Source organism: Pantoea sp. PNT03 (assembly GCF_014852515.1).
GTDB classification, from domain to species: Bacteria; Pseudomonadota; Gammaproteobacteria; order Enterobacterales; family Enterobacteriaceae; genus Pantoea; species Pantoea leporis.
In genome coordinates, this window is record NZ_JACVBT010000004.1 from 460,109 (window position 1) to 575,451 (window position 115,343).

Sequence of the window (115,343 nt, forward strand, 5' to 3'; positions counted from 1 at the left end):
GTGCCGGTTGCCGCTGCTGCGCTGGCCGCGGTCGGATTGGTGATCTGCCTGATCACCTTCCGCAAAGCGGGCGGGCAGGGCGAAGCGGTCAACGCTTAAGCCAGCCGCTCGGCAATACGTTGTGGAAACGCCGCCACGTGCCGTTGCAGGTGGTCGCAGAAGTGATCGACCAGCGCCGAAGCCGGTCGATGCTGCGGCCGCACCAGACTCACGGTGAAGGGCACGGCAATACTGAAGCGACGCATCACCACACCGCTGTCGGCGTAATCCAGCGCCGTCAGCGGATTCACAATCGAAATCCCCACGCCCGCGCGCACCATCGCGCACACTGACGCCGCACTGTGCGTCTCCAGCACCAGACGACGCTCCACATTCTGCTCATGAAACAGGGAATCCAGCAGCTGGCGATAGCTATCGCTGCGCGACAGGCTGACGTAGTTTTCACCGTGGAAATCCTGCGGCGTCAGCACCTCGCGCTGACACAGCGGATGCTGTGGCGGCAGCACGCACACTTCGTCACAGGTCAGCAGCGGCAAACGTTCGGTGCCCGCCGGTGCGTGTTGGGTTTCGGTCAGGCCGAGATCGTAACGCTGTGCCGACAGCCACTCTTCCAGCAACGGCGACTCCTGCGGAATGATATTCAGGCTGACCTGCGGATAGCGCTGAAGAAAGGGCTGCAGCAGCGGCGGCAACAGCGACTGCGAAAACACGGGCAGGCAGGCGATCGACAATTCACCCTGACGAAACTGACGCAATCCTTCGGCGGCATCCATGATGCGATCTAGCCCGTACCACGAGCGCTGCACCTCTTCGTACAGCCGCAAGCCTTGCACCGTTGGCTGCAGGCGGCCGCGCACCCGTTCGAACAGCTGCAGGCCGAGCTGCTGCTCAAGGCGCGCCAGTTCGCGGCTCACCGTAGGCTGCGAAGTGTGCAGCAGCGTCGCGGCCTGCGTCAGGTTGCCGCTGGTCATCACCGCGTGAAAAATTTCGATATGTCGCCAGTTAATTTTTGCCATTGTCTCCTCCAGATAACCCATATCATATTTGTATAGACGTCGCTAAAACAGATATTTTTCTGAATTGATGCGCTGTGGCTAAATAGCCTCAATGACACAGGAGAATTGACATGCCACGCCCACTCAACAACACCGAAACCGCGTTAACTGCCGCCAACTTACTGCCGCTGGCGCAGCGTTATGCCGGCCCATTCTGGGCTTATGATGCGGTGATTATTCAGCAGCGCATTGCGCAGCTCGGCGCCTTCGACGTGGTGCGTTTTGCGCAGAAAGCCTGCTCCAACATCCACATTTTGCGTCTGATGCGTGCGGCGGGTGTCAAAGTCGATTCGGTGTCGCTGGGTGAAATCGAGCGTGCTATTGCCGCCGGTTATCAGCCGGGCGGCGAAGATATCGTCTTCACCGCCGATGTGTTTGATCAGCCAACCCTGACGCGTATCGCCGAGCTGAAAGTGCCGGTCAATGCCGGTTCGGTGGATATGCTGCATCAACTGGGCGAGCTGTCACCGGGCCACGCGGTGTGGCTGCGCATCAATCCGGGTTTTGGTCACGGTCACAGCCAGAAAACCAACACCGGCGGTGAGAACAGTAAACACGGCATCTGGCACAGCGATCTGCCGCTGGCGCTGGCGGCGATTCAGCAGCACGGCCTGCGTCTGGTCGGCCTGCATATGCATATCGGTTCCGGCGTGGATTATGGCCATCTGCAGCAGGTGTGTGACGCGATGGTCGATCAGGTGGTGGCATTTGGGCAGGATTTGGAAGCGATTTCTGCCGGTGGCGGTTTGTCGATTCCGTATCGTTTTGACGAAGAAGCCATTGATACCCAGCACTATTACGGCTTGTGGAACGGCGCGCGTGAGCGTATCGCTGCGCACCTCGGTCACCCGGTGAAACTGGAGATTGAGCCAGGCCGCTTCCTGGTTGCTGAATCGGGCGTGCTGGTGTCACAGGTACGCGCGGTAAAAGAGATGGGCAGCCGTCACTTTGTGCTGGTCGATGCCGGTTTCAGCGATTTAATGCGTCCGTCAATGTACGGCAGCTATCACCACATTTCTCTGCTGCCGGTCGATGGCCGCGCGCTGGGCGACGCCACCGTGGAGAGCGTGGTGGCCGGTCCGCTGTGTGAATCGGGCGACGTGTTCACGCAACTGGAAGGTGGCAAAGTGGAAACCCGTGCGCTGCCTGTGGCGCAGGTCGGCGATTATCTGGTGTTCCACGATACCGGCGCGTATGGCGCGTCGATGTCGTCGAACTACAACAGCCGTCCACTGATTCCGGAAGTGCTGTTCGAGAATGGCGCGGCGCGTGAAATTCGTCGTGCGCAGACCATTCAGGAGCTGCTGGCGCTGGAGCTGATTTGATGAAGATCGTCGCGCTCAGCGAGGTGCCGCATCATGCTACGCAGATCACCGATTGGCTGTGGCAGGCGTTTGGTGACGGTACGTCGCGTGAGTTTTACCACAGCATTGTGCGCAGCAGCCTCAACGGCGCGGACTTTCCGGTGACCTTCGTGGCGCTCGACGGCGACATACCGCTCGGTACGGTGGGATTCTGGCGCTGCGATTTGATCAGCCGTCAGGATCTCACGCCGTGGGTGGCGGCGCTGTTTGTTGAGGAGTCCGCGCGCGGCAAGGGATTGAGCAAAGCGCTGCAGCAGCATGTGATCGATTTCGCGCAGCAGCGCGGTCATGACAAGCTGTGGTTATGGTCCACCTTTGGCGGCTATTACGAACGTTTTGGCTGGCAGTATCAATGCGACGCGCTGGAGTTCCCGGATGTGCGGGTGAAGGTGTATTCGCGGGATTTGTGATGGGTGCGCGTTGTCCCTCATCCCAGCCTTCTCCCGCAAGCGGGAGAAGGAGCCGCCCGAGCAAGCTGTAAATCCGAGGTCCACTCCACCTAATCATTCCCTCTCCCGCTTGCGGGAGAGGGTTAGGGTGAGGGAAAGCGCGCACCAGGATTTAACCCGGCCCACTCACCGAATGCCGTCTTACCAGCGTCGGGCTAAACATATTGGTCACTTCCGGCATCTCGCTGCCATTGGCTAACGCCAGCGCCAGTTGCGCCGCCTGTTGCGCCATCGTGACTATCGGATAACGCACCGTCGTCAAACGCGGACGCACATAGCGCGACACCAGCACATCATCGAAGCCAATCAGCGACATCTCTTCCGGCACGCGAATGCCGTTATCACTCAGCACCGCCAGCGCACCGGCGGCCATCGAATCGTTGTAGCAGGCCACCGCGGTGAACTGCTTGCCGCGTCCCATCAATTCGGTCATCGCTTGTTCGCCGCCCACTTCGTCCGGTTCGCCCCACGCCACCAAACGGTCATTACACGGCAAACCGTGCTCTTTCAGCGCGTCGTAATAGCCTTGCAGACGATCTTCGGCATCGGAAATGGTGTGCGTGGAGCAGATAAAGGCGATTTGCGTATGGCCTTGCTGAATCAGATGACGCGTTGCCAGCCAGGCGCCGTAGCGGTCATCCAGCGCGATGCAGCGATGTTCAAAGCCTTTCAGCAGGCGATTCAGCAGCACCATGCCCGGCACCTGCTTCATCAACATCTCTAAATCGTCGTCGGGGATTTTCTTAGCATGCACCACTAAGGCGGCGCAGCGATGGCGCATCAGTTGCTCAATCGCCTGACGCTCTTTTTGCTCATTGTGGTAACCGTTACCAATCAGCAAAAAGTTGCCGGTCTGGCCCGCAACTTCATCCACCGCTTTGACCATCGCGCCAAAAAACGGATCGGAAACATCGCCCACCACTAAACCCAGGGTTTCGGTGGATTGCTGCGCGAGGGCGCGTGCGTTGGCGTTCGGGTGATACTGCAACTGCTCCATTGCCGCCGTAACGGCGAGGCGAGAACTCTCGCTGGCTTTGGGCGAATTATTGATGACGCGGGAGACGGTCGCAACCGACACCCCAGCCATACGGGCAACATCCTTAATGGTAGCCATGCGATTATCGACATCCGGGAAAACGTTTACACATGCCACCAGTGTTACGGAAAACCCACCCTGTAGCAACCCGGCAGAATGCCAGCGCTGTCGCAAAAGCACGGAAAATCAGGCGCTCACAGCCGCGCTTTAGCTCGGTTACAGGCTCATGTTATGCTGCCAGACACAATCACACCTGCCTGCCGGACCCAAAAACCATGAAAACTCGCGTGCCACACCTGGCGCACTGGGGCGCATTCACTGCCGTCACCGAAAACGATCGCCTGATTGGCTGTGAACCCTTCTTCGCCGATGCCGATCCCTCGCCGATGCTTAACACCATTCCTGAACTGGTCTATTCGGATAAGCGTATTCGCCAGCCGATGGTGCGCCGTTCATGGTTGAAGTCGCGCGAGAACAGCGATCGCACCTTGCGCGGTCGGGAAGATTTCGTGGCGGTGGATTGGGATACCGCGCTGGATTTGGTGGCGGAAGAGAATCGCCGCGTGCGCGATCGCTACGGCGCATCAGGCATTTTCAACGGCTCTTACGGCTGGTCATCGGCGGGACGCGTCAACCACGCGCGCACGCTGATCCGTCGCTTCTATTTTCAGGGCGGCGGCGGCGTCGATCAGCAAGGTAACTACAGCTGGGGCGCGGCGCAGTTCTTCCTGCCGTACGTGATTGGCACCTACATGCCGCTCACCGGCCGCGTCACCGACTGGCCGGAAGTGGTGCAGCACGCCGACATCTTTATCGCCTTCGGCGGCCTGGCGCTGAAAAACGCGCAGGTGGCGTCCGGCGGCGCAGGGCAGCACAGCCTGAAACCGGCGCTGGAGCAGCTCAGCGCCAAAGGCACGCCAATCATTAACATCAGCCCAATGCGCGATGACTGCCCGGCGTTCGTCAATGCCGAGTGGATTCCGATTCGCCCGAACACCGACGTGGCGCTGATGCTGGCGCTGGGTTTTGAAATCACCAGGCGTAACGCGCTGGATGAAAGCTTCCTCGCCAGCCACTGTACCGGCTGGCCGCAGCTGCGCGGCTATCTGCTCGGTGAAAGCGATGGCATCGCCAAAACGCCTGAGTGGGCCAGCAGCATTACCGGCATTCCTGCTGCGCGCATTGCTTTGCTGGCGCAGCAGCTGATCGGCAAACGCAGCTTTATTACCTGCTCCTATTCGGTACAGCGCGCCCATCGCGGCGAGCAGCCGTACTGGATGATGATTGCGCTGTCGTCAATGCTCGGTCAGCCAGGCTTGCCGGGCGGCGGTTTCTCCTTTGGTCATGGCTCGATGAACAGCGTCGGCAATCCGCGTCAGGATGGCCCGGCACCCATGATGAGCACCGGCCCGAATCCGGGCAATTTGTCGATTCCAGTGGCGCGCATCAGCGACATGCTGCTCAATCCCGGCCAGCCGTACGCATTCCAGGGTGAAACCCAGCACTATCCGGATATCCATTTGGTGCACTGGGCGGGCGGCAATCCGTTCCATCATCATCAGCAGCTCAATCGTCTGGTGGAAGGCTGGCAGCGCCCGGATACCGTGATTGTGCAGGATATCGTCTGGACGCCGGCGGCGCAGATGGCGGATATCGTGTTGCCCGCCACCACCACGCTGGAGCGCAACGACATCGGCGGATCGTCGCGCGATCGCTTCGTGCTGGCAATGCATCAGGCGATCAAGCCGCAGCATCAGGCGCGCAATGATTTCGACATCTTCGCTGATATCGCCGATCGCCTCGGCTATCGTGATGTGTTCACCGAAGGGCGCAATGAGATGCAGTGGATTGAGCATCTGTATCAACAGTGCGCGGTAGCGCATGCGCGGCGTGATATTCCGTTCCCGGAGTTCGGGGAATTCTGGGAGCGCGGTTTTGTCGAGATTCCCGAAGGCGGCAAGCCGTTCGTGTTTATGGATGATTTCCGCGCTAACCCAGAAACGCATCCAATTCAAACCGCCAGCGGCAAGATTGAGCTGTTCTGCCAAACTATTGCCGATTATCAGCTGGAAGATTTCGCCGGACATCCCGAGTGGCGCGAGCCGCAAGAGTGGCTGGGCGCGCCGCTCAGTTCACAGTTCCCGCTGCATATGATCTCGATTCAGCCATCCGATCGTCTGCACAGCCAGATGGACGCCACCGCCACGGTGCAAGGCAACAAAACCGCCGGACATGAGACGCTATATATGCATCCGCAGGATGCGGCAACGCGTGATATTCAGGATGGCGATGAGATTGAGGTGAGCAATGCGCGCGGGCGCATGCTGGCCGGTGTGCGCCTGACCGACGGTGTAACGCCGGGCGTGGTGATCATCGCTACCGGCGCCTGGTTCGATCCTGGCTTTGGTCGCGCCTGGCAACCGTGGGATCGCGCCGGCAACCCGAATGTCCTGACATTGGATATCGGCACCTCGTCATTAACGCAGGGTCCTAACGCCATGAGTTGCCTGGTGGAAATCAAAAAACATCTGATGTGAATGGGCAACGAATAATCTCATCGCTGGTTACATTTTGCCGGTAACTGTTGCGTTTAGGCGATGGTTTCCCAGCGTGCCACCTTGCTACAGTCAGGGTCCCAGAGGTATTGATGGGTGAACATCAAAAAGTTTTCTTGATTACACCGACCTGCGCAGATGCGCAGGTTTTTTTTTGCTTAACGAATCGAAACACAGTTTTCCTGTCAACTCGCTTTACGTTTCTTTATAACTGCTGGCATTAAGCCTGATTTTTTATCGCAGTGGACGTTATGCCCCCAATTAAAAAATTTCTGGGAAAAGACCAGATAAAAGCGCCCTTTAACCCGTTTCGTTTTCGCCTGATCTGCCTTGGCGTGTTCTGCTGTCTGGTGCTGTTGCTGATTTGCGTCGGTGACCTGCAGTTGATCAAGCATCCGATGCTGGAGCACGAAGCCGATCAGCGCTCGCTGCGTACCGTGACGCTGCCGACCAACCGCGGCACCTTGCTGGATCGCGACGGCCAGGCGTTAGCGCTGAGCGTTCCGGCGCGTGACATCATCGCCGATCCAATGCGTGTGCTGGAGGCAAATCCCGATTTCACCAGCGCCAAATGGGCGTATCTGGCGGCCGCGCTCAATCAGCGTCCGGAAGATCTGCGCGCGGCCATCACCGCCAACCCGAAAAAACGCTTCCTCTATCTGGGCCGCAAAATCGAACTCGGCATCGCCAAAGATATCGCCGAGCTGAAACTCAAAGGTATCAGCTCGGTGTATAACGACAGCCGCTTCTATCCAATGAGTGAAGCAGCTGCGCCGCTGATTGGTATTGTAGGGGCCGACAGCAATGGCCTGAACGGCATCGAGAAGGGCTTCGACCATGTGCTGCAGGGCGATCCGGGTAAAGAGGTTTATCGTCAGGATGGTGAAGGCAACATCATTGCGATGATCGATTACCAGCCGCCACAGCAGCCGCCAACCGTGCAGCTCAGCATCGACAAGTTCGACCAATTCACGCTCTACAGCAAACTGCGCGACGGCGTGCTACTTAACAAAGCGGATTCGGGTGCGGCGGTATTGGTGAAAATCGATACCGGCGAGATTCTGGCGATGGCCTCTTATCCGTCGTTCAACCCGAACAACTATGAAAATGCCACGCCGGCGCAGATGCGTAACTCGGCGATCAACGACAGCTACGAACCCGGCTCCACGGTGAAACCGCTGGTGGTGATGGAAGGGCTGGAACGCCATCTGGTGCGCGCCGATTCGGTGATCGATACCACGCCTTACAGCGTCAACGGCCACTTAATTCGCGACGTTGGTCACTGGCCGCGCCTCACCATGACCGGCATTTTGCAGAAATCGAGTGACATCGGCGTCTCGCACATTGCGCTGGCGATGCCCGCTGAAGCGCTGGTTAATACCTATCAGGCATTTGGCCTGGGTAAACCTACCGGGCTGGGATTGACCGGTGAGAGCGTGGGGTACTTCCCGCTGCACCGCGAGCGCTGGGCCGATATCGAACGCGCCACCTTTGCCTTTGGCTACGGCCTGCGCGTCACGCCGCTGCAGATTGCGCGTGAATACGCCACGCTTGGTTCGTACGGCGTTTATCGTCCACTGTCGATCACCAAAGTGACGCCGCCGGTGTTAGGCAAACAGGTGGCGAATCCGCAGGTGGTGCAAACCGTGGTGCATATGCTGGAGAGCGACGTACTGCCGGGCGGCACCGGGGTGAGAGCGGCGGTGCCGGGTTATCGTCTGGCGACCAAAACCGGTACCGCAGAGAAGATGGGCACCAGCGGTAAGTACGATGGCGGTTATATCAACTACACCGCCGGCATCGCGCCCGCCAGCCATCCGGAAGTGGCGCTGGTGGTAATGATCAACCATCCAACCGCGGGCGATCACTTTGGTGGCTCGGTGGCAGCACCGATCTTCGGCAACATCATGGGCCCGGTACTCAAGCACATGAACGTGGCACCCGATGCGATCTACAGTAAACCTTCTTCAGACAAATCTTAGTTAAATCAAAAGTGTAAGTGAGGTGTGGAGAATATTCACACCTCGTTTCATTTCCCCAAACACCGTTGCTTTTTGCACCTGTCTTTCACCGACTCAACGGTGCGAGTATGGAGATCCCAGAGGTATTGATGGGTGTGAAACAAGCTGCTTTGGCAGTACCCTGTTATTACACCGACCCACGCAGATGCGTGGGTTTTTTTTGCCTGTAATTTACTGCCGTGCGAACTCGCTCACACCTCTTGTCTGAGTCTTAACACTTCCCCGGCAACATAAAAATATCGGGTTGTGTAACCTGTAGGTAACGCACCGCGATGTCGCATTCCATGGCGGTTCGCTAGCCCCTTACGGTGTTGGTAGCGCTTTAAGGGGCGATTTTTTATTGCGACTCGTTGAGGCCAACCCGCGATGCCAAAAACCAAAGACCGCACGCCAAAAGGCGAGGGCCGTTCTTCGGCGTTTCAGTTACGCATTCACCCGGAGCTGCACGAGCAGCTGCGCAGTGTGACTGACGACGACAACGTCACGCTGTCGTGCTGGTTAAAAGAGCTGGCGCGCCGCGAGCTGCGCCGCAGAGGCATCGAACCCAAAGGTTGAATCGGTTGTTATTGCGTGCACATAACCGTAGCGGCGCAATTCATTGCGCTCCGTTGACCTTTTTCCCGCTGTTATCTTGCGCAATAAATTGCGCCGCTACGGAATTTTCGATAATCGATTTCGGGGCTGAAAACCCGCAAAACGCTAAAAATCCCAACCCTTTATGGCACGAAAGGTTTACCATTTTCCTTTGGAAAATATATTTTACGCAACCTTAACAACCCCGCTTAACCCGCCTCCCTACAATGGCTTTCAAGTCATTACCTTCGTGACTATTCCCTTCCTATCTTTTAGAGAACAACTATGCGCCTGAAACTTCTTTCTGCCAGCGTGGTGTTTTTACTGGCAGCCTGTGACCAGGGCGGAGCAAAGCCCGCCGCATCCGCCACCCCGCAAGTGGGCGTGGTCAACCTCAAAGCGCAACCCGTTACGCTTGTCAGCCAATTGCCTGGCCGCACCACGGCGGTGAGAACTGCGCAGGTGCGTCCGCAGGTGAGCGGCGTAATTGAAAAAATCCTGTTTACCGAGGGCGGTGAAGTGAAAGCCGGCCAGCCGCTGTATCAAATCGATCCGGCCACCTATAAAGCCGCCTACGACAAAGCGATGGCGACCTGGCAGAACGATGCGATGGTGGTGAAGCGCTATCAGCCGCTGGCCAACGCGCACGCCATCAGCCAGCAAACCTACGACGATGCGGTCGCTGCCGCGCGTGAAGCGCAGGCCGACGTGGAAACCGCCAAAGTGAATCTCGACTACACGCTGGTGAAAGCACCGATTTCCGGCCACATTAGCCGCTCGCTGTACACCGCCGGTGCGCTGGTCACCAACGGGCAAACCGATTATCTCGCCACCATCACTCAGCTTGATCCAATCTACGTCGATGTCAGCGAATCCTCCACCGATCTGCTGCGCCTGCGCCGCGCGCTGGCCGATGGCAAAATCGCCAAAGTGGCCGACAACACCGCCGCCGTGGGCTTGTCGCTGGAAGATAACAGCCAGTACGCCGAGCAGGGCAAGCTGGCGTTCTCGGAAGTGAACGTCGATACCGCCACCGGCACCGTGGTGCTGCGCGCGGTATTCCCGAACCCGAATAACGAACTGCTGCCGGGCATGTACGTGCATGCCAGCTTCCCGCAGGGCATTCAGCAGCAAGGCATTTTGCTGCCGCAAGAGTCGATCATGCATGACACCAAAGGTCAGCCGTATGTCTTTGTGGTGAAAAGCGACAACACCATCGAGCAGCGCAGTATCCACACCGGCGAGATGATCAACGGAGAATGGCTGGTGACCTCGGGCTTGCAGCAAGGGGAAAACGTGGTGGTGAACAACCTGCAAAGCGTGCGCAGCGGGGTGAAAGTGACCACCACCGCCGCCAACACCAACGACACGCCATCCGCCAATGCGGTGAGTCTTTCGATGACTGACGCAGCGGCGCAATAAGGGGGCGGCATGTCGAAGTTTTTTATAGAACGTCCAATCTTCGCCTGGGTTATCGCCATTATCGTGATGCTGGTCGGCGCGATTGCCGCCATCAGTTTGCCGGTCAATCAATATCCCAATATCTCCGCGCCAGCGGTCTCTATCTCGGTGACCTATCCGGGTGCCAGCGCCGAAACCACGCAAAACACCGTGGTGCAGGTCATTGAGCAGCAGTTGAATGGCCTGGATGGTTTGCGTTATCTGGAGTCGAGCAGCGCCTCGGACGGCAGCGCGCAGATCATCGCCACCTTTAATCAGGGCATCAATCCCGATATCGCCCAGGTTCAGGTGCAGGATCGCGTGTCGCTAGCGGAGTCGCAGCTGCCCACCGATGTCACCCAGCAAGGTATCCGCATCCGTAAGTACCAAAAAAACTTTATGATGGTTATCGGGCTGATCGCCAAAGACGGCAAGCTGACCAACGGCGATCTGGCCGACATGCTGGTGTCGAAACTGGAAGATCCGATCTCGCGTACGCCGGGCGTCGGCGACTTCATGGTGCTGGGATCCGAATACGCGATGCGCATCTGGCTCGATCCGGCCAAATTGTACAAATACAACCTGATGCCGAGCGATGTCACCACGGCGATTGATAACCAGAACGTGCAGGTGTCGTCCGGTTCACTCGGCGGTTTGCCGACCATTCAGGGCGCAAAAACCCAGGCGACGATCCTCGGCAAAACCCGTTTCACCACCGTGCAGCAGTTTGAGAATGTGCTGCTGAAGGTGAATAGCGACGGCTCGCAGGTGCGGCTGAAAGATGTGGCCAGCGTCGCGCTCGGGCCGCAAAGCTACGGCATCGATGCCACCATGAACGGCAAACCGGCCGCCGGTATCGCGTTGCGTCTGGCAACCGGTGCCAATGAACTGGATACCGCCAAGGCGGTGCGCCAAACCATCGCCGACCTGAAAGATTCGCTGCCGGATAACGTCGAGATTCAGTATCCGTACGACACTTCGCCGGTGGTCAGCGCCTCGATTGAAGAGGTGGTGAAAACGCTGATCGAAGCGGTGGTGCTGGTGTTCTTCGTGATGCTGATCTTCCTGCAAAACCTGCGCGCCACGCTGATCACCACGCTGGTGGTGCCGGTGGTGCTGCTGGGCACCTTTGGCATTCTCTCAGCCTTTGGTTACAGCATTAACACCCTCACCATGTTCGGTATGGTGCTGGCAATCGGGCTGCTGGTGGATGACGCCATTGTGGTGGTGGAGAACGTTGAGCGCGTAATGCACGAAGAGCAGCTCGACCCGAAAGCCGCCACCATTAAATCGATGCAGCAGATTCAGGGCGCGCTGTTTGGCATTGCGCTGGTGCTGTCGGCGGTGCTGCTGCCGATGGCGTTCTTCTCCGGATCGACCGGTGTGATTTACCGCCAGTTCTCGGTCACCATCGTCTCGGCGATGGCGCTGTCGGTGATCATGGCGCTGATCTTCACGCCTGCGCTGTGCGCCACCTTGCTGAAACCGGCAGCGGCGGAGCACAAAACCACCGGATTCGCCGGTTGGTTTAACCGCAAGTTCGACAGCGGGGCGATGCACTACACCCACGGCGTCAGCAAAGTGATATCCCGTCGCGGCCTGTTCCTGGTGATCTATCTGGTGATCGTCGGCGTGACGGGATTTTTGTTCACCCGCGTACCGACCACCTTCCTGCCGGGTGAAGATCAGGGCTTGATGATGGTGCAGATCACGCTGCCGGTGAACTCGTCATCGCAGCGCACTCAGCAGGTGATCAACGATCTCAACGCCTATCTGCAACAGAACGAAGCGTCGGTGGTGACCACCACCTTTGGCGTGACGGGCTTTAACTTTGCTGGTCGCGGTCAGAGCAACGCCATGGCTTTTGTGCGCCTGAAAGATTGGGGCGACCGCACGCACAGCGGTCAAAGCGTGCAGGATTTGGCGAACCGCGTGATGGCGCACTTCGCCAACTATCAGAACGCCAAAATCTTCGCCATGGTGCCGCCGGCGGTGATGGAGTTGGGCAACGCCACCGGTTTCGATCTCTATCTGCAGGATACCGGCGCGCACAGCCATCAGCAGATGATGGATGCCGCGCATCAGCTGATTACGTTGGCGAACAACGATCCGCATCTGGCGCAGGTACGTCTTAACGGGCTGGAAGATGAGCCGCAGTATCAGTTGGAGATCAATGATGAGAAGGCCAGCGCGCTCGGCCTGAGCATGACCGACATCAACAACACATTGTCGGTGGCGTGGGGCTCCAGCTACATCGATCAGTTCATGTACAACGGCCGCGTGAAAGAGGTCTATCTGATGGGTAAAGCGGACTCGCGCGTTACACCGTCGGATCTCGACAAATGGTACTTCCGCAACAGCAGCGGCACCATGGTGCCATTCTCCGCCTTCGCCTCGGGCAAATGGGTGTACGGCTCGCCGCACTTTGAACGCTTTAACGGCTTAACCGCCGAAGAGATTCTCGGATCGCCCGCGCCGGGCCAAAGTACCGGTGAAGCGATGAAAGCGGTGGAGCTGTTGGCGAAGCAGCTGCCGCATGGGTTCCGCGTGCAGTGGTACGGCATTTCGTATGAGGAGCAGGCATCTGGCAGCCAAACCACGCAGCTCTATCTGATCTCGATTCTGGTGGTGTTCCTGTGTCTGGCGGCGCTGTACGAGAGCTGGTCGATTCCGTTCTCGGTGATCATGGTGGTGCCGCTCGGCATTCTCGGCACCATTAGCGCGGTGCTGCTGCGCGGCCTGCAGAACGATGTGTTCTTCCAGGTCGGCTTGCTGACCACCGTGGGGCTGGCGGCGAAAAACGCCATCCTGATCGTCGAGTTCGCCAAAGAGCTGCATGAGCGCGAGGGCAAAACGCTGGTGGAAGCGGCGGTAGAAGCGGCGCGGCTGCGTATCCGTCCGATTATCATGACCTCAATGGCGTTTATTCTCGGCGTGCTGCCGCTGACCATATCCAACGGCGCGGGCGCCGGCAGCCAGCATTCGATTGGTACGGCGGTGGCGGGCGGTATGATCACCGCGACTTTCCTCGCTATCTTCTTTGTGCCGATGTTCTACGTGGTGGTTTCGCAGTTCTTTGCGCGTAAGAAACAAACATCCGCAGAGGGGGTTAAAAATGAACATGAATAACTTCCGTCTGGCGCTGTTGCCGCTCGCGCTGGCATTGGCCGGTTGTACGCTGGCACCGCACTATCAGCGCCCGGCGCTGCCGGTGGACGCTAAATACGATCAGGCGACGCCCGTCGGCAACGTCGCCGATTTACCGTGGCAGAACTTCTTCACCGATGCCACGCTGCGCAACCTGATCCAGCTGTCGCTCGATAACAACCGCGACCTGCGCGTGGCGGCGCTGAACGTGCAAGAGGCGCAGCAGGGCGTCACGGTGCAGCGCGCGGCGCTGATGCCGTCGATCAACGCCACGGCCAGCCAGACTTCGGCGCATGAACCGGCCAATCTCTACAACACCAAAACCAGCGGCGCGGTGACCTATCACGAGCTGAACAGCGGCTTGAGCGTCACCTCGTGGGAGCTGGATTTCTTCGGCCGCCTGCAAAGCCTGAGCGATCAGGCGCAGGAAACCTATCTGTCGAGCGCCGCCACCGAACGCGCCACGCGCATTTCACTGATCGCGGAAGTGGCGACGGCGTGGCTGACGCTGAGTTCGGATAACGATCTGCTGCATCTGGCGCAACACACCGCGCAAAGCCAGCAGGAATCGTATCGCCTGACCAAACTCAGCTACGACGGCGGTGCCAGCAGCGATCAGGATCTGGCGCAGGCCGAAAGCACGGTGCGGGCGGCGCAGGCGGACGTGGCGAGTTACACGTGTCAGGTGCGGCAGGATGTCGATGCGCTGCGCTTGCTGGTCGGCACCGATCTGCCCGCCACGCTGCTGTCACACGCCACGCTGGACGCCAACTGGCACTTCCCGGCCACGCCCGCTGGCTTACCGTCGGATCTGCTGACGCGTCGCCCGGATATCATGGCGGCGGAGCACACGCTGAAGGCGGCTAATGCCAATATCGGCGCGGCGCGTGCCGCCTTCTTCCCGAGCATCACGCTGACCGCGTCCGGCGGCTCCACCAGCAGCTCGCTTGGCAGCCTGCTGGGCGGCGGCACCGGCGCATGGTCATTCATGCCATCGATTAACCTGCCGATTTTTGACGGTGGTAAAAACCAGGCCAACCTAAATATCGCGCATATCGAGAAACGCATTGAGATTGCTGACTATGAGAAGGCGATCCAGACCGCGTTTAAAGAGGTGAACGATGCGCTGGCCGGTCAGGATACCTGGCAGGATCAGCTGACGGCGCTGCAACAGGAGGTTGGCGCCAATCAGCGCGACTACGACTACTCCACATTGCGCTTCAAGCAAGGCGTCGACAATTATCTCAATGTGTTAGTGGCCCAGCGATCGCTTTACAGTGCGCAGCAGTCGCTGATCAGTGCGCATTTGGGGCAATTGAGCCAGAAAATCACCCTGTACAAGGCGTTAGGCGGCGGCTGGAAATCTTAATCACCTTAACGAAACCCTTACGGTTCGCGTATGGAATTCGCGCGGGCATTCAACCGATAATGCGCGTAGTGATGATTTCCCCTTGAAATAGTCCCCTGTTTTACAGGGGATTTTCCGTTTTCTGGCTAACCTGAAGATCCTGATGACTAACAACGCTTCCCGCTCCCCGTTTTCCCGCTGGCTGAAATGGCTGCTCCTGTTAGTTTTGCTGTTGATTGTGGCGGGCGTTATCTGGCGCGTGGTCGGTGGTCACGGCGGCATGCCGGGCGGCGGAAAGCCGCCGGGCGCACGCGGCGGTCATCGCGGTGGCGCGGGTGGCCCGCCGGGCATGGCGATGATGATGGGCGGTGCCACGCTGGTGCACAGCGGCGTCGCCAGCAGCGCGGATGTGCCGGAATACCTCAACGCGCTCGGCACGGTGATCCCCAACGCCAGCGTCACCGTCACCAGCCGCGTCGCCGGACAGCTGGAAAAAGTGTTCTTTACCGAAGGGCAGAAAGTTAGCGCCGGCCAGCTGCTGGCGCAGATCGATCCGCGCAGCTATCAGGCCACGCTGGCGCAGTATCAGGGCGATCTCAATCAGAATCAGGCGTTGCTGAAAAGCGCGCAGTTAACGCTGGTGCGTTATCAGAAACTGGCGGCGCAGGACTCGCTCTCGCGCCAGGATCTTGATACCCAAACCGCCACCGTCGGCCAGTACAAAGGCGCGGTCGCCGCTGATGAAGCGCAGATCGCCAGCGCCAAACTGGATATCGAGTATGCGCGCATCACCTCGCCAATCAGCGGACGCGTCGGTTTGCGTCTGGTCGATCCCGGCAATATGGTGCAAACCACCGATACCACCGGCATTGTGGTGGTGACGCAGATGCAACCCGCCGCCGTGACATTTAGCGTGCCGCAGGTCAACATTCCGCAGCTGACCAACGCGCTGCACGGCGGACAGAGTCTGCCCGCCACCGCCTTTGATCAGGACAACAGCCGCGCGCTGGCGCAGGGCGAGGTGAAGTTCATCAGCAACCAGATCGATACCGCGACCGGCACCATTGAGCTGAAAGCCACCTTCCCGAATGAAGACGAATCGCTGTTCGCTAACCAGTTCGTCAATCTGAGGCTGCAAACCAACATCCTGATAAATGCCACGGTGATCCCGGCGCAGGCGCTGCAGCTGAGCAGCGACGGCAGCTTCGTGTTTGTTATCAATAAAGACAACACCGTGACGCGCAAAGCGGTCACCACCGGGCCAACGTTTGGTGAAGATCAGCAGGCGATCCTCAAAGGGGTGGAACCGGGCGATCGCCTGGTGACCGAAGGCATCGATCGCCTGACCAACGGCAGCAAAGTGCAGCTGGCGGATGAGAGTAAAACCACCGCGACCGCCGAGGCCAAATGAATCCGTCTCGCCTGTTTATCCAGCGTCCGGTCGCCACCATTTTGCTGATGGTCGGCGTGCTGATCGCCGGGATCTTCTCCTACCGTTTTCTCTCCACCTCGGCGCTGCCGCAGGTGGATTACCCGACCATTCAGGTCACCACGCTCTATCCCGGTGCCAGCCCGGATGTGATGGCGTCGTCCGTCACCTCGCCGCTGGAGCGCCAGCTCGGGCAAATGGCTGGGTTGAGCCAGATGACCTCCACCAGCTCAGGCGGATCGTCGATCGTCACGCTGAAATTCAGCCTCGATCTGTCGCTGGATGTCGCCGAGCAGGAAGTGCAGGCGGCGATCAATGCCGCCAATAACTTGCTGCCGAGCGATCTGCCCAATCCGCCAACCTACAAAAAGGTCAATCCAGCCGATACCGCCGTGATTACGCTGGCGGTAAGTTCCGACACGCTGCCGCTGACGCAGGTGCAGGATCTGGTGAACACGCGCGTGGCGCTCAAGCTGTCGCAGATTAACGGCGTTGGCATGGTGACGCTGGCGGGCGGCCATCAACCGGCGATTCGCGTGCAGATGGACCCGAAAGCGCTGGCGGCGCATCAGCTGTCGCTGGAGGACGTCAACACGCTGATCGGCAACAGCAACGTGAACGGCTCGAAAGGCGGCTTCGACGGCAAATATCACTCGGTGACCATCGACGCCAACGATCAGCTGCGCACCGCCGATGAGTACGGCAATTTGATCATCACTTACCAAAACGGTGCGGCGCTGCGGCTAAAAGATATCGCGCATATCGAACAGGGACCGGAGAACAGCTTCCAGTCGGCGTGGGCCAACAACAGTCCGGCGATTGTGATCAGCGTGCAGCGCCAGCCGGGCGCCAACGTGATTCAGGTGGTGGACAGCATCAAAGCGCAGCTGCCGAAGCTGCAGGCGGCGCTGCCGGACGGCGTGAAGATGAGCATCTTGTCGGATCGCACGCAAACCATTCGCGCCTCCATCAGCGACGTGCAGTTTGAGCTGATGCTGTCGGTGGCGCTGGTGGTGATGGTGACGTTCCTGTTCCTGCGCAACGTGGCGGCGACGCTGATTCCCAGCGTGGCGGTGCCGCTGTCGCTGATTGGCACCTTCGGCGTGATGTATCTGGCCGACTTCAGCCTGAATAACCTATCACTGATGGCGCTGACCATCGCCACCGGCTTCGTCATTGACGATGCGATTGTGGTGGTGGAGAACATTTCGCGGCGGCTGGAAGAGGGCGAAACGCCGATGCAGGCGGCGCTGAAAGGCTCGCAGCAGATTGGCTTCACCATCATCTCGCTGACCTTCTCACTGATTGCCGTGCTGATCCCGCTGCTGTTTATGGGCGACGTGGTTGGGCGGTTGTTCCGCGAATTTGCCATCACGCTGGCGGTGTCGATTCTGGTGTCGATGGTGGTGTCGCTAACGCTGACGCCGATGCTGTGCGCCTATCTGCTGCAGCACATTCCGCCGGAAAAACAGTCGCGCTTCTCGCGTAAAGGCGGCGAACTGTTCGACAAGCTGGTGCGCGGCTACGACCGCATGCTGACGGTGGTGCTGAACCATCAGAAGCTGACGCTGCTGGTGGCGCTGGCGACCTTTGCGCTCACCGCGCTGCTTTACATCGCCATCCCAAAAGGCTTCTTCCCGACCCAGGATACCGGGCTGATTCAGGGCGTCACCGTGGCGTCGCAGGATGTGTCGTTTAGCGAGATGTCGAAGCGGCAGCAGGCGCTGGCGAAAGTGATTCTGCAAAATCCGTCGGTGGAGAGTTTGTCCTCAACCATCGGCATTGATGGCAGCAACACCAGCCTGAATAGCGGGCGTATCCAGATCAACCTCAAGTCGTTTGAACAGCGCGACGACAAAGCCGACGTGGTGATTAAACAGCTGCAACAGGCGGCGCAGCAGGTGGCGGGCATTCAGCTCTATCTGCAACCGGCGCAGGATTTGACCGTTAACGATCAGGTGTCGCCGAGCCAGTATCAATTCACGCTGGATGATGCCGACAGCGAAAACCTGGTGCGCTGGACGCCGAAGTTGGTCGCCGCCTTGCAGCAGCGTCCGGAGTTTAACGGCGTGGTGAGTAACCTGCAGGATCAGGGCCGCGTGGCCTATGTCGAGCTGAATCGCGATAAAGCGGCGCGCTACGGCATTACCGCCGCCGACGTCGATACCGCGCTGTACAACAGCTTCGGTCAGCGTCTGGTCTCCACCATCTTTACCCAGGCCAATCAATATCGCGTGGTGCTGGAAGTGGCGCCGCAGTATCAGCAATCGCCCGCTTCGTTTGATGATGTCTATTTGCCGGTGACCAGCGCGAGCAGCAGCACTTCCACCACGGATGACACCACCACAACCACCACCGGCATGGTGAAGCTCACGTCCATCGCCACCATTCACCAGCGCACCGGTTCGCTGATGCACATGCGCCTCAATCAGTTCCCGGCGGTGATGGTGTCGTTCAATCTCAACAAAGGCTATTCGCTGGAAGAGGGGCAGAAGGCGATTGCCACAGTAACGCAGCAGCTCAATTTGCCGTCGAGTATCACCTTGCGTTATCAGGGCGAAACCTCGGCATTCCAGAGCGCCACCGGCAACACCCTGTGGCTGATTCTGGCGGCATTAATCACCATGTACGTGGTGCTCGGCATTCTCTATGAGAGCTTTATCCATCCGGTGACCATTCTCTCGACGCTGCCGTCGGCGGCGGTCGGCGCGCTGTTGACGCTGCTGCTGGCGGGCAGCGAGTTCAGCCTGATCGCGCTGATTGGCGTGATTCTGCTGATCGGTATCGTCAAGAAGAACGCGATTATGATGGTCGACTTCGCGCTGGAGGCGGAAAACAAGCAGCACATGAGCGCGCGGGACGCGATTCATCAGGCCTGTTTGCTGCGCTTCCGCCCGATTCTGATGACCACCATGGCGGCGCTGCTCGGTGCGCTGCCGCTGATGCTGGCGTCCGGTTCCGGTGCCGAGCTGCGGCAGCCGCTCGGTCTGGTGATTGTTGGCGGTTTGATCGTCAGCCAGGTGCTGACGCTGTTCTCCACGCCGGTAATTTACCTGTGGTTTGATGGCATTGCGCAGCGCGGCAAGCGCTACATGCAGCGCAAGCAGCAGCAGGCGCGGGGCGAACGATGAACCTCACCCGGCTGTTTATCTTCCGCCCGGTTGCCACGTTATTGCTGACGCTGGCGATCCTGCTGCTGGGCGCGTTGGGCTATCGGCTGCTGCCGGTGGCGCCGCTGCCGCAGGTGGATTTCCCCACCATTATGGTGAGCGCCAGCCTGGCCGGTGCCAGCCCGGAGACCATGGCGGCCACCGTCGCTACGCCGCTGGAGCGTTCGCTGGGGCAAATCGCCGGCGTCACCGAGATGACCTCCAGCAGTTCGCAGGGATCGACCAGCGTAATTTTGCAGTTTGACCTCGATCGCGACATCAACGGCGCGGCGCGTGACGTGCAGGCGGCGATCAACGCCGCACGCAGTTTGCTGCCGAGCGCGATGGAGTCGCTGCCGACCTATCGCAAAGCCAATCCATCGGATGCGCCGATTGTGATGCTGGCGCTAACGTCCGCCACGCGCACACCGGGCGAACTCTACGATCTGGCCGAAAGCAAAATCGAGCAGGCGATGGGCCAGGTGAAAGGCGTGGGCGAAGTGTCGCTGATGGGCAGCGCCTTACCGGCGGTGCGCATCGATCTGCAAGCGCTGAAGCTGACGCAATATGGCATTTCGCTGGATACGGTGCGCAGCGCCATCGCCAACAGCACCAGCAATAAGCCGAAAGGGATTTTGCAGGGCAGCAGCCAGTCGTGGGTGGTGGACAGCAACGGCCAGCTGGATAAAGCCGCGCAGTATCAGGATCTGATCGTTACCTATAAAGAGGGTAAAGCGGTGCGGCTGCATGATGTCGCCACCGTGTATGACTCGGTTGAAGATCAGTATCAGGCCGGTTTCCTCAACGCCACGCCATCGGTGATGGTGGGCATTAAGCGCCAGGCCGGTGCCAACATGCTCGACACCATTGATGCCATCAAAGCGCAGCTGCCGGCGCTGGAAAAAGATCTGCCCGCCGATACCCAGCTAAAAGTGGTGGTGGATCGCTCGCCGACGGTGCGCGCCTCGCTGTATGACACCGAAGAGACGCTGCTGGTGGCGATGCTGCTGGTGATCGCCGTGGTGTTTGTGTTTCTGCGTAACGTGCAGGCGGTGATTATCCCGGCGCTGGCGCTGCCGGTCTCGCTGATTGGCACCTGCGCGGTGATGTATCTGCTGGGTTACAGCCTCGATAACCTGTCGCTGATGGCGCTGATTATCGCCACCGGCTTTGTCGTCGATGACGCGATTGTGGTGCTGGAAAACATCACGCGCCATATCGAAGAAGGGCTCAGTCCGCTGCGCGCGGCGCTGCGTGGCGCGCAGGAAGTGAGTTTTACCGTGCTGTCGATGACCATGTCGCTGATTGCGGTGTTCATCCCGATTCTGCTGATGGGCAGTATCGTTGGGCGCTTGTTCCGCGAATTTGCCGTCACGCTGACGGTATCGTTGCTGATTTCAATGTTTGTCTCGCTGAGCCTGACGCCGATGCTGTGCGCGCGCCTGCTGAAGCCAAAGCCCAAAGTCACGCAACGCCCGCATCCGCTGTATCAGTTTATCGAAAACCAACTTAACGCATTGCTGGCGGCTTATTCGCGCGGGTTAACCTGGGTGATGGCGCACCAAAAGCTGACGATGTTTAGTCTGGTGCTGACCGTGCTGCTCAACCTGTTTTTGTTCTCGGTGGTGCAGAAAGGCTTTTTCCCCAATCAGGATACCGGCCTGCTGATGGGCGCGCTGCGTGCCGATCAGAACATCTCCTTCCAGGCGATGAAGCCGAAAATGCTGCAGTTCACCCACATCATCCAGTCCGATCCGGCGGTGGAGAGCGTGATGTCGTCGATGGGCAGCGGCATGTTCGGCTCGCGCAATAGCGCCAACTTCTTTGTGCGCCTGAAGGATTTTGACAAGCGCGATGCCACCGCCACCGAAGTGGCGAACCGCCTGAGTATGAAAACCAGCCATATTGCCGGCGCGCAGATGTTCCTGATGGCGGCGCAGGATCTGCACATCGGCGGGCGCAGCGCCAACGCCACCTATCAATACAGTTTGCAGGCCGACGATCTCGATCTGCTACGTGAGTGGACGCCCAAAGTGCAGGCGGCGCTGGCGGCAATCCCGCAGCTGAATAGCGTCGATTCCGACTCGCAAACCGGCGGTCAGGAAGTGGTGATTAATATCGATCGTGACCGCGCGAAACGGTTGGGCGTGGATGTGCAGATGCTCGACACCCTGCTGAACAACGCTTTCAGCCAGCGTCAGGTCGCTACGCTCTATCACACGCTTAATCAGTATCATGTGGTGATGTCGCTGCAGGATAGCTACACGCGCGATCCGGCGATTTTGCAGCAGCTGTATGTGATTAACGACAGTGGCGATCGCGTGCCGCTCGCCGCGTTCGCCAGCTTTAAAGGCGGCAACGCGCCGCTGTCGGTGGCGCATCAGGGCCAATCCGCCACCAGCACCGTGGCGTTTAACCTTAACGACGGCGTGTCGCTGGAGCAGGCGCAGGCGCTGATTAAGCAGGCGATGGCGCAGCTCGGTTTGCCCTCCAGTATTCAGGCCGGTTTTGCCGGCACCGCCGCCGCCTTCGCCCAGCTTACCGCCACCATGCCGTGGCTGATTATCGCGGCGCTGGCGGCGGTGTATATCGTGCTCGGCGTGCTATATGAGAGTTACATCCACCCGATCACCATTCTCTCAACGCTGCCGTCGGCGGGTGTGGGCGCGCTGTTGTTGCTGTTGCTGACCAACACGCAACTGACGGTGATCGCGCTGATCGGCATCATCCTGCTGATTGGTATCGTGAAAAAGAACGCCATCATGATGATCGACTTTGCGATTCACGCCGAGCGCAGCCAAGGCATGACGCCGCAGCAGGCGATCACCCAAGCCTGCTTGATGCGTTTCCGGCCGATCATGATGACCACGCTGGCCGCCTTCTTTGGCGCGCTGCCGCTGGCGCTGGGCAGCGGCGGCGATGCCGACTTACGTAGCCCGCTCGGGCTGGCGATTGCCGGTGGTTTGGCGCTGAGCCAATTATTAACGCTGTTTACTACGCCGGTGGTTTATCTCTGGCTCGACCGTTTAAGCCGCGCCACGCAACGTCAGTGGCAGCGGTTGCGTTATGTGGAATCCCGATAGATGAAAATGTCACTGAAAATTACGCCGTTGCTCACCGTGATGTTGCTGGCGGGCTGCGCGGTTGGCCCCGATTATCAGCGCCCGAGCATGGCGATGCCGACCCATTTCAAAGAAGCCAAAGGCTGGACGCAGGCGACGCCGCAGGATGCAAACAGCAAAGGTGAATGGTGGCAGGTATATCACGATGCCACGCTGGCTAGCCTGCTGAAGCAGGTGAGCATCTCCAACCAGAACGTTGCCAGCTATGCCGCGCAGTACCGCGAAGCGCAGGCGTTAGTTGGGCAATCACGCGCGGAGTTGTTGCCGTCGGTAAGCTACGACGCCAGCAGCACGCGCAGCGGCAGCCGCGCCAGCGGTCAACGCAGCGTCAGCAACAGCCATGCCGCCGATCTCAGCGCCAGCTGGGAGCTGGATGTGTGGGGCAAACTGCGACGCACGCTGGAGGAGAACCACGCCAGCGCCGAAGCCAGCAAAGCCGAGCTGGCGAATATCACCTTGAGCGCGCAGTCCGAACTGGCGCAGGACTATTTCCAGCTGCGCATCATCGACGAGAAAATCGCGCTCTATCAGCGCAGTATCGCGGCCTATCAACGTTATCTGACGGTGATTGAAAACAAATATGCGGCGGGCAGCGAATCACGCGCCACCTTAGCGCAGGCGCAGATGCAGCTGGAGAGCGCCCGCGCCTCGGCGCAGGATTACCAGTGGCAGCGTGCACAGATGGAGCACGCGATTGCGTTGCTGCTGGGCCGAGCTCCGGCGGATTTCTCCTTGCCGGTGGCGAAGCTGGAGGCCGCGCTGCCCGCGATCCCGAACAGCGTGCCGTCGCAGCTGTTGCAGCGCCGTCCCGATATCGCCTACGCCGAGCGCAACGTGGCGGCGGCGAATGCGGCGGTCGGCGTGGCGATTGCCGGTTACTATCCCGATTTGACGCTGAGCGCCAGCGGCGGCGTGAGTTCATCGGCGATCAACAGTTTGTTCTCGCTGCCCAATCGCGTCTGGTCTTTGGGGCCGGAGCTGAGCGGTACGCTGTTAGATTTCGGCGCCACCTCAGCGAAAGTCGAACAGGCGCGCGCCGCCTATGATGCCAGCGTTGCCAGCTATCGCCAGTCGGTGCTGACCGGCATGGGCGAAGTGGAAGATTATCTGGTGCAGCTGAATACTTTGCAGGGCGAAATCGCCGCACAGCAGCGCGCCACCGACGCAGCGCAGGAATCGGCGCGCGTAACGCGCAATCAGTATGATGCCGGAATGATCGACTATCTCGACGTCGCCACCACCGAAAACAGCAGCCTGAGCGCGCAGCAGAGTTTGCTGTCGCTGCAGAGCACGCAGTGGGTCAGCAGCGTCGGTCTGATCGCCGCGCTGGGCGGTGGCTGGCAGGCGGATACGCGGTAAAACCAGGTCGCCATGAATGGCGTAATGCTTGTTAGTTAAGAAAGCATTTTTGGTGCGGGCTCTGACACATCTGCTGCGTCACGGGCCGTCCTCGCGCCGCTAACGCGGTGCCTTCGGCTTACACGTCGTGCCGACGGATCGTTCGTGGATCGGCCGTCCTGGCCGCCCCGAACTGCCTCACGCATCCCTGCGTGAGGCTCCTGGCCCAACGTAAAAGCCTCAGCGCTGCGAATGGCCCTTCGCCGCAGCTGACGCGCCAGCGCCTCTGGCAAATGAGCGAAGTGAAGGCACCGCGCTAGCGGCGCGAGGACCGCCGGACCACAAGTGGCCCCGGCCTGCGCACTCATCGTTGGCTTAACTGACAAGCATTACGCCATGAATGGCGGCCCTACGCCCGCTATTGCGTTTAAATCACCACGCCACTTGTCGAAAATCCCCAGATCCTGCATCGTAAGAGCCATTTTTAAGACTGCTAAGGAGCTGGCATGCTACTCACTTTTTTCCGTTTCCTGTTCCGCCTGCTGTGGCGTGTGGAACTGCGCGGCGACCTCGCGGCACTGCATAAAGAGAAAGTGCTGATCACCCCCAATCACACGTCGTTTCTGGATGGGGTATTACTGGCGCTGTTTCTGCCGATCAAACCGGTGTTCGCGGTCTATTCGTCGATCAGCGATCAATGGTTTATGCGCCTGCTGAAGCCGATCATCGACTTCGTTCCGCTCGATCCCACCAAGCCAATGTCGATCAAACATCTGGTGCGCATGATCAATCAGGGCCGTCCGGTGGTGATCTTCCCGGAAGGGCGCATCACCGTGACTGGATCGCTGATGAAGATCTACAGCGGCGCCGGCTTTGTGGCGGCGAAATCCGGTGCCACCGTGGTGCCGATGCGTATCGAAGGCGCGGAATATACGCCGTTTGGTCGTCTGGCGGGCGTGTTTAAACGGCGCCTGTTTCCGCGCATCACCTTAACGGTGCTGCCGCCAACGGTAATCCCGATGCCTGAAGCCAAACGCGCGCGCGATCGCCGCACGCTGGCGGGCGAGCACCTGCATCATGTGATGATGGAAGCCCGCATGGCAGTGCGTCCGCGTGAGACGCTGTTCGAGGCTTTCCTCAATGCGCGTCAGCGTTATGGCGCGATGAAGCCGTGCATCGAAGACGTCAACTTCAAACCGGATAGCTATACCGGTTTGCTGAAGAAAGCGCTTGGCGTGGGCCGCATTCTGGAGCGCTACAGCCAGCAAGGTGAATACGTCGGTCTGCTGCTGCCGAACGCCACGGTGACAGCGGCGGCGATTCTCGGTGCCTCGCTGCGCGGGCGCATTCCGGCGATGCTCAACTACACCGCAGGCGTGAATGGCATGCGTGCGGCGTTGACCGCATCGCAGGTGAAAACCGTGTTTACCTCGCGGCAGTTCCTCGAAAAAGGCAACCTGTGGCACTTGCCGCAGGGACTCAGCGAAGTGCAGTGGATCTATCTGGAAGATCTGAAAGATACCGTTACGCTGAAGGACAAGTTGTGGATTGTGGCGCATCTGCTGATGCCGCGCCGTGCGCTGGTGGCGCAGCAGCCGGAAGATGCGGCGATGGTGCTGTTTACCTCCGGTTCGGAAGGCCATCCCAAAGGTGTGGTGCACTCGCATAAAAGTCTGCTGGCGAACGTTGAGCAGATTCGTACCGTGGCGGATTTCACCCCGCGCGACCGCTTTATGTCGGCGCTGCCGCTGTTCCATGCTTTCGGTTTAACCGTTGGCCTGTTTACCCCGTTGCTGACCGGCGCGCAGGTGTTTCTCTATCCGAGCCCGCTGCATTACCGCATCGTGCCGGAGCTGGTTTACGACCGTAACTGCACCGTGCTGTTTGGTACCTCAACCTTCCTTGGCAACTATGCGCGTTTCGCCAGCCCGTACGATTTTGCGCGTCTGCGCTATGTGGTGGCGGGCGCGGAAAAACTGCAGGAAGCGACGCGTCAGATCTACATGGAAAAATACGGCATCCGTATTCTCGAAGGCTACGGCGTGACGGAGTGCGCGCCGGTGGTGGCGATCAACGTGCCGATGGCGGCGAAAAATCACACCGTGGGCCGCATTCTGCCGGGCATGGATTCGCGTCTGATTTCGGTGCCGGGCATTGAGCAGGGCGGTCGCCTGCAGCTGCGCGGTCCGAACGTAATGAACGGGTATCTGCGCGTGGAAAATCCAGGCGTGCTGGAAGTCCCGGTCGCCGATAACGGCGAAGGCGAGATGGAAGCGGGCTGGTACGACACCGGCGATATCGTCAGCTTTGATGAAGGCGGTTTCTGCCAGATTCAGGGCCGTGCGAAACGCTTCGCCAAAATTGCCGGTGAGATGGTGTCGCTGGAGATTGTGGAGCAGATTGCGCTAAAAGCCTCTAACGAGAAGCAGCATGCGGCGTCGCTGCGTCCGGACGGTAATCGCGGCGAAGCGTTGGTGCTGTTTACTACCGACAGCGAGTTGGGCCGCGACACGCTGCTGAAAGCGGCGCGTGAAATTGGCGCGCCGGAACTGGCGGTGCCGCGCGATATCCGCGTGATGAAACAGCTGCCGATGCTGGGCAGCGGCAAACCGGACTATGTCAGCCTGAAGCAGCTGGCGGAAGAGGAGCAGGCATGAGCCAGGCGTTAAATAAGGATGCACCGCTGTTATCGCGCAACATGCTGGCGGTGATTGTGGCGCAGTTCTTCTCGGCATTTGGCGACAACGCGCTGTTGTTTGTGACGCTGGCGGTGCTGAAAAATCAGTTCTATCCGGACTGGAGTCAGCCGATCCTGCAAATGCTGTTTGTGGCCACTTACATTCTGCTCGCGCCGTTTGTAGGGCAGATGGCGGATAGCTTTGCCAAAGGTCGGGTAATGATGTTCGCCAACAGTCTTAAGCTGCTCGGCGCGCTGGTTATCTGTTTCGGCTTCAATCCGTTCCTCGGCTATACGCTGGTGGGGATTGGCGCGGCATCCTATTCGCCGGCCAAGTACGGCATCCTGACGGAGATCACCAGCGGTGAACGCCTGGTCAAAGCCAACGGCTTAATGGAAGGTTCGACCATTGCGGCGATTCTGCTGGGTTCGGTGGCGGGCGGTATTCTGGCGGACTGGAACCTGGTCGCCGCGCTGGTGGTGTGTGCCATGACCTATGCGATGGCGGTGGTGGCGAACATCTTTATTCCGCGTCTGACGGCAGCGCGTCCCGGTCAGAGCTGGCATTTTGGCGCCATGCTGCGCAGTTTCATCGCGGCCACTAAGCTGCTGTGGCGCAACGGCGAAACGCGCTTCTCGCTGCTCGGCACCAGCTTGTTCTGGGGCGCGGGCGTGACGCTGCGTTTCCTGCTGGTGCTGTGGGTGCCGGTGGCGCTCGGCATCAGCGATAACAAAACCCCGACCACGCTGAATGCCATGGTGGCGATTGGCATCGTGATTGGGGCGGCAGCGGCAGCGAAGCTGGTGACGCTGCAAACCGTGCGTCGCTGCATGCCAGCCGGTGTGCTGATTGGCGTGATGGTGGTGGTGTTTGCGCTGCAAACCAGCTTGTTGAATGCCTATCTGGTGCTGATGCTGATTGGTGCGCTGGGTGGTTTCTTCGTGGTACCGCTCAATGCGCTGCTGCAGGAGCGTGGCAAGGCGTCCGTGGGTTCGGGCAACGCGATTGCGGTGCAAAATCTCGGTGAGAATACCGCGATGCTGCTGATGCTGGGATTGTATACCGTGGCGATTAAGCTGGGCGCGCCTGCGGTGGCGACCGGCGTCGGATTCGGCGCGATTTTCGCCGTGGCGATTGCGGTGTTGTGGTGGAAAGCGCGGAAGTAACAAAAGCATAGCGTCGTAGCGGGGCAATGTATTGCGCAATGGCGAATGCCGCACAAGTGGAAAAATGTGCGGCGTTTTTAAAGCGCGCGATAAATCGCGCCGCTACGGTGTGGTGCGATTTATGGCGCTGGATAGGTAAACTGGCGATGAATCGCTTCCAATTCCTCTAACACCTCGGCATTCAGCGTCAGATTGAAACTCTCTACGTTAATCTTCAGCTGCTCCAGCGTGGTGGCGCCCAGCAAGGTGCTGGCGACAAACGGCTGTTGACGCACATACGCCAGCGCCATCTGCGACGGATCCATATTGTGTTTCTGCGCCAGCGCAACATAGGCTGCAATCGCCTGCTGAGACTGATCGCCGCTGTAGCGGGTAAAGCGACTAAACAGCGTATTGCGCGCACCGGCGGGTTTGGCACCGTTCAGGTATTTGCCACTCAACGTACCAAACGCCAGGCTGGAATACGCCAGCAACTCGACGCCTTCATGCTGGCTGATCTCCGCTAAACCAACCTCGAAGCTGCGGTTCAGCAGGCTGTACGGGTTCTGGATGGTGACGATACGCGGCAGCTCATGCTTTTCAGCCAACTGCAGATAACGCATCACGCCCCACGCAGTTTCGTTCGACACGCCAATGTAGCGAATCTTACCGGCGCGCACCTGTTCGGTCAGCGCTTCCAGCGTCTCCAGCAGCGTCACCGGCACGCTGGAATCGGTGTATTGATAACCCAGCTTGCCGAAGTAGTTGGTCTGACGCTGCGGCCAGTGCAGCTGATAGAGATCGAGATAATCGGTGTTCAGACGTTTCAGGCTGGCATCCAGCGCTTCGCGGATGTTTTTGCGATCCAGCGCCTGGTTCGGGCGAATCGACGCATCCGCGCCGCGTACCGGACCGGCTACTTTGCTGGCGAGGATGATTTTGTCACGGCTGCCGCGCTTCTTCAGCCAGCTACCTATGTATTGTTCGGTTAATCCCTGGGTTTCCGGGCGCGGCGGCACCGGATACATTTCTGCGGTATCAATCAGGTTGATGCCACTGCTAACCGCGTAATCAAGCTGTGCGTGGGCGTCGGCTTCGCTGTTCTGCTCACCAAACGTCATGGTTCCAAGCCCCAGCTGACTCACTTCCAGCGTGCTATGGGGAATACGGTGATAGTGCATGTGCCGGCATCCTTTTTTCATTATGAAAGGGAATGTTGTGTCCTTTGGGACTATAGCGTGTGAAGCGGCGCGGAAGGAAGAGGGGAAAGTTCGGGAAATCGCCTGCACAAGGGGAAAACGCGTGCAGGCAGGGCAATTTGGCACTTAACGCTCAATGATGGTTGAAACCTCGTCACCATTGATCTGCATCTGATGGCCTTGCTCATCGGTGTACTGTACCAATCCGGTCTCTTTATCGATGGCGGGTTTGCCATCTGTCATGATCATGCGGCCATCTTTGGTCGCCATGACGTAATCACTGCTACAACCACTCAATAACAGCGTCACCAAGGTTAAACCTACTGCACTCACCAACCCTTTCATTCTTATCTCCTTCTCGCGACTTCAACAGCAAAAGTGTAGTAATAAATGCTTTCGTCGTTAGGAGTAATCGCATCATTCCTAAAATTATCGGCAGCAATATGCATTTACAGTAAAAAATGTCGCGCCAAAAGCGGACCGGTGAAGCTCTTCTTCAGATAAAAGCCGCGCGGCAGCGTCATGATCGGCTCGCCGTGTTCGCCAATCGCTTCGGTCAACGCTTTGCTGTTGGCGGCTTTAGGGCGGATTTGCAGCCAGGCACCGTGACGTGCGGTGATGCGCTCCACCTGACCGAGCACAATCATATCCATCAACTCTTCCCAGTCTTCGCGCAGCTGTTGCTCCTCTTCTGCACTCGGATGCCACAGCAGCGGCGAACCGACGCGGCGTTCGGCCAGCGGCAAAGCACGATCGCCTTCGATCGGGATCCACAGCACCCGCGCCAGTTTGTGCCGCACATGGCTGGTTTGCCAGGTTACGCCGCTATTGCCGGTTAACGGCGCGACGCACACGAAGGTGGTCTCCAGCGGTTTGCCCTGAGCATCTACCGGAATCGTTTTCAGCTCAATGCCGAGATGGGCGAAATCCTGCTCGGCTTTGCTGCCAGCGCTGGCACCCAAATGCAGCTCTAACAGCATGCCAACCCAGCCTTTATCGCGTTTCAAATCTGCCGGAATCGGCAGGTTAATCTGCGCCGCCAGCGCGGCAAAGGTCTGTCCCGCCAGCTGCTGTGCGCGCTGCAGTAATTCCGCTTCGTTTTCAGGTGGCGATGGCAATAACGGTGAGAAGTGCATGCTAAAACCTACATTGGTTAAAGAGTGAACAGTAAACGCGAGCCGGGTTTGTCCACATGGCAGTTAGTTGAATAAAGGTGATAATAGCATGATTCAGCATGCTTTTTTATTTCAATAGAATGGGACGATCCAGTGATATGGCCCGGTTATCCCAGCTTGTTATCGACAATGAACAGGTGTTGAACCTGGTTATCCACAGAAAAGTGGGGTAACACCCTTTTGGCCATACCCCTGTTTCCATTTACAGCCTTGACTTTCGCGTTTTGAACGCTTTTTTTCCTTTCTTTGACCAGGTTTAGGGCATTCTCTGTGGATAAAAACGTCGATGATGGATCTTTAACCGATCGAAAAAACTGAGCGGAGTATAACTACGGATCCTGGTAACGATTTAACGGTTAATAAGTTATATCCCGATGAATATGATGATTTTTCTGCGTATTGCTATGTTGGGTGATGAGATTTATCCGAAGGGGTTATTCAATTCATTCCCGTGTTCTGCACAAAGCTATCCACAGAAAAGGTGAATAAGATCGCCGATAAATGGGGGCATCTGTTTATAACTTGGCTAATCTCTGTGAGTTATCCTGTTTTTATTCCGCCTGCGGCCCGCTATCCAGTGGTTTACCGCCTGTAAGGAGTGTGAAACAATCAGGCTATTCAAATTTAGCTTTGAGGTAGTCCAGTGATCGATGATGATGGCTACCGCCCGAATGTTGGTATCGTAATCTGTAACAGGCAAGGACAAGTGTTGTGGGCCAGGCGCTTTGGACAGCACTCCTGGCAATTTCCTCAGGGAGGCATCAATCCGGGTGAAACTGCTGAACAGGCGATGTATCGCGAGCTGTTCGAAGAAGTGGGTTTACACCGCAAAGATGTTCGAATACTTGCTTCAACCCGAAACTGGTTACGCTACAAGTTGCCAAAACGTTTGGTGCGTTGGGACACAAAGCCGGTGTGTATCGGCCAGAAACAAAAGTGGTTTCTTCTGCAGTTGATGTGCAGTGACGCGGAAATCAATGTGCAGCACAGCAGCACGCCCGAGTTTGATGGTTGGCGCTGGGTTAGCTTCTGGTATCCGGTACGTCAGGTGGTCTCTTTCAAGCGCGATGTGTATCGCCGCGTGATGAAAGAATTCGCGGGCGTTGTGATGTCTATGCAGGAGAGTGCGGGGCAGCGTAATAATGCCGCCCAACGACGTAAAAGAGGATAGGCCACGCCCTTTATGCTCACTCAGTTACGCGAAATAGTAGAGAAAGTGGCGAGTGCTCCACGTCTGAATGAAGCACTCGACATTCTGGTAAACGAAATTTGCCTTGCGATGGAAACCGAGGTTTGCTCGGTTTATCTCGCCGATCACGATCGTCGTTGCTACTACCTGATGGCGACACGCGGGCTAAAAAAGCCGCGTGGTCGTACGGTCACGCTGGCGTTTGACGAAGGCATTGTTGGCCTCGTTGGACGCTTAGCCGAGCCGATCAACCTCGCCGACGCGCAAAGCCATCCCAGCTTCAAATACATTCCTTCCGTTAAAGAGGAGCGTTATCGCTCCTTCCTCGGCGTGCCGATTATCAGCCGCCGCCAGCTGCTTGGCGTGTTGGTTATCCAGCAGCGCGAACACCGTCAGTTTGATGAAAGCGAAGAGTCATTCCTCGTCACGCTCGCCACGCAAATGGCGGGATTGCTGTCGCAGTCGCAGCTCGGTCAACTGTTTGGTCAATTCCGTCAGACGCGGGTAAAAGCGATTGCCGCTGCGCCGGGTGTGGCGGTCGCGCCGGGTTGGGTGGATGAAACTCAGCCGCTGCTCGATCAGGTTTCCGCTGCGTCCACGCTTGACGTGCAGCGCGAGCGCGAGCGCCTGGTGCTGGCGATGGGCGAGGCCGGCAACGAATTCCGCCGCTTCAGTAAACGCTTTGCTGCCAGCGTGCAGAAAGAGAGCGCGGCGATCTTCGATCTCTATTCGCACCTGCTTACCGATGCGCGGCTGAAAAAGGATCTTTTTGATGAGATCGAGCGCGGATCGGTCGCGGAGTGGGCGGTTAAAACGGTGATCGAGAAGTTCGCCGAGCAGTTCGCCAATTTGCAGGATCAATATCTACGCGAGCGCGCTGGCGATCTACGCGTGCTCGGTCAACGTCTGCTGTTCCACCTCGATGATTCGCTGGTCGGCACCAATGCCTGGCCGGAACGCTTCGTGTTAGTCGCGGATGAACTCACTGCAACCACGCTGGCTGAATTGCCGCAGGAGCGTCTGGCGGGCGTGGTGGTGCGCGACGGTGCCGCCAACTCGCATGCGGCGATTTTGACGCGCGCGATGGGCATTCCAACCGTGATGGGCGCCGATATCCTGCCGGCGCAGCTTAACAAGCGCTTGCTGATTGTTGATGGTTATCGCGGCGAAGTGCTGATCGATCCGGAACCGGTGCTGGTGCAGGAGTATCAGCGTTTAATCAGCGAAGAGAACGCGCTGAGCAAAATGGCCGAAGGCGTGGTCGAGCAGCCCGGCGAGCTGAAAAGCGGTGAGCGCGTTCAGGTGATGCTGAATGCCGGCCTCAGCCCGGAACACGAGCAGGCGCTGGATAACTGGGTGGATGGCATCGGTCTGTACCGCACCGAAATTCCGTTCATGCTGCACAACGGCTTCCCGTCCGAAGAGGAGCAGGTGGCGCAGTATCAGGGCATGCTGCAGCTGTTCTACGACAAACCGGTGACGCTGCGTACGCTGGATGTCGGCGCGGATAAACAGCTGCCGTACATGCCGATCAGCGAAGAGAATCCGTGCCTTGGCTGGCGTGGCATTCGCTTAACGCTCGATCAGCCGGAAATCTTCCTGGTGCAGGTGCGCGCCATGCTGCGTGCCAACGTGGCGTCCGGTAACCTGAGCATTCTGCTGCCGATGATCAGCCATATCGATGAGATCGATGATGCGCGTCGTCTGATCGATCGCGCTGGCCGCGAAGTGGAAGAGATGCTCGGCTATGTGATTCCCAAGCCGCGCATTGGCATCATGATTGAAGTGCCGTCGATGCTGTTTATGATCCCGCATCTGGCGGATCGCGTCGATTTCGTCTCGGTTGGCACCAACGATTTGACGCAATATCTGCTGGCGGTTGATCGCAACAATACGCGCGTGGCGAACCTGTATGATTCGCTGCATCCGGCGATGCTGCGGGCGCTGCACACGATTGCCAGCGAAGCCCGCCAGGCCAAGCTGGAGCTCTGTTTGTGTGGTGAAATGGCTGGCGATCCAATGTGTGTCGCGCTGTTAGTGGGCATGGGATATCACCATCTCAGCATGAACGGCAAGAACGTGCCGCGGGTGAAATATCTGCTGCGCCATCTCGATTTTGAAGAGGCACAGAAGCTCAGCGAGCATGGACTGGCCGCGCATACTGCCTCGGAAGTGCGTCATCTGGTCTCCACCTTTATGGAGCGCCGTGGTTTAGGCGGTTTGATTCGCGGCGGGCGTTAACGGTTACAACTTCACGACCTGTAAAAAAAGTGGCTGTGCTATGATGCGCAGCCTTTTATTGTCCCGTTTCAGGGCAGAAAAATGATGGTGAAAGATGACTGACGGCTACATTTCGTTTCCCCAATTCGATCCGGTAATTTTCTCTATCGGACCGGTTTCGCTTCACTGGTACGGCTTGATGTATCTGGTGGGCTTTGTATTTGCTATGTGGCTGGCGACGCGACGCGCCAACAAACCTGGCAGCGGCTGGAAAAAAGAGGAAGTGGAAAACCTGCTGTATGCGGGCTTCCTCGGCGTATTCCTCGGTGGACGTATCGGCTATGTGTTGTTCTACAACCTGCCGTTGTTCCTTGAGAATCCGCTGTATCTGTTTAAGGTCTGGGATGGCGGCATGTCGTTCCACGGCGGCCTGATTGGTGTGATTGTGGTGATGCTGATTTTCGCACGCCGTACCAAGCGCACGTTCTTCCAGGTAGCGGATTTCATTGCACCGCTGATCCCGTTTGGTTTGGGGGCCGGTCGTCTCGGTAACTTCATCAACGGCGAACTGTGGGGCCGCGTGGCGCCCGATTTCAAATACGCGATGTTGTTCCCCGGTTCACGCAGCGAAGATATCGCGCTGGCGGCCAACAATCCGCAGTACCAGGAATTGTTGAACACCTACGGCGTGCTGCCGCGTCACGCGTCGCAGCTGTATGAGCTGTGCCTCGAAGGCATCGTGCTGTTCATCATTCTCAACCTGTTTATTCGCAAGCCGCGCCCCATGGGCAGCGTCTCGGGCCTGTTCCTGATTGGCTACGGCGCATTCCGCATCATCGTGGAGTTCTTCCGTCAGCCGGATGCGCAGCTTGGCCTGTTTGAAGGCGGCGTCAGCATGGGACAGATTCTGTCGATCCCGATGATTCTGGCCGGTGTGATTATGATGATCTGGGCGTATCGTCGTCGCCCGCAGCAACAAACTCGTGAGGTAAAATGAAACAGTATCTGGACCTAATGCAACATGTGCTGAATGAAGGCGCAGAAAAGGCCGACCGTACCGGTACCGGCACGCTCTCCATCTTTGGCCACCAGATGCGTTTCAATTTGCAGGATGGTTTTCCGCTGGTCACCACCAAGAAAGTGCACCTGCGCTCGATCATTCATGAGCTGTTGTGGTTTCTGAAAGGTGAGACCAACATCGGTTACCTGAAAGAGAACAAGGTCACCATCTGGGACGAATGGGCCGATGAGAACGGCGATCTCGGCCCGGTCTACGGCAAGCAGTGGCGCAGCTGGGGCAGCGCCTCGGGTGAAGAGATTGATCAAATCAGTAAAGTGATTGAGCAGCTGAAGCGTGACCCCGATTCGCGTCGCATCATTGTCTCGGCGTGGAACGTGGGCGAGCTGGATCACATGGCTCTGGCGCCTTGCCACGCCTTCTTCCAGTTCTACGTGGCCAACGGCAAGCTCTCTTGCCAGCTCTATCAGCGCTCATGCGATATCTTCCTTGGTCTGCCATTCAACATCGCCAGCTACGCGCTGCTGGTGCATATGGTGGCGCAGCAGTGCGATCTTGAAGTGGGCGATTTTGTCTGGACCGGTGGCGATACGCATCTGTACAGCAACCATTTAGAGCAGGCGCGCCTGCAATTAACGCGTGAGCCGCGTCCGTTGCCTAAGCTGGTAATCAAGCGTAAACCGTCCTCTATCTTTGATTATCAGTTCGATGATTTCGAGATTGAAGGCTACGATCCGCATCCAGCCATTAAAGCGCCCGTCGCCATTTAACGCCACTCCCGCAAGGTCGCCATTCATGGCGACCACGCCCAAATCGCACTTTAATCCTGAATCCGTCACACAAAACGCTGTATCTCTCTGCACCTCTCCTCGATTTCCTGAGCAACGTTTCCCAACGTCGATTTCTCTCCCTTGTTGAACTTCATGTTGCTGGGCACATTACCCGCCATGAACAGAAACGATAACCACGGTTTCACTTTGCCCGAACTGTTATTGGTGATGGTGATCGCCGGCATACTTAGCGTCGGCGCGCTGCAAGGTTGGCAGCGCTGGCAGCAATATCAACAGCTGCGCGACAGCGTGCTGCAACTGCAGGGATTTCTGCTGCGTTTGCGCGCCCATGCTAACTGGCACAACCGCGATCTCACGCTGTGGGTACAGAGCGGTGAAAACGGCTGTCTTGGGGCGGGACCTAAACCTGCAGAAGGCTGCGCACTGCCCTCGCGCTGGTTATTTAAACCGCCGCACGACAGCGTGCGCCTTGTCGGCATCAATGGTGACGTCGGTTTTTACGGTCGGCGTGATGTCGCGCGTCCTGGCAGCATCGATCTCGCCAGTGCGGCGGGACGCTGGCGCTTAATTATCTCCGCCAGAGCGCGCATCCGTGCCTGTCAGCCGGGAGAGAAAGGATGCGAATAGCGCAACTCGGATTCAGCCTGCTGGAGATGCTGATTGCCATGGCGATTGGCGCGGTGCTGATGATCAGCGTCGGGCGATTTTTACCGCTGCTGCTGGAGCAGAATCTGCGCCTGCAACAGCGCGTGCAGTTACAGCAGGAGCTGCAGCAGATCGCCAATACGCTGCAAAAAGCGCTGCGCCGTGCCGGCTATTGCCACGGCCAGTGCAGCGGTTCGGCGCTAACGATTGCCGCCAGCGGCAGCTGCGTTTTACTGCGCTGGGATGAGAACAGCAACGGGCGCTGGGAAGGCGTGGGCCACAGCGAAAGTGACTATTACGGCTATCGGCTGCGCAGCGGACAGCTTGAAATGCAGCGTGGCGTGGATGAGTGCAACAGCAGCGGCTGGGAGAAACTCTCCGATCCGGCATTTCTCACCATCGATACCTTCAAGCTTGAACGGCAGGGATCGCGCTTGGTGCTGCAACTGGCGGGACACGCCAACAGCCAAAGCGTGGAGCTGGCAAGCTGGATAGAAGGAATCAATCTGTGAAGCAGCGCGGCAATAGCACGCTGGGCATGGTGCTGATGATGTTACTGATGGGCGGACTGACGCTACACGCCACGCGAACGCAGCTCTCGCAAGGCATGGTGTTAGTGGCTGATGAGCAGCTGCACAGTCAGGATTTCTGGCAGGCGCAGGCGGCGTTAATGTGGGGCAGCGTGCAAAACTGGCCGCAGGCCACCGGCTGGCAATGTCAGCAATGGACAGCAGAACAGTGGCAAAGCTGCCTGCTACGAATGGAGGATGACAATGCGTTGTTATCGGGACATGGAGAAGGGCGCGCGCTGTGGCTCTATCGTTGGGTATCCATCCCCAACACGCAACCCCAGCCGCAAGCGCATGGCTGGATCGATTACTGCCCGCTGTCGCAGCCGGCGCTGTGCCAGCCAGAAGCAGCAGGGCTTTAGCCTGGCGGAAACGCTGGTGGCGATGCTGTTGCTGGCGATGACCATCAGCACATTACTGCAATATCATCGCGCGCTGGCGCTGGGGTTTAGCCAGCAGTGGCAGCAGCGTCAGGCGTGGCGCGTTGCCGGCCAGGCGTTGCTTGGCCGTGACGTTGAGGGATGGCAGAGTCAGCGCCAGCAGCAGAGCCTGGCGGGCGGCTGCACGCTGGAGCGCGTCACGGTTACGGGGCCACAGCAGCGTTCCGCCTCACTGGCGCAGCTCAATTGCCACTAGCGGTAGGCATCGCAGGTGATAAACGGTAGAGTGGCTCGGCTGCGTTGTTGTCTTGTGTTTAGGAGAAATATGTTCCGGGTTTATCACTCTAATCAGCTTGATCTGTTGAAAAATCTGGCAGGTATTCTGATTGAAAATCAACCGCTGACCGATCCGCTGGCGGCTGAACAGGTGCTGGTACAAAGCCCAGGCATGGCGCAGTGGCTGCAAATGGAACTGGCTAACAGTTTCGGCATTGCCGCCAACATTGATTTCCCGCTGCCTGCGAGCTTCATCTGGAACATGTTCGTTAAGGTGCTGCCCGATATTCCTGAAGAGAGCGCCTTCACCAAGGCCAGCATGAGCTGGAAGCTGATGCATCGCTTGCCAACTTTGCTGGAGCAGGACGCTTTCCAGCCGCTGCGTCACTACCTCAATGATGACGACGACAAGCGCAAGCTGTATCAGCTCAGCGCCCGTGTTGCCGATCTGTTTGACCAATATCTGGTGTATCGCTCGGACTGGCTCAACAGCTGGGAGCGCGGTGAACGGATTGATGGCTTAGGCGAATCGCAGCAGTGGCAGGCGCTGCTGTGGTGCGATCTGGTTAACTTTACCGAAAGCCTGGGTCAGCCGATGTGGCATCGCGCTAACCTCTATGCGCGCTTTATCCAAAAGCTGGAACAGGCGCAAATGCCGCCGCCGGGCTTGCCGCAGCGCGTGTTTATTTGCGGTATCTCCGCGCTGCCGCCGGTTTATTTGCAGGCGTTGGAAGCGCTGGGCCGTCACATTGATATCCATCTGCTGTTCACCAATCCCTGCCGTCACTATTGGGGCGACATTCAGGATTATGCCTTTTTGGCGAAGCTGCAAAGCCGCCAGCGCCGCCGCATCCAGTCGGATGAGCTGCAGCCGCTGTTCCGCGATCCGGCTAGCGCGTCAGCATTGTTTAATGATATTGGCGAGCAGCAGCTGACCAATCCGCTGCTGGCGTCATGGGGCAAGCTGGGGCGCGATAACCTGTATCTGCTGAGCCAGATGGAATCCGCCGCCAACGACATTGATGCCTTCGTCGAGATGCCTCAAGACAATCTGCTGCACAGCGTGCAAGCGGATCTGCTCAATCTGGACGATAAAGCGATCATTGGCCTCAACGCCGGTGAGCTGGCGAACAGCGCCGAAAAACGCCTGCTTGATCCTGAAGATCGCTCGATCACGCTGCAGGTGTGCCACAGCGCACAGCGTGAAGTTGAAGTGCTGCAGGATCATCTGCTCACGCTGATGGAAGCCCATCCCGAACTCAAACCACGCGACATCATCGTGATGGTGGCGGATATCGACAGCTACGCCCCTTTTATTCAGGCCGCTTTTGCCAGCGCGCCGAGCGAACGCTATTTGCCGTTCGCCATTTCCGACCGCCGCGCCAGTCAGGCGCACCCGGCAATTCTGGCGCTGCTCAGCTTGCTGTCTCTGCCTGAAAGTCGCTTTGCCTCCGAAGATGTGCTGGCGCTGCTTGAGGTTCCCGCATTAGCGCAGCGCTTTTCGGTGGATGAAAGCGGGCTGCGCCTGCTGCGCCGCTGGGTGATGGAATCCGGCATTCGCTGGGGACTGGACGATGCCAGCGTGGAAGCGCTGGCGCTGCCGGTAACCGGACAACACACCTGGCGCTTCGGCCTGCAGCGTATGCTGCTCGGCTATGCGCTGGAGAGCCGCAACGGCGACTGGCAAGGGATCCTGCCGTATGACGAATCCAGCGGTTTGATCGCTGAGCTGGCGGGGCATCTGGCGGAACTGCTATCGCGACTCGAAGAGTGGCGTGCGCGTCTGGCAGAAGAGCGCACGTTAGCGGAGTGGCAGCCGCTGTGTCGTGAGTTGATTGAGTGCTTCTTTAGCGGAGACGCCGAAAGTGAAGCCGCGCTGCTGCTGGTGGAAACACAGTGGAAACAGATTATCGAGCAGGGCATGCAGGCGGCCTATCAACAGCCGATTCCGGTTACGCTGCTGCGTGATGAGCTGCGTTCACGCCTCGATCAACAGCGTATCAGCCAGCGTTTCCTCGCCGGTCCCATCAACTTCTGTACGCTGATGCCGATGCGTTCGATTCCCTTCAAAGTGGTGTGTTTGCTGGGCATGAACGATGGCGTCTATCCGCGCACCTTAGCGCCGCTGGGTTTCGACCTGATGCAGCAACAGATGCGCAAAGGCGACCGTAGCCGCCGCGATGATGACCGCTATCTGTTCCTCGAAGCGCTGATTTCGGCGCAGCAGCAGCTCTATATCAGTTACATCGGCCGGGCGATTCAGGACAACACGGAGCGCTATCCATCGGTATTAGTGAGCGAGCTGGTGGATTACCTGGGGCAGAGCTTCTGTCTGCCGGGTGATGAAGCGCTCGAACCTGATATCAGCGAGCAGCGCGTGCGTGAACATCTGCAAAAGCTGCATAGCCGCATGCCGTTTGCCGCAGAGAACTTCCAGCCGGGCGCTCACGGGCAAAGCTTTGCTGCGGAGTGGTTGCCCGCAGCCACCGGCAGCGGCGTGGCACAGCCGGATTTTGTGCAGCCCTTGCTGCCTGCACCGATAGAAACCTTGTCGCTGGAGCAACTGCTGCGTTTCTGGCGCCATCCGGTACGCGCCTGGTTCCAGCAACGCTTGGGGGTGGCTTTCTGGATGGAAGAGAGCGAGCTGCCCGACAGCGAACCGTTCGCGCCTGACAGCCTGGAACGCTACCAAATCAACGCGCAATTGCTGAATACGTTGGTCAACGGTGACGATCCGGCGCAGCTGTATGCGCGTCACCGCGCCGCTGGCAATCTGCCTTATGGCGCGTTCGGGGAACTTTTCTGGCAGAGCCAAACCGAAGAGATGCAGGAAGTGGCCGCCGAGGTGAGTGGTCAACGCCAGCCCGCTGAAAGTTGGGAAATCAATCTGACGATCGGCGCAGTGCAATTGACCGGCTGGCTGACGCAGGTGCAAGCTGATGGCCTGCTGCGCTGGCGTCCGGGCGTGCTGAACATGAACGATGGTCTGCTGCTATGGCTTGAACATCTGGTGTATTGCGCGTTGGGCGGCAGCGGTGAAAGCCGCATGTACGGCCGTAAACAGAGTCACTGGCGCTTCGCGGCGCTGCCTGCTGAACAGGCGCTGTCGTTTCTGCATGCGTATGTTGCGGGTTACCAGGCTGGATTAGTCGAGCCGCTGATGCTGCTGAATAAATCCGGCGGAGCCTGGCTGGAAGCGAGCTTTGATAGCAAGTCGCAGCAGTTGCTGGAAGACGAAGCCACGCAGAAAAAGGCACTTAACAAATTACTGCAAGCCTGGCAGGGTGGTTTCCAGGTGGAAGGCGAGGGCAGCGATCCCTATCTGCAACGCCTGAGTCGGTCTTTGGACGATGATGCCGTGCAGGCGATTACTGCCGCCGCACGCCAATGGTATTTGCCGGTGCGCCTGGCGCATCAAAATGATGAATAGCAAGGGGATACGGCCTCGTTTGAGGTTGTTCCTGACACGATAAGAAAGTTTGTCTATTTCACCGCTGGGCACACAGCCAGCGGAAAAGGGTAATGTAAGGGGTTTAAATGCGGATTTACGCACGCTGGATTGGAGCGCTGCTGCTGAGCACGTTAGCGCTGAATGCCTTTGCCGATACCGATCGCGGCTGGCAACCCATCAATGACACCATTCGTAAAAGCGATCACGATCCACGCCGTTATCAGGCGATTACGTTAAACAACGGTATGACCGTGCTGCTGGTCTCGGATGCCGAAGCGCCTAAATCGCTGGCGGCGCTGACCTTACCGATCGGTTCGCTGGATGATCCTAATCAGCAGCTGGGTCTGGCGCACTATCTCGAACACATGGTGTTAATGGGCTCAAAGCGTTATCCGCAGCCTGATAATCTCGCCGAATTCCTGAAAAAAAATGGTGGCAGCCACAATGCCAGCACCGCGTCGTATCGCACGGCGTTCTATCTGGAAGTGGAAAACAGCGCGTTGCAGCCCGCAGTTGATCGTCTGGCCGATGCGATTGCTGAACCGCTGCTCGATCCGGTTAATGCCGATCGTGAGCGCCATGCGGTTAACGCAGAACTGACCATGGCTCGCTCACGCGATGGCTTGCGTATGGCACAGGTGGGTGCAGAAACTCTCAACCCTGCGCATCCCGGCTCGCGCTATTCCGGTGGCAACCTTGATACGTTGAGTGACAAGCCGGACAGCAAATTGCATCAGGCGCTGACCGATTTTTATCACAGCCACTACTCCGCCAATCTGATGAAGGCGGTGATTTACAGCAACAAACCGCTGCCAGAGATGGCCGACATTGCGGCAAAAACCTTTGGTCGTGTGGCTAATCATCAAACGACGGTGCCAGAGATTGACGTGCCGGTAGTGACCGACGCGCAGAAGGGCATCATTATCCATTACGTGCCCGCACAGCCGCGCAAGCAGTTGAAAATTGAGTTCCGCATCCCGAACAACAGCGGCCAGTTCCGCAGTAAAACCGATACGCTGATCAGCTACATTCTGGGCAATCGCAGCAAAAACACCCTCAACGACTGGCTGCAAAAGCAAGGGCTGGCGGATGGCGTCAGCGCCGGTGCAGACCCGATGACCGAGCGCAACAGCGGCGTCTTCGCTATCAGCGTGTCGTTAACCGACAAAGGTCTGGCGCAGCGCGATGAAGTGGTGGCTGCGGTGTTCAACTACCTTGATATGCTGCGCACCAAAGGCATCAGTAAAGAATACTTCGATGAAGTCTCCCACGTGCTGGCGCTGGATTTCCGCTACCCATCAATTACCCGTGATATGGATTACATCGAGTGGCTGGTGGATACCATGCTGCGGGTGCCGGTTGAACACACGCTGGATGCGCCTTACCTGGCCGATCAGTTCGATCCCGCGGCAATCAAAACGCGTCTCGACGAAATGACGCCGCAGAACGCGCGCATCTGGTACATCAGTCCGCAGGAGCCGCATAACAAAGAAGCCTACTTTGTGAATGCGCCCTATCAGGTGGACAAAATCAGCGACGCCCAAATTAGCGACTGGCAGCAACGTGCCGCGCAGCTCCAGCTGTCGATGCCCACGCTGAATCCCTACATTCCGTCGGATTTCGCCCTTATCCCCTCCGATGGCAAAACCTACGATCATCCGGTCGCACTGACCAATGGCGATAGCATGCGTATTTACTGGATGCCAAGTCAGCAGTTTGCCAGCGAACCGAAAGCCGCTATTACCTTAGCGCTGCGCAACAAATTGGCGATCAGCGATGCGCGCCAGCAGGTGCTGTTTGGGTTGAATGACTATCTCTCCAGCCTGGCGCTGGATGAATTGAATTCGCAGGCTTCGGTTGGCGGCATCAGTTTCTCAACCGGGGAAGATGATGGCATCGTGTTTAGCGCCAGCGGGTTTACCCAACGTCTGCCGGAATTGCTGAAGAAGCTGGTGGAGGGTTACGCCACCTTTACGCCGGACCAGCAGCAGCTGGAACAGGCCAAATCCTGGTACCTGGATCGACTGGAAGCGGCTGAGAAGGGCAAAGCGTTTGAGCAGGCGATTCAGCCGATGCAGATGTTGTCCCAGCTGCCTTACACCCAACGTGAAACGCGCCGCAATCTGGTGAAAGACATCACGCTGAAACAGGTCACCGATTACCGCGATGCGCTGATTCAACATGCAACCCCGGAGATGATGGTGGTGGGCAATCTCTCTGCAGAGCGCGTGAAACTGCTCGGCGATGAGCTACAGCAACAGTTGCACAGCGATGGTCACGGCTACTGGCACAGTGATTATGTGGCGGTGGATAAAGCAATGAAGGCCAATCTGCAGAAAGCCGGCAGCAGTACTGATTCGGCGCTGGCCGCGCTGTATGTGCCGTTGGGCTACAGCGAATATCAAAGCATGGCCAACAGCACCATGCTGAGCCAGATCGTTCAACCCTGGTTCTACAACCAGTTGCGCACCGAAGAGCAGCTCGGCTATGCGGTGTTTGCTTACCAGATGCCGATCGGACGCCAGTGGGGCATCGGTTTCCTGCTGCAAAGTAACAGCAAGCAGCCAGCGTTTTTACTGCAACGCTTCCAGGCGTTTTATCCGCAGGCTGAACAGCGTCTGCGCAGCATGAAAGCAGAGGATTTCGCCCAGTATCAGCAGGCGCTGATCAACGATATGAAGCAGCGTCCGCAAACGCTGGATGAAGAGGCGAACCGCTTTAACCGTGACTTTAAACGTCAGAACTTTGCCTTCGATACGCGTGAAAAAGCGATTGAGCAAATTCAGCAACTGACGCCAGCCGGCCTGGCCGACTTCTTCCATCAGGCGGTTTTAGCGCAGCAAGGCATGGCGATGATTTCGCAGATCGGTGGCAGCCATGATGGCGCGACCAAAGATGACTACGCCCAGCTGCCGGGCTGGACCACATGGGATGAGGTCCAGAAGCTGCAGCAGTCGTTGCCCGTGAAGAGTGATGCCCAATGAGTCTGCTACCTGAATCGCTCAATCCTCTGACGCTGCCGCTGCGCGGTGAGCGTCTGATTGAGGCCTCAGCCGGCACCGGCAAAACCTTCACCATCGGCCTGCTCTATCTAAGGCTGCTACTGGGATTGGGCGGACAACATGCTTATTCGCGCCCGCTGTCGGTAGAAGAGATTCTGGTGGTGACCTTTACCGAGGCCGCGACCGCTGAACTGCGCGGGCGTATACGCGCCAACATTCACGAGCTGCGGCTGGCCTGTCTGCGCGGCGTCAGCGGCAACCCGATGCTGATGCAGCTGCTGCAGGAGATTCCACAGCCCGCCGATGCGGCTTCGCTGCTGCTGGCCGCTGAACGACAGATGGATGAAGCCGCCATCTTCACCATCCACGGCTTCTGCCAGCGCATGCTGAATCTCAACGCCTTTGAGTCCGGCATGCTGTTTGAACAGCAGCTGATTGAGGATGAACAGCTGCTGCTGCGCCAGGCGACTGCCGATTTCTGGCGTCGTCACTGCTATCCGCTGACGCTGGATGTCGCGCGAGTGATTGTCAGCGAATGGAGCGGCCCGGAGCAGTTGCTTTCCACCTTGCGTCCGTGGTTGCAGGGCGAATCGCCCAGCCTGCGTCTGCCGCCTGCCGACAGTGAAACCCTGACTTCGCGCCACAGCGAAAACCTGGCGCGTATCGCCTCGATGAAAGCGCAATGGCTGACGGTGGGTGACGAAGTGCTGACGCTGGTGGGGCAATCTGACGTGGATAAGCGCAGCTACAGCAGCAAGAATTTGCCGGTTTGGGTCAATAAAGTCAGCTTTTGGGCGCAGAGCGAAACGCGTGATTATCAAGTGCCCGCCGAACTGGCGCGCTTCGGTCAGCGCATGCTTGAAGAGAAGACCAAAAAGGGCAGTCCGCCGCATCACAGTGTGTTTGACGCCATCGACACTTTCCTTGCTCAGCCGCTGTCGCTGCGCGATCTGGTGATTGCGCGTGCGCTGGTAGAGGTGCGCGCTGCGGTGCGCAAAGAGAAACGTCAGCAGGCACTGTTGGGTTTTGATGACCTGCTGAGCCGCCTCGACGAAGCACTGCAGCAGCCGAGCGGTGAGCAACTGGCTCAGGCGATTCGCCAGCGTTTCCCGGTGGCGCTGATTGATGAGTTCCAGGATACCGATCCGCTGCAATACCGTATTTTCCGCACGCTTTATATCAATCAGCCAGCGCATGCGCTGCTGTTGATTGGCGATCCCAAACAGGCGATTTACGCCTTTCGTGGCGCGGATATTTTTACCTATATCCGCGCGCGCAGTGAAGTCAGTGCGCACTACACGCTGGATACCAACTGGCGCTCGTCGCCTGCGATGGTCAACAGCGTTAACCAGCTATTTGCGCGCCTCGACGCGCCCTTCCTGTTCGCTAAGATCCCGTTCCAGCCGGTGCAGTTTGCGCCTCCCAACCAGCAACTGTCGCTCAGTATCGATCAGGTTGAGCAAGCGGCGTTACGCTTCTGGCTGCAGCCGGGTGAAGGCTGCAGCGTTGGAGATTATCAACAACGTATGGCGCAGCAGTGTGCGGCCGATATCAGTCGCTGGTTGCAGGCCGGGCAGCAGCAGCGCGCGATGCTGGGCAAAGCGCCCAATTTGCGGCCGGTACAAGCCTCTGACATCACAGTGTTAGTGCGCAGCCGTAACGAAGCTAACCTGATTCGCGAAGCGCTCAACCTGCTCGGTATTCCGTCGGTTTACCTGTCGAATCGCGACAGCGTTTACACCACGCCGGAAGCGCGAGAGCTGTTATGGCTGTTGCAGGCGGTACTGGCACCGGAGCAGGAGCGTATGCTGCGTACCGCGCTGGCAACCTCGCTCTTTGCCTTTGATGCCTCGCAGCTGGATGCGCTGGATCAGGATGCGCGCGGCTGGGATGAACTGGTGGATACCTTTGCCCGCTGGCAGCTGGTGTGGCAGCAGCGTGGCGTCTTGCCGATGCTGCGCGAGATGATGCTGGAGCGTCAGCTGGCGGAAAATCTACTGGCATCGGAGAACGGCGAGCGTCGTCTGACGGATTTACTGCATCTCGGTGAACTGCTGCAGGAAGCGGCTGCGCAGCTGGATAGCCCACACGCGCTGGTGCGTCATCTGGCACAGCAGATCGCCCGCCCGGATAGCCAGTCTGCCAGCCAGCAACTGCGTCTGGAGAGCGATCGTCATCTGGTGCAGATTGTCACCATCCACAAATCTAAAGGGCTGCAATATCCGCTAGTGTGGCTGCCATTCGCCGCCGGTTTTCGCGAGGCGGATACCGCGCTTTATCACGATCGTGAGAGCTTTAACGCGGTCCTGGATCTGCAAGCCGATGAAGAGAGCCTGGCGCTGGCCGAACAGGAGCGTCTGGCGGAGGATTTGCGCCTGCTCTACGTGGCGTTGACCCGTTCGATCTATCACTGCAGCGTCGGCGTGGCACCGCTGTTTCGCGGCACGCGTAAGAAAGAGGGCGAGAGCGATTTGCATAAAAGCGCGCTCGGTTTTCTGTTGCAGCGCGGTGTAGCGGCAACAGCCGAACAGCTCGGCGCGTTGCTGCATAACATGGACGCGGCGGGCACCGAGGTGGTGCTGGCTGAAGATATGCAAGCCGAGCGCTGGCAGGTTGAGGCGGTCGCCGATAGCGAGTTGGGGGCGCGAAGCGTAACGCGCGTGCTGGCCGATCCGTGGCGCGTAACCAGTTACTCTGGTTTGCAGCAGCACAGTTCTCATCGTCTGCTTGAGGTGATGCCGAATTTCGATGTGGAAGCAGCCGGCGAAGAGGATCGGGAAGAGGAAGGGGAAGCGGCGCTTACGCCCCATCACTTCCCGCGCGGTGCCGCGCCGGGAACGTTTTTGCATGAGCTGTTCGAATCGCTGGATTTCCCGCAGCCGCCTTCCGAGGAGAAGCTGGCGCAACATCTGCAGCAAAACGGCTATCCGCTGCACTGGCAGCCGATGCTCAGTGCGTGGATCAGGCGTGTATTGAGCACGCCACTTAACGCGCAGGGTATTCATCTGGCGCAGGTGCAGAGCAGCGATCGTTTGGTGGAGATGGCATTCTATCTGCCAATTGACAATGTGCTGACCGCGCGTGAACTGAGCGCGTTGATTGCTCAGGATGCGTTATCGGCGCAGGCTCCGCCGCTCGATTTCCGTCAGGTGCAGGGCATGCTGAAAGGCTTTATCGACCTGGTGTTCCGCTGGCAGGGCAAATATTACCTGCTGGATTATAAATCCAACTGGCTCGGTGACAGCCATGAAGCTTATACGCCGCAGGCAATGGCGCAGGCGATGATCGACCACCGCTACGATTTGCAGTACCAGCTCTATACGCTGGCGCTGCACCGCTATTTACAACATCGCTTGCCGGATTACGATTATGAGCAGCATTTCGGCGGCGTATTTTATCTCTTCCTGCGTGGCATGGACGGCAGCTCTCCAGACAACGGCGTGTTTCATACCCTTCCCACCTTCGACTTCATTTCACAACTGGATAGCCTGTTTCGCGGGCCGGGAGCGACAGCATGAGCGGTATGACCGCGCTTTTAGCACAGGCGGCTGAGCTGCGTTTGCTGCGCTCGCTGGATGTCCAGTTCGCTCAACTGCTGGCTGATGATGATCAACCGGCGCGTTTGCTGCTGGCGGCCTGCCTGAGCGCGGAAGCGGGAGATGGGCATGTCTGTTTGCCGTTATCACAGCTAAGCCGCGACAACCTGTTTAAAGGGCGTCATGCGGAGCTGGCCCAGGCCATCTGGCAAGCGGCAGGCGAACCGCAGGATTGGCCTGCAATTTTAGCCGGCTGGTCGGCGCTGAGTAGCAGCGAGCAAGCGGCACCCATCGTGCTGAGCGAAGATCGTCTCTATCTGCATCGCCTTTGGCACAACGAAGGGCAGGTGGCACGCTTCTTTCAGTCACAGTCAACAGCACAGCCTTTTGCGCCTGAACAGGTCCGGCAAGTACTGGATCAGCTGTTTGGCAGCGAGCCGGATAACTGGCAGAAGATTGCGGCTGCGGTGGCGCTGACGCAGAAAACTGCGGTGATCTCGGGCGGTCCCGGAACCGGAAAAACCACCACGGTGGCAAAACTGCTGGCGGCACTGATCCGTCTTAGTGAAGGCGCGTTACGTATTCAGTTGGCTGCGCCGACCGGCAAAGCGGCGGCGCGTCTCACCGAATCGCTGGGCAAGGCGCTGCAAAAGTTGCCGGTGAGCGAGGCGGAGCGGCAGCGCTTTCCGGCCGATGCCACCACGCTGCACCGCTTGTTAGGCGCGCAGCCGGAAACGCAGCGCCTGCGCTATCACGCCGGAAATCCGCTGCATCTGGATGTGCTGGTGGTGGATGAAGCCTCAATGGTCGATCTCGGCATGATGGCGAATTTGATCGCCGCATTGCCAGCGCAGGCGCGCGTGGTGTTCCTCGGCGATCGCGATCAGCTGGCATCGGTGGAAGCGGGCGCAGTGCTCGGTGATATCTGTCGCTGTGCGGAAGCCGGTTACAGCCCGATGCGCGCTGCGCAGCTGAGCGAGCTCACCGGCAGCGGGGTGGCGGGCATCGATGACAGCAGCGCACCCGCGGTACGCGACGCGATTTGCCTGCTGCGTAAAAGCTACCGCTTTGACGCCAACTCCGGCATTGGCCAACTGGCCGCAGCGGTTAACGCCGGTGATGCAAAGGCGGTTGAAGCCGCATTCAAGGCTGGTTTCAGCGATATCACCCGTCAACCTTTGCAGGATGCTGATGCGTATCAGGCGATGCTGACAGAGATTGCTGCTGGTTATCAGCCGTTCCTGGAACTCATTCGCCAACGTGCCGATCCTGCTGAGATTATCGCGGCGTTTGGCCGATATCAGCTGCTGTGCGCACTGCGTGAAGGGCCGTTTGGCGTGCAGGGATTGAATCAACGTATTGAGCAGAAGCTGATGCAGCTGCAGCTGATTCGTCGTCCAACCGGCGGCAGTCGCTGGTATCAGGGACGTCCGGTGATGGTGACGCGTAACGACAGCGCATTGGGCCTGTTTAACGGCGATATCGGCATTACGCTGTTTGATGAGGAAGGTCTGCTGAAGGTGTTCTTCCCGTTACCGGATGGCAGCATCAAGGCGGTGCAACCGAGCCGCTTGCCGACGCACGATACCGCGTGGGCGATGACGGTGCATAAATCGCAGGGATCGGAGTTTGACCACACGGCGTTGGTGATGCCGGCGCAGTTCCTGCCGGTATTAACGCGCGAGCTGATTTATACCGCGATTACCCGCGCGCGTAAGCAACTGACGTTGTACAGCGATGACGGCGTGTTCCGGCGTGCCGTGCAGTTGCGTACCCAGCGACGCAGCGGATTACTGGAGCGGTTGAGCGGAGAGTAATTAAGTATCGATTCCGCACAATCCGTCGCGGCGCGATGAATCGCGCATATCAATGGCGGCAGCTTGCCCATGCGGATATTGCGCAATAAATTGCGCCGCTACGGTATGTGCACTTACGCAACGGCACAGTCAAATGATGCGACTACCCCAAATCCGCCATCAGCACTTTTGAACGGCGCTGATAGTTATACATCTGCTTCTTGCTCTCGGGCAGGGACTCAATATCCACCGGCGTAAAACCGCGCTCCTGGAACCAGTGAATGCTGCGCGTGGTTAACACAAACAGCTTCTTTAGCCCCATCTGACGTGCCTGCAACGCCACGCGATCCAGCAACAGTTCGCCACGCGATGAGCTGCGATAATCCGGATGCACTGCCACACAAGCCATCTCACCAATCTGCTCGTCCGGGAACGGATAGAGTGCGGCACAGGCGATGGTTAAATTATCGCGCTGAATAATGGTGAACTTATCAATCTCCATCTCCAGTTGCTCACGGGAGCGACGCACCAGAATCCCTTGCTGCTCCAGCGGGCGAATCAGTTCGAGAATACCGCCGATATCGTTGATGTTGGCGCGCCGAATCTGCTCGGCCGACTCCATCACAATCTGGGTACCGATACCGTCGCGCGAGAACAGTTCTTGCAGCAACGCACCATCTTCCTGATAGCTAATCAGGTGGCTGCGACGCACGCCGCTACGGCAGGCTTTGACCGCACCACGTAAGAACCGCACGGTGCCAGAGAGGAAATCGCCGTCGCTCTCCATTTCGTCGATGCGCGCCTGGGCTTCGTTCGGGAACAATTCAGAAATAATCGCGCCTTCGCGATTGGTCACGCCCTGTTCGGAGCAGAAACCAATCATCTTCTCGGCCTTCAATTTAATTGCCAGCTGCGTCGCCACTTCTTCTGACGTCAGGTTAAAACTCTCGCCAGTAACAGAAACCGCCACCGGACCGAGTAGCACAATCGCATCGTTATCCAGCTGACGATGGATCGCTTCCTCATCAATACGACGAATACGCCCGCTGTGGCAGTAATCAACGCCATCATCCACCCCCAGCGGCTGCGCAATGATGAAGTTGCCGCTCACTACGTTAATGTGCGCGCCCTGCAGCGGCGTGTTGTTGAGGCTCATCGACAGACGCGCGGTGATATCCAGCTGTAAACGACCGGCGGCCTGCTTTACCAGCTCAAGTGATTGTGCATCGGTAACGCGCGTATGTTTGTGGTAAATCGGTTCCAGCTGTTGCTGGGCCATGCTGGCGTCAATCTGCGGACGCGCACCATAAACCACCACTAAGCGAATGCCGAGGCTATGCAGCAGACCGATGTCATTAACGATGCTTGAGAAGTTCTCATGCTCGATGGCTTCGCCACCCAACATGATGACAAACGTCTTGTCACGATGGGTATTTATATAGGGAACGGTGTGGCGAAAACCCTGAACCAGTTCTGTACTGCGTTCCTTCACGGCAAAGCCCTCTGTGCATGTTTATTCGTAATTTTCGTATTTTTATGCTCTTTTGCTCTTTATTGCAAGCGCCGGGCCTGACGTTACTTTACGATTTTCATGATGCAACACGCGCTAACAGACTGCATTATCTGGTTTTTCCGGCAAGACAAGACGATTCTCATCGAGTAAAGTTTTCACTTTCTTGCCATCGAGTGATGATTTTTTAGACATAACACAGCAGTTGGAGCGGCATGTCCGAAGCTTTTACACGACGACGATTATTACAGGGCGCTGGCGCATTATTAATGCTAAGCGTGACGCGTACCGGGCTGGCTGCCAGCCAGCATATTGTGGCGGTGCGCATCTGGCCCTCATCGACCTACTCCCGCGTAACCCTGGAATCAAACGTTCCCCTCAAGTACAAACAGTTCACGCTGGGGAATCCCGATCGTCTGGTTATTGATATCGAAAATATGCACATCAACCCGGTCCTGAAAGGAGTCGATAAGCTGGTGCGCGTGGACGATCCCTATATCAAAACCGCACGCGTCGGTCAGTTTGACGCTAACACGGTGCGACTGGTGCTGGAACTCAAGCGCAGTATTGCGCCCAAGACATTTACTCTTGCGCCAGTGGCAGGTATCAAGCATCGCTTAGTGGTCGATCTCTATCCTAATCAGCAATCACGGGAAGAGGATCCGCTACTGGCATTACTGCAGAATTACAATCAGGGCGATCTTGAACGCGATCAGCCGGTGCAGGCGGCGCTGCCGGGCAAAGCGGGGCGCGATCGACCGATTATCATCATGATCGATCCTGGCCATGGTGGTGAGGATCCCGGCGCGCATGGCAAATATAAAACGCGTGAGAAAGATATCGTGTTGAAGATCGGTCGCTATCTGAAGGCGCTGATCGACAAAGAGCGCAACATGAAAGCTTACATGACGCGCAATGAGGATGTGTTTATACCGTTGCGTGTCCGCGTGGCGAAAGCGCGAAAGCAGCGTGCGGATCTGTTTATTTCGATCCATGCTGATGCCTTCACCAGTCGGGCCGCGCGCGGTTCGTCGGTGTTTGCCCTTTCGACCAGCGGCGCTACCTCAGCGGCGGCGCGCTTCCTCGCACAAACGCAGAATGAAGCCGATTTGATTGGCGGCGTCAGCATGAGCGGCGATCGTTATCTCGACCACACCATGTTCGACATGGTGCAGCGGCAAACCATCAGCGACAGCCTGAAGTTTGGTAAAGAAGTGCTGTCACGCATGGGACATATCAATCACCTGCACAAGCGCACCGTCGATCAGGCGGGATTTGCGGTGCTGAAAGCGCCGGATATTCCCTCGATTTTGGTGGAAACCGCGTTTATCAGTAATGTCGAAGAGGAGCGCAAGCTGCGCACGGCGCGCTATCAGCATCAGGTGGCTGAGGCGATTCTGCATGGGATTAAGGCGTATTTTGATAAGGGTGCGGCACTAGCGCATCGCTGAGGAGGGCGGCAGCAATGCCGCTTTTTTCCGGACGCCAGAAACAAAAAAACACCCGTTAAGGTGTTTAAATGATTGGTTGCGGGGGCCGGATTTGAACCGACGACCTTCGGGTTATGAGCCCGACGAGCTACCAGGCTGCTCCACCCCGCGTCCGTCTGTCGCATTAAGCGACTTTTCACATTGTATTCTTCTTAAGACAATTGGTTGCGGGGGCCGGATTTGAACCGACGACCTTCGGGTTATGAGCCCGACGAGCTACCAGGCTGCTCCACCCCGCGTCCGACTGACGCGTTACACGACACTTCACATTGTCTCTTCATTTAAGAAGAATTGGTTGCGGGGGCCGGATTTGAACCGACGACCTTCGGGTTATGAGCCCGACGAGCTACCAGGCTGCTCCACCCCGCGTCCGTGGATGCGCACTATACTCTGGACGCGCGGCGATGCAACCCCTTTTTGAGACAAAACGTCAAATTTACAGTCAGTTGATGAATAAACTCGCCATTGGGTGGATTATTGTACAGATGTGAGCGTTACCGCTGATGGCAGATTTCATTCTCTCTGCCCCTTTGCTATCGTCGCCGGGCAAACAATCGATAAAAAGAGAAGGTTATGAAAGGACATTGGGCGAAGTATGCACTTACTGGCGCATTTATCGCGCTGCTAGCGGGCTGTAGTTCTAAACCGACCGACCGCGGTCAACAGTATATAGATGGCAAGCTGGAGCAACCGCTTGGGCTGGTCAACCAACCGAATGCTAAAGGGCGTCCGGTAAACGGCAAAGACTTTAGCGATCAGGTAGTGCAGATTCAAACCGCCTCATCCGGCCTGTTCGGGCGCAACAACGGTACTTACAGCGCAGTGCAAAACTGGCTGCTGTCCGGCGCGGATACGCGCCAGCTCAACCAGTTTGGTTTGAATGCTTATCAGATGGAAGGCACTGACAATTACGGCAACGTGCAGTTCACCGGTTACTACACGCCGGTTGTGGAAGCGCGTTATACCCGTCAGGGCGAGTTCCAGTATCCGATTTATCGTATGCCACCGCGTCCGCGTGGACAGAAACTGCCGAGCCGCGCTTCTATCTATAATGGTGGGCTCGACGATCGCTACATCATTGCCTACAGCAATTCGCTGATCGATAACTTCATGATGGATGTGCAGGGCAGCGGCTACGTTGATTTTGGTGATGGTCGTCCACTGCGCTTTTTTGGTTACGGCGGCAAAAATGGCTGGGCTTATCACAGCATCGGTAAAGAGCTGATCGATCGCGGTGAAGTGAAGCGCGAAGATATGTCGATGCAGGCGATTCGTCAGTGGGCGCAAGAGCATTCGCCACAGGAAGTGCGTTCGGTGCTGGAAACCAACCAATCCTTCGTCTTCTTCAAACCGGAAGAGTATGTGCCGGTGCGCGGTGCCAGCGCGGTGCCGCTGATTGCCAAGGCTTCCGTTGCCTCCGATCGTTCATTGATTCCGGCCGGAACCGTGCTGTTAGCCGAAGTGCCGCAACTGAACGAGAAGGGCAAGTTTAATGGCAAATATGAGATGCGTCTGATGGTGGCGTTAGACGTGGGTGGCGCGATTAAAGGCCAGCACTTCGATATCTATCAGGGCGTTGGCCCGGATGCGGCGCATCTGGCCGGTTTCTACAACCATTATGGCCGCGTCTGGGTGCTGAAAGCCGCGCCGGGCACCGGTCAGCCGCTGTTTAGCAACCCACAAAATGGCAACAACGGTTCGCTGCTGTTAGGTTCTAATTAATGTCCCGTTTTCCCGGAAAGGTTTGGTTATGACAGTAGTAAGCGACGCCTGGCGACAACGTTTTGGCGGCACGGCGCGTCTCTATGGCCAGGACGCGCTGCAGCGTTTTGCCGACGCGCACTTTTGCGTGATCGGTATTGGCGGCGTGGGTTCGTGGGCGGCGGAAGCCTTAGCGCGCACCGGCATAGGTAAAATCACCCTGATTGATATGGACGATGTCTGCATCACCAATACCAACCGCCAGATTCACGCGCTGCAGGGCAAAGTGGGCCAGGCGAAAACCGAAGTGATGGCGGAACGTATGCGCGCCATCAATCCGGAATGCGAAGTGATCTGCATCGATGATTTCATCACGCCGGAAAATACCGCTGAACTGTTATCGGCGGGTTTTGACTACGTGATTGATGCGATTGACAGCGTGCGCCCCAAAGCCGCGTTGATCGCCTGGTGTCGTCGCAACAAGATCCCGCTAATAACCACTGGCGGCGCGGGCGGCCAGATCGATCCCACGCAGATTCAGGTGAGCGATCTGGCGAAAACCATTCAGGATCCGCTGGCGGCCAAGCTACGTGAGAGATTGAAAGGGGATTTTAACGTGGTGAAGAACAGTAAAGGCAAGCTCGGCATCGACTGCGTATTCTCGACGGAAGCGCTGATGTATCCGCAGCCGGACGGCAGCGTGTGCACTTCACGCTCCACCGCAGAAGGCCCGAAACGCATGGATTGTGCCGCCGGATTTGGCGCGGCGACCATGGTAACCGCCACGTTCGGGTTTGTGGCGGTTTCCCATGCATTGAAGAAGTTTCTGGCGAAGGCAGCGCGTCAAACGGCCTGAGCGTGCAGACGAGCAGCGCGTTGCACCGCATCCGCCAGCGCCTGTAAACCGCTGCTGCGCGACGCACTGAGCTGTGCGCGCAGACCTAACGTATCAAATAACGCCAGCGGATCTTGCTGCAGCAAGTCGGCTGGCGTTTTGCCTTCCACCGCCGTCAGTAACACCGCTAGCAATCCGCGCACGATGCGTCCTTCGCTGTCACCATAAAAGTGCAGCGTGCCGTTGTTCAGCAACTGGCTGCTTAGCCAGACGCGATTTTCACAGCCCGTGAGTTCGATATCTGGCGTCTTTAACTCTTCCGCTAACGCAGGCAGCTGGCGGCTGAGCTGGATCAGTTGACGATAGCGATCTTCCCACTGATGAAAATGGGTGAATTTTTCCGTCAGGCTGGCGGCGGTAATCAGATCGCCGAACGGATGCGGGGCGAGCAGGGTTGATGTCATGGGCTTATTCACTCAGTAAGTCTACGGCATGGCGCATGGCGCGCACCAGCGCATCCACGTCCTGCAAATTATTATAGGGGGCAAACGAGACACGCAGCGTGCCGGTGACGCCCAGCGCCGCCATCAGCGGCTGCGCGCAGTGCTGCCCGGCGCGCAATGCGATGCCATGCTCGGCGAGCAGCGTAACGATATCGCTGTGGTGAATGCTGGCAATATCAAACGCCAGCAGGCTGGCATTGCCACAGCGGAAGCTGCGAAAACCGGGGATCTCGCTCAGTTGCTCCTCGGCGAGGCTCGCCAGTTGCTGGCTCCACATTTCGGCCTTTTTGCCATCATGTTGCGCCAGCCACTGCAGCGCGGCACTCAACCCCACCACGCCGGCAACGTTAGGCGTTCCGGCTTCAAAACGCCACGGCACCGGCTGCGGTGTGAAACTGTTAAAATCGACCTGCGTCAGCATTTTGCCGCCGCCTTGCCATGGATCCATCGCTTCCAGCAGTTCCGCTTTGCCATACAGCACGCCAATGCCCATTGGGCCATAAAGCTTATGGCCGGAAAAAGCATAGAAATCAATATCCTGCGCCTGTACATCCGGCGGACAATGCACTACACCTTGTGCGCCATCGACCATCACTTTGGCACCGACGTCATGGGCTAAACGGATCGCCTGCGCCAGGTCCGGACAGCCGCCGGTGACGTTCGACATCTGACCAACGGCCAGCAATCGGGTACGTGAATTGAGCAGTGCTGGCAACAGCGTGATATCCGGCAAACGATCGTCGCCCAACGGCCATTTCACCACTTTCGCGCCCGCCGCTTTTGCCACCATCAGCCACGGCACCAGATTGGAGTGATGTTCGGCTTCGCTAACCACGATTTCATCGCCAGCCTGCAATCGCGGAGCCAGCCAACTGTTCGCCACCAGATTGATCGCTTCGGTGGTGCCGCGCGTCCAGACAATCTGCCGATCGTCCGCAGCATTGAGCCAGCGCGCCACTAATCCGCGCGCCTGTTCGTATTTTTCCGTTAATGCGCGAGCGGCAGCGAACTGGCTGCGATGCACGGTGCCAGCGCTGAGGCTGTAGAACTGTGCGGTTGCGTCGATCACCGCCTGCGGCTTGAGCGCAGTAGCCGCGCTATCGAGGTAGATTCCGGCATCGCTCAGCGCGGGGAACTGCTGGCGGAAGGCGCCGGGAGAAAAAATGGTCATACTCAGCCCACTGTTAATCATGTTAGGACCAGGCTGAAAGCTGGCCCGTTGCCTGGCAAAGCTGGAAAAGCGCGTTATGCTAATTATTGCAAGGTTTGAACCGAAACCCGCATAACGCGTCGCTATTCATAGTCGATTTCACTGGCGCTACCTTTGGTGAGCGCATGCGGGTGGTTTAATGCAATCAATCTGCAAGGAGATAGAAGATGAATAAACTCACCGCAGTGCTGGCCGTGTGTACTCTGGCCTTTACCCTGTCCGCATGTTCCAGCAATTACGTAATGCACACTAACGATGGTCGCACCATCGTCGCCGATGGCAAACCTAAAGTTGATGACGAAACCGGTATGATCAGCTATCAGGATGCCAATGGCAACAAGCAGCAGATTAACCGCTCTGACGTCAAAGAGATGGTGGAGATGGGGCAGTAAGGCAAAAAAAAAGCACCGCAATTTGCGGTGCTATTTAAAATCACTATGGACAGACAGGGTAAATCTACAGGAATTAAAAGCTTGATCTGCAAGCGTCAGATCAAAATGCAAACACAACATCACGACCACAAGCCAAAAGCTCTCCAAAAGTCTGCGATCTCTCGCACGTTTCCAGAAATCTTTTCGTTCCGGCTCAGGAAGTGCGGCAACTATAGGTATTTGCTGGAGCTTCCTCAACGGACAAATTATAATGTCTCGGATTAAAAAAACTAATACCTAGCGACTTTGTATAAGTTGAAGTATTACCTTGTCAATCCGGATACGGAAAACCATGTCTAAACGCCTTCCGCCGCTTAATGCCTTACGCGTCTTCGATGCTGCTGCCCGTCATTTGAGCTTCACCAAAGCCGCTGAAGAGCTGTTTGTTACCCAGGCTGCTGTCAGCCATCAGATCAAATCTCTGGAAGATTTCCTCGGTCTAAAGCTGTTTCGCCGGAGGAATCGTTCGCTTTTACTGACAGAAGAAGGTCAAAGCTACTATTTAGATATTAAGGAGATTTTCTCCGCACTAAACGATGCGACGCGTAAATTACAGGCGCGCAGCGCTAAAGGTGCGCTGACCGTCAGTTTGCTGCCGAGTTTCGCCATTCAGTGGCTGGTTCCTCGCCTTTCCAGCTTTAATATGGCTTATCCGGGCATCGACGTGCGTATCCAGGCGGTGGACCGTGATGAGGAGAAATTGGCGGACGATGTCGACGTGGCGATTTTCTACGGTCGTGGCAATTGGCCAGGCCTGCGGGTTGAGAAATTGTATGCCGAATATTTGCTGCCAGTCTGCTCACCGATGTTGCTGACGGGTGATCATCCTCTCAAATCGCCGGCCGATTTGGCGCACTGCACGCTGCTGCATGATGCATCGCGCCGTGACTGGCAATCCTATACGCGTCAGCTGGGCGTGCAGCATATTAATGTGCAACAGGGCCCGATCTTCAGCCACAGCGCCATGGTGTTGCAGGCGGCGATTCATGGTCAGGGCGTGGCGCTAGCGAATAATGTGATGGCGCAGAGTGAAATTGAAGCCGGTCGTCTGGTATGTCCTTTTAACGACGTGTTGGTCAGTAAAAATGCTTTTTATCTGGTTTGTCATGACAGCCAGGCAGAACTGGGTAAAATAGCCGCCTTTCGTCAGTGGATCCTGGAAAAAGCGGCCAATGAACAAGAAAAATTCCGTTTTCGCTACGATCACTAATGCGTTGCTGGCTGCACAATGATGTGCGCATTACCTTGAGGATTGTTTGATGTCCAGTCGTGCCATGTTTGTTTTTGCTGCCATTAGCGGATTTATGCTGGTGGCGTTTGGTGCTTTCGGCGCGCATGTGCTGAGCAAATCGCTCGGCCCAGCCGAAATGGCGTGGATACATACCGGGCTTGAATATCAGGCGTATCACACGCTGGCGGTGATTGGCCTGGGTGCCGCTATGCTGCGTCGTGCCAATATCTGGTTTTACTGGAGTAGCGCCGCGATGGCGCTCGGTATCGTGTTGTTCAGTGGCAGCCTCTATTGTCTGGCGCTGTCGCACATGAAGTTTTGGGTTTTTGTTACGCCGGTGGGAGGCTTATGCTTCCTTATTGGCTGGTTCTTGATGTTGATTGGCGCACTGCGTCTGAAACGAAAGGCAGATCGCCATGAATAAAGTTTTACTCTATTGCCGTCCAGGATTTGAGAAAGAGTGCGCGGCAGAAATCAGCGCGAAAGCGGCTGAGCGCGAGATTTACGGCTTCCCGCGCGTCAAAGATGACTCAGGTTACGTGCTGTATGAGTGCTATCAGCAGCAAGATGCTGAAAAGCTGATCCAAACGCTGCCGTTTGCCGAACTGATTTTTGCGCGGCAGATGCTGGTGGTGGGAGAGCTGCTGCGCGATCTGCCACCAGAAGACCGCATCACGCCAATTGTCGGCATGCTGACCGGTGTGGTGGAGAAGGGCGGTGAACTGCGGGTTGAAGTGCCGGATACCAATGAAGCGAAAGAGCTCACCAAGTTCTGCCGTAAATTAACCGTGCCGCTGCGTGCCAGCCTGCGTGAAAGCAAAATCCTGCTTAATTACGAAACAGCTAAGCGTCCGGTGGTGCACGTGTTCTTTATTGCGCCGGGCACCTGTTACGTCGGCTATTCGCTGCCGGAAAACAACTCGCCATTCTACATGGGCATTCCGCGCCTGAAATTCCCCTCCGATGCGCCGAGCCGTTCTACGCTCAAGCTGGAAGAGGCGTTTCACGTGTTTGTGCCTGCGGATGAGTGGGATGAGCGTTTAGCCAGCGGCATGTACGCCGTCGATCTTGGCGCTTGCCCTGGCGGCTGGACCTATCAACTGGTGAAACGCAGCATGTGGGTTTTTGCGGTAGATAACGGCCCGATGGCGCCAAGCCTGATGGACACCGGACAGGTGACGCACTGCCGCGAAGATGGTTTTAAATTCCGTCCGCCGCGTACCAATATCAGCTGGCTGGTGTGCGACATGGTGGAAAAACCGGTGCGCGTCGCAAGCCTGATGACCGAATGGCTGGTGAATGGCTGGTGCCGCGAGGCGATATTCAACCTCAAGCTGCCAATGAAAAAGCGCTACGAAGAAGTGACACAGAACCTGGCGATGATTGATGACGCGCTGAAAGCGCAGGGTATTAATGCCCAGATTCAGGCGCGCCAGCTTTATCACGACCGCGAAGAAGTCACCGTTCACGTACGCCGGTTGTGGGCAGCGGTGGGCGGCCGTCGCGACGAGCGCTAATCCTGCTTCATACTTTGCGCTACAGCGGTCCTGCTTCATACTTTGCACTACAGCGGCGTTGGCTGCGTTTGCTCGCCCCGGTCACATACTGATGTATGCTCCCGGGGACTCGCGCACTTGCCGCCTTGCTGTAGCACAAATTATTTCGCAGGAAATTGTTTTTAGGGTCGCCTTTGATGCCGTAATGATCGTCGGTTGAGGCATGAAAATCGCTAATTACCGAGAGCACACATTGTAGCGGCGCAATTCATTGCGCGATAAATCGCGCCGCTACGGAAGGCGCGGTGATTTAATACTGCGCTTAACTGATTGGCATTACGCCCTTTATGGCGACGGCTGTTTCGTTTGAAATCTCAATGTATTGAGATTGCCTTGCAGTACCAAATCACGCTTTAACGTCGATACTTTGCGGCAAATTTCTGCCATTTCCCGCTGTTCCTGCAATTTTCCCTGCCATTTGCTCGGTACCTGGTCCCATTGCTGATAGATCGCATCCAGCGATCCAAACTGCATCAACAACTCGCGGGCGCTTTTCGGGCCAATGCCGGGCACGCCGGGAATTTTGCTGCTACTGATACCACACAATCCCCAATAGTCGGGCAACTGCGCGGGCGTTACGCCAAACTCTTGCTCGATAAAAGGCACATCCAGCCAGCGCTTCTGGAAATAGTCGCGAATACGAATGTTAGGTGCCAGCAGCTGGCAATAACCTTTATCGGTAGAAACAATCGTTGCTTGATGACCAGCGTCCGCCATTTTCACCGCCAGCGTGGCGGCGAGATCGTCGGCTTCGTCTAAATCAGCCACCCAGCAGTTAACGCCTGCTGCGCGGAAGGCGTCCTGCAGCGCGGGCATCTCCAGATGCAAATCCTCCGGCATCGGCGGGCGACCCGCTTTGTAATCCGGTAATAGCTGATGGCGCCAACCGGGCTGACGCTCATGGCTATCAAACACAGCCACCACGTGCGTGGGTTGTGTATGTCCCAATAACTGATGCAAGGCGGCAACGCAGCTGTCGCGGCATGGCGAACCCTGAACAGCGTGCAGACGGCGAATCAGATTGAGTGCATCAATGATAAGAAGATGAAGCGACATAGCGATAGCGGCAGCCCGCAGGCTGCCTTCCTGATGGGTTATTTGATGATTTCGTAGCAAGGCGTGTAGGCGCTGCCCGGCAGCTTCATGCGCTGCTGTGCGACAAAACCTTGCAACAGTTCGTCCATGCGGTGCATGAGATTGGCATCGCCGTGCAGTTTGTACGGGCCTTTCTCGCGAATTTCACGAATTCCGATCTCTTTGACGTTACCCGCCACAATGCCGGAGAAGGCGCGACGCAGATCGGCTGCCAGCAGCTCGGCGGGCTGATCCGGGAACAGCTTCAGGTTTGCCATATTCTCGTGCGTCGGCAGGAAGGGCACTTGCAATTCGGGTGCGATACGAATCGACCAGTTGAAGCTGTAGGCATCGCCGGTTTCGCGGCGATACTCTTTCACCTGCGGCATGGCTTTCTTCATCAGACGCGCCACTTCAGCGGCATCATCAATGATAATTTTGTAGTGCTTGCGTGCGGCTTCGCCCAGCGTATTGACGATGAAATCATCCAGCACGCGGAAGTAGTCGGCGCTCTCTTTGGGTCCGGTCAGAATCAGCGGCAATACCTGATCGCTGTTGTGCGGATTCATTAAAATACCCAACAAATACAGCAGCTCTTCGGCTGTGCCCACGCCGCCAGGGAAGATCACGATACCGTGGGCGATACGCACAAAGGCTTCAAGGCGTTTTTCGATATCCGGCATGATGATCAGCTCATTGACCAGCGGATTCGGTGGTTCGGCGGCAATGATTGAGGGCTCAGTCAGGCCGATAAAACGGCTGTCATGATAACGCTGCTGCGCATGTCCTACCGCCGCACCTTTCATCGGTGCTTCCATGACGCCAGGTCCGCAACCGGTACAGATGTTGAGTTCGCGCAGACCCATTTGTGTGCCGACGTTGCGGCAATATTGGTATTCCACCGCATTGATTGAGTGGCCGCCCCAACACACCACGGTATTCGGATATTCGCCGATGTGCAGTGCACGCGCGTTACGCAGAATCGAAAACACCTGATTGGTGATATGCGCAGAGTCTTCCGGCTCCTCGTTCTGGTAGCGTTCTGTTGCCGCCAGTTGTCCGTTTACAAACAGAATGTCGCGCAGCACGGCAAACAAGTTTGCCTGCAGCGAACGAATAATCCGGCCATCAACAAATGCCTCTTCCGGCGGGTTGATCAGCTCAAGTTTCACACCGCGCTCACGGCGTAACACGTTGATGTCGAAGTTTTCAAAACGCGAAAGCAATTCCTGGCTGCTGTCGGTCTGGCTACCGGAGTTGAGTACCGCAAGAGAACAGTTACGAAACAGCTGATAAAGGTCGCTGCTAGCGGTGCGCTTCAGCATGTCGACTTCAAGCTGGGAGAGCAGATCCATCGAGCCAAGCGGGCTGATATGTGTAATCAAGAGAACTCCTTTACACGCAAATGCGTGGCTGATGACGCTGCGCTTAACTTATTAACGCAGCGACGAAAATCCCTGGTCGCGCATGCTTCGATCGCGCCTTCAACAGAGTAACGTTGTCCGCTGTGAATGCTCAAGGGGAACCGCGCATCCGTGCAGCGGCCTGCGAGGCGTCTCGCAAACTATTACTGGCGAACCAGGCGGGAAAATCCCGGAGAGAAGGGCACGTTACTGCGCCACGGATTGATATCCAGACCGCCGCGCCTGGTGTAACGTGCATAAACGCTCAGGGCTTCTGGCTGACAAAAGCGCTGAACGTCGTTGAAAATGCGCTCAACGCACTGCTCATGAAACTCATTATGCTGACGGAATGAGATGAGATAACGCAGCAGCGCTTCACGATTAATACGCGGGCCTTTGTAGCGAATCATCACCGAGCCCCAATCCGGCTGATTGGTAATTAAGCAGTTCGATTTCAGCAGATGGCTAACCAGCGTTTCTTCAACAATTTCACGGCCTGCAGCCTGCGCCAGATAATCTGCATTGAAGGCGTAATCGTGGATTTCGATATCCTGTTCATCAATCACTTCGCCACTGAAATGGCCGATCGGCTGGCCTTCCACTTCGCTGAGACGAAACAGCGCCACGCTGACCTGACCCTTCGCGCAGGCGCTGAGATCACGCTCCAGCGTCTGACGCACTTCGCCCCAGTCGGCGAAAACGGTCTGATTAAAACTGTTAAGATAGAGCTTGAAACTCTTCGACTCGATCAGGTTTTGGCTATCGGCGCGCAGTACCACTTCGCCCACTGCGACCTGCGGAACGCCTTTGCTGTTGAGCCAGGAGAGTTCGTAGAGCGTCCAGATATCTGCGCCAGTAAACGGCAGATTATCGGGATACAGCCCCAGCGGCTCACGGTTAAGGCTGCGCGGCACGGATTGCAGCAGCGTGTTATCGTAGCGATCAACATAAGCCGTGGGCTTACCTAAGGTCAGGCCGCTTAATGCCTGATCCCGGTTTTCAGAAGACATAACGGTTACCACTGAATTTCATCAAAGTGGTTAAGTGTAACCTAACACTTGCGAGAATATGAATGATGCAGCAAACCGTAGATGCTCTGCGTGAGTTTACCGCCCGCTACGTGGAACATTGGCAGCAACAAACCGGACATTTTCCCGCCAGCGCCGATCTGCTTGGCGTTCCCTCCGACTGCATCATCAGCACGCTGGATGACCGCGTGTTGTGGCAGCCGCAGCCGTTTACGTTACCAGCCACGCTTGAAGCGGTAGAGCGTGCGCTGGATCTGCAACTGCAACCAGAAATCAGTGCGTTTTACACCAGCCAGTTTGCAGGTGATATGACGGCAACCTTTGAACAGCAGCCGATTACCCTGCTGCAGGTATGGAGTGAAGCGGATTTCACTCGCCTGCAGGAAAACCTGATTGGTCACTTGGTTATGAAGCGCCGCTTAAGACAAGCGCCAACGCTGTTTATTGCCACCACCAACTCAGAGAATGATGTGATTGCGCTGTGCAATCTTACCGGCGAGGTCATTATTGAGGAGCCTGGCACTAAAAAGCGTGAAGTCCTGGCGACATCGGTTAAGACATTTCTTAATGCTTTACAACCGGTTACTCAGTGATTTGCAGATTTTTAGGCTGCGCTTTGTGAGAGATCTCTCACGTTAGGTGTGAGAGATCGCTAGATCATTGCGCAGACTTGCGGAAGCGCTAAATGTAAAAATATTGTGAATCATGAACTTATGGCATCAATCTGAAAATTAAGACAGGACTTAATCCATTAACGCTTCTTACTGGCTTGTTATTGCGATGGTTTCTGGGAGAATAGTCACCACTGGCAGGATGCTAGGGATTAAGAGACGTTCAGGAGAATGTCAGCCATGAGGCGGGAACGTAACGGAGTTTACGGCACAAGGAAGGCTTCAGGACAAAGCAGGACACTCAGGATTGAGTATAAAGGACACCTCCAGGACGGAGAATGAGAGCCACGCGGAACGTGGCGGGCCAGGATGCTAAGGACCAATGTCATGATGACAAGCGACGGAAAGCGCAGGAAAAGTTGTCATGGATGAGCAGGGAGCACAGCAGTAGCTGGAATGCTGCAAACGAAAACCGGGAGCACTGTAATCACAGTGCTCCCTTTTTTTATGCCATTTTTACGCCGGGCGTGACTGATGGTATGCTTGCCGCCCAATTTTTCTCTGGAGGTGGCGCATGTCGTCGCAAATGATTTTTCAGCGCCTGCAGCAGGTCGAAGCGGTGATGCGTGAACACGGCCATTGGCAGTCACAATCCCCCGAGGCGGGCGCCTTCGCCAGTACCGAACCTTTCTGTCTTGATACCATGGAGCCGCTGCAATGGCTACAATGGGTGTTCATGCCACGTTTTTATGCGCTGCTCGAAAGCGGCGCGCCGTTGCCGCAGAATTTTGCCATCGCTCCCTATTATGAAGTCGCATTGCCAGCCGACACGCCGGGCTATGCGGTGCTATTGCTGACGCTCAACAAGTTTGATGCGCTGTTCCAGGAACCTTCCGCCTGATGCTCGAAATCCTTTATCAAGATGCGTGGCTGGTCGCGGTGAATAAGCCGGCCGGCTGGCTGGTGCATCGCAGCTGGCTCGATCGCAATGAAAAAGTGGTGGTGATGCAAACGGTGCGCGATCAGATTGGCCAGCATGTGTTCACTGTGCACCGCCTCGATCGCCCAACGTCCGGCGTGTTGCTGATGGCCTTATCGAGTGAAGTCGCCCATTTACTGGCGCAGCAGTTTGAACAGCATCAGATGCAGAAAACCTATCATGCGGTGCTGCGCGGCTGGCTGGAAGGCGGCGCGACGCTGGATTATCCGCTGGTGGAAGAGCTGGATAAGATTGCCGACAAATTTGCCACCCAGGAACCTGTTGCCCAACCGGCGGTAACGGATTACCAGGCGCTGGCACACGTTGAGATGCCGGTCGCCATCAGCCGCTATAACACCGCGCGCTATACGCTGGTGGAGATGGCGCCGCACACCGGGCGTAAACATCAGCTGCGTCGCCACATGGTGCATCTGCGTCATCCGATTATTGGCGACAGCGCGCACGGCGATCTGCGCCAGAATCGCGGTGCGGCGGCACATTTTGGCCTCAATCGCCTGATGCTGCACGCCAGCGTACTCAGCTTTACCCATCCCGTTACCGGCGAGGCCATAGTGATTCGCGCCGGGTTGGATCGCGTCTGGCAGCAGATGCTTGAGCAGTTTGGCTGGCAGGATCAGATCCCTGATGTTCCCAGGGTTGAGTTTGCCAATGATGCAGTCCAGGATAAGCCGACAGAATAAAGGAGCGGCAAGATGGCAAAGATTGGCATTTTTACAGGTACGGTTTACGGCAATGCGCTGCTGGTAGCTGAAGAAGCACAGACGGTGCTGGAAGAGCAGGGCCACGACGTGAAGGTGTTTGAAGATCCGTCGATGGCGGATTGGCAGGCATACAGCCAGGATGTGGTGCTGATTGTCACCTCAACCACCGGTCAGGGCGACTTCCCGGATAACATTGCCCGCCTGTATGTTGCAGTGCGTGATCAGCTGGGTTATCAACCAGAATTGCGTTATGGCGTGATTGGCTTGGGTGACAGCAGCTATGACAATTTCTGCGGTGCAGCTAAAACCTTTGATGCCACCTTGCAGGAGCAGAGCGCGCAGCGCATCGGCGAGGTGCTGTTGGTGGATGCGACGGAAGATCCGGAGCCCGAATCAGTGACCTCACCGTGGGTGGAGAGCTGGGGTAAGTTGCTGTAAGGACTTTTCCCTCACCCTAACCCTCTCCCGCCAGCGGGAGAGGGAATATTTAGAGGGTGCAGCCCGCACGGTATGTTCCCTCTACCGCGAAGTGGGAGAGGGCCAGGGTGAGGGCAATAACCATCACGTTACCGGCGCCGGATTAAACACCGCCAGCTGATTACGAATCCCCCAACGATCCGACCACGTCTGCTTGCGCCCACTGGCAATCTCCAGAATCAACTCAAACAGTCGCCAACCGACCTGTTCAATACTCTCTTCGCCCGTTGCAATAGTTCCGGCATTAATATCCATCAAATCATGCCAGCGTTCGGCCAGCGCATTGCGCGTTGCCATCTTGATCACCGGAATGGCGGCCAAACCGTAAGGTGTGCCGCGCCCGGTAGTGAACACCTGCAAGGTAATGCCCGATGCCATCTGCTGCGTGCCACACACGAAATCGCTGGCTGGTGTGGCCGCATAAATCAGCCCGCGTTTGGTGGGGCGCTGTCCTGGCGACAACACTTCAACAATTGGGCTGCGACCTGACTTGGCAATCGAACCCAGCGCTTTCTCCACCACATTCGCCAGCCCGCCTTTTTTGTTGCCCGGCGAGGGATTGGCGCTGCGATCGGTTTGGCCCTGGCTGAGGTAATCGTCATACCACGCCATCTCTTCCAGCAGCCGTTTGCCAACCGCTTCATCCACCACGCGCGGCGTCAGCAGATGTATGGCATCCCGCACTTCGGTCACTTCCGAGAACATCACCGTCGCACCGCAGCGCACCAGTAAATCAGAAGCAAATCCCACGGCGGGGTTCGCCGTTACGCCCGAGAAAGCGTCGCTGCCGCCGCACTGCGTGCCGATCACCAGCTCTGATGCCGGACAGGTTTCGCGCTGACGTTGATTAAGCTTTTTCAGATGGCGTTCGGCGACCTGCAGGATTTCATCCACCATCGCGCCGAAGCCCACCAGCCGCTCATCCTGCAATCGCACAATGTCGTTGTCATCCAGCGAAATGGCCTGCACATCCGGTGTGCCGGTCAGCAGACGTTCGGGCTGTAACTTCTCGCAGCCGAGGCTGACGATCATCACTTCGCCACCAAAATTGGGATTCAGCGCCAGGTTATGAATGGTGCGAATCGGCACCACCGCGGCGGGCGCATTGATTGCCACGCCGCAACCGTACAGATGATTCAGCGCCACCACGCCATCGACATTGGGATAACGCGGCAGCAAATCACGCTCAATGATCTGCACTACATAATCCACCACGCCCGCCACGCAGTGAACGCTGGTGGTGATGCCGAGCAGGTTGCGCGTGCCCACGCTGCCATCTGCATTGCGATAGCCTTCGAAGGTATAACCTTCCAGCGGCGGCAGCGCGGGCGGTACATTGTTTGCCAACGGCAAACTGTTGAGTGGCGGCGCTTCGGGCAGCGCTACCAGTGATTCTTCAATCCAGCTACCTTGTGGGATGGGACGCAGCGCGTAGCCAATCACTTCACCGTAGCGCAGGATCGCGCCTGCTTGCGGGATATCGCTGAGCGCGACTTTATGTCCCTGTGGCACATGCTCAGTCAGTTGCAGTCCGTCGTCGAACAGGGTGCCAGACGGTAATCCCTGATTGTTGACCACGATCGCCACGTTATCGGCATCGTGCACTTTGATATAGAGCGGTTTTTCTGTCAGAGGACGGTTCATTGCTCACCTTCCAGTTCGTCGCACCGTACGTAGCAGCGCGGTTTAAAATACGTCCATCACGTCATCGTTTTTTGCCAGCCTCAGTATATGCAGGGGTATTTGCCGTATGCATTGTGCAACTGACTGGCTTTAAGGAGATTTATCAGGGGAATTTGGTTCGTTTATCCAAACACAAGTGAAGGGACTCACAAACTGCCGTTATCCTGTACGTTAACCAGGCAAAATCAGGGAGCAAAAAAGCGTTCCGTGAGCCACGCCGCAGCGTTATGTGCAGATGCCATAAAATCATTCTCTTTCAACCCTAATCCTCATGCGTTCTTCCAGTGTTTCGCCGCCAGGCTGTTCCTATACTGATTCTCGTTCTTCAACGTTAGGTTATTCGTCACGACGCATCATCGTATTGCCAAATATAAAAATCGCCGTGTTTAACCCGACTTCATTCTGATACCCAACGCGATGTGTATGCAGTCAGAGTGGATGTAGCGTTCGCTATATTTCAGGAGTGCATCATGAATAGTTTCAGCCAGACAGCGGAAGCAGTGCAAAAGCGCACCAATGCCCGTTACTGGATTGTGGTGATGTTATTTATCGTCACCTCGTTCAACTACGGTGACCGCGCAACCATTTCGATTGCCGGTTCGGCGATGTCCAAAGAGATCGGCCTTGATTCGGTCGGCCTTGGCTATATCTTCTCCGCCTTTTCCTGGGCGTACGTGATTGGGCAGATTCCGGGCGGCTGGCTGCTCGACCGCTTCGGCTCAAAACGCGTCTACTTCTGGAGCATCTTCCTCTGGTCGCTGTTCACCTTGCTGCAAGGCTTCGTCGATCTGTTCAGCGGTTTTGGCATTATCATTTCGCTGTTCCTGTTGCGCTTCCTGGTCGGCCTGGCTGAAGCGCCATCCTTCCCCGGCAATAGCCGCATTGTTGCGGCCTGGTTCCCGGCACAGGAGCGCGGCACCGCTGTCGCAATCTTTAACTCGGCGCAATACTTTGCCACGGTAATCTTCGCGCCGATCATGGGTTGGCTGGTCTCCGAAGTGGGCTGGGCGCACGTGTTCTGGTTCATGGGCGGATTGGGCATCATCCTCAGCTTTATCTGGCTGAAAGTGATCCACGATCCCACCGATCATCCGGGCGTCAACAAAGCCGAGTTGGAGTACATGGAGCAGGGCGGCGCACTGATCAACATGGACGTCAAAAAGGATGACCGCAAAGTGAGCTGGAGCGACAAGTGGTTCCAGATCAAACAGCTACTAACCTCACGCATGATGCTGGGCATCTATCTCGGCCAATACTGCGTCAACGCTTTAACCTACTTCTTTATTACCTGGTTCCCGGTGTATCTGGTGCAGGCGCGCGGCATGTCGATTCTGAAGGCCGGCTTTATTGCTTCGATTCCTGCGGTGTGTGGCTTCCTCGGCGGCGTATTGGGCGGCGTGATTTCTGATTACCTGATGCGTAAAACCGGTTCGCTGAACATCGCGCGTAAAACGCCCATTGTGCTCGGTATGCTGCTCTCCATCTCGATGGTGATGTGTAACTACACCGACACCGAATGGGTGGTGGTGTTCTTTATGGCGCTGGCGTTCTTCGGCAAAGGCATTGGTGCGCTGGGTTGGGCAGTGATGGCAGATACCGCCCCGAAAGAGATCAGCGGTTTGAGCGGCGGTCTGTTCAACATGTTCGGTAACTTCTCCGGCATCGTCACGCCAATTGCCATCGGTTACATCATCGCCACCAGCGGATCCTTCGAGGGCGCGCTGATTTATGTCGGTATCCATGCCTTTGTCGCCGCATTTAGTTTCCTGGTGATTGCCGGCGATATCAAACGCGTTGAACTGAAAACCAGGCCATAAGGACGGAATATGACTACGCAAAGCACGCCGGTCATCACCGATATGCAGGTGATTCCGGTTGCCGGTTACGACAGTATGCTGCTCAACATCGGTGGCGCGCACAGCGCCTGCTTCACCCGCAATATCGTGGTGCTCACGGATAGCGCGGGACACACCGGCGTCGGTGAAGCGCCGGGCGGTGAAACCATCTACCAAACGCTGGTTGAGGCGATTCCGCAGGTAAAAGGTCAGCAGGTTGCCCGCATGAATCGGCTGGTGCAGCAGGTGCACAAAGGCAATCAGTCGGCGGATTTCGATACCTTCGGCAAAGGCGCGTGGACCTTCGAGCTGCGCGTCAATGCTGTGGCCGCGCTGGAAGCCGCGCTGCTCGATCTGCTCGGCCAATGCCTTGGCGTGCCGGTGGCGGAACTGCTCGGTCCGGGCCAGCAGCGCGATGAGGTCACGGTGCTCGGCTATCTGTTCTATCTCGGCGATCGTCGCAAAACCGATTTGCCGTATCTGACCGGCGAAAATGCCAGCCACGACTGGTATCACTTGCGTCATCAGGAGGCGCTGACGCCGGAATCTGTGGTGCGTCTGGCGGAAGCGGCGCAGGACAAATATGGCTTCAAAGATTTCAAACTCAAAGGCGGCGTGCTGCCGGGCGAGCAGGAGATTGAGTCGGCGGCGGCGCTAAAAAAACGCTTCCCCGATGCGCGCATCACCGTCGATCCCAACGGTGCCTGGACGCTGGATGAAGCCATTCGCTTGTGTAAAGGCATGGGCGATGTGCTGACCTACGCCGAAGATCCGTGCGGTGCCGAGCAGGGCTATTCCGGCCGCGAAGTGATGGCCGAATTCCGCCGTGCGACGGGGTTGCCGGTCGCCACCAACATGATCGCCACCAACTGGCGCGAGATGAACCACGCGGTGATGCTCAATGCCGTCGACATCCCGCTGGCCGATCCGCACTTCTGGACGCTGAGCGGCGCAGTGCGCGTGGCGCAGCTGTGTGATGACTGGGGGCTGACGTGGGGCTGTCACTCCAATAACCACTTCGATATTTCACTGGCGATGTTCACCCACGTTGGCGCTGCTGCGCCGGGTAAACCGACCGCCATTGATACGCACTGGATTTGGCAGGAGGGCGATCAGCGCCTGACCAAAGAGCCGCTGCAGATCCGCAACGGCAAAATCGCCGTGCCGGATAAGCCGGGCCTCGGCGTCGAGCTGGATTGGGATCGCCTGCATCAGGCCAACGCGTTGTACAAATCACTGCCGGCGGGCGCACGTAATGACGCCACAGCGATGCAGTATCTGGTTCCCAATTGGGCATTCGACCGCAAGCGTCCAGCCTTTGGTCGCGGCTAATTTTAAGGAGCAGGAAATGAGTCAGACACCGAAAATAACATCGCTGCAGGTCATTCCGGTGGCCGGTCACGACAGCATGTTGCTTAACCTGAGTGGCGCGCATTCGCCGTTCTTTACCCGCAACATCGTCATCATTAAAGACAATGCCGGACACACCGGCGTCGGTGAGATTCCGGGCGGCGAAAAGATTCGTCAGACGCTGGAGGATGCGGCGGCGCTGGTGGTGCAGAAAACCGTTGGCGAATACAAGAACATCCTCAACCTGGTGCGCAGCACCTTTGCCGACCGCGATTCCAGCGGACGCGGCAACCAAACCTTTGATTTGCGTACCACCATTCACGTGGTTACTGGCATCGAAGCGGCGCTGCTCGATCTGCTGGGACAGCATTTGGGCGTGAACGTCGCCTCGTTGCTTGGCGATGGTCAGCAGCGCGACCGGGTAGAAATGCTCGGCTATCTGTTCTACGTCGGCGACCGCAAGAAAACCTCGCTACCGTATCAGAGCCAGGAAAATGACAAATGCGATTGGTATCGCCTGCGCCACGAAGAAGCACTGACGCCGGATACGGTGGTGCGCCTGGCGGAAGCGGCCTATGAAAAATATGGCTTTAACGATTTCAAACTGAAAGGCGGCGTGCTGCGCGGTGGCGAAGAGGCCGAAGCGGTGACGGCGCTGGCGAAGCGTTTCCCGCAGGCGCGCGTTACGCTTGATCCTAACGGCGCCTGGTCGCTCAACGAGGCGATTCTGCTCGGTAAGCAACTGAAAGGTGTGCTGGCCTATGCGGAAGATCCGTGCGGTGCTGAGCAGGGCTATTCCGGGCGCGAAGTGATGGCGGAATTCCGCCGCGCCACCGGCATGCCGACCGCCACCAATATGATCGCCACCGACTGGCGTCAAATGGGCCACACGCTGTCGCTGCAGTCGGTCGATATCCCGTTGGCCGATCCGCACTTCTGGACGATGCAGGGTTCGGTACGCGTGGCGCAGATGTGTCACGACTTCGGCCTGACGTGGGGCTCGCACTCTAACAACCACTTCGACATCTCACTGGCGATGTTTACCCACGTTGCCGCCGCCGCACCGGGTGCGATTACCGCCATCGATACCCACTGGATTTGGCAGGAAGGCAATCAGCGCCTGACCAAAGAGCCGTTCCAGATTAAAGGCGGCATGGTGCAGGTGCCGCAAAAACCGGGTCTCGGCGTCGAGCTGGATATGGATCAGGTGATGCAGGCCAACGCGCTGTATCAGAAACACGGTTTAGGCGCGCGTGATGATGCGCAAGCCATGCAGTTCCTCGTACCGAACTGGACCTTTGATAACAAGCGTCCGTGCCTGGTGCGCTAACTTTTCCGGCTCCCCGCGCGGGAGCCTGCTGTAACCGACAGGAGTGAAGACAATGAGCAATGCCTGGCCGAACCCTTTTCGTCGCCGTTTGCTGGCAGGAGAAACCCTGATTGGCAGCTGGTGCGCGCTGGCTAATCCCCTTACCACTGAAGTGCTGGGCCTGGCGGGCTTTGACTGGCTGGTGCTGGATGGCGAACACGCGCCGAATGACATCACCACCTTTGTGCCGCAACTGATGGCACTGAAGGGCAGCCACAGCGCGCCGGTGGTGCGTCCGCCGTGCAACGAACCGATCATCATCAAGCGCTTGCTGGATATCGGCTTCTACAACTTCCTGGTGCCGTTTGTGGAAACCGAGGAAGAAGCGATTCGCGCGGTGGCATCAACTCGCTATCCACCGGCGGGCATTCGCGGTGTGTCGGTTTCACACCGCAGCAACATGTACGGCACGTTGCCGGATTACAACAGCACCATTAACGACAACATCACGGTGCTGGTGCAGATCGAAACGCAACAGGCGGTGGACAACATCGATGCTATCGCCGCGGTGGAGGGGGTCGATGGCATCTTCGTTGGACCGGGCGATCTCTCGGCCGCGCTCGGCTATCTCGGCCAGCCTGCGCATCCCGAAGTATTGAAAGTGATTAAACACGTCTTCGAACGCGCCAAAGCAGCGGGGAAACCGAGTGGCATTCTGGCGCCGGTGGAAGCCGATGCGCGCCGCTATCTGGAGTGGGGCGCCAGCTTTGTGGCGGTAGGCAGCGATCTGGGTGTGTTCCGTAACGCCACGCAGGCGCTGTGTGACAAATTTAAAAAATAACTGACTGAGAGGAAAGGCAATGAAAATTGGATTTATCGGCCTCGGCATCATGGGCAAACCGATGAGTAAAAACCTGGTGAAAGCCGGTTATTCGCTGGTGGTGCGCGACCATAATGTTAGTAACGAAGCAGAGTTGGTGGAGCTGGGCGCCACCGTAGCCAAGACGCCAAAAGAGGTGGCTGAACAGGTGGATGTGTTGATCACCATGGTACCGAACTCGCCACAGGTTAAAGAGGTGTGCCTCGGCGCTAACGGCATCATCGAAGGCGCGAAGCCGGGCCTGATTGTTATCGACATGAGTTCCATTGCGCCGTTGGCCAGCCGCGAAGTGCATGATGCGCTGGCGGCGAAAGGCATCAAAATGCTCGATGCGCCAGTCAGCGGCGGCGAGCCGAAAGCGATTGAAGGCACGCTGTCGGTGATGGTGGGCGGCGATAAAGCGGTGTTTGATCAGTGCTACGACATCATGAAAGCGATGGCGGGTTCGGTGGTCCACACCGGTGACATTGGTGCGGGGAATGTGACCAAGCTAGCGAACCAGGTGATTGTGGCGCTTAACATCGCGGCGATGTCAGAAGCGCTGTCGCTGGCGACCAAAGCGGGCGTTAATCCTGAGCTGGTTTATCAGGCGATTCGTGGTGGTCTGGCAGGCAGCACCGTGCTGGATGCCAAAGCGCCGATGGTACTGGATCGTAACTTCAAACCGGGCTTCCGCATCGATCTGCATATCAAAGATCTGGCCAATGCGCTGGATACCTCGCACGAGATCGGTGCGCATCTGCCGCTGACTGCCGCAGTGATGGAGATGATGCAGGCGCTGAAAGTGGATGGACAGGGCACTTCCGACCATAGCGCGCTGGCCTGCTATTATGAAAAATTAGCGAAAGTTGAGATCACCCGGTAGTGCAATCGTCCGGCGTCTACGGATGTCGGGCGGCTCGCTGCCTTCGCAGGACGGATGTCCGTCATCAACCGCGCTGGATTGCCTATGAAAATTGTCATCGCACCGGATTCATATAAAGAGAGTTTATCCGCCCTGGAAGTGGCTTCGGCGATTGAAGCGGGATTCCGCGAGATCTTTCCCGAAGCTGAGTACGTGAAAATACCGGTTGCCGACGGTGGTGAAGGCACGGTTGAAGCGATGGTGGCGGCAACGCAGGGAAACATTGTCCGGCTGACGGTTACTGGACCGCTCGGCAAGCCAGTGGAGGCGTTCTACGGTTTGTCAGGTGATGAGCGTACCGCATTTATCGAAATGGCGGCAGCCAGCGGGCTGGAGTTAGTGCCCGCGGCACAGCGCGATCCGCTGATTACCACTTCGTTCGGCACCGGCGAGCTGATCAAAGATGCGCTCGATCGCGGTGTCGATCACTTCATTATCGGCATTGGCGGCAGCGCCACCAATGATGGCGGTTCCGGCATGATGCAGGCGCTGGGCGCACAACTGCTGGATGAGCACGGCAAGCAAATCGCCTACGGCGGCGGCGCATTACCGCAGCTGGCGCGCATCGATATCGAACAGCTGGATACGCGTATTAAGCAGTGTCGCTTTGAAGTCGCCTGCGATGTCAGCAATCCGCTCACCGGTGATAAGGGCGCTTCGGCGATCTTCGGTCCGCAGAAAGGCGCAACGCCGGAACTGGTGCAGCAGCTGGACAAAGCACTGGAACATTACGCCACCCTGATTCATCGCGATCTGGATATTGATGTTTTACACATTGATGGCGGCGGCGCGGCGGGCGGCATGGGCGCGGCGCTGCATGCGTTTTGTCAGGCCGAGTTACGCAGCGGCATTGAGATTGTCACTGAAGCCTTGGGCCTGGCCGAGCAGGTGAAAGATGCCGATCTGGTGATTACCGGCGAAGGGCGCATTGATAGTCAAAGCATTAATGGCAAGGTGCCGATTGGTGTGGCAAAGGTCGCGAAGCAGTTTAATAAACCGGTGATTGGCATTGCTGGAAGTTTAACCGCGGATGTCGGCGTGGTGCACCAACATGGGCTGGATGCGGTGTTCAGCGTGCTGTTTAGCATCTGCTCATTGGATGACGCGCTGGCCAACGCGGCGCAGAACGTGCGCCTGACGGCGCGCAATGTGGCGGCGGTGATTAAGCTAGGGAAAGGGAGATAGTTTTCCCCTCACCCTAACCCTCTCCCTGAGGGAGAGGGAACCGATCGGAGTGATCGAATAAGTTTGCACGTAACTTCAGCGTGCTCGGGGCAACTTCCTCGCCCGCTTGCGGGAGAGGGCTGGGGTGAGGGGAAAACCGCACCGCACTAACCCAACGCCAACAACTTCCTCGCTTCACGCGCCACGTTCGCCATCTCATCACTCAACTCCAGCAGCTCCGGCTCCAGCGCGTCGATATCGCTCTCCAGATGCAAACTCTTCTCCAGCTGCTGACACAGCTGCTTCAGGCGCGGCACGCCGCTGTAGCTGGCGCTGCCGTGCAGCTTGTGGATAATCTCGCGCAATCCCACCACATCATTGCTCGCCATTGCACTCTCTACGCGCTCTTCCACTTCCGGCAGGAAATCGAGCAGCATTTGCAGCAAATCGCGGGCTAAATCGGGTTTATTGGCGGCCTGACGTAGCGCCAGCGTCCAGTCCAGTGACGGCGCCACATGTGGCTGTTGCGGCTGTGGCATGACCCGGTTCGGCGCGTAACGCTGCAGCAGCTGGCTCAGTTTGTCCTCATCAATCGGCTTCGCCAGATAGTCATTCATGCCAGCGTTGATGAGCTGCGCACGTTCGCCATCCAGCGCATGCGCAGTAACGGCGACAATCGGTGTGGTGGCGTGCAGCGGCAGGCTGCGGATGATTTCGCTGGCGCGGATGCCATCGATATCCGGCATCTGAATGTCCATCAGAATCACGTCCAGCTTGTGCAGGCGCGCCTGGCGAATCGCCTGCTCGGCATTATCACACAGAATGATGTGCTGCACCTGCTCCTCCAGCAGCGCGCCAATCAGTTTCAGATTGGCGGGATTGTCATCCACCGCCATTACCGTCAGCGGCTGACGTGCACCGCGCGGCAGCGCATCGCTTTGCCAGTCATGTAAGTCCAGCAGCATCGGCAGCAAGCGCGTCAACGAAACCGGTTTGGCGATACACCCGGCAATGCCGCGCGCCCGTAAGTCATCGGCAAATAGCATCATTTCACTCGGCAGCGCCAGCAACACCGAATCGGCGCGCGCATGCAGACGTTTAATCAATGCATCCGGCAACGTCGCAGGATGCGGCTCGGTGACCGGCAAACCCATCAGCAGCAGCGGGAAGTGTGTATCGGGTATCTCATCCAGGCTGGAGAAGTGCTGCACCTGCAGCGGCGTGATGCTCAGCATCTCCTGCACCGCTTTCGCCACCGCTGAATGTGGCTCGATATAAGCCAGCGGCGTGGCGCGCAAGTCATCCAGCATGCGCGGAATGGTTGGCGCGTTTGGATTGAGATCGAGATGAATGCGCACCCAGAAGGTCGAACCCTGATTCGGGCGGCTGTGGAAGGCAATTTCGCCGCCCATTTCGCTCACCAGTTTCTGCGTGATCACCAACCCTAAACCGGTGCCGCCATGACGGCGCGTAATGCTGGCATCGGCCTGACGGAACGCCTGGAATAGCTGCGACTGCTGCTGTTCAGAGATACCGATGCCGGTGTCATGCACCTGAATCTCGAGCTCAACGCGTGTAGTGTTGATGCTGCGCAGCTCAACGCGCAAATCGATATGACCGTGCTCGGTGAATTTAATCGCGTTACCAATCAGGTTAATCATGATCTGCTGCAGGCGCAGCGGATCGCCAATCACATTATCCGGCACCTGTTTTTCCAGGCACACGGTAATTTCCAGCCCTTTGTCATGGGCGGACGGCGCCAGCAGCACCAGCGTTTCATCCAGCGTGGCGCGCAGCGGGAACGGGATCGACTCCAGCACCAGCTTGCCGGCTTCCAGTTTCGAGAAATCGAGCACGTCATTAATGATGCTCAGCAGGTTATTCGCCGAACGCTCGATGGTGCTCATGTAGTCGCGCTGGTTGGTGCTCAGCCCGGTTTTTAACATCTGACGGGTAAAGCCAATTACGCCGTTCAGCGGCGTACGCAGCTCATGCGACATGTTGGCGAGGAACTCCGATTTGATGCGCGCCGCTTCCTGCGCGCGCTTCTTCGCCAGATCCAGCTCGACGTTCTGAATCTCCAGCTGCTCCAGCGTTTCACGCAGATCGTAAGTCGCCTGATCGATGTTCTGCTGCATCTCTTCGTGATAGGCGGTGAGCGACATTGCCATGGCGTTGATGCCGTTTTTCAGAATGCTCAGCTCGCCCAGCATGTAGCCATCGACGCGGCTGTCCAGCTGGCCACGACGAATGCGGTCCACGGTGGTAACCATATTGCGAATGGGACCGGTGACGTCGCGCATCAGGCGATAGGCAAACAGCATGGCGATGCACAGGCAAAACAGCAGCAGCAGCGTGGCGACAAATACTTCTTTGTACTGCTCCAGCCGCACTGATTGCAGATCCAGTTCGATCGCCACATAACCCAGCGGATTCCCGGCTGGTTTGGCATCTTCGCCCGGCAGCTCATCCACCGAATAGCGTTCAGAGATAATCGGCGTGCGCAGAATCATAATCGTGCCTTGCCGCTCCACCGAGACGCCATCTTCCAGCGTGGAGATGTCCTCTTTTTGCAGTAGCGCCAGATTCTGATTGTTATTCGAGGTGACGTAGACGTGATTGTTGTTGTCGAAAATGGTGATGGCACGGACAATATCGGAGTGGCGGCGATGCAGCAGACTAACTAACTCGCGAATCGCATCGCGGTTGTGCCACGTCATGCCGTATTCACTGGAGACCGCCAGCGGTTCGATGATGTTCGCTCCCGCATCGTGCACCTGATGCTGTAATTCATTGTAGCGGTGCACCACAAAGAAGGTACTGAGCAGCAGACCAATCATCAGCGTTGGCGCCAGTATCAGAATCATCATTCGCGCCCGCAGGCTGTATTTGGTCATAATTGTGGCCTGGCGACTCCTGGCATTTTTTCCCTGTGCGAGCACGGTTAATGGCTGCACACCCAATTAACGTAGAGATTTCACAATACTATGGCGCAATTTTACTCCGCAAAACAGCGTGTGACGACGAAGGCTCGTATATCCGTCACCATTGAAGACCTCGATCCTTTCGGACAAGGTGTTGCGCGCCATAAAGGCAAGGCGATGTTTGTTAGCGGTGCGCTGCCCGGTGAACAGGCGGAAGTGACGGTGTTCGAGGATAAAAGCAAATACGCACGCGCCAAAGCTAACAAGATCATTAATCCCAGCCCACAGCGGGAAACACCGCGCTGCGTCCATTTTGGCGTGTGCGGCGGCTGTCAGCAGCAACATGCCTCGGTGGCTTTGCAGCAGGAGAGTAAAGCGCGCGCCTTAAGCCGCATGTTAAGCCGCGAAGCGCCGCTGCCGGTGAAGGTGGATGAGATCATCAGCGGCAGCGCGTGGGGCTACCGTCGCCGGGCGCGTTTAGGATTGCAGTGGCAGCCAAAACAGCAGCGTCTGCAAATGGGGTTCCGTCAGGCCGCCAGCAACGATCTGGTTGAATTGAAGCAATGCCCGGTTTTGGTGCCCGAACTTGAAGCGTTGCTGCAGCCGCTGCACCAGTGCCTCAGCGATTTACAGGCAGTTAAACGGTTAGGCCACGTAGAATTGGTGCTGGCGGATAATGGCCCGCTGATGGTGCTGCGTCATCTTGATGCATTATCTGCAGGCGACCGCGCAAAACTGGAACGCTTTTCGCATGAGCAGCAACTGTCGCTCTATCTGGCTGATGGCAGTGAAAGTTTGCTGGCGCTGAATGCGCGCGAACCTTTTTATCACTCGTTGAATTTGCCGCTATCCTTTAGCCCGCAGAATTTTATTCAGGTCAACGATGGTGTGAATCAGCAGATGGTCGCCAAAGCCATTGAATGGCTGGATTTGCAGCCAGAGGATCGTGTGCTGGATTTGTTCTGCGGCATGGGAAACTTTACCTTGCCATTAGGAAAGTTCGTACAAAATGTTGTAGGTGTGGAGGGCGTTGCAGCATTAGTGCAGCAGGCAGCGTATAATGCTGAGCAGACTAATCTCAAGAATGTTCGCTTTTTCCAGCATAACCTGGAGGAAGATGTATCGCGTCAGCCGTGGGCGACGCAGGGATTTAACAAGGTGTTACTGGATCCAGCGCGTGCTGGGGCCGCGGGCGTAATGGCGCATGTGGTTAAACTTGCGCCGCAACGTGTGGTCTATGTTTCCTGTAACCCTACAACGCTGGCGCGTGACAGTCAGACATTGCTGTCAGCGGGCTACCATTTGGAAAGGGTCGCGATGCTGGATATGTTCCCCCATACCAGTCATCTCGAATCCATGGTGCTGTTTAGCAAAGCATAAGCGATGTCCACATCGCTGTGGCAGGAGAGGATATGGTTGCGGTTAGAAGTGCGCATTTAAATACGGCGGGCGAATTTGCCCTCGACCAGTGGATCGCCAGTTTGAGTATCAACAATCCGCAATCCTGTCAGCGACTGGCGGATGCGTGGCGCTACTGTGAAGCCGAAACGCACAACCATCCTGATCAAGCTCTGCTGCTGTGGCGCGGTATTGAGATGGTGGAAATTCTCACCATGCTCAGCATGGACATTGACAGCCTGCGCGCGGCGCTGCTGTTCCCGCTCGCCAACGCCGATGTGGTGAGCGAAGAGGATCTCGAAAAGGCCTTTGGCAAAGAGATTGTGATGTTGGTGCACGGCGTGCGCGACATGGATGCCATTCGCCAGCTGAAAGCGATTCACAACGATTCGATGGCCTCCGAGCAGGTGGATAACGTGCGCCGCATGCTGCTGGCGATGGTGGAAGATTTCCGCTGCGTGGTTATCAAGCTGGCGGAACGTATCGCCCATCTGCGAGAAATGAAAGACGCGCCAGAAGATGAGCGCGTGCTCGCGGCGAAAGAGAGCACCAATATCTACGCACCGCTGGCCAACCGCTTGGGTATCGGCCAGCTCAAATGGGAGCTGGAAGATTACTGCTTCCGCTATCTGCATCCCGATGAATACAAACGCATTGCTAAGCTGCTGCATGAACGCCGTATTGACCGCGAAGGTTATATTGAAAGCTTCGTTGCCAATCTGCGCGCCGAGATGCAGAAAGAGGGCGTGCGTGCTGAAGTGTATGGTCGTCCGAAACACATCTACAGCATCTGGCGCAAGATGCAGAAGAAGTCATTAGCGTTCGATGAGTTGTTTGACGTGCGCGCGGTGCGTATCGTGGCGGAACGGCTGCAGGATTGCTACGGCGCGCTTGGTACGGTGCATACGCTGTTTCGCCATCTGCCGAGTGAGTTTGACGACTACGTTGCCAACCCCAAGCCTAACGGCTATCAATCGATTCATACCGTGGTGCTGGGTCCGCAGGGCAAAACGGTGGAAATCCAGATTCGTACGCGCCAGATGCATGAAGATGCCGAGCTGGGCGTCGCCGCACACTGGAAGTACAAAGAAGGTCCAACCTCCAGCAACGCGCGCGGCGCGGCAGGACATGAAGGGCGCATCGCCTGGCTGCGTAAGCTGATTAGCTGGCAGGAAGAGATGGCTGATTCCGGCGAGATGCTGGAAGAGGTGCGCAGCCAGGTATTCGACGACCGCGTGTATGTGTTTACCCCGAAAGGTGACGTGGTCGATCTGCCGGCGGGATCAACGCCGCTCGACTTCGCCTACCATATTCACAGCGATATCGGCCACCGCTGCATTGGCGCCAAAATCAGCGGGCGCATCGTGCCGTTTACCTATCAGTTGCAGATGGGCGATCAGATTGAAGTGATCACCCAGAAACAGCCAAACCCAAGCCGCGACTGGCTGAACCCGAACCTCGGCTATATCACCACCAGCCGCGGACGCTCGAAAATTCACGCCTGGTTCCGCAAACAGGATCGTGACAAAAATATCATTGCTGGCCGTCAGATCCTCGAAAGCGAGCTAAATCAGATGGATATCAGCATGCGCGAAGCGGAAAAACTGCTGCTGCCGCGCTATAACGTCAGTTCGCAGGATGAGCTGCTGGCGATGATTGGCGGCGGCGATATTCGCCTCAATCAGATGGTGAATTTCCTGCAGGGCAAGCTCAACAAGCCGAGCGCCGAAGAGGAAGATCGCGAGGCGCTGCGCCTGCTGACGCAGAAGTCACATGCGCCGTCCGCGCGCAAAGAGAGCGGTCGCGTGGTGGTGGAAGGCGTGGGCAATCTGCTGCACCACATCGCCCGCTGCTGCCAGCCGATTCCTGGCGACGATATCGTGGGCTTTATCACCCAGGGGCGCGGCATCTCGATTCACCGCGCCGACTGCGACCAGTTAACCGAGCTGATTTCGCACGCACCGGAACGTATCGTTGATGCGGTGTGGGGCGAGGATTACTCCAGCGGTTATTCGTTGGTGGTACGCGTTACCGCCAACGATCGTAGCGGCCTGCTACGCGATATCACCACCATTCTGGCTAACGAGAAGGTCAATGTGCTCGGCGTCTCCAGCCGCAGTGACACCAAAAAGCAGCTGGCAACCATTGATATGGATATTGAGATCTATAACCAGCAAGTGCTTGGCCGCGTGCTGGCACGTCTCAATCAGGTGCCGGATATTATCGACGCGCGCCGTTTGCATTGATTCAGAGCCGTTTGTCCCCCATCCCGACCTTCCCCCGTTCGCGGGGGAAGAAGACGCTGCCGTATGTGTAACCGGCGCAGTCTCTCCCAAAATTTTCCCAAAGGATCCTTTCATGACGCCCTTAAATCGCCTGCTCACCATCATGCAAACCTTGCGCGACCCGGAGCGCGGCTGCCCGTGGGATCTTCAGCAAACCTTCGCCTCGATCGCGCCTTACACGCTGGAAGAAACCTACGAAGTGATCGATGCCATCCAACGTGAAGATTTTGCCGATCTGCGCGGTGAACTTGGCGATCTGCTGTTTCAGGTGGTGTTCTACGCGCAGATGGCCGATGAGCAGCAGCGCTTTAATTTCAATGACATCTGTAACGCCATCAGCGACAAACTTGAGCGCCGTCATCCGCACATTTTTGGCGATGTTCAGGCTGCAACCAGCGAAGAAGTGCTGAAAAACTGGGAAGCCATCAAGCACAGCGAACGCGCAGAAAAATCGCAGCACTCGGCGCTGGACGACATTCCTAAAGCGCTGCCGGCATTGATGCGCGCGCACAAAATTCAGAAGCGTTGCAGCTCGGTGGGCTTCGACTGGAACAATCTCGGCCCGGTGCTGGATAAAGTGCATGAAGAGATCGATGAGGTGATGCACGAAGCGCAGCAAGCGGTGGTGGATAACGCGAAGCTGGAAGAGGAAATCGGTGATTTGCTGTTCGCGACCGTCAATTTGTCGCGCCATCTAGGCAGCAAAGCGGAAATCGCATTGCAGAAAGCCAATGATAAATTTGAGCGCCGCTTCCGTGAAGTTGAAGCCATCATCGCCTCACAAGGGTTAGCCATGAGCGATGCGACCCTGGACCAAATGGAAGCCGCCTGGCAGCAGGTGAAAGTGAGCGAGAACAAACAGTAAGCGAATCTGGCGATTATTCCAGCGCTGCGCATAAATTCGCCGCTTGAGCTTACTCGATTCAGCCTTGCGGCGACTTTGTGACGTACATCAACATTTCGCACCATGCTATCCGCTATGTTACCGGCTTACCTGTGGAGGACGATGGTGTGATTCATCAATTGTGGCTTAAGACGACTTCAAGTATACTATTTTCCCGTCTTGGTTATTCCACCGTCTTTAAACCTAAACTCTCAGGTTCAGCATGACAACGAATTATATTTTTGTGACCGGCGGGGTCGTTTCCTCTCTGGGCAAAGGCATTGCCGCAGCCTCCCTCGCAGCCATCCTTGAAGCACGTGGTCTGAATGTGACCATCATGAAACTCGATCCGTACATCAACGTCGATCCGGGTACCATGAGCCCAACGCAGCACGGTGAAGTATTTGTTACCGATGATGGGGCCGAAACCGATCTGGATTTAGGTCACTACGAGCGCTTCATCCGCACCAAAATGTCGCGCCGTAACAACTTTACTACCGGTCGTATCTACTCAGAAGTGCTGCGCAAAGAGCGTCGCGGTGACTATCTGGGCGCCACGATTCAGGTTATTCCACACATCACCAACGCCATCAAAGAACGCATCATTGAAGGCGGCGAAGGTCATGACGTGGTTCTGGTCGAGATCGGCGGTACCGTGGGTGATATCGAATCCCTGCCGTTCCTTGAAGCGATTCGCCAGATGGCGGTCGATGTCGGTCGTGAACACACCATGTACATGCACCTGACGCTGGTGCCATATATGGCGGCCGCAGGCGAAGTGAAAACCAAGCCAACCCAGCATTCAGTGAAAGAGCTGCTGTCGATCGGGATTCAGCCAGACGTGCTGATCTGCCGTTCTGACCGCGCGGTGCCGGCGAACGAACGCGCTAAAATCGCGCTGTTCTGTAACGTGCCAGAAAAAGCGGTTATTTCCCTGAAAGATGTGGATTCCATCTACAAGATTCCAGGCATGCTGAAATCGCAAGGTCTGGATGATTACATCTGCAAGCGTTTCAATCTGAACGCGCCGGAAGCGAACCTGGCCGAATGGGAACAGGTTATTTACGAAGAAGCCAATCCGGGCGGCGAAGTGACCATCGGTATGGTCGGCAAATATGTCGAACTGCCGGATGCGTACAAGTCAGTGATTGAGGCCTTGAAACACGGTGGCCTGAAAAATCGCGTTACCGTGAATATCAAATTGATCGACTCGCAGGATGTTGAAACGCGCGGTGTCGAATTACTGAAAGATCTGGATGCTATTCTGATCCCTGGCGGCTTTGGCTACCGCGGTGTGGAAGGCAAAATGATGACGGCGCAATACGCCCGTGAGAACAACGTGCCTTACCTGGGAATTTGCCTGGGTATGCAGGTTGCGCTGATGGAATTTGCCCGCAACGTTGCCGGTATGGAAGGCGCGAACTCTACGGAATTTGTGCCAGACTGTAAGTATCCGGTGGTTGCGCTTATCACCGAATGGCGTGACGAAGAGGGCAACGTTGAACAGCGTACTGAGCAGAGCGATCTGGGCGGCACCATGCGTTTGGGCAGCCAGCAGTGCCAGTTGACGCCGGAAAGCAAAGTGCGTCAGTTGTACGGTTCTGAAATCATTACCGAACGCCACCGTCATCGTTACGAAGTAAACAATATGTTGCTGAAGCCGATTGAAGCGGCGGGTCTGCATATTGCCGGTCGTTCTGGCGACGATCAGCTGGTTGAGATCATTGAGATCCCGAACCACCCGTGGTTTGTTGCCTGTCAGTTCCATCCGGAATTCACGTCGACCCCACGCGATGGTCATCCGCTGTTCGCTGGCTTTGTGAAAGCCGCGCAGGAACACCAGAAGCGTTTAGCGAAGTAAGTTTCACGAACAACGCGCGAACTTTTCGCGCGTTGTTTGTCTTAGGATTGACTAACTTGTACTGAGGAAAATCGAATGTCCAAAATCGTAAAAGTCATCGGTCGCGAAATCATCGACTCCCGTGGCAACCCAACTGTAGAAGCAGAAGTGCATCTGGAAGGCGGTTTCGTTGGTCTGGCTGCTGCGCCATCAGGTGCATCAACCGGTTCTCGCGAAGCTCTGGAGCTGCGTGACGGTGACAAATCTCGTTTCCTGGGCAAAGGCGTAACCAAAGCGGTTGCGGCTGTTAACGGTCCAATCGCTAACGCGGTAACCGGTAAAGATGCCAAAGACCAGGCGAACATCGATAAGATCATGATCGAGCTGGACGGTACTGAGAACAAATCAAACTTCGGTGCTAACGCCATTCTGGCGGTTTCACTGGCTGCTGCTAAAGCTGCTGCTGCCTCTAAAGGCCTGCCGCTGTACGCACACATCGCTGAACTGAACGGCACCCCAGGCAAATACTCTATGCCGCTGCCAATGATGAACATCATCAACGGTGGTGAGCACGCCGACAACAACGTCGACATCCAGGAATTCATGATTCAGCCGGTTGGCGCGCCAACCCTGAAAGAAGCGATCCGCATGGGTTCTGAAGTCTTCCATCACCTGGCGAAAGTGCTGAAGTCTAAAGGCATGAGCACTGCAGTTGGTGACGAAGGTGGCTACGCGCCAAACCTGGGTTCTAACGCCGAAGCGCTGGCTGTTATCGCTGAAGCGGTAAAAGCAGCAGGCTACGAACTGGGCAAAGACATCACCCTGGCGATGGACTGCGCAGCATCTGAATTCTACAAAGACGGCAAATATGTGCTGGCTGGCGAAGGCAACAAAGCCTTCTCTTCAGAAGAGTTCACCCACTTCCTGGAAGACCTGACCAAACAGTACCCAATCGTTTCTATCGAAGACGGTCTGGATGAATCTGACTGGACTGGTTTCGCCTACCAGACCAAAGTGCTGGGCGACAAAATCCAGCTGGTGGGTGACGATCTGTTCGTAACCAACACCAAGATCCTGAAAGAAGGTATCGATAAAGGCATCGCTAACTCCATCCTGATCAAATTCAACCAGATCGGTTCACTGACCGAAACTCTGGCTGCAATCAAGATGGCGAAAGATGCGGGTTATACCGCGGTGATTTCACACCGTTCAGGTGAAACCGAAGATGCAACCATCGCTGACCTGGCGGTAGGTACGGCGGCTGGCCAGATCAAAACCGGTTCTATGAGCCGTTCTGACCGTGTTGCTAAGTACAACCAGCTGATTCGTATCGAAGAAGCGCTGGGCAGCAAAGCACCGTTCAACGGTCTGAAAGAAGTTAAAGGCCAGGCGTAATCGCCTGAGTATGTTGCCTGCGGGCAGCATCGTCTGAATGAAGCCCCGCCTTGTGCGGGGCTTTTGCTTTTATTTGGCACGAAGCAGCTGTGACCTGGCGCATAAGATCTGCCATAATCTGCGCCTCAAATTTTAGACGTGAGTAAATAATGTTCTACCCGATTAACGAAATGTTCCAGACGCTGCAGGGCGAAGGTTTTTACACCGGTGTTCCGGCGCTGTTCATCCGCTTACAAGGATGTCCGGTGGGCTGTAGCTGGTGTGATACCAAACATACCTGGGAAAAGCGGGCGGATCGGGAGACCTCGCTGGGTGATATTCTGGTCAAAACCGTGGAAAGCGATGCGTGGGGCAGCGCCGATGCGGCCATGTTGATCGACACCATCCAACGTCAGGGCTGGACCGCACGTCATGTGGTTATCACCGGCGGCGAACCGGCGATTTTTGATCTGCGCCCTTTGACGGAACAATTAGAAGCGGCGGGTTTTGCCTGCCAGATCGAAACCAGCGGCACGCACGACGTGCAGTGTTCCGACGCAACATGGGTGACGGTTTCACCCAAGGTGAACATGCGCGGTGGCTATGATGTTTTGCCGCAGGCACTGCAGCGTGCAGATGAGATTAAACATCCGGTGGCGCGTGAGCGTGATGTGGAAGCGTTAGATGCGTTGCTGGCAGGCTTACACGACGATAAAAAGCGCATTGTGGCACTGCAACCGATCAGCCGTGGTGATGCGGCAACGAAGCTCTGTATTGAAACATGTATCGCCCGCAACTGGCGGCTTTCGATGCAGACGCACAAATACCTGAATATTGCCTGAGTTCTAAGGTCGCCATGCATGGCGACCTCACTTACGGTTACGGCTTCACTGACCTCAACCGCGATAAACGCAGCCGGCGGTGCAAGTCTCTTTAATCATTACCGCACTCAATTCCGGCAGAATCGGCTTCATCTGATCCCAAATCCATTTCGCCAGCACTTCACTGGTAGGATTCTCCAGGCCCGGAATGTCATTCAGATAGTGATGATCGAGGCGTTCATACAGCGGCTTAAACTTCGCCTTCAGTTCGGCAAAATCCATCACCCAACCGGTATGCGCATCCACTTCGCCGGTAATTTCTAATCGCACCAGGAATGAATGGCCGTGCAAACGCCCACATTTATGGCCTTCCGGCACGTGAGGTAAGCGGTGGGCAGATTCAAACTGGAACTCTTTAAATAACGTGGTAGACATAATGGCTCTCAGACTTAAAAACCGCTGAAGTCTACCTGAATTGCAGATTTTTCGCACCCGCTGGCAACGAAAAGGGCATTTTGCGCCATCCCGCAAGCAAAACGCCTAATTAACTCATTGAATCATATCGCCTTCATTTACCACTTTTGCTGGTTAACTTTACCCGAAAAACCACTTAGTCATTTTGGTTATTTAATATGTCGAAGGCGTATTTAATCGTTAATATACAGCCCGGTAACCTACGCACTCTTTCGCAACATATTGATCCGGACTTCTGACACTGGAATTTTTAACGCAATGACGACTCAGGCACCAGGTTCACTGCTTCCGTTATCACCGGAGCAACTCGCGCGCTTACAGGCGGCGACCACGGATTTCAACACCACTCAGATGGCCTGGCTCTCCGGCTATTTCTGGGGCATGGTCAATCAGACGCCGGGTGCGGCTGCCGCGCCAGCGCCTGTGCAGGCTGAAACCCCGACCATTACGCTGATCTCCGCCTCGCAGACCGGTAACGCGCGTCGCCTGGCTGAGCAACTGCGTGATGACCTGCTGGCTGCCAAGCTGAGCGTCAATCTGGTTAACGCCGGCGATTATAAATTCAAGCAGATCGGCCAGGAAAAGCTGCTGGTGGTGGTGACTTCCACCCAAGGCGAGGGCGAGCCGCCGGAAGAGGCCGTGGCGCTGCATAAATTCCTGCTGTCGAAGAAAGCGCCGAAGTTTGCAGGCACAGCGTTTGCGGTGTTCGGTCTCGGCGATACCTCTTATGAGTTTTTCAGCAAAGCCGGTAAAGACTTCGATGAACGTCTGGCTGAGCTGGGTGCAGAACGTCTGCTGGATCGTGTGGATGCCGATGTTGAATACAAAGAGCAGGCGAACGCCTGGCGTCAGCAGATCACCGAGATTCTGAAAGCGCGTGTGCCGAGCGAATCGCCAGCACAGGCCGCCATCACGGCGGCGGGCAGCGTTAATCTGGTCGACAGCAGCCCGTACACCAAAGAAGAGCCGCTGGTGGCCAGCCTGGCGGCCAACCAGAAGATCACCGGACGCGATTCGGATAAAGATGTGCGTCACATTGAGATCGACCTTGGCGATTCTGGCCTGCGCTACCAGCCGGGCGATGCGCTCGGCGTATGGTTTGAAAACGATGACGAGCTGGTGCAGGAACTGCTGCAGCTGGTGTGGCTGAAAGGTGACGAGCAGGTAGACGTGCAGGGCAAAACCCTGCCGCTGGCCGAAGCGCTGAAAACCCATTTCGAACTGACGGTCAACACGCCACAAATCGTCGAACAGTATGCGGCGCTGTCCCGCAATGACGCGCTGCTAGCGCTGGCCGGTGATAAGCCGAAGCTGCAGAGTTATGCGCAGAGCTTCCCGATTGTCGATATGGTGCGTCAGGCACCGACCGAACTGAATGCCGAACAATTAACCGGCCTGCTGCGTCCGCTGACGCCGCGCCTCTACTCCATCGCCTCATCGCAGGCGGAGAACGAAACCGAAGTGCACATCACCGTGGGTGCGGTGCGCTTTGAAATCGACGGTCGCCAGCGCGGCGGAGGCGCCTCAACCTGGTTGGCGGATCGTATCGAAGAGGATGGCGAAATTCGCGTCTTCATCGAGCACAACGATAACTTCCGTTTACCGGCTAACCCGGAAACGCCAGTGATCATGATTGGTCCGGGCACCGGCATCGCGCCGTTCCGCGCCTTTATGCAGCAGCGCGATAACGATGGCGCAGGCGGTAAAAACTGGCTGTTCTTCGGTAACCCGCATTTCACCGATGATTTCCTCTATCAGGTGGAGTGGCAGAAGTATGTCAAAGATGGCCTGCTGACCTATATTGATCTGGCATGGTCGCGCGATCAGGCCGAGAAGGTTTACGTACAAGATAAAATCCGCGCCAAAGGTGCGGAGGTGTGGAGCTGGTTACAGGAAGGCGCACACCTTTACGTCTGCGGCGACGCCAATCGTATGGCGAAAGACGTTGAGCAGGCATTACTGGATGTGGTGGTCGAACACGGCGGCATGGATCGTGAAACGGCTGACGAATTTTTAAGTGAGCTGCGCATTGAGCGCCGTTATCAGCGAGACGTTTACTAATGAGCGAAAAACATCCTGGACCGCTGGTCGTTGAAGGCAAGCTGGTCGACGCTGAGCGTCTGAAAAAACAGAGCAACTACCTGCGCGGCACCATCCTCGACGATCTCGACGATGGCCTGACCGGCGGCTTCACCGGCGACAACTTCCTGCTGATCCGTTTCCACGGTATGTACCAGCAGGATGACCGCGACATTCGTGCCGAGCGTGTAGCGCAGAAACTCGAACCGCGTCACGCCATGATGCTGCGTTGCCGTCTGCCGGGCGGCATCATCACGCCAACGCAGTGGCTGGCAATTGATAAATTCGCCACCGATAAAACCATTTATGGCAGCATCCGGTTGACCAACCGCCAGACCTTCCAGTTTCACGGCATTCTGAAGAAGAACGTCAAGCCGACGCACCAGATGCTGCACGAAGTCGGGCTGGATGCGCTGGCGACCGCCAACGACGTGAACCGTAACGTGCTGTGCACCTCGAATCCGGTGGAATCAGAGCTGCATCAGGAAGCGTACGAGTGGGCGAAAAAGCTGTCAGAGCATCTGTTACCGCAAACCCGCGCTTACGCGGAAATCTGGTGGGACAAAGAGAAGGTCGCCACCACCGATAAAGAGCCGATTCTTGGCGAAACCTATCTGCCGCGTAAATTTAAAACCACGGTGGTGGTGCCGCCGCATAACGATGTCGATCTGCACGCCAATGACCTGAACTTCATCGCCATCGCCGAGCAGGGCAAGCTGATTGGCTTTAACCTGCTGGTGGGCGGTGGCTTGTCGATTGATCACGGCAACAAAGCAACGTATGCGCGCACCGCAAGCGAATTCGGCTTTCTGCCGGTCGAGAAGATCCTCGACGTGGCGGCTGCGGTGGTCACCACGCAGCGCGACTGGGGGAATCGTACCGATCGTAAAAATGCCAAGACCAAATACACGCTGGAACGCGTCGGTGTTGAAACCTTCAAAGCGGAAGTGGAAAAGCGTGCCGGTCTGACCTTCGAACCGATTCGTCCGTATGCGTTCACCTCGCGCGGCGATCGCGTTGGCTGGGTGAAAGGCATCGATGAGAAATGGCACCTGACGCTGTTCATTGAGAACGGCCGTCTGCTGGATTATCCTGGCCGTCCGCTGAAGCGCGGCATCGCCGAAATTGCCAAAATCCATCAGGGCGATTTCCGTCTGACGGCTAACCAGAACCTGATTGTGGCTGGCGTGCCGGAGAAGCAAAAAGCGCAGATCGAAGCCATCGCCCGTGAACACGGTTTGATGGAAGCGGTCACGCCGCAGCGTGAGAACTCGATGGCGTGTGTGGCGTTCCCGACCTGTCCGCTGGCGATGGCCGAAGCCGAGCGCTTCCTGCCGTCGTTCGTGACCAAAGTGGAAGAGATCATGCATAAGCATGGTGTCGGCGAAGAGCACATAGTGTTACGCGTTACCGGTTGCCCAAATGGTTGTGGCCGTGCTTTGCTGGCGGAGTTGGGTCTGGTGGGCAAAGCGCCGGGCCGTTACAACTTACACATTGGCGGCAACCGCGAAGGTACGCGCATTCCACGCATGTACCGCGAGAACATCAACGAAGGCGAAATCCTCGCCAGCATTGATGAGCTGGTGGCGCGCTGGGCAACCGAGCGTCAGGCCAACGAAGGCTTCGGCGACTTCGTGATTCGCACCGGCATCATTAAAGCCGTGGTTGATCCCGCCCGTGATTTCTGGGACTCGGAGGCAGTATGACGGTACTCGATCTCGCAGCACTGAATGGTTCATCAAAAGTTGACCGCATCATGGCGCTGGCGGAAAGCAACGTGCAGCTGGAGAAACTCTCCGCTGAACAACGCGTGGGCTGGGCATTAGAACAGCTGCCGGGCGCATTTGTGCTGTCATCCAGCTTTGGTATTCAGGCGGCGGTTTTGCTGCATATGGTGACGCAGCAGAAGCCGGACATTCCGGTGATCCTGACCGATACCGGTTATCTGTTCCCGGAAACTTACCGCTTTATTGATGAGCTGACCGACAAGCTCAATCTCAACCTGCAAATCTTCAGTGCGGAGACCTCAGCGGCATGGCAGGAAGCGCGTTACGGCAAACTGTGGGAGCAGGGCGTCGAAGGGATTGAGCAGTATAACCAGATCAACAAAGTGGAACCGATGAACCGCGCGCTGGAAACGCTGGGCGCGCAAACCTGGTTTGCTGGCCTGCGCCGCGATCAGTCTGGCAGTCGCGCCAGTTTGCCGGTGCTGGCGGTGCAGCGCGGCGTGTTCAAGATTCTGCCGATCATTGATTGGGATAACCGTCAGGTGCATCAGTATCTGACCCAACACGGATTGAAATATCATCCGTTGTGGGATGAAGGTTATCTGTCAGTGGGCGATACGCATACCACCAAAAAGTGGGAACCGGGCATGGCAGAGGAAGAGACACGCTTCTTCGGCCTGAAGCGCGAGTGCGGGTTGCATGAAGGTTGATTGGTAGGTGCTGGCTGTCCCCTCCTTGGTTGGTGCTCGCTTTCCCCCTCCTCGGTCCTCCCCCATGAATGGGGGAGGAAGATGCTGCCAGTTGGTGCTCGCTGTCCCCCTCCTCGGTCCTCCCCCATAAATGGGGGAGGAAGATGCTGCCATATGTGAGCTCTGAAGCTGCATGTGGCAGCGTCTCCTTCCCCCGCTAGCGGGGGAAGGCCGGGATGGGGGACAGCCAGCACAATCGAGTAGAGGACTGCCAGCACAATCAAACCCCCTGCAACCCCGCAAACTCTTCCGCCGCACGCGTCATATTCACTTTCGTCACTTCATAATGTGCCACCGCCACAAACGGATCTTCCGCCAGGATGGTATCTAATCGCGCACGATCAATATCCTTCACCAACAGCACGCCGCCCGTGCGTGGATCTTTGCGTCCCGCCGCGATAAACACGCCGTTAGCGAAATAGCGATCCAGCCAGCTAATGTGCGGTTCCAGTAACGCTTCGACTTCTTCTACCGGACGAAAATAGTTCAGATATACCACGTACATAGGGAATCCTCAGGTTGTCGGATTAGCAAGCTCGGTCAGCAGCGGCAGCAGAATCTTCACGCTGTCATGCGTGCGCTGGGTGATGCGGCCAGGCAGCCAGTGATCGAGGTAGTTGAGGTTATCGCGCTCGGTTTGATGGCGCACATTGCCTTCCGGGAAGTGGCTGGAACGCGCGCGCTGCTGCTGCCCATCTTTGTTGCCCAGCGTCCAGTTGGCGGCGGTGACATCCATCAGTGGCATGCCGGCTTTGTCGAACGGATTGACGCCGGGATAATCGCGTGCGGTCATCGCGTGGCTGGCGGCGGAGATACCGTAACGGTGCGCCAGCTGCACGGCACGCGCGCTGGTCTGTTTGCGCACTGCCGCTGGCGTATTCATGCCGCTGTTAAAGTAGAGATGATCGCCGACAATCAGGCTATTCAGATCGATCACCAGCAGCGTGTTCTTCTTCTCCTGCGCGCTCATGCGCGCCAGATAATCATCCATGCCGTGCAAACCCGCTTCACCGGCGCTCAGCGCCACAAAGCGCACGCCGTAGTGCAGCGGCGTTTTGCTTAGCGCCTGCGCCAGCTCCAGCATCACGCCTAAACCTGAAGCGTTATCATCCACGCCCTGCAAACGCAGGCCGCCGAGATTGTTATCGGCTTCGTGGCGGCTGAGCGGCGTCCAGGTATCCAGATGCGTAACGATCAGGATCTCCTGCGGCACTTCACCGGCCCGCGCGGCAATCACCGACGTAGCCGTAACTTTGTGGGTGCGGCTCTCGCCCTTTTTCTCCAGCCAGCTATAGCTGGTTTTAAACTGGCGGGTATTACTCTGATATCCCAGCTGGCTAAACTGCTGCTGCAGATAATCGGCAGTCAGCAACTCGGCGGGACTGCCGCTCATGCGGCCGGGAAAATAGGTGGCGATATGGCGAAGCTGCTGTTCGGCAAAATGCCCTGGCGTGCTGTTGCTCGCAGCCTGAACAAAGAAAGGCAAACCGCCCGCAAGCAGTGCAGCCAGCACAGTGCGGCGGAGAGTGGCAAACATAGTTAGCGTCCTTTTCTGACATCCGGTCATGCTAAAAAAATTCCGACTTAGTATGAAACTGTGACGACGCTTGCACAATTTGATTTGCTCCGAAACACCAGCAATATCATTTGTTAAGCACAAAATGTTATCAGCAATCCTGGGTCGTTATTCCATTCGGTAACTACTCATTCCAATTCGTAATTTCATCTGCTGGAAGGGCGGGACGTATAGTCGCGTTAACTTATTGTAAAACTAGCAAGGTTAACGTGGATTATCTGCCTCTCTTTGCCGATCTCAAAAGCCGTCCGGTGCTGGTTGTCGGCGGTGGCGACATCGCGGCGCGCAAAATAGAACTGCTGCGGCGTGCCGGTGCGCGCGTGCTGGTCGCCGCGCGCGAACTCGGTCATGAGCTGCAGGCGCTGCTGGAAATTGAGGCGATTGAATGGATCGCTGAACGCTTTGATCCGGCGCAGCTGGATGGCGTGTTCCTCGTGATTGCCGCTACCGATGACAACGCGCTTAACGCGCAGGTGTTCGATGCCGCCAATGCGCGCCACAAGCTGGTGAACGTGGTGGACGATCAGCCGAAGTGCAGCTTTATCTTCCCGTCGATTGTCGATCGTTCACCGCTGGTGGTGGCGATCTCCTCCAGTGGCACCGCGCCGGTGTTGGCGCGTCTGCTGCGTGAAAAAATTGAAGCGTTACTGCCGGCCAATCTCGGACAGATGGCGGAAGTGGCTGGGCAGTGGCGCGACAAGGTGAAGCAGCGCTATCACCGCATGTCTGACCGCCGTCGCTTCTGGGAGCGCGCCTTTAACGGTCTGTTCGCCAGCCAGATGGCGGCGGGTAACGTCCATGAAGCGCGGCGTACGCTGGATCACGAACTGGAAAACGATAGCGACAATCAGGGCGAAATCACGCTAGTAGGCGCCGGCCCGGGCGACAGCGGTTTGCTGACGCTGCGTGGCTTGCAGGTGATGCAGCTGGCCGATGTGGTGCTGTATGACCATCTGGTCAGCGACGAAGTGCTTGAACTGGTGCGGCGCGATGCCGACCGCATCTGCGTCGGTAAGCGCGCCGGTGCGCATTCGGTGCCGCAGGAAGAGACCAATCAGATGCTGGTGACGCTGGCGCAACAGGGTAAACGCGTGGTGCGCCTGAAAGGCGGCGATCCGTTTATTTTTGGCCGCGGTGGCGAAGAGCTGCAGGCGGCGCAGGCCGCGGGTATTCCGTTCCAGGTGGTGCCGGGCATCACCGCTGCAGCAGGCGCAACCGCCTATGCCGGTATTCCACTGACCCATCGCGACCACGCGCAGAGCGTGCTGTTTATTACCGGTCACTGTCGCGCGGATGGCGACGGCATTGATTGGCCGTCGCTGGCGCGCGCACGTCAAACCTTAGCGATTTATATGGGCACGGTGAAAGCGGCGGAAATCGCTGCCGGGCTTATCGAACATGGCCGCGCCGCCTCCACGCCGGTGGCGGTGATTGGGCGCGGCACACGTCAGGATCAGCAGGTGCTGACCGGCACATTGGATCAACTGGAGGCGCTGGCTGCGGCCGCGCCCACGCCAGCACTGTTAGTGATTGGCGAAGTCGTAAATTTGCACGGGCAATTGGCCTGGTTCCAACATTCGGCACAGCAGGGGGCTCGCGAGTCCGCCGTTGTCAATTTGGCTTGAGGAAAAATTATGGACCAAAATCGACTTACTCATCTGCGCCAGCTGGAGGCAGAGAGTATCCATATCATCCGCGAGGTGGCGGCCGAGTTCAGCAATCCGGTGATGATGTACTCCATCGGTAAAGACTCCTCGGTAATGCTGCATCTGGCGCGTAAAGCCTTCTATCCGGGCACGCTGCCGTTTCCGCTGCTGCATGTTGATACCGGCTGGAAATTCCGTGAAATGTACGAGTTCCGCGATCGCACCGTGAAAGCGATGGGCGCGGAGCTGCTGGTGCATCGCAACCCGGAAGGCGTGGCGATGGGCATCAACCCATTCGTGCACGGCAGCGCCAAGCACACCGACATCATGAAAACCGAAGGCCTGAAGCAGGCACTGAACAAATACGGTTTTGATGCGGCATTTGGCGGCGCACGTCGTGATGAAGAGAAGTCGCGCGCCAAAGAGCGTATCTACTCCTTCCGCGATCGCTTCCACCGCTGGGACCCGAAAAACCAGCGTCCTGAGCTGTGGCACAACTATAACGGCCAGATCAACAAAGGCGAAAGCATCCGCGTGTTTCCGCTCTCCAACTGGACCGAGCTGGATATCTGGCAGTACATCTTCCTGGAAAACATTGAGATCGTGCCGCTCTACCTTGCCGCGCCGCGTCCGGTGCTGGAGCGTGATGGCATGCTGATGATGATCGATGATGACCGTATCGATCTGCAGCCAGGTGAAGTGATCAAGCAGCGCATGGTGCGTTTCCGTACGCTCGGCTGCTGGCCGTTGACCGGCGCGGTGGAATCAGAGGCGCAGACGCTGCCGGAAATTATTGAAGAGATGCTGGTCTCCACCACCAGTGAACGCCAGGGACGCGTGATTGACCGCGACCAGGCCGGTTCGATGGAAATGAAGAAACGTCAGGGTTATTTCTAAGGAGACGCAGATGAATACCGTTATTGCACAACAGATTGCCGATCAGGGCGGCGTAGAAGCCTGGCTGACCGCGCAACAACATAAAAGCCTGCTGCGTTTCCTGACCTGCGGTAGCGTCGACGACGGCAAAAGTACGCTGATTGGTCGCCTGCTGCACGACACGCGTCAAATTTATGAAGACCAGCTCTCCTCGCTGCACAACGACAGCAAACGTCACGGGACGCAGGGTGAGAAGCTGGATCTCGCGTTACTGGTTGATGGCTTGCAGGCCGAGCGCGAGCAGGGCATCACCATTGATGTGGCGTATCGCTATTTCTCCACTGAGAAGCGCAAATTTATTATTGCCGACACGCCAGGACACGAGCAGTACACCCGCAACATGGCGACCGGTGCATCGACCTGCGATTTGGCGATCCTGCTGATCGATGCGCGTAAAGGCGTGCTGGATCAGACGCGTCGTCACAGCTTTATCTCCACGCTGCTGGGCATCAAGCATCTGGTGGTCGCCATCAACAAGATGGATCTGGTGGAGTACAAGCAAGAGACCTTTGAGCAGATCAAACAGGATTACCTCGATTTCGCCGCGCAACTGCCGGAAGACCTTGATATTCGCTTTGTGCCGATGTCGGCGCTGGAAGGCGATAACGTGGCAACGCCCAGCGTCACCATGCCGTGGTACAGCGGCCCAACGCTGCTCGACGTATTAGAAACCGTTGAATTGAACCGCGTGGTGGATCATCAGCCAATGCGTTTCCCGGTGCAGTATGTGAACCGTCCTAACCTCGATTTCCGTGGTTATGCCGGTACGCTGGCGTCGGGTGTGGTCAACGTCGGTCAGCGCGTGAAAGTGCTGCCATCGGGCGTGGAATCGACCATCTCGCGCATCGTCACCTTCGATGGCGACCTGCCTGAAGCGGGTGCCGGTGAAGCGATTACGCTGGTGCTGAAAGATGAGATCGACATCAGTCGTGGCGATCTGCTGGTGGATGCGGAAGCCGAGCTGCAAGCGGTGCAATCCGCCACCGTTGACGTGGTGTGGATGGCGGAACAGCCGCTGCAGCCCGGGCAAAGTTACGAAGTGAAGATCGCCGGTAAGAAAACCCGCGCGCGCGTTGAGAAAGTGATCCATCAGGTGGAGATCAACTCGCTGGAGAAGCGCGCCGTGGACAGCCTGCCGCTTAACGGTATCGGCCTGGTCGAACTGACCTTTGACGAACCGATGGTGCTGGACGCGTATCGCCAGAATCCGGTGACTGGCGGCATGATCTTTATCGATCGTCTGAGCAACGTGACGGTGGGCGCGGGCATGATCAATCAGCCGCTGACCGATGTGCGTACGCAAGCGGGCCAGTTCAGCGATTTCGAGCTGGAGCTGAACGCGCTGGTGCGTCGTCACTTCCCACACTGGAACGCGCGCGATCTGCTGGGTGGCAAGTAATGGCGCAACACGATGAAAACGTGGTGTGGCACGATCATCCGGTAACGCGCGAGGAGCGCGAACAGCAGCACGGCCATCAAGGCGTGGTGCTGTGGTTCACCGGGCTTTCGGGCTCGGGGAAATCCACCGTGGCCGGCGCGCTGGAGCAGGCGCTGCATCGGGCCGGTGTGAACACCTATCTGCTGGATGGCGACAACGTGCGTCACGGTTTGTGCCGTGACCTCGGCTTCAGCGATGACGATCGTAAAGAGAACATTCGTCGTGTCGGCGAAGTGGCGAAACTGATGGTCGATGCAGGTTTGGTGGTGCTGACCGCCTTTATCTCGCCACATCGCGCGGAACGCAACATGGTGCGCGATCTGCTGGCTGAAGGGCAGTTTATCGAAGTGTTTGTCGATACGCCGTTGGCCGTGTGCGAAGCGCGCGATCCCAAAGGTTTGTACAAAAAAGCCCGTGCCGGTGAGCTGCGTAATTTCACCGGTATCGATAGCGTTTACGAGGCGCCAGACGCCCCGGAAATCCACCTTGATGGCGAACAATTGGTTACAAAACTCGCCGGCCAATTGTTAGACCTGCTGCGTCACCGCGATATCATCAGATCCTGAACCGACAGCGGCAAATCCCTTTGGGTTTGCCGCGCTTAGCGTCAACAGGATCTCTATGCAGAACGTAACGCCCATGCTAGCCCGTAAAGATGAACGCACCCCGGATGAGTCTCGCTCATCACTGCCGGGCGGCGTGTTTGGCTTTCTCTCGTACTGGTGCGCACTGGCGATTCCGTTCATGCTCTACGGCTCCAACACGCTGTTCTTCTTCCTCTACACTTGGCCATTCTTCCTCGCGCTGCTGCCGGTTTCGGTACTGATTGGTATCGTGCTCAGCCTGATGATCCGCACTCACTTATTCTGGAGCGGGATCGCCACGGCGATTGTGGTGGTGTGCTTGTTCTGGCTGCTGTTCTCATTTCTCTCCGGTTGGTAACGCCCAGCTGATGTGCAAACGCATCGGCAGGTTACAAAACTTTACCTGCCGTCTCGCCTCCCACTCTGGCATTATTTGCACGGCTAAACGCCCGTGCGCGGCATTTTCGCCGTCGCAGTGGAGTCCAGCGTCAAGTTATGGGATGATTGGGCCGTTTTTCAGGGGGCGGGGATGGGAAAACTGACGTTACTGCTACTCGTGCTGCTGGGATGGCTTCAATATTCCCTGTGGCTGGGTAAGAACGGTATTCATGACTATACGCGCGTCAACGAAGACGTCGCGACACAACAGGCGAATAACGCCAAGCTTAAAGCGCGTAACGATCAGCTATTCGCCGAAATTGACGATCTCAATGGCGGCTCTGAAGCGATCGAAGAACGCGCACGTAATGAACTGGGCATGATTAAGCCCGGTGAGACTTTCTATCGTCTGGTGCCAGACCAGAACAAACGTAACGCGCAACAAGCTGCGCAAAATCAACAACGATAAGCCATGAACAAGCGCCCGATCCTTGCGGATGTGATTGCCGTGGTGCCCGCCGCAGGTGTGGGCAGCCGAATGCAGGCTGCCTGCCCAAAACAGTATCTGACCATTGGTCAATTCACCCTTCTTGAACACAGCGTCGCACGTCTGCTGGCACATCCTGCGGTAAAACAGGTGATTGTGCCGGTCAGCAATGATGATGGCTGGTTCGATTCACTGCCGCTGGCGCAGGATTCCCGTATTCTCCGCGTGACCGGTGGCGACACGCGCGCCGAATCAGTGCTGGCGGGCTTAAACGCCATTCAACACAGCGAATGGGTGCTAGTGCATGACGCTGCGCGTCCTTGCCTGCATCCGGACGATTTAGCACGTCTGCTGGCGGTACGTGAGTACAGCAAGGTTGGCGGAATTCTGGCGGCGCCGGTGCGCGACACCATGAAGCGCGCCGAACCGGGCAAAACCGCCATCGCTCACACAGTCGAACGCGAAGATTTATGGCACGCGTTAACGCCGCAATTTTTCCCGCATCAACTGCTCACCGCTTGCCTGACGCGCGCACTCCATGAAGGCGCTACCATTACCGATGAAGCGTCGGCGCTGGAGTATTGCGGTTATCACCCGGAATTGGTGAGGGGACGCAGCGACAATATTAAGGTGACGCGGCCAGAAGATCTGGCGCTGGCGGCCTTCTATCTTACCCAGATTCAGTTACAGGAGAGCGCATGATGCGTATCGGTCACGGTTTTGACGTTCACGCTTTTGGCGGCGAAGGTCCGTTAGTGATTGGCGGGGTGCGTATTCCCTTCGAACACGGTTTTATTGCCCATTCTGATGGTGATGTGGCGCTGCATGCGTTGACGGATGCCTTGCTCGGCGCGGTGGCGATGGGCGACATCGGCAAGTTGTTCCCGGATACCGATCCGGCGTTTAAAGGCGCTGACAGCCGCGGTTTGCTGCGCGAAGCCTGGCGTCGGATTCAGCTGAAAGGCTATCGCATCGGTAACGTTGATGTGACCATCATTGCGCAGGCACCGAAAATGTTGCCGCATGTGCCGCAGATGCGCGTCAATATCGCCGAAGATCTCGGTTGCCATATGGATGACGTCAACGTCAAAGCCACCACCACCGAAAAGCTGGGCTTTACCGGGCGTGGCGAAGGCATTGCCTGTGAAGCGGTTGCGCTGCTGATAAAGGCCGATCAGGCATGAGTGAACTGCATTACCTGCACGGCGTGCCGACTGCCACCGGCGTCATCAAAGCCAATCCCGAAGATTTCGTGGTGATTGAAGATCTTGGCTATCCCTATGATGGCGAAGGTGAACAGCTGTTGGTGCGCATCCGCAAAATTGGCTGCAATACGCGCTTTGTCGCTGAAGCCATCGCCAAATTTCTCGGCGTGCCGGTGCGCGACCTTAGCTATGCCGGCATGAAAGATCGTCATGCCGTCACCGAGCAAACGCTCTGTTTCCGCGTGCCCGGCAATGGCATGCCGAATCTGGCCGGATTCCAGCTGGAAGGCGTTGAAATCCTGCAGGTGATTCGCCACAAACGCAAACTGCGTACCGGCGCGCTGGCGGGCAATGCGTTCCGCTTAGTGGTGCGTCAGATCTCCGATCGCCGTGAAGTCGACGCACGTTTACAGCAGATTCAACAGCGCGGCGTGCCGAACTACTTTGGTGAGCAGCGCTTTGGTCGTGGCGGCAACAACCTGACGCAGGCGAAACAGTGGGCGAAAGAGACATTCCGTCCGCGCGATCGCAATATGAAAAGTCTGCTGTTGTCAGCGACCCGCAGCCATCTGTTCAATCAGGTGACCAGCGCGCGTTTGCAGCGTGATGGCGCACTGGATGTGGTGCAGGTGGGCGATGCGGTACAGCTGGCCGGTCGCGGCAGCTGGTTCGTGGCGCAGGCGGAAGAGTTGCCTGACGTGCAGCAGCGCATCGATAATCATCAACTGCGCATCACTGCGCCGCTGCCGGGTCGCGGTGATGCGGGTCCGCAAGGCAACGCGCTGCTTTTTGAGCAGCAGAGCCTGGCAGGCGCAGAAGAATTGATTACACTGCTTGAGCGCGAGCGGGTTGATGCCGCGCGTCGAGCAATGCTGGTGGTGCCAAAGGATCTGCGCTGGGAATGGTGGGACGATGTGACGCTGGAGATGCAGTTCTGGCTGCCCGCCGGCAGTTTTGCCACCAGCGTGGTGCGTGAGCTTCTCCAACAAGAAGGTAACGATGCGGATATTGCTGAGTAACGATGATGGAATCCATGCGCCGGGTATTCAGACGCTGGCGCGTGCTTTACGTGAGTTTGCCGAGGTGCAGGTTGTCGCGCCCGATCGCAATCGTAGCGGCGCATCAAACTCGCTCACGCTGGAGACGCCGCTGCGTACCTTTACACATGAAAACGGCGATATCGCGGTGCAGATGGGCACGCCGACCGACTGCGTGTTCCTCGGCGTGAACAAGCTGATGCAGCCGCGGCCCGACATCGTGGTTTCCGGCATCAACGCCGGTCCAAATCTTGGCGACGATGTGATTTACTCCGGTACCGTCGCTGCGGCAATGGAAGGGCGCCATCTTGGCTTGCCTGCGCTCGCCGTTTCGCTCAACGGACATCAGCATTACGACACCGCCGCATCCATCACTTGTACGCTGTTACGTGCGCTGTCGCGCGCTCCGCTGCGTACCGGCCGTATTCTCAATATCAACGTGCCTGATTTGCCGTTAGCGGAGATCAAAGGTTTCCGCGTGACCCGCTGCGGCAGCCGCCATCCCGCCGATCAGGTTATCTGCACCGAAGACCCGCGCGGCCAGCCGCTTTACTGGATTGGCCCGCCGGGGCAAAAGCTGGATGCAGGCCCGGATACCGATTTCGCTGCGGTGGATGCGGGCTACGTTTCGTTGACCGCGCTGCATGTGGATTTGACCGCGCATGCGGCACAAGAAGTATTGAGTGACTGGCTAATCCAGGCAGAGGTAAAACTCGCATGGTGAATCGCCGCATCGAAACGCTATTGGAGCAGCTGCGCGCGCAGGGCATTCATGATGAACACCTGCTGAAAGCCATTGCCGATGTGCCTCGTGAGCGTTTTATCGATGAGGCGTTTGAGCATAAAGCGTGGGAAAACGTTGCGCTGCCGATTGGCAACGGCCAGACCATCTCTCAGCCTTACATGGTGGCGCGCATGACCGCCTTGTTAGAGCTCACGCCGGAATCGCGCGTGCTGGAAATCGGCACCGGTTCTGGCTATCAGACCGCGATTCTGGCGCATCTGGTTAATCATGTTTATTCCGTCGAACGCATCAAGGGCTTGCAGTGGCAGGCTAAGCGTCGCCTCAAGCAACTCGATCTGCATAATATCTCTACCCGGCATGGCGATGGCTGGCAGGGCTGGGCGACGCGTGGTCCGTTTGATGCCATTATCGTGACCGCCGCACCGCCTGAAATTCCGACTTTGCTGATAGCGCAATTAGGTGACGGCGGCAAAATGGTGCTGCCAGTTGGTGAGGATCAGCAGGTGTTGAAGCGTTTGCGTCGTCAGGGCGATGAATTGATTGAAGAAATCATCGAACCCGTGCGCTTTGTGCCGTTGGTTCAGGGCGATCTGGCCTAGGACATCATTACGCAATTCTTCACAACTGTTACATGGCACGGCACAGTTGATATTGTTACTATCCTTGTTTATCAATGCTAAAAACCGTTTTTAACGTTACGCGCAGTGGATAATGCGGTTAACGCCGTTACACATTTATATTCAGGGTTGCCATCACGGGGGATCAGTGAGCATGGGAAGCACAGCATTTCAATTACGCCGTTTGGCGGCACTTTCATTGGTAGGTTTTTGGCTGGCGGGCTGTAGTTCTGGCGATAATACACAGGCACCCATTAGCCAGATTGGTGGTAATAGCGGCGATAGCGGTATGGCTTCAGCCCCAAGCGGCGGCATGATCTCTTCGCAAAACAGCGCTGTGCCCGCGATGCCACGTGGCGGAATGTTAAGCGGCGGCACACCATCGACACAACCGTCAGGTGGAATGGTAAGTGACAATAACAATGTGGCCACGGAAAATGGTCGCATTGTGTACAATCGCAATTATGGGAATATTCCTAAAGGTAGCTACGGTGGTGAAACTTATACCGTAAAACGTGGCGATACCCTGTTCTACATTGCCTGGATTACCGGCAACGATTTCCGCGATCTGGCACAGCGTAACAATATTGCAGCCCCGTATGGCTTGAACGCCGGGCAAACGCTGCAGGTTGGTAATGGTAACGGCCAGACCATTACCGGTGGAAACGCGATTACTGCCGCCGATGCAACGCAGGGCGGCGTGCCAGTTACACCGAGCCAGACGCAAATTAAATCCACCCCTGTTGCACAGCAACCTGTTATTACGTATTCTGATGATTCGGGTAATTCGTCGGGTAGCAAATTGCTGCCGTCGAAAGGAGCAAATAATGTGGCAACGACCACAGCTCCGGTTGTCGCACCACCTACAGTCAGCAGCACGACTAATAGCACAACTCCAGTGGGAAGCTGGCGTTGGCCGACTGATGGGAAGATCATCGATAACTTCTCCGCTGCGGAAGGCGGAAACAAAGGGGTCGATATCGCCGGTTCGCGTGGACAACCTGTTGTCGCCACAGCTTCGGGAAGAGTGGTGTACGCAGGCAACGCGCTCCGTGGGTACGGTAATTTAATCATCATCAAACACAATGATGACTACCTGAGCGCCTACGCCCATAACGACTCTATGCTGGTCCGGGAACAACAGGAAGTTAAGGCGGGGCAAAAAATCGCTACCATGGGTAGCACCGGTACCAGTTCAGTACGATTGCACTTTGAAATTCGTTACAAGGGGAAATCCGTAAACCCGTTGCGTTATTTACCGCAGCGATAATCCGGCAGAACCTTGGTTCTGCCCTTGGATCACGGGTAGGAGCCGCTAATGAACCAGAATACGCTGAAAGTTAACGATTTACATGAAGATGCGGAATTCGAGGAAAACAACGGAGCTGAGGTTTTTGATGAGAAGGCTCTCGTTGAGAACGAACCTGGTGATAACAACGACGTAGCGGAAGAAGAGCTGTTGTCACAGGGTGCGACGCAACGCGTTTTGGATGCGACGCAGCTTTACCTCGGAGAGATTGGTTATTCACCGCTGCTGACGGCAGAAGAAGAAGTCTTCTTTGCGCGCCGTGCACTGCGGGGTGACATTCCATCTCGCCGCCGCATGATTGAAAGTAACTTACGCTTGGTAGTAAAGATTGCCCGTCGTTATAGCAATCGTGGTCTGGCGCTGCTGGATCTGATTGAAGAGGGTAATCTCGGCTTGATTCGCGCCGTAGAGAAGTTTGACCCAGAACGTGGGTTCCGTTTCTCAACTTACGCCACGTGGTGGATTCGTCAGACAATTGAACGGGCGATTATGAATCAAACCCGTACCATCCGTCTGCCAATCCACATCGTTAAAGAGTTAAATGTTTACCTGCGTACCGCGCGTGAACTTTCGCACAAGCTTGATCATGAGCCAAGTGCTGAAGAGATTGCCGAGCAGCTAGACAAGCCTGTTGATGACGTGAGCCGTATGCTGCGTCTCAATGAGCGCATTACCTCGGTCGATACACCTTTGGGTGGCGATTCCGAAAAAGCGCTGCTGGATATCCTGGCCGATGAGAAAGACAACGGTCCGGAAGACACCACGCAAGACGATGATATGAAACAGAGCATCGTTAAGTGGTTGTTTGAACTGAATGCCAAGCAGCGTGAAGTGCTGGCGCGTCGTTTCGGCCTGTTAGGCTACGAAGCGGCAACGCTCGAAGATGTCGGTCGTGAAATCGGGTTGACCCGTGAACGCGTACGTCAGATTCAGGTGGAGGGACTGCGTCGTCTGCGTGAGATTCTGCAGACGCAAGGTTTGAACATCGAAGCACTGTTTCGTGAATAACAGAATACGTGGTTAATACAAGAAGCGGTGGTGAAAACCACCGCTTTTTTATTGGTTAAAATATACATACAGCACTTGTTAATTGATCAAAGTAAAATCTTTTAACGCTATCACTTAAACCCTCACCTAAATAGATAAACGTAAATTAAATCCATTAGATGTTAATTAAACATCTAATAAATGCTCAATTTATCTTGCTCTCATTTAGAGAATTGTAATGTTGCGCACGACTTTCTTTGCAATTTTGCCTTATTTCCTTTCTCCATGTCACTCTGATAAAAGTTTTTAACATGGTGCTATGCCATTTTCTTGCTCGCTGTATCACCAGGATATTCAAGCAATGAATAACTAAAAGGGAGTGAGAAGAACAATGTGTGTGCAAAGCAGCAGTACAAAGTCACAATACTCCAGAGTGGTTTTTGGGATGCCAATATCTCTGCTATGGGGATATATTGCGATGGCCATCTTCATGACCGGCGATGGCATCGAACTGGCTCATCTCTCCCGATATCTCTACGATCTCGGCTATGGAGAAAAACAAGTTTCATTAGTTTTCACCGTTTATGCGTTAACGGCAGCAGTTTCAAGTTGGCTTTCCGGTGCCGTCAGTGAAATTTATGGTCCGAAGAAAATTATGCTCACCGGCGCTATTTGGTGGATGGTGTTACATGCCGTATTTGTTTATTTTGGCGTAAGTGAAAATAACTTTACCTTAATGTTGGTGAGTTATACGTTGCGCGGCTTCGCTTATCCGCTGTTCTTTTATGGATTCTATGTATTAGTGGTGCAGCGCACGCCTGAGCATCGACTTGCCTCCGCAACCGGCTGGATATGGTCGATGTTTACCATTGGTTATGGCATTACCGCTTCCTTCCTCTCCGGCCTTCTGGTGCCTGAAATTGGGTTCATCAATACGCTTTGGCTTTCACTGCTGTTTGCTGCGGTGGGCGGTGTGATTATATTGTTTACGGTTAAAACTCAGAGTGAACACAATCTAAATAGTAACGGCGTCAGTCACAAAGAAAAATTACGCGAAATATCGCGCGGAATAACCTTGATCTTCGAAGACCGCAGTATGTTCTTTGCGCTGATAACACGCATCTTATGTAATGTGGCATTATTTGGCCTGCCGGTATTTATGCCGATCTATTTCACCCGTGAATTAGGATTTTCTACTAAAGAGTGGGCGACTATCTGGGGCGTATTTTTCCTGGTTCAACCAATAACCAATGTGCTTTGGGGCATTATTGGCGATCGTATTGGCTGGATTTTTCAGATGCGCTGGTTTGGTTTCTTCGGATGCACGATTACCACTGCCGCTTTCTATTTTTTACCCTCATTTTTCCCAGGTAATCTGGCGTTAGCCATTGTCTGCGCGCTGTTATTAGCCTTAACGCTCACCTCCTTTGTGCCAATGGGGGCGATTTTCCCGATGCTGGCGCCGCAGCATAAAGGCGCTGCGGTTTCGGTGCAAAATCTGGGTGGTGGTTTCGGTAATCTAATTGGTCCGGCGGTTGCCGCACTAATGTTCGGCCTGTCATTTGAAATCAAGCACGTGATTATTACTTTCTCCGTTCTCTATTTTGCTGGCGGCGTCATGACATTCTTTATTCGTGATCCCCAACCAAAAATAGAGCGTAACGCTCCTTCCAAGACCACGGCCAGCAAATCCGAATAAATACCCTCAATGAAAAGGACCACAACATGACAACACCATTTTCACTGCAAAATAAGGTCGCCATCGTCACCGGCGCCGCATCGGGAATTGGTTACGCCATTGCCCGCTGTTTAAGTGCTGCGGGTGCCCAAGTGGCGATGATCGATCGCGCAGAAGAGGTAAAAACGGTTGCCAGCAAGATGGACAACCCTGCGCGAGGTTACGTTTTCGATCTGGCTAATGTCGAAGCGCTTGGCGAACTGGTTGAGCAGATTCACCATGATTTTGGCCGCATTGACATCCTGGTCAATAACGCCGGTATTGGCATGCTGGAATCCGTGGGCGAAGTGCAACTCGCCAGCTGGAATACCACGATGTTGATTAACATGACCGCGCCATTCTTCCTCGCTCAGCATTGTGCCCGTTATATGAAAGAACACGGTTTTGGTCGCCTGATTAACATCGCCTCACAGGCTAGCGTCATTGCACTCAATGAGCACGCGGCATATTGCACCAGCAAATCAGGCATGGTGTCTTTCACGCGAGTGTTGGCAGCGGAGTTGGGACCGTTTGGTATTACCGCTAATGCCATTTCACCAACGGTGGTTGAGACGGAATTAGGTAAGCGTTACTGGCATGGGGAGAGAGCGGAGCAGATGAAATCAAAAATCCCATCACGACGTTTTGCCACACCAGACGAAGTCGCGAGTACGGTGCTGTATCTCAGCAGCAATGAAGCGGCAATGGTCAATGGCGAGAATTTAGTGATCGATGGGGGATATAGTGTGATTTAAAGCCGGGCGAGTTGATTAGTATGAGCCCGCTGAAATTGCTTAACACCAGGGAATTGTAAGAAAGAAAAAATGGCCCGCACAGAACGTTGCTTCTGGGCGGGCGAATAACTACACCAGCGTTTTCAAGCGATAGATCCATTCCAGCGCTTGCTTCGGCGTTAAGCTGTCTGGGTCCAGTGCCTCAAGCGCATCAACCGCCGGTGAGGTTTCTGCCACCAGCAACTGCATTTGCGAACCTTCCACTGTGGATGCGGCGGAGCTGCCAGATAACGCTTCCAGCTCCTTCAGCTTGTTACGCGCGCGCTTAATCACTTCCTTCGGCACGCCCGCCAGCGCCGCCACCGCGAGACCATAACTTTTGCTTGCTGCACCATCCTGCACGCTGTGCATAAAGGCGATGGTGTCTCCGTGTTCGACCGCATCCAGATGCACATTCACGACACCTTCCATTTTTTCCGGCAGCGTGGTCAGCTCGAAATAGTGGGTGGCAAACAGCGTCATGGCCTTAATGCGATTCGCCAAACTTTCAGCGCAGGCCCATGCCAGCGACAAACCATCATAAGTCGAGGTGCCGCGCCCGATTTCATCCATCAGTACCAGACTGTTTTCGGTAGCGTTATGCAGAATGTTGGCGGTTTCCGTCATCTCCACCATAAAGGTTGAGCGTCCGGAAGCCAGATCATCAGCAGCCCCGACGCGCGTGAAGATGCGATCGATAGGGCCGATGACGGTCTCTTCTGCTGGCACATAGCTGCCTATCCACGCCATCAGCGCGATCAACGCTGTCTGGCGCATGTAGGTACTTTTACCGCCCATATTGGGGCCGGTAATGATCAGCATGCGACGCTGCGGTGAGAGTGACAGCGGATTCGCGATAAACGGCTCTTTCAATACCTGCTCGACCACCGGATGGCGGCCTGCAGTAATACGGATGCCGGCTTTTTCTTGCAACACCGGGCGGCAATAATTCAGCGTCCATGCACGTTCGGCCAGGTTTGCTAGCACGTCCAGCTCAGAGAGTGCAGCCGCACTGATTTGCAGGGCTTCAAGATGCGGTAGCAAGCGGTCAAACAGCTCATCGTAAAGACCTTTCTCCAGTGCCAGCGCTTTGCCCTTCGACGTCAGGACCTTATCTTCATACTCTTTTAGTTCAGGAATGATATAGCGTTCAGCATTCTTCAGCGTCTGGCGGCGAACGTAATGAATCGGCACCAGATGGCTTTGACCACGGCTGACCTGAATGTAGTAGCCGTGAATCGCGTTAAAGCCGACTTTCAGCGTATCCAGCCCGAGTTTCTCGCGCTCTCGGATTTCCAGACGATCAAGATAATCGGTGGCACCATCGGCTAGCGCACGCCACTCGTCGAGTTCAGCGTTGTATCCCGGAGCGATCACGCCACCGTCCCGCACCAGCACTGGCGGCGATTCAATGATCGCCTGTTCCAGCAACTCACGCAGTTCGGTAAATTCGCCCATCTGAGAGCGCAGATTAATTAACTGCGTGGCCTCAACGCCTTCAAGTTGTTGATTTAACGCTGGCAACTGCTGGAAGGCATGGCGCATACGTGCCAAATCGCGTGGGCGCGCGGTGCGCAGTGCCAGTCGCGCCAGAATACGCTCCAGATCGCCCACCTGGCGCAGCACCGGCTGCAGCTCCTGACTAAGTGATTGCAGTTCTGCGATAGACTCCTGACGCCGGGCAATGGTCGTGACATCGCGCAGCGGCATATGCAGCCAGCGTTTCAGCATACGGCTGCCCATCGGCGTGACGGTTTTATCCAGTATCGCCGCCAGCGTGTTCTCGATGCCGCCGGCCAGGTTTTGCGTTATCTCCAGGTTGCGGCGCGTAGCAGCATCCATGATCACGCTATCCTGCTGACGCTCCATGCTCAGCGAGCGAATATGCGGTAACGACGTGCGTTGCGTGTCTTTAACATATTGCAGTAGACATCCTGCAGCGCGTAGCGCCAGATGCGCCTGCTCAACGCCAAAACCACTTAAGTCGCGGGTGCCAAATTGCAGATTGAGCTGCTGGCGCGCCGTATCGATTTCATATTCCCACAGCGGACGGCGACGCAGGCCACGGCGTTGATCGATCAACGTCATTGCCTGGAAATCTTCGGGATAGAGCAGTTCAGCCGGATTGGTGCGCTGCAGTTCTGCTGCCATCGTCTCCAGATCGCCGGGTTCACTCAGGCGGAAGCGACCAGAACTGATGTCCAGCGTTGCATAACCAAAACCGCGCTGGCTCTGGAAGATGGCGGCGAGCAGGTTATCCTGGCGCTCTTGCAGCAACGCTTCATCGCTGATGGTGCCGGGTGTAACGATACGCACCACTTTTCGCTCAACCGGGCCTTTGCTCAAGGCTGGGTCGCCAATCTGCTCACAGATCGCCACCGATTCGCCGAGCTGGACCAGTTTCGCCAGATAGCCTTCAACCGCATGGTAAGGCACGCCCGCCATCGGAATCGGTTCCCCAGCAGAGGCGCCGCGTTTAGTCAGAGAGATTTCCAGCAGTTGCGAGGCGCGTTTCGCGTCATCGTAAAACAGCTCGTAAAAATCGCCCATGCGATAAAACAGCAGGATGTCAGGATGATCGGCCTTCAGGCGCAGGTATTGCTGCATCATCGGCGTATGGCCACTAAAGTCCATTTGCTCTGCTCCTTTCATCTCATTCTCACTCAACATTCATTCTTTTAATTACCTGAGGCTGGGTCAATGCAGCCCGGAAGTGTCGTTATCACTTGGGCGGATAACGAAAGCGGGATATTACCATTTTTGGCGCGTAACCTTCATCCGCCAGCAGGGCTTTATGGCTGCCGACCATAACAAATTGCCGCAAACGGTAAAAAGCAAAATTTAATGAAAAAGGTAAAGTGTGGAGCGGTTTCGCAAATTCGCGTTGCAACCGGCTGAAACGGGCGGGAAACGGCTAAATTTTAAGATATTGCTCTGTATGTCACCCCGATGAACGATTACCATGAGTGCTTCCGGTTTCACCTGGCTTATGGATATCCAATGCGTTTTAAGGTTGCTTTTCTTCCGCTTATTACTCTGCTTGCTGCCTGCAGCAGTAAGCCTGCATCCCATCAGCAGCCCGCCGTTGTGCCTGCACCGAAAGGCGGCTTTTTGCTGGAACCTTCGCACGCGGTTCAACCGATGTTTGGCGATTTTGCGGGTAACCCCGCCGCTGAACAGTTCATTGATCAAATGGTGGCAAAACACGGTTTTAACCGTGAGCAATTACATGCGGTTATCGGCCAGGCGAAGCGTCTGGATTACGTGCTGCGTCTGATGGACCAGCAAGCCCCGAGCTATACGCCGCCAACCGGACCGAATGGCGCGTGGATTCGCTATCGCAATAAGTTTATTACTCCGGATAACGTGCAGAACGGCGTGGCATTCTGGAATCAGTATCAGGATGCGCTACAGCGTGCGCAGCAGGTTTACGGCGTGCCGCCGGAAATCATTGTTGGCATTATCGGCGTTGAGACGCGCTGGGGCAGGGTAATGGGCAAAACGCGCTTGCTGGATGCGCTGGCAACCTTGTCATTTAGCTATCCGCGTCGTGCAGCTTACTTCAGCGGTGAGCTGGAGACCTTCCTGCTGATGGCGCGAACAGAGCAAGACGATCCGCTGGATCTGCGCGGCTCCTTTGCCGGTGCGATGGGTTATGGACAGTTCATGCCATCCTCTTATAAGCAATACGCAGTCGATTTTAATGGCGATGGTCATATCAACCTTTGGGATCCGGTTGATGCGATTGGTAGCGTAGCCAACTACTTCAAAGAACATGGCTGGCGTGCGGGCGAGAACGTTGCGGTGCCGGCCAGCGGGCAGGCTCCGGCATTGGAGAATGGCTTTAAAACCAAGTACCCAGTCAGCACCTTAGCTGCGAGTGGTTTAACGCCGCAGGGATCGCTGGACGGTAATACTCAGGTCAGTTTGCTGCGTTTGGATCTCGGCACCAGCTATCAATATTGGTATGGTCTGCCCAACTTCTATGCCATTACGCGCTATAACCACAGCACCCACTATGCAATGGCGGTGTGGCAGTTGGGTGAAGCCGTGGCTAAAGCACGTCAGGGCAGCTTGTTTTAATGCTGTCCATATAAAGTGTGAGGGTATAAGATGGCGCCCCATTTGCGGTGCCATCTTCACCGCATCCGACTTCTGAGGAGCGCTTATGAGTACCTTACCTGCCTGTCCTGTCTGCCACGCCGATTACACCTGGCAAGATGGCGAGAATCTGAATTGCCCATCTTGCGGCCATATCTGGACGGCAAACGCCGATGATGCATCGGACGGTTTGGTGGTACGCGATGCCAACGGCAACCTGTTAGCCGATGGCGACAGCGTCACTGTCGTTAAAGATCTTAAGGTTAAAGGCAGCTCTTCTACGTTGAAAATTGGTACCAAAGTCAAAAGCATTCGCCTGGTCGAAGGCGATCACAACATTGATTGCAAAATTGATGGTTTTGGCCAGATGAAACTCAAATCTGAGTTCGTCAAAAAGAATTAATTATGGGACGGCTTTGCGCCGTCCTGTTTGTTTCAACTCAGTAAACGATCCACTTCCTCGCACTGTTCCGCTGTTAGCTCGCCACCATAATTGCGCGAGTCGCTGCGCATTGAATCAAATCGACGTGCAACAGCCGTTTTTATGGTGGTAACAAAATCATCGCCGATAGTGTAAATCGCCATCAGTTTACCAATACGTTGTTGAATCTCACTGAGCTGCGCTACATCGCCCGCCCGCCAGGCCTGCATCGCACGGGCAAATAGCTCCGGTACAATATTGTTCAAGCCGGAAATCACACCTGAACCGCCAGCCAGTAGATTGGGCAACAGATATTCGTCATAGCCGGAAAGCACGGTGAAACCGCTGCGCACCTGCTTCGTTTCTTCAATCATTGCGCGGTTGTGCGACAAGCAATCCATGGTGTCTTTGATGCCAATAAAGTTGGGCAGCTCTGCCGCCAGTTCTGCGACCAACGCAGGCGTTAAATCACAGCCGGTGCGTGCGGGGAAATTGTAGGCGAACCACTTGCCGCCCAGCTGTGTATCCAGCGCTTTGAAATAGCGCAGCAGCTGTTTATGTGTCTGCCCGTAATAGTAAGGAGGCAGCACCATTACAGCATCAAATCCGTTCTGCCAGGCCGCATCTGCCAGTTGCAGCATGTCCGCAATACAGGTGCTGGAGACATTTGCCACCATGGTCAGGGGCGAGAGTTGACGCGCCTCGCGGATCAGTAACAGGCGCTCCTGCTGCGAGAGCGAGGCAAATTCGCCAATACTGCCCATCAGCAGCAAGGTATCAATGCCTGATTGGCTTAGGCGAGAAAAATGGCGGCCAAGCGCATCAATATCGAGATTATTGTTGCTATCAAAGGGCGTTACTGACGGACACCATACGCCGGGCAATGCGGGTTGTGCAGACATATCAAGCTCCTTGCTTGGAAAATGAAACGTCGTTTTAACTTAATGCTATCTGCGCAGGCTAACCAGCTAACGAGGGCAAAAAGGTGAGATATCGCACTTTTCTCTTTCTATGAAAGCATGAAAAGCAGGTAGTGTTTAACCCCTCAGCCAAGACAGGAGCACTGCCATGCAAGACTGGAATCCACAACTGTATCGCCAATTCGAATCAGAGCGAACCCGCCCGGCGCGCGAGCTATTGGATCGCATTCCGCTCGATGATGTGCGCTTTGCCACCGATCTTGGTTGCGGACCTGGCAACAGCACCGAGCTACTGGCACAAGCCTGGCCTGAGACGCAGATAACCGGCATTGACAGTTCTGCGGCAATGTTAGAGCAGGCGCGCGAACGTCTCCCCAGCTGCCATTTCCTGCAGGCCGATATTCGTCGCTGGCAGGCTGAACAGCCGCAGCAGGTTATCTATGCCAACGCCTCGCTGCAGTGGTTGACCGAGCATCACACCTTGCTGCCGCATCTGGTTGAACAATTGGCCATCGGTGGCGCGCTAGCAATTCAGATGCCGGATAATCTTGAAGAACCATCGCACCGTTTGATGCGTGAAGTGGCGGCGAATGAAAAATGGCAGGCGCTGATTTCGCCACAAGCGGCGGATCGCAAACGCCTGCTAACCACCGATCGCTACTACGATCTGCTGACCGATGCGGGTTGCCAGGTTGATATCTGGCGCACTACTTATTATCACCCGATGGCAGATGCGCAGGGCATCATTACCTGGTTGCGTGCCACCGGGCTGCGTCCTTTCCTCGCGGGGCTGGATGAAACGCAGCAGGCAGCATTTCTTCATGATTATCATCAGGCCCTCATTCCGGCTTACCCCGCACGCAGTAACGGCCAGGTTTTGTTAGCCTTCCCGCGTCTGTTTATGGTTGCAGTGAAAACAGGTTGAGGTATCTGGAATCCACTACGCAGAAATGATGGCTGAAGGTTGAAAAGGGCTTTTCAGCGCACCATTTACTGCTAACGTGAAGCGCCACAACGGGAGAAGGCGATGAACGATGAACAGTTACAGCAGCTAAGTCACCGCATTGGCGAACAGCTGAAAAGACGCCAGGCCACGGTGACCGCTGCAGAATCCTGCACCGGTGGCTGGATTGCGAAAGTATTTACTGATATCAGCGGTAGCTCTGCCTGGTTTGAGCGCGGTTTCGTCACTTACAGCAATGAAGCTAAGCAGCAGATGGTCGGCGTACAAGAGACAACGCTGCAGCAGCATGGCGCCGTAAGTGAACAGACGGTGCGTGAGATGGCTACCGGTGCGGCTAAAGCGGCAGCGGCAGAATACGCCATCGCTGTAAGCGGCATTGCCGGTCCTGAAGGTGGCACGCCCGATAAACCGGTGGGCACCGTGTGGTTTGCGATTGTGGGCCCAGAGGGACGCGTACTAGCGCAGCGCCAGATCTTTGCTGGCAACCGTGATGCGGTACGCCGTCAGTCAGTGGCTTGGGCGCTGCAAACGCTGCTTGATGAATTTCTGATAAATTAAAACTTGATACTGTATGACCATACAGTATAATTAGCGGCAACAGAACGAGCGACATACTTGATGTCGACTCACCCAGCATGATTAGGAGTGGAAATGGCGATCGACGAGAACAAACAGAAGGCTTTAGCTGCCGCACTGGGCCAGATTGAGAAGCAATTTGGTAAAGGCTCCATCATGCGCTTGGGTGAAGACCGCTCAATGGATGTCGAAACCATCTCTACCGGCTCACTGTCACTGGATATCGCGCTGGGCGCGGGTGGCTTGCCGATGGGCCGTATCGTTGAGATTTACGGACCAGAATCTTCGGGTAAAACCACGCTGACGCTGCAGGTTATTGCTTCTGCACAGCGTAAAGGTAAAACCTGTGCCTTTATCGATGCTGAGCACGCACTGGATCCGGTGTACGCGAAAAAACTGGGCGTTGATATCGATAACCTGCTGTGTTCACAGCCGGATACCGGTGAGCAAGCGCTTGAGATTTGTGATGCGCTGGCGCGTTCAGGCGCAGTTGACGTCATCATCGTCGACTCCGTGGCGGCGCTGACGCCGAAAGCGGAAATCGAAGGCGAGATTGGTGATTCGCACATGGGTCTGGCCGCTCGTATGATGAGCCAGGCAATGCGTAAGCTGGCGGGTAACCTGAAGCAGTCCAACACGCTGCTGATCTTCATCAACCAGATTCGTATGAAGATTGGTGTGATGTTCGGTAACCCGGAAACCACAACAGGCGGTAACGCACTGAAATTCTACGCTTCTGTTCGTCTGGATATCCGCCGTATCGGTGCGATTAAAGAGGGCGACGAAGTGGTAGGTAGCGAAACCCGCGTGAAAGTCGTGAAGAACAAAGTTGCGGCACCGTTTAAGCAGGCTGAATTCCAAATCATGTACGGAGAAGGTATCAACACCTTTGGCGAGCTGGTGGATCTTGGCGTGAAGCACAAACTGGTTGAGAAAGCCGGCGCGTGGTACAGCTACAACGGTGAGAAGATTGGTCAGGGTAAAGCTAACTCCACCAACTTCCTTAAAGAGAACCCGGCGATTGCGAATGAAATCGACAAGAAGCTGCGTGACTTACTGCTAAGCGGTGATGTCGCTGCCGCAGACACCGCGAAAATCTCCGCGGATGATCGCGAAGAAGCCAGCGAAACCAACGAAGATTTCTAAAATATTAACGGGAGCAGAAATGCTCCCGTTTTGCTTTTCCCCGCCAGCGCTTTTCCTCTCTGCCTTCTTGCTTTACTCTGCGACCCTGCACGACTGTTAGAACAAGGTTGATCCTATGTCATCATCACCATCTGCGGCACCGGTGCCAACATATTCCCGTTTACTTGACCGCGCTATGCGCATCCTTTCGCAGCGCGACCACAGTCGTGAAGAGCTAAAGCGTAAATTGCAGCTCTCTTCCCAA

92 protein-coding genes and 3 tRNA genes (2 of these 95 running past the window's edge) are annotated in these 115,343 nt (G+C 56.6%); 74 read left to right on the forward strand and 21 right to left on the reverse strand.

The genetic code is table 11. The annotated features are described in order from the left end of the window. Nucleotides 1-99, forward strand: partial view of an MFS transporter gene (locus tag IB226_RS16620; RefSeq protein ID WP_101761973.1) — the 3' end only. 1,065 nt of this gene lie to the left of the window's left edge; 99 of the gene's 1,164 nt are visible here — the last part of the coding sequence; the start codon falls outside the window, past its left edge; the stop codon is at nucleotides 97-99. Here the strand turns inward: IB226_RS16620 and IB226_RS16625 are convergent. Then, the gene (locus IB226_RS16625) at nucleotides 96-1,016 is read right to left on the reverse strand and encodes a LysR family transcriptional regulator (protein WP_192236479.1); all 921 of its coding nucleotides are present in this window, start codon (nucleotides 1,014-1,016) and stop codon (nucleotides 96-98) included. The two genes, IB226_RS16620 and IB226_RS16625, sit on opposite strands and share 4 nt — an antisense overlap. A 110-nt stretch (nucleotides 1,017-1,126) precedes the next feature. Here IB226_RS16625 and lysA point away from each other — a divergent pair, with 110 nt between their 5' ends. Then, complete coding sequence (lysA, locus tag IB226_RS16630) at nucleotides 1,127-2,380, forward strand: diaminopimelate decarboxylase (protein WP_192236480.1); 1,254 nt, start codon at nucleotides 1,127-1,129, stop codon at nucleotides 2,378-2,380. Beyond that, a complete protein-coding gene (locus tag IB226_RS16635) occupies nucleotides 2,380-2,829 on the forward strand; it encodes a GNAT family N-acetyltransferase (RefSeq protein WP_101761976.1) in 450 nt (149 codons plus the stop codon). The genes lysA and IB226_RS16635 overlap by 1 nt, the downstream gene beginning before the upstream one ends. Nucleotides 2,830-2,980: 151 nt before the next feature. On the opposite strand, the gene galR is transcribed toward IB226_RS16635, so the two are convergent. After that, on the reverse strand, nucleotides 2,981-3,982 hold the full coding sequence (gene galR, locus IB226_RS16640) for an HTH-type transcriptional regulator GalR (protein ID WP_036649453.1): 1,002 nt from the start codon (nucleotides 3,980-3,982) through the stop codon (nucleotides 2,981-2,983). Between the two features lie 197 nt (nucleotides 3,983-4,179). On the opposite strand from galR, the gene IB226_RS16645 reads away from it, so the two are divergent. The 12 genes from IB226_RS16645 to lplT all read left to right on the forward strand — a co-directional run bounded on the left by IB226_RS16645 (nucleotide 4,180) and on the right by lplT (nucleotide 27,870). Then, nucleotides 4,180-6,441 carry a molybdopterin-dependent oxidoreductase gene (locus IB226_RS16645; RefSeq protein WP_192236481.1) on the forward strand — a complete coding sequence of 754 codons (2,262 nt, stop codon included), beginning with the start codon at nucleotides 4,180-4,182 and terminating at the stop codon, nucleotides 6,439-6,441. A gap of 269 nt (nucleotides 6,442-6,710) precedes the next feature. Continuing rightward, nucleotides 6,711-8,441: a penicillin-binding transpeptidase domain-containing protein gene (locus IB226_RS16650; RefSeq protein WP_061719881.1), complete on the forward strand. Its 1,731-nt coding sequence runs from the start codon at nucleotides 6,711-6,713 to the stop codon at nucleotides 8,439-8,441. A 405-nt stretch (nucleotides 8,442-8,846) separates the two neighbouring features. Next, entirely contained in the window at nucleotides 8,847-9,035 is a 189-nt protein-coding gene (locus tag IB226_RS16655; protein WP_061719884.1) for a hypothetical protein, read from the forward strand. Nucleotides 9,036-9,338: 303 nt separating this feature from the next. Further along, nucleotides 9,339-10,475 (forward strand): efflux RND transporter periplasmic adaptor subunit, encoded by a 1,137-nt coding sequence (locus tag IB226_RS16660; protein WP_192236482.1) that lies wholly within the window; start codon nucleotides 9,339-9,341, stop codon nucleotides 10,473-10,475. A gap of 9 nt (nucleotides 10,476-10,484) precedes the next feature. Then, nucleotides 10,485-13,622 (forward strand): efflux RND transporter permease subunit, encoded by a 3,138-nt coding sequence (locus IB226_RS16665; RefSeq protein ID WP_192236483.1) that lies wholly within the window; start codon nucleotides 10,485-10,487, stop codon nucleotides 13,620-13,622. Next, the gene (locus IB226_RS16670; RefSeq protein ID WP_192236484.1) at nucleotides 13,609-15,009 is read left to right on the forward strand and encodes an efflux transporter outer membrane subunit; all 1,401 of its coding nucleotides are present in this window, start codon (nucleotides 13,609-13,611) and stop codon (nucleotides 15,007-15,009) included. Before IB226_RS16665 ends, IB226_RS16670 begins: the two co-directional genes overlap by 14 nt. A 142-nt stretch (nucleotides 15,010-15,151) precedes the next feature. Continuing rightward, complete coding sequence (locus IB226_RS16675) at nucleotides 15,152-16,399, forward strand: MdtA/MuxA family multidrug efflux RND transporter periplasmic adaptor subunit (RefSeq protein WP_192236485.1); 1,248 nt, start codon at nucleotides 15,152-15,154, stop codon at nucleotides 16,397-16,399. After that, on the forward strand, nucleotides 16,396-19,548 hold the full coding sequence (locus tag IB226_RS16680; protein WP_192236486.1) for an MdtB/MuxB family multidrug efflux RND transporter permease subunit: 3,153 nt from the start codon (nucleotides 16,396-16,398) through the stop codon (nucleotides 19,546-19,548). Before IB226_RS16675 ends, IB226_RS16680 begins: the two co-directional genes overlap by 4 nt. Next, nucleotides 19,545-22,649, forward strand: a complete 3,105-nt coding sequence (locus IB226_RS16685; RefSeq protein WP_192236487.1) for an efflux RND transporter permease subunit — start codon at nucleotides 19,545-19,547, stop codon at nucleotides 22,647-22,649. Before IB226_RS16680 ends, IB226_RS16685 begins: the two co-directional genes overlap by 4 nt. Further along, entirely contained in the window at nucleotides 22,650-24,047 is a 1,398-nt protein-coding gene (locus IB226_RS16690; protein WP_192236488.1) for an efflux transporter outer membrane subunit, read from the forward strand. It abuts the gene before it with no gap. Nucleotides 24,048-24,532: 485 nt separating this feature from the next. Further along, nucleotides 24,533-26,683: a bifunctional acyl-ACP--phospholipid O-acyltransferase/long-chain-fatty-acid--ACP ligase gene (aas, locus tag IB226_RS16695; protein WP_192236489.1), complete on the forward strand. Its 2,151-nt coding sequence runs from the start codon at nucleotides 24,533-24,535 to the stop codon at nucleotides 26,681-26,683. Then, a complete protein-coding gene (gene lplT / locus IB226_RS16700; RefSeq protein WP_110867969.1) occupies nucleotides 26,680-27,870 on the forward strand; it encodes a lysophospholipid transporter LplT in 1,191 nt (396 codons plus the stop codon). The genes aas and lplT overlap by 4 nt, the downstream gene beginning before the upstream one ends. Before the next feature lie 119 nt (nucleotides 27,871-27,989). Here lplT and IB226_RS16705 read toward each other — a convergent pair whose 3' ends face one another. From IB226_RS16705 to mutH, 3 genes are all read right to left on the reverse strand, one after another. Further along, entirely contained in the window at nucleotides 27,990-29,030 is a 1,041-nt protein-coding gene (locus IB226_RS16705; protein ID WP_110867968.1) for an NADP(H)-dependent aldo-keto reductase, read from the reverse strand. Nucleotides 29,031-29,174: 144 nt separating this feature from the next. Beyond that, on the reverse strand, nucleotides 29,175-29,393 hold the full coding sequence (locus IB226_RS16710; protein ID WP_101761992.1) for a YgdI/YgdR family lipoprotein: 219 nt from the start codon (nucleotides 29,391-29,393) through the stop codon (nucleotides 29,175-29,177). 104 nt (nucleotides 29,394-29,497) lie between these two features. Continuing rightward, the gene (mutH, locus tag IB226_RS16715) at nucleotides 29,498-30,184 is read right to left on the reverse strand and encodes a DNA mismatch repair endonuclease MutH (RefSeq protein ID WP_110867967.1); all 687 of its coding nucleotides are present in this window, start codon (nucleotides 30,182-30,184) and stop codon (nucleotides 29,498-29,500) included. Nucleotides 30,185-30,866: 682 nt separating this feature from the next. Here mutH and rppH point away from each other — a divergent pair. The 12 genes from rppH to recD all read left to right on the forward strand — a co-directional run bounded on the left by rppH (nucleotide 30,867) and on the right by recD (nucleotide 49,117). Then, complete coding sequence (gene rppH / locus IB226_RS16720) at nucleotides 30,867-31,394, forward strand: RNA pyrophosphohydrolase (RefSeq protein WP_007890933.1); 528 nt, start codon at nucleotides 30,867-30,869, stop codon at nucleotides 31,392-31,394. A gap of 12 nt (nucleotides 31,395-31,406) precedes the next feature. Then, a complete protein-coding gene (gene ptsP / locus IB226_RS16725; protein WP_110867966.1) occupies nucleotides 31,407-33,653 on the forward strand; it encodes a phosphoenolpyruvate--protein phosphotransferase in 2,247 nt (748 codons plus the stop codon). Between the two features lie 94 nt (nucleotides 33,654-33,747). Then, the gene (gene lgt, locus IB226_RS16730; protein ID WP_008109262.1) at nucleotides 33,748-34,629 is read left to right on the forward strand and encodes a prolipoprotein diacylglyceryl transferase; all 882 of its coding nucleotides are present in this window, start codon (nucleotides 33,748-33,750) and stop codon (nucleotides 34,627-34,629) included. Then, nucleotides 34,626-35,420, forward strand: a complete 795-nt coding sequence (gene thyA / locus IB226_RS16735) for a thymidylate synthase (protein ID WP_110867965.1) — start codon at nucleotides 34,626-34,628, stop codon at nucleotides 35,418-35,420. The genes lgt and thyA overlap by 4 nt, the downstream gene beginning before the upstream one ends. A 177-nt stretch (nucleotides 35,421-35,597) precedes the next feature. Beyond that, nucleotides 35,598-36,068 carry a prepilin-type N-terminal cleavage/methylation domain-containing protein gene (locus IB226_RS16740; protein ID WP_192236490.1) on the forward strand — a complete coding sequence of 157 codons (471 nt, stop codon included), beginning with the start codon at nucleotides 35,598-35,600 and terminating at the stop codon, nucleotides 36,066-36,068. Then, a complete protein-coding gene (locus IB226_RS16745; RefSeq protein ID WP_192236491.1) occupies nucleotides 36,059-36,598 on the forward strand; it encodes a prepilin peptidase-dependent protein in 540 nt (179 codons plus the stop codon). Before IB226_RS16740 ends, IB226_RS16745 begins: the two co-directional genes overlap by 10 nt. Continuing rightward, nucleotides 36,595-37,017 carry a DUF2509 family protein gene (locus tag IB226_RS16750; RefSeq protein WP_192236492.1) on the forward strand — a complete coding sequence of 141 codons (423 nt, stop codon included), beginning with the start codon at nucleotides 36,595-36,597 and terminating at the stop codon, nucleotides 37,015-37,017. The genes IB226_RS16745 and IB226_RS16750 overlap by 4 nt, the downstream gene beginning before the upstream one ends. After that, nucleotides 36,950-37,291, forward strand: a complete 342-nt coding sequence (locus IB226_RS16755) for a prepilin-type N-terminal cleavage/methylation domain-containing protein (RefSeq protein WP_110867962.1) — start codon at nucleotides 36,950-36,952, stop codon at nucleotides 37,289-37,291. The genes IB226_RS16750 and IB226_RS16755 overlap by 68 nt, the downstream gene beginning before the upstream one ends. A gap of 69 nt (nucleotides 37,292-37,360) precedes the next feature. Beyond that, nucleotides 37,361-40,741, forward strand: coding sequence for an exodeoxyribonuclease V subunit gamma (gene recC / locus IB226_RS16760; protein ID WP_192236493.1), 3,381 nt, complete (start codon nucleotides 37,361-37,363; stop codon nucleotides 40,739-40,741). Nucleotides 40,742-40,848: 107 nt separating this feature from the next. After that, the gene (ptrA, locus tag IB226_RS16765) at nucleotides 40,849-43,746 is read left to right on the forward strand and encodes a pitrilysin (RefSeq protein ID WP_192236494.1); all 2,898 of its coding nucleotides are present in this window, start codon (nucleotides 40,849-40,851) and stop codon (nucleotides 43,744-43,746) included. Further along, complete coding sequence (gene recB, locus IB226_RS16770; protein WP_192236495.1) at nucleotides 43,743-47,282, forward strand: exodeoxyribonuclease V subunit beta; 3,540 nt, start codon at nucleotides 43,743-43,745, stop codon at nucleotides 47,280-47,282. The genes ptrA and recB overlap by 4 nt, the downstream gene beginning before the upstream one ends. Beyond that, complete coding sequence (recD, locus tag IB226_RS16775; protein ID WP_192236496.1) at nucleotides 47,279-49,117, forward strand: exodeoxyribonuclease V subunit alpha; 1,839 nt, start codon at nucleotides 47,279-47,281, stop codon at nucleotides 49,115-49,117. The genes recB and recD overlap by 4 nt, the downstream gene beginning before the upstream one ends. Before the next feature lie 142 nt (nucleotides 49,118-49,259). Here recD and argA read toward each other — a convergent pair whose 3' ends face one another. Further along, the gene (gene argA / locus IB226_RS16780; RefSeq protein ID WP_007891884.1) at nucleotides 49,260-50,588 is read right to left on the reverse strand and encodes an amino-acid N-acetyltransferase; all 1,329 of its coding nucleotides are present in this window, start codon (nucleotides 50,586-50,588) and stop codon (nucleotides 49,260-49,262) included. 233 nt (nucleotides 50,589-50,821) lie between these two features. Between argA and amiC the strand changes: the two genes are divergently transcribed. Continuing rightward, complete coding sequence (amiC, locus tag IB226_RS16785) at nucleotides 50,822-52,057, forward strand: N-acetylmuramoyl-L-alanine amidase AmiC (protein ID WP_146001292.1); 1,236 nt, start codon at nucleotides 50,822-50,824, stop codon at nucleotides 52,055-52,057. 73 nt (nucleotides 52,058-52,130) lie between these two features. Here amiC and IB226_RS16790 read toward each other — a convergent pair. From IB226_RS16790 to IB226_RS16800, 3 genes are all read right to left on the reverse strand, one after another. Continuing rightward, nucleotides 52,131-52,207 (reverse strand) — tRNA-Met (locus IB226_RS16790). Nucleotides 52,208-52,258: 51 nt separating this feature from the next. Then, a tRNA-Met gene (locus IB226_RS16795) sits at nucleotides 52,259-52,335 on the reverse strand. A gap of 53 nt (nucleotides 52,336-52,388) precedes the next feature. Then, nucleotides 52,389-52,465 (reverse strand) — tRNA-Met (locus IB226_RS16800). A gap of 204 nt (nucleotides 52,466-52,669) precedes the next feature. Between IB226_RS16800 and mltA the strand changes: the two genes are divergently transcribed. Both mltA and tcdA read left to right on the forward strand, forming a co-directional pair. After that, nucleotides 52,670-53,818, forward strand: coding sequence for a murein transglycosylase A (gene mltA, locus IB226_RS16805; protein WP_101762003.1), 1,149 nt, complete (start codon nucleotides 52,670-52,672; stop codon nucleotides 53,816-53,818). 28 nt (nucleotides 53,819-53,846) lie between these two features. Beyond that, nucleotides 53,847-54,653, forward strand: coding sequence for a tRNA cyclic N6-threonylcarbamoyladenosine(37) synthase TcdA (gene tcdA, locus IB226_RS16810; protein WP_176973561.1), 807 nt, complete (start codon nucleotides 53,847-53,849; stop codon nucleotides 54,651-54,653). Here tcdA and csdE read toward each other — a convergent pair. Continuing rightward, complete coding sequence (gene csdE / locus IB226_RS16815; protein ID WP_101762005.1) at nucleotides 54,641-55,096, reverse strand: cysteine desulfurase sulfur acceptor subunit CsdE; 456 nt, start codon at nucleotides 55,094-55,096, stop codon at nucleotides 54,641-54,643. The genes tcdA and csdE overlap by 13 nt on opposite strands. Nucleotides 55,097-55,100: 4 nt before the next feature. Next, a complete protein-coding gene (gene csdA, locus IB226_RS16820; RefSeq protein WP_192236497.1) occupies nucleotides 55,101-56,306 on the reverse strand; it encodes a cysteine desulfurase CsdA in 1,206 nt (401 codons plus the stop codon). 206 nt (nucleotides 56,307-56,512) lie between these two features. On the opposite strand from csdA, the gene IB226_RS16825 reads away from it, so the two are divergent. The 4 genes from IB226_RS16825 to rlmM all read left to right on the forward strand — a co-directional run bounded on the left by IB226_RS16825 (nucleotide 56,513) and on the right by rlmM (nucleotide 59,524). Continuing rightward, on the forward strand, nucleotides 56,513-56,737 hold the full coding sequence (locus IB226_RS16825; RefSeq protein WP_008109575.1) for a YgdI/YgdR family lipoprotein: 225 nt from the start codon (nucleotides 56,513-56,515) through the stop codon (nucleotides 56,735-56,737). Between the two features lie 331 nt (nucleotides 56,738-57,068). After that, the gene (locus IB226_RS16830; protein WP_101762006.1) at nucleotides 57,069-57,986 is read left to right on the forward strand and encodes a transcriptional regulator GcvA; all 918 of its coding nucleotides are present in this window, start codon (nucleotides 57,069-57,071) and stop codon (nucleotides 57,984-57,986) included. Nucleotides 57,987-58,035: 49 nt separating this feature from the next. Beyond that, the gene (locus tag IB226_RS16835) at nucleotides 58,036-58,431 is read left to right on the forward strand and encodes a DUF423 domain-containing protein (protein ID WP_101762007.1); all 396 of its coding nucleotides are present in this window, start codon (nucleotides 58,036-58,038) and stop codon (nucleotides 58,429-58,431) included. Beyond that, entirely contained in the window at nucleotides 58,424-59,524 is a 1,101-nt protein-coding gene (gene rlmM / locus IB226_RS16840; protein ID WP_101762008.1) for a 23S rRNA (cytidine(2498)-2'-O)-methyltransferase RlmM, read from the forward strand. The genes IB226_RS16835 and rlmM overlap by 8 nt, the downstream gene beginning before the upstream one ends. A gap of 324 nt (nucleotides 59,525-59,848) precedes the next feature. On the opposite strand, the gene xni is transcribed toward rlmM, so the two are convergent. From xni to queF, 3 genes are all read right to left on the reverse strand, one after another. Then, on the reverse strand, nucleotides 59,849-60,619 hold the full coding sequence (gene xni / locus IB226_RS16845) for a flap endonuclease Xni (protein ID WP_101762009.1): 771 nt from the start codon (nucleotides 60,617-60,619) through the stop codon (nucleotides 59,849-59,851). Between the two features lie 38 nt (nucleotides 60,620-60,657). Next, the gene (gene ppnN / locus IB226_RS16850) at nucleotides 60,658-62,022 is read right to left on the reverse strand and encodes a nucleotide 5'-monophosphate nucleosidase PpnN (protein ID WP_101762010.1); all 1,365 of its coding nucleotides are present in this window, start codon (nucleotides 62,020-62,022) and stop codon (nucleotides 60,658-60,660) included. Between the two features lie 182 nt (nucleotides 62,023-62,204). Continuing rightward, complete coding sequence (gene queF, locus IB226_RS16855; protein WP_192236498.1) at nucleotides 62,205-63,050, reverse strand: NADPH-dependent 7-cyano-7-deazaguanine reductase QueF; 846 nt, start codon at nucleotides 63,048-63,050, stop codon at nucleotides 62,205-62,207. Nucleotides 63,051-63,112: 62 nt separating this feature from the next. Here queF and syd point away from each other — a divergent pair, with 62 nt between their 5' ends. The 4 genes from syd to IB226_RS16875 all read left to right on the forward strand — a co-directional run bounded on the left by syd (nucleotide 63,113) and on the right by IB226_RS16875 (nucleotide 65,818). Further along, complete coding sequence (gene syd / locus IB226_RS16860; RefSeq protein WP_110867950.1) at nucleotides 63,113-63,661, forward strand: SecY-interacting protein; 549 nt, start codon at nucleotides 63,113-63,115, stop codon at nucleotides 63,659-63,661. Between the two features lie 592 nt (nucleotides 63,662-64,253). After that, on the forward strand, nucleotides 64,254-64,580 hold the full coding sequence (locus IB226_RS16865) for a YqcC family protein (RefSeq protein ID WP_101762014.1): 327 nt from the start codon (nucleotides 64,254-64,256) through the stop codon (nucleotides 64,578-64,580). Then, the gene (truC, locus tag IB226_RS16870; RefSeq protein WP_110867949.1) at nucleotides 64,580-65,359 is read left to right on the forward strand and encodes a tRNA pseudouridine(65) synthase TruC; all 780 of its coding nucleotides are present in this window, start codon (nucleotides 64,580-64,582) and stop codon (nucleotides 65,357-65,359) included. The genes IB226_RS16865 and truC overlap by 1 nt, the downstream gene beginning before the upstream one ends. 12 nt (nucleotides 65,360-65,371) lie before the next feature. Further along, nucleotides 65,372-65,818, forward strand: coding sequence for a flavodoxin (locus IB226_RS16875; protein WP_110867948.1), 447 nt, complete (start codon nucleotides 65,372-65,374; stop codon nucleotides 65,816-65,818). A gap of 123 nt (nucleotides 65,819-65,941) precedes the next feature. Here IB226_RS16875 and garD read toward each other — a convergent pair whose 3' ends face one another. Beyond that, nucleotides 65,942-67,501: a galactarate dehydratase gene (gene garD / locus IB226_RS16880; protein ID WP_192236499.1), complete on the reverse strand. Its 1,560-nt coding sequence runs from the start codon at nucleotides 67,499-67,501 to the stop codon at nucleotides 65,942-65,944. 509 nt (nucleotides 67,502-68,010) lie between these two features. Between garD and IB226_RS16885 the strand changes: the two genes are divergently transcribed. From IB226_RS16885 to IB226_RS16910, 6 genes are all read left to right on the forward strand, one after another. Further along, a complete protein-coding gene (locus IB226_RS16885; protein ID WP_137386351.1) occupies nucleotides 68,011-69,357 on the forward strand; it encodes an MFS transporter in 1,347 nt (448 codons plus the stop codon). Nucleotides 69,358-69,366: 9 nt separating this feature from the next. After that, nucleotides 69,367-70,707, forward strand: coding sequence for an enolase C-terminal domain-like protein (locus IB226_RS16890; protein ID WP_192236500.1), 1,341 nt, complete (start codon nucleotides 69,367-69,369; stop codon nucleotides 70,705-70,707). Between the two features lie 16 nt (nucleotides 70,708-70,723). Further along, nucleotides 70,724-72,055, forward strand: coding sequence for a glucarate dehydratase (gene gudD, locus IB226_RS16895; protein WP_110868303.1), 1,332 nt, complete (start codon nucleotides 70,724-70,726; stop codon nucleotides 72,053-72,055). A gap of 52 nt (nucleotides 72,056-72,107) precedes the next feature. Continuing rightward, entirely contained in the window at nucleotides 72,108-72,875 is a 768-nt protein-coding gene (gene garL, locus IB226_RS16900; RefSeq protein WP_101762587.1) for a 2-dehydro-3-deoxyglucarate aldolase, read from the forward strand. Nucleotides 72,876-72,894: 19 nt separating this feature from the next. Further along, nucleotides 72,895-73,779 carry a 2-hydroxy-3-oxopropionate reductase gene (gene garR / locus IB226_RS16905; RefSeq protein ID WP_064738030.1) on the forward strand — a complete coding sequence of 295 codons (885 nt, stop codon included), beginning with the start codon at nucleotides 72,895-72,897 and terminating at the stop codon, nucleotides 73,777-73,779. A gap of 84 nt (nucleotides 73,780-73,863) precedes the next feature. Beyond that, a complete protein-coding gene (locus tag IB226_RS16910) occupies nucleotides 73,864-75,003 on the forward strand; it encodes a glycerate kinase (protein WP_192236501.1) in 1,140 nt (379 codons plus the stop codon). 146 nt (nucleotides 75,004-75,149) lie between these two features. Here IB226_RS16910 and barA read toward each other — a convergent pair whose 3' ends face one another. Next, nucleotides 75,150-77,879: a two-component sensor histidine kinase BarA gene (gene barA / locus IB226_RS16915; protein ID WP_192236502.1), complete on the reverse strand. Its 2,730-nt coding sequence runs from the start codon at nucleotides 77,877-77,879 to the stop codon at nucleotides 75,150-75,152. Nucleotides 77,880-77,969: 90 nt separating this feature from the next. Here barA and rlmD point away from each other — a divergent pair, with 90 nt between their 5' ends. The 6 genes from rlmD to queE all read left to right on the forward strand — a co-directional run bounded on the left by rlmD (nucleotide 77,970) and on the right by queE (nucleotide 86,528). Then, nucleotides 77,970-79,286 carry a 23S rRNA (uracil(1939)-C(5))-methyltransferase RlmD gene (rlmD, locus tag IB226_RS16920; RefSeq protein WP_192236503.1) on the forward strand — a complete coding sequence of 439 codons (1,317 nt, stop codon included), beginning with the start codon at nucleotides 77,970-77,972 and terminating at the stop codon, nucleotides 79,284-79,286. Nucleotides 79,287-79,318: 32 nt separating this feature from the next. Next, entirely contained in the window at nucleotides 79,319-81,550 is a 2,232-nt protein-coding gene (gene relA, locus IB226_RS16925; RefSeq protein ID WP_101762592.1) for a GTP diphosphokinase, read from the forward strand. A 112-nt stretch (nucleotides 81,551-81,662) separates the two neighbouring features. Then, nucleotides 81,663-82,454 carry a nucleoside triphosphate pyrophosphohydrolase gene (gene mazG / locus IB226_RS16930; RefSeq protein WP_192236504.1) on the forward strand — a complete coding sequence of 264 codons (792 nt, stop codon included), beginning with the start codon at nucleotides 81,663-81,665 and terminating at the stop codon, nucleotides 82,452-82,454. 241 nt (nucleotides 82,455-82,695) lie between these two features. Then, nucleotides 82,696-84,333, forward strand: coding sequence for a glutamine hydrolyzing CTP synthase (gene pyrG, locus IB226_RS16935; RefSeq protein WP_007891723.1), 1,638 nt, complete (start codon nucleotides 82,696-82,698; stop codon nucleotides 84,331-84,333). A 75-nt stretch (nucleotides 84,334-84,408) separates the two neighbouring features. After that, on the forward strand, nucleotides 84,409-85,707 hold the full coding sequence (gene eno / locus IB226_RS16940) for a phosphopyruvate hydratase (RefSeq protein ID WP_101762594.1): 1,299 nt from the start codon (nucleotides 84,409-84,411) through the stop codon (nucleotides 85,705-85,707). Nucleotides 85,708-85,856: 149 nt separating this feature from the next. Next, on the forward strand, nucleotides 85,857-86,528 hold the full coding sequence (gene queE, locus IB226_RS16945) for a 7-carboxy-7-deazaguanine synthase QueE (RefSeq protein ID WP_110868307.1): 672 nt from the start codon (nucleotides 85,857-85,859) through the stop codon (nucleotides 86,526-86,528). 54 nt (nucleotides 86,529-86,582) lie between these two features. Here the strand turns inward: queE and queD are convergent, their stop codons facing one another. Continuing rightward, complete coding sequence (gene queD, locus IB226_RS16950) at nucleotides 86,583-86,942, reverse strand: 6-carboxytetrahydropterin synthase QueD (protein WP_167391191.1); 360 nt, start codon at nucleotides 86,940-86,942, stop codon at nucleotides 86,583-86,585. 297 nt (nucleotides 86,943-87,239) lie between these two features. On the opposite strand from queD, the gene cysJ reads away from it, so the two are divergent. Genes cysJ through IB226_RS16965 form a run of 3 tightly spaced genes read left to right on the forward strand, consistent with a single transcriptional unit; the run spans nucleotide 87,240 to nucleotide 91,497 of the window. Beyond that, the gene (gene cysJ, locus IB226_RS16955; protein ID WP_192236505.1) at nucleotides 87,240-89,042 is read left to right on the forward strand and encodes an NADPH-dependent assimilatory sulfite reductase flavoprotein subunit; all 1,803 of its coding nucleotides are present in this window, start codon (nucleotides 87,240-87,242) and stop codon (nucleotides 89,040-89,042) included. Beyond that, complete coding sequence (gene cysI, locus IB226_RS16960; protein WP_101762597.1) at nucleotides 89,042-90,766, forward strand: assimilatory sulfite reductase (NADPH) hemoprotein subunit; 1,725 nt, start codon at nucleotides 89,042-89,044, stop codon at nucleotides 90,764-90,766. The genes cysJ and cysI overlap by 1 nt, the downstream gene beginning before the upstream one ends. Beyond that, entirely contained in the window at nucleotides 90,763-91,497 is a 735-nt protein-coding gene (locus IB226_RS16965) for a phosphoadenylyl-sulfate reductase (RefSeq protein ID WP_192236506.1), read from the forward strand. The genes cysI and IB226_RS16965 overlap by 4 nt, the downstream gene beginning before the upstream one ends. A gap of 259 nt (nucleotides 91,498-91,756) precedes the next feature. Here IB226_RS16965 and IB226_RS16970 read toward each other — a convergent pair whose 3' ends face one another. Both IB226_RS16970 and IB226_RS16975 read right to left on the reverse strand, forming a co-directional pair. Then, the gene (locus tag IB226_RS16970; RefSeq protein WP_192236507.1) at nucleotides 91,757-92,041 is read right to left on the reverse strand and encodes a YciI family protein; all 285 of its coding nucleotides are present in this window, start codon (nucleotides 92,039-92,041) and stop codon (nucleotides 91,757-91,759) included. 9 nt (nucleotides 92,042-92,050) lie between these two features. Further along, nucleotides 92,051-93,073, reverse strand: a complete 1,023-nt coding sequence (locus IB226_RS16975; RefSeq protein WP_192236508.1) for an aminopeptidase — start codon at nucleotides 93,071-93,073, stop codon at nucleotides 92,051-92,053. Between the two features lie 248 nt (nucleotides 93,074-93,321). Between IB226_RS16975 and cysG the strand changes: the two genes are divergently transcribed. From cysG to IB226_RS17050, 15 genes are all read left to right on the forward strand, one after another. Beyond that, nucleotides 93,322-94,737, forward strand: a complete 1,416-nt coding sequence (gene cysG / locus IB226_RS16980) for a siroheme synthase CysG (protein WP_192236509.1) — start codon at nucleotides 93,322-93,324, stop codon at nucleotides 94,735-94,737. A 9-nt stretch (nucleotides 94,738-94,746) separates the two neighbouring features. Beyond that, nucleotides 94,747-95,655, forward strand: a complete 909-nt coding sequence (cysD, locus tag IB226_RS16985) for a sulfate adenylyltransferase subunit CysD (protein ID WP_007893231.1) — start codon at nucleotides 94,747-94,749, stop codon at nucleotides 95,653-95,655. A gap of 10 nt (nucleotides 95,656-95,665) precedes the next feature. Then, nucleotides 95,666-97,093, forward strand: a complete 1,428-nt coding sequence (gene cysN / locus IB226_RS16990; RefSeq protein WP_192236510.1) for a sulfate adenylyltransferase subunit CysN — start codon at nucleotides 95,666-95,668, stop codon at nucleotides 97,091-97,093. Next, on the forward strand, nucleotides 97,093-97,698 hold the full coding sequence (cysC, locus tag IB226_RS16995; protein WP_008104549.1) for an adenylyl-sulfate kinase: 606 nt from the start codon (nucleotides 97,093-97,095) through the stop codon (nucleotides 97,696-97,698). The genes cysN and cysC overlap by 1 nt, the downstream gene beginning before the upstream one ends. 55 nt (nucleotides 97,699-97,753) lie before the next feature. Then, nucleotides 97,754-98,074, forward strand: a complete 321-nt coding sequence (locus IB226_RS17000) for a DUF3561 family protein (RefSeq protein WP_101762603.1) — start codon at nucleotides 97,754-97,756, stop codon at nucleotides 98,072-98,074. 171 nt (nucleotides 98,075-98,245) lie between these two features. Further along, nucleotides 98,246-98,563: a cell division protein FtsB gene (ftsB, locus tag IB226_RS17005; RefSeq protein WP_101762604.1), complete on the forward strand. Its 318-nt coding sequence runs from the start codon at nucleotides 98,246-98,248 to the stop codon at nucleotides 98,561-98,563. Between the two features lie 3 nt (nucleotides 98,564-98,566). Continuing rightward, on the forward strand, nucleotides 98,567-99,283 hold the full coding sequence (ispD, locus tag IB226_RS17010) for a 2-C-methyl-D-erythritol 4-phosphate cytidylyltransferase (RefSeq protein WP_192236511.1): 717 nt from the start codon (nucleotides 98,567-98,569) through the stop codon (nucleotides 99,281-99,283). Then, nucleotides 99,283-99,765: a 2-C-methyl-D-erythritol 2,4-cyclodiphosphate synthase gene (gene ispF, locus IB226_RS17015; protein WP_061719965.1), complete on the forward strand. Its 483-nt coding sequence runs from the start codon at nucleotides 99,283-99,285 to the stop codon at nucleotides 99,763-99,765. The genes ispD and ispF overlap by 1 nt, the downstream gene beginning before the upstream one ends. After that, the gene (gene truD / locus IB226_RS17020; protein WP_192236512.1) at nucleotides 99,762-100,805 is read left to right on the forward strand and encodes a tRNA pseudouridine(13) synthase TruD; all 1,044 of its coding nucleotides are present in this window, start codon (nucleotides 99,762-99,764) and stop codon (nucleotides 100,803-100,805) included. The genes ispF and truD overlap by 4 nt, the downstream gene beginning before the upstream one ends. Then, nucleotides 100,786-101,547 carry a 5'/3'-nucleotidase SurE gene (gene surE, locus IB226_RS17025; RefSeq protein WP_154155446.1) on the forward strand — a complete coding sequence of 254 codons (762 nt, stop codon included), beginning with the start codon at nucleotides 100,786-100,788 and terminating at the stop codon, nucleotides 101,545-101,547. The genes truD and surE overlap by 20 nt, the downstream gene beginning before the upstream one ends. After that, nucleotides 101,541-102,167, forward strand: a complete 627-nt coding sequence (locus tag IB226_RS17030) for a protein-L-isoaspartate(D-aspartate) O-methyltransferase (protein WP_008104533.1) — start codon at nucleotides 101,541-101,543, stop codon at nucleotides 102,165-102,167. The genes surE and IB226_RS17030 overlap by 7 nt, the downstream gene beginning before the upstream one ends. Nucleotides 102,168-102,339: 172 nt before the next feature. Further along, nucleotides 102,340-103,455: a murein hydrolase activator NlpD gene (nlpD, locus tag IB226_RS17035; protein ID WP_192236513.1), complete on the forward strand. Its 1,116-nt coding sequence runs from the start codon at nucleotides 102,340-102,342 to the stop codon at nucleotides 103,453-103,455. 48 nt (nucleotides 103,456-103,503) lie between these two features. After that, the gene (gene rpoS, locus IB226_RS17040; protein ID WP_007893257.1) at nucleotides 103,504-104,502 is read left to right on the forward strand and encodes an RNA polymerase sigma factor RpoS; all 999 of its coding nucleotides are present in this window, start codon (nucleotides 103,504-103,506) and stop codon (nucleotides 104,500-104,502) included. Between the two features lie 424 nt (nucleotides 104,503-104,926). Beyond that, nucleotides 104,927-106,180, forward strand: coding sequence for an MFS transporter (locus IB226_RS17045; protein ID WP_225608337.1), 1,254 nt, complete (start codon nucleotides 104,927-104,929; stop codon nucleotides 106,178-106,180). Between the two features lie 26 nt (nucleotides 106,181-106,206). Then, nucleotides 106,207-106,953, forward strand: coding sequence for a GolD/DthD family dehydrogenase (locus IB226_RS17050; protein WP_101762610.1), 747 nt, complete (start codon nucleotides 106,207-106,209; stop codon nucleotides 106,951-106,953). A 108-nt stretch (nucleotides 106,954-107,061) separates the two neighbouring features. Here the strand turns inward: IB226_RS17050 and mutS are convergent, their stop codons facing one another. Beyond that, nucleotides 107,062-109,605, reverse strand: coding sequence for a DNA mismatch repair protein MutS (gene mutS / locus IB226_RS17055; RefSeq protein ID WP_192236515.1), 2,544 nt, complete (start codon nucleotides 109,603-109,605; stop codon nucleotides 107,062-107,064). 366 nt (nucleotides 109,606-109,971) lie between these two features. Between mutS and mltB the strand changes: the two genes are divergently transcribed. Together mltB and IB226_RS17065 are read left to right on the forward strand one after the other, a co-directional pair. After that, nucleotides 109,972-111,054, forward strand: coding sequence for a lytic murein transglycosylase B (mltB, locus tag IB226_RS17060; protein ID WP_192236516.1), 1,083 nt, complete (start codon nucleotides 109,972-109,974; stop codon nucleotides 111,052-111,054). An 85-nt stretch (nucleotides 111,055-111,139) separates the two neighbouring features. Further along, nucleotides 111,140-111,475: a zinc ribbon domain-containing protein YjdM gene (locus IB226_RS17065; RefSeq protein WP_192236517.1), complete on the forward strand. Its 336-nt coding sequence runs from the start codon at nucleotides 111,140-111,142 to the stop codon at nucleotides 111,473-111,475. Nucleotides 111,476-111,507: 32 nt separating this feature from the next. Here IB226_RS17065 and IB226_RS17070 read toward each other — a convergent pair whose 3' ends face one another. Further along, nucleotides 111,508-112,395, reverse strand: coding sequence for a dihydrodipicolinate synthase family protein (locus IB226_RS17070; RefSeq protein WP_192236518.1), 888 nt, complete (start codon nucleotides 112,393-112,395; stop codon nucleotides 111,508-111,510). Nucleotides 112,396-112,561: 166 nt separating this feature from the next. On the opposite strand from IB226_RS17070, the gene tam reads away from it, so the two are divergent. The 4 genes from tam to IB226_RS17090 all read left to right on the forward strand — a co-directional run. Further along, complete coding sequence (gene tam / locus IB226_RS17075) at nucleotides 112,562-113,338, forward strand: trans-aconitate 2-methyltransferase (protein WP_192236519.1); 777 nt, start codon at nucleotides 112,562-112,564, stop codon at nucleotides 113,336-113,338. 102 nt (nucleotides 113,339-113,440) lie between these two features. After that, a complete protein-coding gene (gene pncC, locus IB226_RS17080; RefSeq protein ID WP_192236520.1) occupies nucleotides 113,441-113,935 on the forward strand; it encodes a nicotinamide-nucleotide amidase in 495 nt (164 codons plus the stop codon). A gap of 93 nt (nucleotides 113,936-114,028) precedes the next feature. After that, entirely contained in the window at nucleotides 114,029-115,099 is a 1,071-nt protein-coding gene (gene recA, locus IB226_RS17085; RefSeq protein ID WP_101762617.1) for a recombinase RecA, read from the forward strand. Nucleotides 115,100-115,214: 115 nt separating this feature from the next. Continuing rightward, nucleotides 115,215-115,343, forward strand: the 5' portion of a protein-coding gene (locus IB226_RS17090; protein WP_192236521.1) for a regulatory protein RecX. The gene runs 387 nt beyond the window's last position; only the first 129 of its 516 coding nucleotides appear in the window; its start codon is at nucleotides 115,215-115,217; the stop codon falls past the right edge of the window.

Bases quoted from the DNA above. Each gene is read 5' to 3' on its own strand.
- ptrA (WP_192236494.1), top strand. From the start codon at position 40,849: ATGCGGATTTACGCACGCTGGATTGGAGCGCTGCTGCTGAGCACGTTA.
- IB226_RS16660 (WP_192236482.1), top strand. From the start codon at position 9,339: ATGCGCCTGAAACTTCTTTCTGCCAGCGTGGTGTTTTTACTGGCAGCC.
- IB226_RS16885 (WP_137386351.1), top strand. From the start codon at position 68,011: ATGAATAGTTTCAGCCAGACAGCGGAAGCAGTGCAAAAGCGCACCAAT.
- IB226_RS16965 (WP_192236506.1), top strand. From the start codon at position 90,763: ATGACGGTACTCGATCTCGCAGCACTGAATGGTTCATCAAAAGTTGAC.
- xni (WP_101762009.1), bottom strand. From the start codon at position 60,619: ATGTCGCTTCATCTTCTTATCATTGATGCACTCAATCTGATTCGCCGT.
- mutS (WP_192236515.1), bottom strand. From the start codon at position 109,605: ATGGACTTTAGTGGCCATACGCCGATGATGCAGCAATACCTGCGCCTG.
- gudD (WP_110868303.1), top strand. From the start codon at position 70,724: ATGAGTCAGACACCGAAAATAACATCGCTGCAGGTCATTCCGGTGGCC.
- lysA (WP_192236480.1), top strand. From the start codon at position 1,127: ATGCCACGCCCACTCAACAACACCGAAACCGCGTTAACTGCCGCCAAC.
- tam (WP_192236519.1), top strand. From the start codon at position 112,562: ATGCAAGACTGGAATCCACAACTGTATCGCCAATTCGAATCAGAGCGA.
- cysN (WP_192236510.1), top strand. From the start codon at position 95,666: ATGAATACCGTTATTGCACAACAGATTGCCGATCAGGGCGGCGTAGAA.
- csdE (WP_101762005.1), bottom strand. From the start codon at position 55,096: ATGACATCAACCCTGCTCGCCCCGCATCCGTTCGGCGATCTGATTACC.
- aas (WP_192236489.1), top strand. From the start codon at position 24,533: ATGCTACTCACTTTTTTCCGTTTCCTGTTCCGCCTGCTGTGGCGTGTG.
- IB226_RS17050 (WP_101762610.1), top strand. From the start codon at position 106,207: ATGACAACACCATTTTCACTGCAAAATAAGGTCGCCATCGTCACCGGC.
- tcdA (WP_176973561.1), top strand. From the start codon at position 53,847: ATGACAGTAGTAAGCGACGCCTGGCGACAACGTTTTGGCGGCACGGCG.
- mltA (WP_101762003.1), top strand. From the start codon at position 52,670: ATGAAAGGACATTGGGCGAAGTATGCACTTACTGGCGCATTTATCGCG.
- pncC (WP_192236520.1), top strand. From the start codon at position 113,441: ATGAACGATGAACAGTTACAGCAGCTAAGTCACCGCATTGGCGAACAG.
- IB226_RS16625 (WP_192236479.1), bottom strand. From the start codon at position 1,016: ATGGCAAAAATTAACTGGCGACATATCGAAATTTTTCACGCGGTGATG.
- mazG (WP_192236504.1), top strand. From the start codon at position 81,663: ATGACGCCCTTAAATCGCCTGCTCACCATCATGCAAACCTTGCGCGAC.
- relA (WP_101762592.1), top strand. From the start codon at position 79,319: ATGGTTGCGGTTAGAAGTGCGCATTTAAATACGGCGGGCGAATTTGCC.
- csdA (WP_192236497.1), bottom strand. From the start codon at position 56,306: ATGACCATTTTTTCTCCCGGCGCCTTCCGCCAGCAGTTCCCCGCGCTG.
- IB226_RS16650 (WP_061719881.1), top strand. From the start codon at position 6,711: ATGCCCCCAATTAAAAAATTTCTGGGAAAAGACCAGATAAAAGCGCCC.
- IB226_RS16835 (WP_101762007.1), top strand. From the start codon at position 58,036: ATGTCCAGTCGTGCCATGTTTGTTTTTGCTGCCATTAGCGGATTTATG.
- IB226_RS16680 (WP_192236486.1), top strand. From the start codon at position 16,396: ATGAATCCGTCTCGCCTGTTTATCCAGCGTCCGGTCGCCACCATTTTG.
- mltB (WP_192236516.1), top strand. From the start codon at position 109,972: ATGCGTTTTAAGGTTGCTTTTCTTCCGCTTATTACTCTGCTTGCTGCC.
- garD (WP_192236499.1), bottom strand. From the start codon at position 67,501: ATGAACCGTCCTCTGACAGAAAAACCGCTCTATATCAAAGTGCACGAT.
- recC (WP_192236493.1), top strand. From the start codon at position 37,361: ATGTTCCGGGTTTATCACTCTAATCAGCTTGATCTGTTGAAAAATCTG.
- IB226_RS16755 (WP_110867962.1), top strand. From the start codon at position 36,950: ATGGCTGGATCGATTACTGCCCGCTGTCGCAGCCGGCGCTGTGCCAGC.
- IB226_RS17065 (WP_192236517.1), top strand. From the start codon at position 111,140: ATGAGTACCTTACCTGCCTGTCCTGTCTGCCACGCCGATTACACCTGG.
- IB226_RS16710 (WP_101761992.1), bottom strand. From the start codon at position 29,393: ATGAAAGGGTTGGTGAGTGCAGTAGGTTTAACCTTGGTGACGCTGTTA.
- galR (WP_036649453.1), bottom strand. From the start codon at position 3,982: ATGGCTACCATTAAGGATGTTGCCCGTATGGCTGGGGTGTCGGTTGCG.
- truD (WP_192236512.1), top strand. From the start codon at position 99,762: ATGAGTGAACTGCATTACCTGCACGGCGTGCCGACTGCCACCGGCGTC.
- IB226_RS16685 (WP_192236487.1), top strand. From the start codon at position 19,545: ATGAACCTCACCCGGCTGTTTATCTTCCGCCCGGTTGCCACGTTATTG.
- cysC (WP_008104549.1), top strand. From the start codon at position 97,093: ATGGCGCAACACGATGAAAACGTGGTGTGGCACGATCATCCGGTAACG.
- thyA (WP_110867965.1), top strand. From the start codon at position 34,626: ATGAAACAGTATCTGGACCTAATGCAACATGTGCTGAATGAAGGCGCA.
- cysD (WP_007893231.1), top strand. From the start codon at position 94,747: ATGGACCAAAATCGACTTACTCATCTGCGCCAGCTGGAGGCAGAGAGT.
- truC (WP_110867949.1), top strand. From the start codon at position 64,580: ATGCTCGAAATCCTTTATCAAGATGCGTGGCTGGTCGCGGTGAATAAG.
- IB226_RS16690 (WP_192236488.1), top strand. From the start codon at position 22,650: ATGAAAATGTCACTGAAAATTACGCCGTTGCTCACCGTGATGTTGCTG.
- recD (WP_192236496.1), top strand. From the start codon at position 47,279: ATGAGCGGTATGACCGCGCTTTTAGCACAGGCGGCTGAGCTGCGTTTG.
- IB226_RS16865 (WP_101762014.1), top strand. From the start codon at position 64,254: ATGTCGTCGCAAATGATTTTTCAGCGCCTGCAGCAGGTCGAAGCGGTG.
- IB226_RS17070 (WP_192236518.1), bottom strand. From the start codon at position 112,395: ATGTCTGCACAACCCGCATTGCCCGGCGTATGGTGTCCGTCAGTAACG.
- amiC (WP_146001292.1), top strand. From the start codon at position 50,822: ATGTCCGAAGCTTTTACACGACGACGATTATTACAGGGCGCTGGCGCA.
- barA (WP_192236502.1), bottom strand. From the start codon at position 77,879: ATGACCAAATACAGCCTGCGGGCGCGAATGATGATTCTGATACTGGCG.
- recA (WP_101762617.1), top strand. From the start codon at position 114,029: ATGGCGATCGACGAGAACAAACAGAAGGCTTTAGCTGCCGCACTGGGC.
- rlmD (WP_192236503.1), top strand. From the start codon at position 77,970: ATGGCGCAATTTTACTCCGCAAAACAGCGTGTGACGACGAAGGCTCGT.
- IB226_RS17000 (WP_101762603.1), top strand. From the start codon at position 97,754: ATGCAGAACGTAACGCCCATGCTAGCCCGTAAAGATGAACGCACCCCG.
- cysI (WP_101762597.1), top strand. From the start codon at position 89,042: ATGAGCGAAAAACATCCTGGACCGCTGGTCGTTGAAGGCAAGCTGGTC.
- IB226_RS16665 (WP_192236483.1), top strand. From the start codon at position 10,485: ATGTCGAAGTTTTTTATAGAACGTCCAATCTTCGCCTGGGTTATCGCC.
- syd (WP_110867950.1), top strand. From the start codon at position 63,113: ATGATGCAGCAAACCGTAGATGCTCTGCGTGAGTTTACCGCCCGCTAC.
- IB226_RS16645 (WP_192236481.1), top strand. From the start codon at position 4,180: ATGAAAACTCGCGTGCCACACCTGGCGCACTGGGGCGCATTCACTGCC.
- IB226_RS16910 (WP_192236501.1), top strand. From the start codon at position 73,864: ATGAAAATTGTCATCGCACCGGATTCATATAAAGAGAGTTTATCCGCC.
- IB226_RS16875 (WP_110867948.1), top strand. From the start codon at position 65,372: ATGGCAAAGATTGGCATTTTTACAGGTACGGTTTACGGCAATGCGCTG.
- queF (WP_192236498.1), bottom strand. From the start codon at position 63,050: ATGTCTTCTGAAAACCGGGATCAGGCATTAAGCGGCCTGACCTTAGGT.
- rpoS (WP_007893257.1), top strand. From the start codon at position 103,504: ATGAACCAGAATACGCTGAAAGTTAACGATTTACATGAAGATGCGGAA.
- garL (WP_101762587.1), top strand. From the start codon at position 72,108: ATGAGCAATGCCTGGCCGAACCCTTTTCGTCGCCGTTTGCTGGCAGGA.
- cysJ (WP_192236505.1), top strand. From the start codon at position 87,240: ATGACGACTCAGGCACCAGGTTCACTGCTTCCGTTATCACCGGAGCAA.
- lgt (WP_008109262.1), top strand. From the start codon at position 33,748: ATGACTGACGGCTACATTTCGTTTCCCCAATTCGATCCGGTAATTTTC.
- IB226_RS17045 (WP_225608337.1), top strand. From the start codon at position 104,927: ATGCCAATATCTCTGCTATGGGGATATATTGCGATGGCCATCTTCATG.
- IB226_RS16975 (WP_192236508.1), bottom strand. From the start codon at position 93,073: ATGTTTGCCACTCTCCGCCGCACTGTGCTGGCTGCACTGCTTGCGGGC.
- IB226_RS16970 (WP_192236507.1), bottom strand. From the start codon at position 92,041: ATGTACGTGGTATATCTGAACTATTTTCGTCCGGTAGAAGAAGTCGAA.
- IB226_RS16740 (WP_192236490.1), top strand. From the start codon at position 35,598: ATGAACAGAAACGATAACCACGGTTTCACTTTGCCCGAACTGTTATTG.
- IB226_RS16890 (WP_192236500.1), top strand. From the start codon at position 69,367: ATGACTACGCAAAGCACGCCGGTCATCACCGATATGCAGGTGATTCCG.
- rlmM (WP_101762008.1), top strand. From the start codon at position 58,424: ATGAATAAAGTTTTACTCTATTGCCGTCCAGGATTTGAGAAAGAGTGC.
- garR (WP_064738030.1), top strand. From the start codon at position 72,895: ATGAAAATTGGATTTATCGGCCTCGGCATCATGGGCAAACCGATGAGT.
- IB226_RS16745 (WP_192236491.1), top strand. From the start codon at position 36,059: ATGCGAATAGCGCAACTCGGATTCAGCCTGCTGGAGATGCTGATTGCC.
- IB226_RS16830 (WP_101762006.1), top strand. From the start codon at position 57,069: ATGTCTAAACGCCTTCCGCCGCTTAATGCCTTACGCGTCTTCGATGCT.
- IB226_RS16655 (WP_061719884.1), top strand. From the start codon at position 8,847: ATGCCAAAAACCAAAGACCGCACGCCAAAAGGCGAGGGCCGTTCTTCG.
- lplT (WP_110867969.1), top strand. From the start codon at position 26,680: ATGAGCCAGGCGTTAAATAAGGATGCACCGCTGTTATCGCGCAACATG.
- IB226_RS16825 (WP_008109575.1), top strand. From the start codon at position 56,513: ATGAATAAACTCACCGCAGTGCTGGCCGTGTGTACTCTGGCCTTTACC.
- queD (WP_167391191.1), bottom strand. From the start codon at position 86,942: ATGTCTACCACGTTATTTAAAGAGTTCCAGTTTGAATCTGCCCACCGC.
- pyrG (WP_007891723.1), top strand. From the start codon at position 82,696: ATGACAACGAATTATATTTTTGTGACCGGCGGGGTCGTTTCCTCTCTG.
- surE (WP_154155446.1), top strand. From the start codon at position 100,786: ATGCGGATATTGCTGAGTAACGATGATGGAATCCATGCGCCGGGTATT.
- eno (WP_101762594.1), top strand. From the start codon at position 84,409: ATGTCCAAAATCGTAAAAGTCATCGGTCGCGAAATCATCGACTCCCGT.
- ptsP (WP_110867966.1), top strand. From the start codon at position 31,407: ATGCTCACTCAGTTACGCGAAATAGTAGAGAAAGTGGCGAGTGCTCCA.
- mutH (WP_110867967.1), bottom strand. From the start codon at position 30,184: ATGCACTTCTCACCGTTATTGCCATCGCCACCTGAAAACGAAGCGGAA.
- IB226_RS16675 (WP_192236485.1), top strand. From the start codon at position 15,152: ATGACTAACAACGCTTCCCGCTCCCCGTTTTCCCGCTGGCTGAAATGG.
- ispF (WP_061719965.1), top strand. From the start codon at position 99,283: ATGCGTATCGGTCACGGTTTTGACGTTCACGCTTTTGGCGGCGAAGGT.
- IB226_RS16670 (WP_192236484.1), top strand. From the start codon at position 13,609: ATGAACATGAATAACTTCCGTCTGGCGCTGTTGCCGCTCGCGCTGGCA.
- queE (WP_110868307.1), top strand. From the start codon at position 85,857: ATGTTCTACCCGATTAACGAAATGTTCCAGACGCTGCAGGGCGAAGGT.
- ftsB (WP_101762604.1), top strand. From the start codon at position 98,246: ATGGGAAAACTGACGTTACTGCTACTCGTGCTGCTGGGATGGCTTCAA.
- nlpD (WP_192236513.1), top strand. From the start codon at position 102,340: ATGGGAAGCACAGCATTTCAATTACGCCGTTTGGCGGCACTTTCATTG.
- IB226_RS17030 (WP_008104533.1), top strand. From the start codon at position 101,541: ATGGTGAATCGCCGCATCGAAACGCTATTGGAGCAGCTGCGCGCGCAG.
- IB226_RS16705 (WP_110867968.1), bottom strand. From the start codon at position 29,030: ATGCACTATCACCGTATTCCCCATAGCACGCTGGAAGTGAGTCAGCTG.
- IB226_RS16635 (WP_101761976.1), top strand. From the start codon at position 2,380: ATGAAGATCGTCGCGCTCAGCGAGGTGCCGCATCATGCTACGCAGATC.
- recB (WP_192236495.1), top strand. From the start codon at position 43,743: ATGAGTCTGCTACCTGAATCGCTCAATCCTCTGACGCTGCCGCTGCGC.
- ispD (WP_192236511.1), top strand. From the start codon at position 98,567: ATGAACAAGCGCCCGATCCTTGCGGATGTGATTGCCGTGGTGCCCGCC.